The following is a 113,027-nucleotide window of genomic DNA, read 5'->3' on the forward strand; positions in this document are numbered from 1 at the left end:
CGGACGGCGTGCATGTTAACCACCGAACCCCGATTTGTCATGTCGTCCGTTGGGCTTTTTAAGTGTAGGCAAGCGCCCTGCAATGCTGCGGGAAGAATTACCGTGCATTTTGCATGCTCACTGAAAAGCCACTATTGCAGATTGCAACCTGCAAAACTCGAAAAACCCGCTCAAATGCTTGTTTTTAAAGGACTTAACAGAGGTTAAACTGTTGGCACGACGGCTGCTTTGTCTGTTCTATCGAAGAACATTCGGAGCTACACCCATGAACACCACCCTTTTGCTTGCAAATGCAATTGCTCTTGCGGTTTTGGTGAGCCTCCAGTTTGTGCCCGAGCATGCAACACAGAAGCCATTGGCCCAGCGCATGCCGCATTACTTGCAGGTACAAAAAGCACCCCAACTGGCGGTGCTGAACGATCAGGACACCTCTACCCCACAGGCCGTCAGTAACTCTGAGCAGGTGCGACCAGCACTGACCTCCGAACATCTGGTTTTTTGAAACATCTTCAGGAGTAAAACATGTCCAAGTCAGCTGCGGGATTTCTGATCCTCGCTCTATTGAGTGGCGTTGTGCATTTATCGCTGTTCGAGGGCGCTGAAATCACCCTGCCCCTGATTGGCTGCGCCATTTTTGCCACACTATTTGTGCTGGCGCTGGCTGCGGGAAGAAAGATCAAATTTGATCCGGTTTTACGCTGAGCCTGATCAGACGCAAAAGATCACTGACGGCCTCCGCCAGCTCCCCGGAATTATCAATGACATTTACCGGCTCATCACTTGACCGCCTATCCTTGAACAACACATTGCGATCCAGTCTTGCGTCAATTTGCTCAAGCGTTTCTCGACCGCGCCTTAGCAGACGTTCTCGCAACACCTCATCCCGAACTGTCAGCAAGACTGGCAGCAGCGCCGGATAGTGCTGCATTGCTTGACGCAGATTGGCCCGCGAACCATTGACCAATACATGCCGTCCAGCATTCAGCCATTGATCCATTTCCACTGGAATCCCGTAGGCGAGACCATTGGCACGCCAGGCCAATGAAAATTCGCCGGCGCGCTCACGCCGCTCAAACTCATCCGGTGTCACCCCAACAGCATCCTCCCCCACCGATTCGGCAGATCGCGTGATCACCCGACGCATCACCTCACAGTTCAATGCACGTAAGGGGGCTCGCGCAGCCTCGATCAAACTGTCCTTGCCTGACCCGGACGGCCCCATCAAGTAAATTAGCTTGCCATCCATCCTGAAAACACCCTCCAGCAGGTGTATGCCACTAGTAAATCGGCAATTTGCCACTATCCTGTACAGGTAAGGAACAAGGATGCAGAACCCGCATAGCATGCACGTTCTGATGCCCTCGGACATCAATTGATGTGCAGCAGGAAGCGGACAAGGATGCGGACAGAGGTGAAGATTTCTAACCAGTCCGCATTTCTGATAATTGGTGCTGGCATTACGCCTTTACCCAGCTCAATATTTGTCACAGAATTGACGCCAATGATCTGGCAATTTTGAGGCATGATGCGGGCCTCTTAACAATTCAGGTTGAACCATTTGGCGCGGATGCTTGTCCTACCACACATCCTGCGGCCAATCCCGAGAACCGCTCCCCTGAACTAACCGGTTAAATATATGCGCCCATTGAAACAGGCAATTTATTCCAGCCGTACGGCTGACAAGTTCGTCGTACGTCTGCCAGACGGAATGCGTGAACGCATTGCCGAGGTGGCTCGCAATCATCATCGCAGCATGAACTCCGAGATCATTGCGCGCCTTGAGCAGAGTCTTATTCAGGAAGGTGCACTGGGCGAAGAGCTGAGCATGCGCCTGGACAGCCCGGAGCTGTCGTTGCACGAGCGCGAACTGTTGCAACGTTTCCGCCAGCTGTCTCACCGTCAGCAGAACGCCTTGGTGTCCTTGATTGCCCATGACGCCGAAATGGCAGCAGACGCGTCCTGAGCCATAACGAACATCTCAAGCCAGCATAATTGCTGGCTTTTTTTTGCGCGGATTTTGAGTTTTCCCAGGCAAAAAAAAGCCCGCCAGATAGGCGGGCTGTTTCGCTGTAGCTGATCAGAGCAGGAATATTGTCGCCAGCCCGAGGAAGATGAAGAAACCACCGCTGTCGGTCATCGCAGTAATCATCACGCTAGCCCCCATCGCAGGGTCTCGCCCCATCTTCGCCAAGGTCATAGGGATCAATACCCCCATCAATGCAGCCAGCAACAGATTGAGAGTCATTGCCGCGGTCATCACCACACCCAACGACCAACTTCCGTAAAGAAGATAAGCAACAACACCAATTACACCGCCCCAGACAAGGCCATTGATCAAGCCTACGGCCAATTTCCTTGCGCATCAGGCGCGAAGTATTGCCGGTGCTTACCTGATCGAGCGCCATGGCGCGAACGATCATGGTGATCGTCTGGTTACCGGAATTACCGCCAATGCCCGCCACGATCGGCATCAGTGCAGCGAGCGCCACCAGTTTCTCGATCGAGCCCTCGAACAGACCGATCACCCGCGATGCGACAAACGCAGTGATCAAGTTGATCGCCAGCCATGCCCAACGGTTACGAAGCGACTTCCAGACCGACGCGAAGATGTCTTCCTCCTCACGCAGACCCGCCATGTTGAGGACTTCGTTCTCGCTTTCTTCACGAATCAGGTCGACCATTTCATCGATGGTCAGACGACCGATCAACTTACCGTTCTTGTCGACGACCGGAGCCGAGATCAAGTCGTAACGTTCGAACGCCTGTGCGGCGTCGTAGGCATCTTCGTCCGGGTGAAAACTCACCGGGTCGCTAGCCATCACCTCGGCTACTTGCTTGTCCGGATCATTAACCAAAAGGCGCTTGATCGGCAGCACACCTTTGAGCACACCGTCGTAATCGACCACGAACAGTTTATCGGTATGGCCCGGAAGCTCTTTAAGGCGACGCAGATAGCGCAGAACGACTTCGAGACTGACATCCTCACGGATAGTCACCATCTCGAAGTCCATCAGCGCACCAACCTGCTCCTCGTCGTAGGACAAGGCCGAACGCACGCGCTCACGCTGCTGATTATCCAGGCTCTCCATCAGCTCATGGACGACGTCTCGCGGCAGCTCGGAAGCCAGGTCAGCAAGTTCGTCTGCATCCATGTCCTTGGCGGCGGCCAGGAGCTCGTGATCGTCCATGTCGGCGATCAGCGTTTCACGAACGGAGTCGGATACTTCGAGAAGAATGTCGCCGTCGCGATCAGCCTTGACCAATTGCCAAAGCGTCAGACGGTCGTCCAGCGGCAAGGCTTCAAGGATATAGGCGACGTCGGCGGAGTGCAGATCATCGAGCTTGCGTTGCAGCTCGACGAGATTTTGCCGGTGAACCAGATTTTCGACGCGATCGTGATGCGCGCCTTCCTGGCGATGAGTCAGGTCTTCAACGACCCGTTGACGCTGCAGCAGCTCGACGACCTGAGCCAGGCGATCCTGCAGGCTTTCTTGCGTTTTCTTTACTTCGATTTCAGACATAGGCGAACTCCACTCCCAGCAGCGGGGCACGCCGGAAGAATCAATCAGTCAATTCATGATTGGTGAAACGGGGTACTGAGTAACTACTGGGTAAGTCCATGGAATTTTTCCATAAGCCCCGGCGGGGCTGACGGGCGCAATGATACACCGCATGACGGTTTAAAACGTTAAAAAATCGCGGGCGAAACAAGCGCTTGCGAAACAAACCTGAGCACTGTCCTGATCCTTGCTATGCGACGACTCATTCTGAAAAAAAAACACACCGACACTGAAAAATGTAGCGACTACCCTTGAGCATAGATCGTCATGGAGGACGTCGAATGCCCTTGAAAACATCTCACCTTGTACTCGCCAGCCTGCTTTGCGTGCCGCCTGGCGGAGCCGCCCTCACACTGCATCGTTGCGAAGCCGATGATGGCAGCATCACCTTCACCTCGATGAGTTGTGCGCACGGCGAGCGGCGCTCAGCACAGGAAGTTCACCCCTATTCCCCCGGATCAGTCGTGGCGGTGATGCCGGAACACAACCATGAGAAAATATCCGGGATGACAACAAAAACTCGAGCACTGGGGATTGTTGGTCACGCTGAAGACAGATGCGGAAACCTGATCGACGCCAGGCAACGTCGCGAAGCGATCATCAATCGCCGCGTCATTGCCGGCATGAGCCAACAAGATGTCGAGAGCGCGCTAGGTAAACCGGACAAGGTAAATATCCGAACATCGACGACGAGCTATCGATACGACCTCAAGCGAGGACGTTCGGCTCAAATTGATTTTGACGAACGAGGATGCGTGAAAGCAAAAACCAAATCCCGGACAGCAAAAAGCCCGCGTTAAACGCGGGCTTTTTGGTATATGGTGCACTCGACAGGATTCGAACCTGTGACCGCTCGGTTCGTAGCCGAGTACTCTATCCAGCTGAGCTACGAGTGCATTTGTGTTTTTAGACCAGACCACAACTGGCTGAAACCAAGTTATTCACATTGCTGCAACTAACTCTTAAATGGTGCACTCGACAGGATTCGAACCTGTGACCGCTCGGTTCGTAGCCGAGTACTCTATCCAGCTGAGCTACGAGTGCATTTGTGTTTGTTAGACCAGATCACACCTGGTTGAAGCCGAGTCACTTACATTGCTGTAACTGACTCTTAAATGGTGCACTCGACAGGATTCGAACCTGTGACCGCTCGGTTCGTAGCCGAGTACTCTATCCAGCTGAGCTACGAGTGCATTTGTTGCGCCGCATTATAGCCCGTCTAATCTCTATTCCAACCACTTTTTCTATTAATTTCAACAACTTACAGAAAAAGCCAGATTACAACGTACTAAGCAAATAATGGCGGAGAACGGGGGATTCGAACCCCCGACACCCTTTTGAGGTGTACTCCCTTAGCAGGGGAGCGCCTTCGGCCACTCGGCCAGCTCTCCGCAACACGGGGCGTATCTTAACCAACCTTTTCCCCGTTTGCAAACATAAAAATCGATAAAAATTAATGGCTTGGTTCTTCGTCCTTCTCTTTCTTTATACGCAGGTAAATTTCCTCACGGTGCACGGCAACCTCTTTCGGGGCGTTGACGCCGATACGCACTTGGTTTCCTTTAACGCCGAGCACGGTCACGGTGATTTCGCCATCACCGATAATCAGGCTTTCTGCGCACCGACGAGTCAGAATCAGCATACCTTTCTCCTCACGCAATTCAGTTCAGGGACAACAGTCTGCAAAAAAAAGGCACCCGACCTACAACCGGAGCGATCGTAGCCCTACATGCCTGAGTATTGACCAGCGCGAGCAAAAGAACAGTTCAGGGCTCGCGCCATTCAAAAAATAAAGGGCGCGGTCAGACCGCGCCCTTCAAGAAACGGAATTACTCGCCCTGACGGGCCGGAGCATCCAGTTCGAAAGCCGTGTGCAGGGCGCGCACGGCCAGTTCCAGGTACTTCTCTTCAATCACCACGGAAACCTTGATTTCCGAGGTCGAGATCATCTGGATGTTGATGCTTTCTTTCGCCAGGGATTCGAACATGCGGCTGGCCACGCCTGCGTGGGAGCGCATGCCGACGCCGACGATCGATACCTTGGCAATCTTGGTGTCGCCAACCACTTCACGGGCACCGATCTCGCGAGCGGTGTTTTCCAGCACGGTCTGTGCGGCCTGGTAGTCGTTGCGGTGCACGGTGAAGGTGAAGTCGGTGGTGTTATCGTGCGCTACGTTCTGCACGATCATGTCGACTTCGATATTCGCGGCACTGATCGGACCGAGAATCTTGAACGCCACGCCCGGGGTGTCTGGCACGCCACGGATGGTCAGCTTGGCTTCATCGCGGTTGAAAGCGATGCCGGAAATGATCGGCTGTTCCATGGTTTCCTCTTCATCAATAGTAATGAGGGTACCCGGACCCTCCTTGAAGCTGTGCAGTACGCGCAGCGGAACGTTGTACTTGCCGGCGAATTCCACCGCACGGATCTGCAACACCTTGGAACCGAGGCTGGCCATTTCCAGCATCTCTTCAAAGGTAATCTTGTCGAGACGTTGAGCGACTGGCACAACACGTGGGTCGGTGGTGTAAACACCGTCAACGTCGGTGTAGATCTGGCACTCGTCAGCCTTCAACGCGGCAGCCAGTGCCACACCGGTGGTGTCGGAACCGCCACGACCGAGAGTGGTGATGTTGCCGTGCTCGTCGACGCCCTGGAAACCGGCGACAACGACAACGCGACCGGCTTTCAGATCACCACGAATCTTCTGGTCATCAATCTGCAAGATACGCGCTTTATTGTGCGCACTGTCCGTCAGGATCCGCACCTGATTACCGGTGTACGACACCGCCGGCACGCCGCGCTTGATCAGCGCCATGGCCAACAGGGCAATCGTCACCTGCTCACCAGTGGAAACGATCACATCCAGTTCACGCGGAACCGGTTGAGTGTCGCCACTGATTTGTTTGGCCAGATCGATCAGACGGTTGGTTTCGCCGCTCATTGCAGACAGCACAACCACCAGGTCATCGCCGGCATCGCGGAATTTCTTAACCTTGTCGGCGACCTGCTCGATTCTCTCGACAGTACCGACCGAGGTGCCTCCAAATTTCTGTACGATCAAAGCCATTTCAAAGCCGCCTCTGCCCATGAAGGGCGCCCAATAATCACTCGAACAGCCGCCGGGCCCGCCACTAGACTGCGGGCCGGGCGGACTGCCTTATAAACCCTGCTCGACGAATGGAACGGTCAGCGCCAGTGCGCCATCCAGTGCGCCGGCGTCGATACCGCCGCCCTGCGCCATGTCCGGACGACCACCGCCCTTCCCGCCCACTGCCGCAGCAGCCTGCTTCATCAAATCACCGGCTTTGAGTTGGCCAGTCAGGTCCTTGGTTACGCCTGCAACCAGTACGACCTTTTCCTCATGGACACTGCCGAGCAGGATCACTGCGCGGCCGAGTTTGTTTTTCAGCTGATCAACCAGCGCCAGCAGCGCCTTGCCGTCCTGACCATCCAGACGTGCGGCCAGAACCTTCACACCCTTGACGTCCACTGCCGAGTTCGACAGATCGTCGCCCGCGGCGCTGGCAGCCTTGGCCTGCAACTGCTCCAGCTGCTTCTCCAGTTGGCGGTTGCGCTCCAGCACGGCCGACAGCTTGTCGATCAGGTTGTCGCGGCTGCCCTTGACCAGGCTGGCCGCTTCCTTGAGTTGTTCTTCTGCCGCGTTCAAGTAGGCCAGTGCCGCAGCACCAGTGACTGCCTCGATACGACGCACACCCGAAGCCACACCGCCTTCGCTGATGATTTTCAGCAGGCCGATGTCGCCGGTACGGTTGGCGTGGATACCGCCACACAGCTCGACGGAGAAATCGCCGCCCATGCTCAGCACGCGCACGTTGTCGCCATACTTCTCGCCGAACAGCGCCATGGCGCCTTTGTTCTTCGCGGTTTCGATGTCGGTTTCTTCGGTTTCAACCGCGGAGTTCTTACGGATCTCCGCGTTGACGATATCTTCCAGCGCTTTGATCTGTTCCGGCTTGATCGCTTCAAAGTGACTGAAGTCGAAACGCAGACGCTGGCTATCCACCAACGAACCTTTCTGCTGAACGTGCTCGCCCAAGACCTGACGCAATGCAGCGTGCAGCAAGTGCGTGGCCGAGTGGTTCAGCGAAGTGGCGTGACGCACTTCGGCGTCGACGTGAGTTTCCACTGGCGCGCCAATGGTCAGGCTGCCCGAATCCAGCACGCCGTGGTGCAGGAATGCGCCGCCGGTCTTGGTGGTGTCACGTACGTCGAAACGCGCGTTACCTGCCTGCAGGAAACCGCAGTCGCCGATCTGGCCGCCGGATTCAGCGTAGAACGGCGTCTGATTCAGAACGATCACCGCCTCTTCGCCTTCGTTCAAGACGTCGACCGACTGGCCATCTTTATAGATAGCGACAATTTTTGCCGAACCGCTGGTGTCTTTGTAGCCGGTAAACTCGGTGGCGACATCAACCTTGACCAGAGTGTTGTAATCCAGACCGAACGAGCTGGCCGAACGCGCACGAACACGCTGGGCTTCCATCTCACGCTCGAAACCGGCTTCGTCGACCGTCAGGCTGCGCTCACGGGCGATGTCGGCGGTCAGGTCCATCGGGAAACCGTAGGTGTCGTAGAGTTTGAACACCACGTCGCCCGGCACCACGGTGCCTTTGAGTTCCAGCAGATCCTGCTCGAGGATCTTCAGGCCGTGCTCCAGCGTTTTGGAGAACTGCTCCTCCTCAGCCTTGAGCACACGTTCGATGTTGCTCTGCTGCTTCTTCAGTTCCGGGAACGCTTCGCCCATCTCGGCGACCAGCGCCGCGACGATCTTGTAGAAGAAGCTGCCGGTGGCGCCCAGTTTGTTACCGTGACGGCAGGCGCGACGGATGATCCGGCGCAGCACATAACCGCGACCTTCGTTGGACGGCAGCACGCCGTCAGCAATCAGGAAGCCGCACGAACGGATATGGTCGGAAACAACCTTGAGCGACGACTGATCGCCATTTTCGCAACCGATGGCTTCAGCCGAGGCCTTCAGCAGGTTCTTGAACAGGTCAATGTCGTAGTTGGAATTGACGTGCTGCATCACCGCACTGATCCGCTCCAGGCCCATGCCGGTGTCGACCGACGGCGCTGGCAACGGATGCAACACGCCATCGGCGGTGCGGTTGAACTGCATGAACACGTTGTTCCAGATCTCGATGTAACGGTCGCCGTCTTCTTCCGGCGAGCCCGGTGGGCCGCCCCAGATGTGGTCGCCGTGATCGTAGAAAATCTCGGTGCATGGGCCGCACGGGCCGGTATCGCCCATGGTCCAGAAGTTGTCGGAGGCGTAAGGCGCGCCTTTGTTGTCGCCGATGCGGATCATGCGCTCGACCGGCACACCGATTTCTTTGGTCCAGATGTCATACGCTTCGTCGTCGGAGGCGTAGACAGTGACCCAGAGTTTTTCCTTCGGCAGTTTCAGAACGCCGGTCAGGAAAGTCCAGGCAAAGGTAATCGCGTCGTGCTTGAAATAGTCGCCGAAGCTGAAATTACCGAGCATTTCGAAAAATGTGTGGTGACGAGCGGTATAACCGACGTTTTCCAGGTCGCTGTTCTTGCCACCGGCACGCACGCATTTCTGGCTGCTGGTCGCGCGGGTGTACGCACGTTTTTCCTGGCCCAGGAAGCAGTCCTTGAACTGGTTCATCCCCGCGTTAGTGAACAGCAGGGTTGGGTCGTTGCCCGGAATCAAAGAGCTGGAGGCTACACGGGTGTGGCCTTGCTCTTCGAAGAAGCGAAGGAAGGCTTCACGGATTTCTGCGCTTTTCATTAGGTTCTTCCACGGAGGCTGCGGCCAAAGGCCTGTTCGAAACGTCAACAGACGAAGCGACGGCAAAGGGCCGCATTATATCGGCCCTACGCGCGGGGTACAGCGTGTTTATACGATAGAAACGGTCAATTGGACGGCTAACGCTGTCACTTGCGCGAAAACTCGACGAATGTCGCGATCACTTGCTCGATTTGCGAGCGATTGACGTCCATGTGCGTGACCATGCGCAGACGCGCGGCAGCGCTCAACTTGATCCCGCGCTCGGCGGCAAAGGCCTTGATCGCTTCAGCTTTTTCACCCATTTGCACATAAACCATGTTGGTTTGCACCGGTTCGACGATGAAACCTGCTTCACGCAAGCCCTCGGCCAGTAACTGTGCGTTGGCATGGTCGTCTGCCAGACGATCAACATTGTGGTCCAGAGCATACAGCCCCGCCGCTGCCAGCAGCCCAGCCTGACGCATGCCGCCGCCGACCATTTTGCGCAAGCGACGAGCCTTGCCGATCAACTGCTCAGAGCCACACAGCACTGAGCCCACCGGCGCGCCAAGGCCTTTGGACAGGCACACCGACACCGAATCAAAGTACTGAGTGATTTCCCGGGCATCGACGCCCAGCTTGACTGCCGCGTTGTAAAGACGCGCGCCGTCGAGGTGCAGTTGCAAGCCTTTATCCTGAGTGAAGCGGCGTGCGCGGGCCAGGTACTCCAGCGGCAGCACTTTGCCCTGCATGGTGTTTTCCAGCGCCAGCAAACGAGTCCGAGCGAAATGGAAGTCGTCAGGCTTGATCGCCGCCGCGACCTGATCCAGATCCAGCGAACCGTCGGCCTGCACTTCCAGCGGCTGCGGCTGGATCGAGCCCAGCACCGCCGCGCCACCGCCCTCGTATTTGTAGGTGTGCGCCTGCTGGCCAACGATGTATTCGTCGCCGCGCTCACAGTGCGCCATCAACCCCAGCAGGTTGCTCATGGTGCCGGTCGGCACAAATAAAGCGGCGGCAAAACCCAAGCGTTGGGCCAATTGGGCCTCGAGACGATTGACCGTCGGATCTTCGCCGTAAACGTCATCACCGGTGTCCGCTGCGGTCATCGCATCGAGCATGGCGGGAGTCGGTTGGGTGACGGTGTCGCTGCGAAGATCAATAACGCTCATGAACCTGGCCTCTAATCAGCAGGGGAAATCCCTTTACGAAGTTGAATTACTGCGGTCATCGCTCGGATTAATCAACCCTTGCGCAAGGAAAAGTCGTTTCGAACCGCCAGAAAATTCGATGGCAATCATCAGAAAGGCGCAATGCACACAGCCACAATCTGTGTTAAAAACGCTGCGCCGCCCGAGAAAGGGCGGCAAAAACGTTCTCAGGGCGGGGTGCAATTCCCCACCGGCGGTAATTGCGCGCAATGCGCATAGCCCGCGAGCGCTTGGCGACGAACACAGCTTCGGTTGTGCGCGATGGCAAGGTCAGCAGACCCGGTGTGATTCCGGGGCCGACGGTCATAGTCCGGATGAAGAGAGAACGGGATTAACGCCAAAGGGCCGTCCGCGCGATGTTGTGCGTGTGCGCACCCTTGAATCCCTTTCGATTCATAACGCCCTGTTTTTCACACAAACAGGAGTCAGAACATGCAACCCACCGCTATCGACAGTAAAAGCAAACACCCTCACGGCGAGCGCGTTGCGTTCATTCAGGCCTGCTGGCACAAGGAAATCGTCGACCAGAGCCGTAAAGGCTTCGTCGCCGAAATGCTTGCCTTGGGTTATCAGGAATCGGACATCGACATCTTCGAAGTCGGCGGCGCTTTTGAAATGCCCCTGCACGCCAAGTTGCTGGCCAAGACCGGTCGTTATGCCGGCATCGTCGCCGCAGCCCTGGTCGTGGACGGCGGCATCTACCGTCACGAGTTCGTCGCTCAGTCGGTGGTCAGCGGCCTGATGCAAGTGCAGCTGGAAACTGAAGTGCCGGTGTTCTCGGTATCCCTGACGCCGCATCATTTCCATGCCGGTGACGAGCATCAGAAGTTTTTCTTTGAGCACTTTGTACACAAGGGCCAGGAAGCGGCACGGACTTGCGCCGATACGCTGCGCAAGGTTCGCGCACTGCGCCGCACCGAGCCGCATGCTGTAGCGGTGTAAACACGATGAGTGAGATCTCTGGTCTCACTCATTCCCCTGTGGGAGCGAGCTTGCTCGCGAAAGCGGATTGACAGCCAACTTAAATGTTGAATGCCCGATTGCATTCGCGAGCAAGCTCGCTCCCACAGTGGTTCTGTGTAGACCTTGCGATTGAGGTCAGGCGAGGTTTTCGTCGGTGGTCGGGACGATCAGGATGCCCGCGCGCAAGCCGTTCTTGACCTTGGGATTGGGAAAAATGATGCGTGCTCCCTCTTCCTCAATGACCCAACGGGTATTAGCCAGATCTTCGGCCAACACATAGCCCATTTCCAACTCTGAAAAGTTTTCGATGTCCTGCGGCAGGTTCAGACGGAATGCATCGCTGTGCTTGATGATTTCCCGGGCGACGCTGAACAGCTGCAAACCGTCCAGCCCCTGCTCCGCCATCTCCGGCTCGTTGCCTTCAATGATCTGCTGCAGACGGGTTTCCAGCAGCGAGACATTGACCCCGTCGTTCTGCCCGAACGGCCGCGCCTTGCCCAGTTCCAGCGTAAAAGCCTCGGCACCGAGCTTGTCGTAGGTGTACGAGCTGAAGACGATCGACGGTTTGTTCTGCAACAGCACCGCTTCCATCCCGGCAGCACGCAGACGTGCCAGCTCCAGACGCGAATGCTGGCGACCTTCCTTCCACGGATACAGCGCGAACTGTTCGATCTTCGAACCGCGAATCGCCGTGTGCAGGTCATAGTGCAGACGCTGGCGATCCGGCTGACTGAAGAAACTCGCCGCCAGACGTTCCAGCTCACAGGCACGCAGCGCTTCGCTGCCACTGCTTTGTTCATGACGGCCGTTGAACAGCCGATTGACGTCCTGCTCGACGAAACGCTCGCCCTTGCGAATCGCTTCCGGGTTGCCGAACAGGAACAGAATGCGTGCGCGCGGCTTCAGATCGCCGCGGGCGATGTCGTGCAGCAGCCGGTCAAGCAACTCGATCGGCGCTGTTTCGTTGCCGTGAATACCTGCCGACAGCAGCAGGTCCAGGCCATTGTCGCGTGCTTCGGGTGGCCGCACTTCCAGCGCACCTTCGCTCAACCAGCGCATACGCACGCCTTCGACAGTCAGTTGAGTCTTCTCCGCCGGTTCGCGGCCGGCGAGGGTCAGTTCAAGCAGTTTGCCGAGGGCGAGCATAGAGCGGTTTCCTTAGTGATCGTGGTTGCAATCCGGGCCGTGCACGTGGTCTTCGTCGTCGCCGACGTCAGCCGGTTCCATTTCCAGTTGCAGACTTACCAGATTAGTCGCCAATGGGCGCAGCAGCAGGTTGGCGTACTCGGCGTCACCTTCTTCAACGTCCACGCCGATCAGCAGTTGGCCACGGCCGTCCTGCTGGATCCACAGCTCTTTGCCTTGCCACATGACCGCGACGCGGGTGCACGAGGTTTGCAGTTGCGTGCCGTCGGTGTCTTCAAGGATCAACTGCAGGGAATCGCTCATGTTTTTACTCTCTTGGTGAGACAAGCCGCGCGCCGCGTTCAGGCGACGCGCCGGCCATCAATTGATCTGGAATGGATAAACCGCGCCCAGTTTAAGGATTTGCGTCAGTTCATCCAGTGCCGTCCGGCATTCAAGCAGCAATTGCGGATCCGCCAGATCGGTTTCGCTCAGGCGGTCGCGGTAGTGCTTTTCAACCCATGCGGTCAACGAACCGTACAACGGTGGCGTCATGATAACCCCTGGGTTGACCGCCGCCAGTTCGGTTTCGTTAAGCGCGACGCGCAGTCGCAGGCACGCCGGGCCACCACCGTTCTGCATGCTTTGCTTGAGATCGAAGACTTTCACTTCGCGGATCAGGCCGCCGGAGCTGGTCAGCTCTTGCAGGTAAGTCCAGACGCGCTCGTTGGCCTGGCACTCTTGCGGCACGATCAGCAGCATCGAACCGTCAGGACGCGAGAGCAACTGGCTGTTGAACAGGTAGGAACGCACCGCATCATCCACGGTGACTGCCGAACGCGGCACACACACGGACTGGAAGTTGCCGCCGACTTTGGCGAGCTTGCTTTGCAGTTCGGCCAGCATCTGATCGGTCTCGAGGAACGCGTCCTCGTGATAGAACAGCACTTCACCGTTACCGACGGCGATCACGTCGTTGTGGAACACGCCTTGATCGATCACGTTCGGGTTCTGCTGCGCGTAAACCACGCCTTCGTCACGCAGACCGTGCAGACGCGCAACGGCTTGCGAGGCTTCGAGGGTCTGGCGCGCCGGATATTTCTGCGGCGCCGGGTAGCGATTGTCGAAGGCACTGCGACCGAATACGAAAAACTCGACGCCCGCTTCGCCATATTCGCGGCAGAAACGTGTGTGGTTGGCCGCACCTTCGTCGCCGAACTGCGCCACTGCCGGCAACGCGGCGTGATGGGCGAAGTGCTGCTGATTGGCGAACATCGCGCCGAGCACGCGGCTGGTGGTCGGGTGCTCGATGCTGCGGTGGTATTTGCAGTTGAGGTTGGCGGCGGTGAAATGCACGCGACCGTCTGCGGTGTCGGCACTCGGGCTGACAGTCGCGGCGTTAGCCACCCACATGCTCGACGCGGAACAACTGGCGACCAGCAGCGGCATCGCCTCTTTGGCGGCGCGCTCGATCACCTGCGCGTCGGTACCGCTGAAGCCCAGACGGCGCAGAGCGGCCACGTCCGGACGCTCCTGCGGTGCGAGCACGCCTTGCTGAAAGCCCATTTCCATCAGCGCTTTCATCTTCGCCAGACCTTGCAAGGCCGCTTCCTTCGGGTTCGAAGACTGCTGGCTGTTGCTCTGGGAAGCAACGTTACCGTAGGACAGACCACCGTAGTTATGGGTCGGCCCCACTAGACCGTCAAAATTGACTTCATAGGATTTCATCAGCGAGGCTCCACGAGAATCTGTTGTTATAGGCTTCAGTAACTATTCTTTTAGACCGAGGCGCGGCCTTCGCGAGCAAGCTCGCTCCCACAGGATTTATGTTGAACACAAAATGTGTGAACACCACTGAATCTGTGGGAGCGAGCCTGCTCGCGAATGGGCATCACGCCATTTTCACGCCAGGCGTCAGGGCAGCAGGCAACACCAGGCTTGGGGTTTCCAGCGAGGCCACCGGGTACGCGCAGTAATCCGCCGCGTAATAGGCGCTGGCGCGGTGGTTGCCCGAAGCGCCGACACCACCAAACGGCGCGCTGCTCGCAGCGCCGGTCAGCTGCTTGTTCCAGTTGACGATACCGGCGCGGCTTTCCAGCCAGAACTGCTGATAACGCGCTTCAGAATCCGACAACAGACCTGCGGCCAGGCCGTAAGCAGTGTCGTTGGCTTCAGCGATCGCCGCTTCGAAATCGGTGTAGCGGATTACTTGCAGCAACGGGCCGAACAGTTCTTCGTCCGGGCGATCGGCAACTGCGGTGACATCGAGTATGCCCGGGGTCAGCAGCGCGGCCTGGGCCTGCGGCTGAGTCATTTCCAGCAGTGACACGGCGCCGTTGGCCAACAGATGTTCTTGAGCATCCATCAGCGCTTTCGCCGCGCCGAGGGAAATCACCGAGCCCATGAATGGCGCTGGTTGCTGATCGAATGCACCGACCTCAATGCTCGCACTGACTTCCACCAGACGCTTGAGCAGACTGTCGCCCCACTGCGCCTTGCGGCACCAGCAGACGGCGTGCACAGGTGCAACGCTGACCGGCAGAGATGAACGCCGACTGAATGATCGTGTAAACCGCCGCATCCAGATCAGCGACCTGATCCACCACCAGCGGGTTATTGCCACCCATTTCCAGCGCCAGAATCTTGTCCGGACGCCCGGCAAACTGCTGGTGCAGATGGTTGCCTGTGCGGCTCGAACCGGTGAAGAACAGACCGTCGATGCCCGGGTTCGCCGCCAGTGCGATGCCGGTTTCGCGAGCGCCTTGCAGCAGGTTCAACACGCCCGCCGGCAGACCGGCCTCGATCCAGCACTTGACCGTTAGCTCGGCGACTTTCGGGGTCAGTTCGCTGGGCTTGAACAATACGCTGTTGCCGGCCAGCAGCGCCGGAACGATATGGCCGTTCGGCAAGTGCCCAGGGAAATTGTAAGGACCGAACACCGCGACCACGCCGTGCGGCTTGTGGCGCAGTACGGCGGTGGCGTCGCCCAACGGGCCGCTCTTCTCGCCGGTACGTTCACGGTAGCTCTGCACCGAGATGGCAATTTTGTTGACCATGCTGGTCACTTCGGTCGCCGATTCCCACAGTGGTTTGCCGGTCTCTTCACCAATGGTGCGAGCCAGTTCGTCAGCGTGGTTTTTCAACGACGCGGCAAAAGCCTCAAGCACAGTGATGCGCTCTTCCAGCGTACGACGTGCCCAGCCTGGAAACGCCTGACGCGCAGCTTGCACAGCCGACTCAACCTGCGCAGCCGTGGCACCCTCCCCCGACCACAGCACTTGCTGGGTCACCGGGTTCAGCGATTGAAAGGCTTCGCCCTGGCCGGCCAGCCACTCACCTGCGATGTATAGCGAATTCATTATTTCGACTCCCGTGCAGCGGACAACGCCACGGCGCGCACTTGATCGCCAGCGTTGAGTTGAAGACGTTTGGCGGTCTGCGGATCGACCACCAGAGTGCCGGCAGCCAGACGCGCCGGCGCAGCAGTGATGCGGCAATCTTCGCGCTTGCGGTTATGGATGATGAACGGCGTCGCGTCTTCGCCCGGCGTGCCAACGGCGAGCACCAGCGCTTCACTGTCACGCACTGCGCGGATCTTGCCGGTTTCGCATTCGATGGCCGGACCTGCGTCGAAGATGTCGACGTAACCCTGGTAGCTGAAACCTTCGCTCTTGAGCATCGCCAAGGCGGGCTCGGTGTCCGGGTGCACCTGACCGATGACGTTACGTGCGCCTTCGGAGAGGAAGCAGGTGTACAGCGGGAATTTCGGCATCAGCTCAGCAATGAACGCCTTGTTGCCGACACCGGTCAGGTAATCGGCCTGGCTGAATTCCATCTTGAAGAAGTGACGACCGAGACTTTCCCAGAACGGCGAACGGCCGGCGTCATCGGACACACCGCGCATTTCGGCGATGATCTTGTTGCCGAACAGCTCAGGGAATTCCGCGATGAACAGCATCCGCGCCTTCGACAGCATGCGACCGTTCAGACCGTTGCGGTAATCGGCGTGCAGGAACAGCGAGCACAGCTCGGAATTGCCGGTCAGATCGTTGGCCAGAAACAGCGTCGGGATCTCGCGATAGATGTTCAGCTCTTGCGAAGCGCTGACGGTCAGACCGACACGGAAGTTGTACCACGGCTCACGCAGACCAACGGCGCCAGCAATGGCGGAAATCCCTACCACGCGGCCATCGTCGTCTTCGAGCACGAACAGGTAGTCCGCGTCGCCACGGCCAGCTTCGCCGCGAAAGGTCTTCTCGGCCCAGCCGACCCGGTGGGCCAGACGTTCTTCGTTGGCCGGCAACGTGGTCAGGCCGGTGCCGGTGCTGCGGGCCAGGTCGATCAGAGCGGATAAATCGCTACTGCGTACGGGACGAACAATCATGCTATCTCCTCAAACGGGCCGCCTTCGCCACCCGTGAAACTCGCTAAGGCGTTAAACCGCCACCAGGCGCACGCTGGCACCTTCACCGACGCCCAGGGCTTCGGCCGCTTCCAGATCCAGAGTCACCGGTTTGCCCGGTGCGTAATCCAGCTCCAGCAACACCGCGCGGTAATCCTGCAACTGCGCGTTAGCCACCAGATACTGACGCCCGGCACCTTTCACCGGCTCGCCGATCTTCACCGGCACCACGCGGCTCTGAGCGATCGAACGGATCCCCGACACACGTGCATGCAGGGTCGGGCCACCGTCGAAAATGTCGATGTAGTGATCGGTCTCGAAGCCTTCGCGCATCAGGATGTCGAAGGTGATCTGCGCACGCGGGTGCACCTGGCCCATCGCCTCTTGGGCGGAATCCGGCAGCAGCGGTACGTAGATCGGGTAATGCGGCATCAGCTCGGCGAGGAACGTACGGCTTTTCAGCCCGCAGAGGCGTTCGGCTTCGGCGTAATTGAGGTCGAAGAAGTTGCGACCGATGGCATCCCAGAATGGCGAGTCGCCGTTCTCATCGCTGTAACCGACGATCTCGGTCACCACCGAATCGGCGAAACGCTCAGGGTGGCTGGCGACGAACAGCAGACGGCCACGGGAGTTGAGCTCGGACCACGGCGAACCGACCAGCTCGCGCTGCACGTAGAAACTGGTCAGCAAGCTGTTGCCAGTCAGGTCGTGGCACTGCGAAAGCACGTGGATCTTGTTGTGGATCTTCAGCTCGCGGGAGGCGTGGACGAAGGTCTCGTTGCGGAAGCTGTAGAACGGCTCCGAGTAACCGGCCGAAGCAACAATCGCCGAGCAGCCGACCAGCTTGCCGGTGGCGGTGTCTTCGAGGACGAAGAAATAGCTCTCCTCGCCATTGAAGCTCACTTCGGCGGCAAACGAGGCTTCGCTCGCGGCGATCTTGTCGCTCAGACGTTCCACGTCATCCGGCAAGGAAGTGACACCAATCGGGCTGTCCGCAGCCAGACGCTGTACCTCGCCCAGATCAGCCATTTGCGCGGGGCGCATCACCAGCATGGTGTCACTCCTTTCTCTTATAAATTCACAGAAAAAAATAACCGGGCCTACATGGAGATCAATGTAGGAGTGAGCCTGCTCGCGATTGCGGTCTGTCAGAAACCAATGAATTGACTGACATACCGCAATCGCGAGCAGGCTCACTCCTACAGTTGATCTGGTCCGGCATAAAATTTTGATCGACGCCTGAAAAACTCCAGGCGCCGAAGGGTCTATCAGGCTTGCGTCAGTGCAGCAGCAGCGCGTTCGAAGCGGTCCAGACCAGCATCGATATCGGCGTCTTCCACCACCAGGCTCGGGGCGAAACGGATCACGTCCGGGCCGGCTTGCAGAATCATCAGGCCTTCTTTTTCAGCGGCGTTGAAGATGTCTTTGGCCTTGCCTTTCCAGGCATCGCTCAGCACGCAACCGATCAGCAGACCGAGACCACGCACCTGAGTGAACAGGCCGTATTTCTCGCCGATCTGCTCAAGGCGCGCCTTGAACTTGTCGTGCTTGGCGTTCACGCCGTTCAGCACTTCAGGGGTGTTGATCACGTCGATTACCGCTTCAGCGACCGCACACGCCAGCGGGTTGCCGCCGTAGGTGGTGCCGTGAGTGCCGACGACCAGATGTTTGGCCAGCGCTTCGGTGGTCAGCATCGCGGCGATCGGGAAACCGCCGCCCAGGCTCTTGGCGCTGGTCAGGATGTCCGGGGTCACGCCGTAATGCTGGTAAGCGAACAGCTTGCCGCTGCGGCCCATGCCGGTCTGCACTTCGTCGAACACCAGCAACGCGTTGTTCGCGTCGCACAGTTCGCGGGCACCTTGCAGGTAAGCCAGTTCGGCTGGCAGCACGCCGCCCTCGCCCTGGATCGGTTCCAGCACGACCGCGCAGGTCTTGTCGGAAACCGCAGCTTTCAGCGCGGCCAGGTCGTTGTAAGGCACGTGGGTGATGCCGGTGATTTTCGGGCCGAAACCGTCGGAGTACTTCGACTGGCCACCGACGTTGACGGTGAACAGGGTACGACCGTGGAAGCTGTTCAGCGCCGCAATGATTTCGTACTTCTCAGTGCCGAAACGGTCGAACGCAACGCGACGGGCCAGCTTGAACGCGGCCTCGTTGGCTTCAGCGCCCGAGTTGCAGAAGAACACGCGCTCGGCGAACGTGGCATCGATCAGCTTGTGCGCCAGGCGCAGGGCTGGTTCGTTGGTGAACACGTTGGACACGTGCCACAGCTTGTTCGCCTGTTCGGTCAGTGCACCGACCAGCGCCGGGTGCGCATGGCCCAATACGTTAACGGCAATCCCGCCGGCGAAGTCGATCAGCTCGCGGCCGGCCTGATCCCAGACGCGGGAACCGGCGCCACGCACCGGAATGAAAGCGGCAGGCGCGTAGTTGGGAACCATTACCTGGTCGAAATCGGCGCGTTGTACCGCAGCGTGCTCAACGGACATCGGAGTCTCCTGAAGAGGAACACTCGCCTGAAACTGGCGAGCTTGGTGAGGATTGTAAGGACAGTTTTCAGCCCGGCCTTGTCGCCAAGCGACAACTTCTTATAGCGCAAACCCCGGATTTTCCCGGGTTTACGGCAATGCGACATATAGCGTCGCAAAGGCGCAGTTTAACTGGCACCGTCGATTTGCGGCAGGCTGCAGAGAATACCAACTCAACCCTGCGACAAAGATATAAATATGTACCGCACAAGGGTGGCCGGTTGCTGATTTGCTGCGCGTTCTTTTCAACGCCAAGGAATGGCCCATGCACCTGACTCAGCCACACCCTCCGACAGCCTCGACCGCCACGAACAACGCGCTGCATCCAGACGATCATTACCTGCCACTGAAAAATGCCTTGCCCGATTGGCTCGGCGCCGCGACACCGACTCGCCGCCTGGCACTCACGAACAGCCTGCCGCGCCTGTCCCTCACTCTCCAGTCGGCACCTGCCGAGCAACATCAGCAGATGAATAGCCTCAACGCCACGCAATGGGCCGCGCAAAGCAAGGTCGATCAAAGCCTGGAACACTTGCAGGACGCCAGCACCTTTGCCGAGCCCTTGCTCCAGCAAGAACTGAAAAACTGGTTCGGCCTGGACCTGGATGTGCGCAACACCTTCGTGCGCCTGTACATCCCCGCAACCACTCCGTGGTTTCCGATCCGCACCGGCACGCGCGCCTGGACCGTGTCGTTACTGGAGGCCGCGCTGCACAACTTCGAGGAATCGGAAACCCATAACGACGCCTTCGAAGCTGACTCGACCTTCGTCACTCGTCCCACCGTCAGCGGCCAGTTCAGTCCCCTGCCGGCGATCAAGGCGAAAATGAGCATCGCCGCTTTCACCCGGTTGTGCCGAAGGCTGGACATCGGCGCGCGATACAAGGCCCATCTCGAAGACAACCTCGGCTATAGCGATCCGATGGTGGCCACCGTGCTGCGCAACAAAATCGATGACAGCCAGAAAGCCGCGATGAAAGCCGCCCTGCAGTGGGCGCGGATGAACCGCGATGTGTCGGAAAGCTATTTTCGCTTGATCGATGCCGTGCTCGACGGCATGAAGGGCCTGTACATCAGCGGGGCAGCGGTGTTGTGCCATGACATGGGGATGCTGTGCGCGCCGCTGACCGGTATCGTCGTTTTTGCCCCCGATCTGTACGCCTCGCGAGACCCGGCACGGGTGGTGGCTTATGTCCCCGATGATCCCGAGCACCCTTTCAAGGAATACGCCTCGACCTACGAACTGGTCGCCGAACTTACCCGCCAGTTGCGCTCGAAAGACTACCAGCAGTTTTTCAGCCGATTCGTGAACCACGAACATCGAGGTGTTTTCTTCAGTACCCTCAATAGCCGCTTGAGCCAGATCATGTGGCACCCGCCCGAGTCCGGCAGCTCGCTGCCCGCATGGCGCGACACCGCTGTCGAGCGCCCGGATCTGCAAACCACGCTGACCGCGTTCCATGACAATCTCTGGCAACACATCCATCACGCGAAACTGAACAAGATCTTCAATGACGCCCGGGTGATCGCCGTACCCACCGCGGTGGTCGACCAGAAAGCGCGCTGGGCCTTCTGGGACTCGGTGAGCAACATCATCTCCACCATCGTGCAGACCGCCGCGCTGATCGTTGCACCGTTCGTGCCGGTGCTAGGTGAAGCCATGATGGCGTACATGGCCTATCAAATGCTCGATGAAGCGTTCGAAGGCGTCATCGAGTGGGCGCAGGGGCGAACGACTGAAGCCTTGGAACACTTGATGGGCACCGTGGAATCGATGATCCAGTTGGGCCTGTTCGCCGTGGGCGGCAAGATTGGCGCGGCCGAGTTCCGCAAGATTTTGCCCAAGGAAGTCGTGGCGTTCATCGACCGCTTCAAACCGGTAAAACTGGCCAGTGGCAAGACCCGCTATTGGGAGCCGGATCTCGAACGCTACAAGCACCCGCAGGTTCCAACGGCAGATTCGCAGCCCGATGCGCTGGGTTTGCACACGCATCAGGGCAAGCGCCTGCTGCCCTTGGAGGATGCCCACTTTGCAGTAAAAGAAAGCCAGGTGCCGGGGCAGTACCGCATCGAACACCCGAGCCGCCCCGACGCTTACCAACCGGTGGTGCGCCACAATGGCGAAGGCGCCTGGCACACTGAACTCGAGCAACCGCTGGAATGGGATGGCGAGACGGTTCTGCGCCGTATCGGTTCTTCCGTCGAGAGCCTGTCGCCGAACGAGCGCGAAACCGTCTTGCGGATCAGCGGAACCAGCGAAGACGCGTTGCGCAAGATGCATGTCAATCAGGAAAAAGTCCCGCCTTTGCTTGCCGACAGCATCCAGCGCTTCAAGATTGATCAGCAGTTGCAACGCTTCATCGATCAGCTCGACAGCCATGTCGCCGAAGAGTTTTTGCGCGCCGACCCGGTCACACAGCTGCAGGTGCTCAGTGAATACGGGCGTTGGCCAAGCGATAAGTGCCTGCGTCTGCTCGATCGACAAGGGCAGCAGCTGTGGCAATCGTCTGCGGACGCAAGCCTGCCCGTGACCGAACTGCGCCAGGACAGACTGCTCGGTGACGACGTGCTTAAAACCCTGCTCTATAGCCTCGACGAGACGCAGATCAAAGCCTTGTTGAACGAACCCTTTGCGGGACCGACGCAGTCCGTCGAGGTACGCAGCCAGAACCTGCGCAAGCAAGTGGCCGATCTCGCCAAACGCAACAGAAGCGCGCTGTTCGAGGCGCGTTATCAGGCCCTTCAGCACCTCGATGATCCGCTGGCGGCACGACTCAAGGCCCACCCTCCCGAACTGCCGGCCAGCATCACCCGCGAACTGCTCGATACCGCGACCGGCAGCGAACTGTTGCAGATCAGCGAAGGACAATTGCCCGCGCGCCAGCAGGCACTCATGCAGATGGCCAGTCAGGAGGTGCGCGTTACCCGCGCCTATGAAGGCCTCGAGCTGGACTCGGTGAGCAATTCCGACTCCGACTCTCTGGCGCTGCACAGCCTCAAATTGTTGCCGGGCTGGAGCGGCGATGTACGCATCGAGATCCGGGACAGGCGCTACGAGGGCCCGCTACTGGACACCATCGGCCGTGAAGATGCAGCCGCACACAAGGTTCTGGTTCGCCGCGACGATGGCCAATATCAACCTTACGACGATCGTGGGCAGCAGCTGCATTCGTTCAGCGATTTTTATTCCAGCCTGTTGTACGCATTACCCGACAGCGAGCGCCAGAACCTCGACATCCGGATTGGCCAGGGCCAGGCGCTGAAGGCGACCATTCGCGAACGTACGCTTGAGCGCAACGAGTTGCGTCAGGTGATCGGCGATACGCCGACCCAACCGTCGGCCGTCGACACGCTGCGGCTGCTGGGGACCGATGGTTATCCCCCTGCTCCACCACGTCCGCCGCGCCCCAGTACCCAACCGCGCACACTCGAAGAAGACATCCGGGTGCTCTATCCGCGAATGTCGAACCGTGAGGTGGGTTATCTCGTCGAAAGCATGCTGCGCAGTCCCGCTGGCCCGCGCGCAGAGATACTTCGCTTGCAAAATGACTACCTGCAATTGCAGAACGAACTGCATGTCTGGGCCAACAATCCGCCCGCCATTCACCCCGAAACCGGTACGGCGCTCACGCCGCTGGAGAGGCGCGCCGAAATCCAGAACCGCAGGTTGCTCAGGGACGAATTACTCAAAAGCTGGCGACGGGAGAACGTCACGCACTACGATCAACAGGGCGCCGCTGGGCACGCCGTGCTGCTGAAGCACGCCATCATCGGCGACTTGCCCGTCCTCTCGAGCGATTTCACTCATATCACTTCGCTCGGCATTGATGGCAGCCCCATGACCACCTCGGTCGAGCGCTTTTTGCAGTCTTTCAGTCAGTTGCAGATTCTGGATGCGCGCAACCTCAATCTGCCAAGCCTGCCACAAGCGCTGACCTCGATGCGCTCGCTGCGCGAATTGAGATTACGCGATTGCCGAGTCAGCCTGACAACGGTCACCGAGTCGGTGTTCGCCTCTATGCCGCAACTCACTCTGCTCGATCTGCAAGGCAACGCGCTGGGCTTGCCGCCGGACCTGCACTCGATGCCTGCATTGCGTTACGTCAATCTGTCGAATACCGGTATTTACACGGTGCCCGACGACTTGCTGGATCATCCACGCCTGATCTCGGCGCAATTCGATCGCAACCGCATCACCCGGATACCGGAAAGGTTTTTCAACCTCTCCAGCTCCCTCAGCAGCGGTTACACCTTTGCTGACAACCCATTGAGTGCGGCCTCTCGCGAACGGGTGAAAGTGTTCTTCGAGCACACCGGAAAGTACTTCGGTGTCCGGCCTCCGCAGGAAGATCTGCAGCGCACGATCGCCTTGTTCCCAGCCCTTGACGCTGACAAAGCTACACAGGTGTTGTACCGACTGCCCGGACCGTTGGCCGAATTCGGTGCACAGTTGTCGCGCTGGGAAGATGAACTCGGCGCCCTGAACCTCGAACTCAATCAATGGACCAACCAGGCCGCCGTCATTGACCCTGAGACGGGCGAACGTCTGCCCCTTGAAGCACAAACCCGCGAACTGGATGCCAGGCGATCCTTTGCGCAACAGATCGAGCAGCTCTGGCGCAGCCCGCCCGGCTACTACCGCCTCGAAGCACTCAGGGCAACAGCCACGTTCACGGGGGATATGCCGACGCTCAGCGCCGGTTTCGAGCACGTTACCCGGCTGGACCTCACCGGCAACGCCAATATCACCAACGCCCTGCGCTTCGTCGAGTGCTTCCCCAACCTGGCCAAGCTGAAAATGAACGGCTTCGAACTGGAGCCGCTTGCGCTTGGCGAAGTAAAACTGCCTCGACTGACCGACCTGAAGCTGAAAAATTGTGGCGTGGTCATGACCCCGGAAAATCAGGCTGTGCTGCTGTCACTCGACAGCCTCGACTCGCTGAACTTGAGCAACAATCCGTTGGGGACGTTCCCCGACCTGAACCTGTTGCCCCAACTGTACAATCTCGACCTGTCCAACTGCGGGCTGACCGTCGTGCCGGAAGGATTGACCAGCCATCCGGGGTTTCGAACCGTGGTGCTTGCGGGGAACCGCATCACGCAACTGCCGGACGCGCTGTTCGACCTTCCCGCCGATCGCAGTTACGGCATTGACCTTGCCGACAACCCGCTATCGGCAGCCTCCCGCGACCAGATCAAGAACTACTTCCGCAGCCATCGAAACGACTTTGACGTACTGGCTGACGAGCAAGACGTTGCCCTCGCCCGGCAGTTGTTTCCCGTTCTGAACGCCCAAGAGGCCAGCGAGATGATCTACGACTTGCCTGGCGACCTGGCCGGCGGCCGAAAACAACTCGTGCGCTGGAGAGCGGAGCTGCAACAAATGCGCGAGGATCTGGCGCTCTGGGGCCTGGAAACGCCATCAGCGCACCCGGTTACAGGCCAGGTGCTTAGCGAAGGTGAGCGTCTGGTGCAACAAGCCGCGCGTTCCGCCTTCAAGGAGTTCATGGAGGGTTTCTGGCGCGAAAGGTCAATTGCCACCGGTACACGCACCGCATCTTTTACGACAGACTTGGAGTTCTTCGGCGAACTACCCCGCCTCACTGTGAGTTTCGATCATGTGACAAGCCTCAAGCTTGCAGGCAATGCAACGACCACAGGCATCGAGTCGTTTGCTGCCTTGTTCCCGAATCTTCAGGCGCTGGAACTGAAAGCCTTCGCGCTCGATGACATCCCCTCATTCGTCGGGCGCCTCAAGGATCTCAAAGCGCTCAAACTGACTGACTGCGCGCTGACACTCACGCCTGAAGGGCAGCAACTGCTCGGTGCCATGTCCAAACTGCAGTTGCTCGATCTGAGCCACAACCCGCTGACAATCGCACCTGATTTGAACGCCTTGCCAGACCTGACGAGCGTTTCACTTGCCCATACCGATATCAGCAACGTGCCCAAGGGTATCGCCGAACATCCGGCACTTGAAATTCTCCATCTCAATAACAACAACATCACCGAGCTGCCGGACGCGATTTTCAACTTGAGTGTCGATCAGGCCGACGGCGTATATCTGAACGATAATCCGCTGTCCTTGAATGCTCGCGAGCGCATCAAGCGCTACTACGCCACACATGGGCGCAACTTCCGGGTCAAACCGGCATCGGCTGACATTGCCATGGCGCAAAGACTGTTCCCGCGACTGGGTGACAACGCGGCCATCAACATGATTTATCGCCTTCCCGGGACATTGCTGGCCGGCACGACTCAACTGCTCAGTTGGGAGGCAGAAATCGCCCGAATGATGGGAGATCTCAACGCGTGGCGTGAGCGTTTGCCGGTCAACAATCCGTTGACTGAACTGCCATGGACTGCGCAGGAAAGAGCCACAGAACTCGCCGCCAGACAAGAGTTCAGCGACGAGCTTGAGCAACTCTGGCGCGGCCGGCGTAACGACAATTCAGCACTACGGCTCAACACCTTCGATGCCAAGCCGGCGTTTACCGGTGAGTTACCGGAGCTGAGCACCGATTTCACTCACATCAGGCATCTCAAACTTCAGGGCAATCCAGGGCTGAAGGTTTCCGGGGGGTTTCTCAGAAGCTTCAGCGGATTGCAGGGGCTGGAACTGCTGGACTTCTCCCTCGGCCGCATACCTCAAGCGCTGCAAAGCCTGCCGTCGCTCGAAACACTGATGTTGAGCAAGTGCCAGATCACTCTGGATCCTGGCGGACAAGCGATCCTGTCCACGCTGACCCGATTGAAATCGCTGGACTTGTTCAGCAACACATTGCAGGCCACGCCCGATGTATCGACACTGCAAAACCTGACGTTCATCGATCTGATCAACACCGGGATCGATAGTGTGCCTGTCGGGCTGGAACAGCTGCCGCATCTGGAAGTGGCGTTGCTGAGCGACAACAACATCATCGAACTGCCGGCGGAACTGACGCGTTATTCTGGCCGCGGCATGGAACTGGGCAGCAACCCGTTGTCAGAAGCTTCCAGAGAACGAGTCAAAGCCGCTTTCCAGGCCAAGGCCGACAACTTTGGTATCACCGCTCGACAGGACGACATCGAACTGGCTCAAAGTCTTTACCCATCGCTGTCCGGCTTCGACGCCAACGATCTTATCTACAGCCTTCCGGGTACGCTGGCCGATGGACGTCTTGAGCTGATGCGCCGCAGAACCGACCTGGCCGGCCTGCTCGACCGCCTGGACACCTGGGCAAATGAGCCTCCCAGCGATCCTGTAACGCAGATGCCACTTGGGAACGACGCTGCAGCCACGGAAAAACTTAATCGCCAAACCTTCAGGCTCAACCTGGAAAAGGAACTGCGCCGAACGCCCACGTTCCTGACAGATCCAGCGGTTTACTGCGAGTTGTCGTTTACCGGTGAGCTGCCGCCGCTGACTGCGCGCTTTGAACACATTGAAAAGTTGAATCTGACCACCAAAGCGTCCGCCCCGCGTCGGGTTGATCGTCTGCTGGAGCTTTTCCCGAAGCTCAAAGATGTCTACATCCGCAAATTTCCGCTGGGCGAGATTCCCGCCCCGATCTTCGCTATGGACAGGCTGCGCAGCCTGCATCTGCCCGACTGTGGAATCACCCTGACTGAACCGGCTGCAGAGGCCTTCGCAGGCTGGAAAAACCTGAGTTCCGTGGACCTGAGCAACAATCCGCTCAACATTGTTCCAGACCTGAGGCATCTCCCGCAGTTGGACAATCTGCGTCTCGGCAATTGCGCCTTGAGCAAGGTGCCTGACGGTCTGTTCGAGCTGCCTCAATTGACGAGCGCGGACTTGTCCGGGAACGCGATTACCGAGTTGCCAGGCGAGTTTCCTTTACAGCCCGGCGACGCGGTGACCGAATACAACTTCGACGACAACCCCCTTCACCCGGAAAGTCAGCAACGCCTGGACAGATACACCACGGCGTTTAACGAGCAAATGAACGAAAGATGGATGACGGGGGTCCGGAGCGAACTTGACGACTTCGTGGATTCGGATTTTTCCGATGGCGAGGAGCGACCATTACCATCGACAAGGCATAGCTGACCCGCCGTCAGCCACGCTCTGGCGGCACTGACGACAACTCGAACGGGCTGCTGCTGCGCCGCTGGTTGCGATCTTCCCGCGGCGTGGCACCGAAGAAATTGCGATAGGCGCTGGAGAAATGCGGCCCCGAGGAGAAGCCACAGGACAGGCCGATCTGGATGATGGACTTGCTGGTCTGCATCAACATCTGCCGGGCTTTGTTCAGGCGCAGCTCCAGGTAGTACTGGCTCGGCACACGGTTGAGGTATTGCTTGAAGATCCGCTCCAACTGGCGACGGGACACGCACACATGCTGGGCGATTTCGTCGGTGGTCAGCGGTTCTTCGATGTTGGCTTCCATCAGCAACACCGCTTGGGTGAGCTTCGGATGGCTGGAGCCGAGACGGTTCTGCAACGGGATGCGCTGACGCTCGCCGCCCTCGCGAATGCGTTCAACGACCAGTTCTTCCGAAACCGCTCCGGCCAACTCTGCACCGTGATCGCGAGCCAATACCGCCAGCAGTAGATCAAGCACGGACATCCCGCCGCATGCGGTCAGGCGATCACGATCCCAGTCGAACAGATGACTGGTGGCAATGACTTTAGGGAAACGCTCGGCGAAATCGTCCTGCCAGCGCCAGTGCACGGCAGCACGATAACCGTCGAGCAACCCCAGTTGCGCCAACGGATAGACACCGGCCGACAGACCGCCGATGACCGTACCCGCACGTACCAATTGCTTGAGCGCACTGCTCAGTGCCGGCGCCAATGTGGTCGGCGGTTCGTCAGCGAGCAGGAACAGTTTCTGGAAGTTTTCGAGTTTGCCGGTCCAGGCTTCACCGGGCAATTGCCAGGCGCCTTCGGCCGCCGCTGCGGTCACGGCTTCCGCCTGCAGGAACGACAGCTCGTAAACCACCTCCGGATGCACACGCTGAGCAACACGCAAGGCTTCCTCCGCCAGCGCCAGCGTCAACGCTTTAGTGCTGGGCCAAATCAGGAAACCAATTCGATGGGCAGTCATGGGCGGGCGATCCGAAACGAAGAACAGTGATGAAGGCATGGGCCAATGCTAGCCCGTAAATGAACACAAATCATGAGGCTGACAGAGATCCATTGTGGGAGCGAGCTTGCTCGCGAAGGCGGTGTATCAGTCAACATCGTTGCTATCTGAACTACCGCTTTCGCGAGCAAGCTCGCTCCCACAGGGGATTTTGGTCAGTCTCTAGGTCGCGAAGCATGACCTAATCTGGTGCATAACGGCAGCGATTACTTGAGGCTGCCCGAGAGGAATTGCTGCAAACGTTCCGATTGCGGATTCACCAGCACTTCGCGCGGGTTGCCGCTCTCTTCAACCACACCTTTGTGCAGGAACACCAACTGGTTCGACACTTCACGGGCAAAGCCCATTTCGTGCGTGACCACGACCATGGTGCGACCTTCCTGAGCCAGCGCTTGCATCACCTTCAGCACGTCGCCCACCAGTTCCGGGTCGAGGGCTGAAGTCGGTTCGTCGAACAGCATCACTTCAGGTTCCATCGCCAGAGCACGAGCAATCGCCACACGCTGCTGCTCGCCACCGGACATGTGCCCCGGGAACGCGTCTTTACGATGGGCCACGCCAACCTTGTTCAGGTAGTGCTCGGCTTTCTCGCGGGCTTCGGCCTTGGAGACACCGAGTACATGCACCGGCGCTTCCATGATGTTTTCCAGCGCAGTCATGTGCGACCACAGGTTGAAATGCTGAAACACCATCGACAGGCGCGAGCGCATGCGTTGCAGCTGTTTCGGATCAGCGGCTTTCAGCGCGCCGTCCTTGTTCGCCACCAGTTTCAGCTCTTCGTTGTTGAGCAGAATCTTGCCCGCGTGCGGCTGCTCGAGCAGGTTGATGCAGCGCAGGAAAGTACTTTTGCCGGAGCCACTGGAGCCGATGATGCTGATCACATCGCCGGCTGCCGCTTTCAGGGACACGCCCTTGAGCACTTCGTGACTGCCATAGCGTTTATGCAGGTCTTGGACTTCAAGTTTGTACATGCGGTCGGTTCTCACAAAAACAGTCAGTCAGTCGTTGAGCAAGCGCCCGTGACGCAGCGCTTCGCGCCCCGCCACCTTGGCCAGCCAGAAACCGGGTTGGGCATAACGCAGCCGTTCAATGGCAAACAGCACCCCGGAGGTACCAGCACACACCGTGCTGACCCGATCGGACAGAGGATCAATCACTTCAAAAATCTCGTCGCCCGCCTCGACCCACTCGCCGGGCTTGCGCAGAAAACTTACGACGCCCGGATGCGGCGCGAACAGCAACTCGGTGCCTTCGAACGGCATGCCTTCACAGGCTTCGTGTGCAGGGTTCGGCCACTCGCCGGTAATCAAGCCCTGCTCGGCGAGGAAGGCGAGAATGCCTTCAGCATAGGCGCAGGCTTCAGCGCGACCGGTGTCGGCCTGACCGCCCAGCTCAATCGTGGTCGCCAGACACGCCAGCGGAATCTGCGCATCAGGGAACTGCCGCGACAGACGCAGCCATGGCAGCGAACAAGCTTCATCGAACGAGCTGCCGCCGGAATCTTCCGCGAGCAATCCGACCTTCACATTCAGATGTGCGGCCAGTGAGCGCCACTGCGGCCAGTGCTGCGGCAACGCGTACATGTGCAGCGCGGCTTCGGCATCGCAGTGCAGATCAAGCACCACATCAGCGGTGCAGGCATGGCTTAGCAAAACTCGCTGCATGCCTTGCAACTGGCTGCTCGCCTCCGGCAATGCCGCCAGATGATCGGCCATCGCCTGACGGATCAGACGCACATTGGCGTGCGGATCATCACCAAGGCTGTCAGCCAAAGTGGCCGCAACCGGCGCGCTCAGCTCGACGAAATCGCGATTGAAGTTCTTGCCACTGCCGGCCTCGAAGCGGCCCTGGTGATTGCCTTGCAGCAATTGCCCGAGACCCAACGGGTTGGCGACCGGCACCAGTTCGATGACACCGTTGAGCAAGCCTTTGGCTTCGAGTTCGCCGAGGCGCTTTTTCAGCTCCCAAGCGGTGCGCATGCCCGGCAATTCATCAGCGTGCAGGCTGGCCTGAATGTATGCCTTGCGCTCGCCGCGTCCGAAACGGAACACCGAAATCTTGCGCTCGCTGCCCAAGTGGCTCCACGGCAATACGTGGTCGATGCGTTCCATATCAGTGCTTCCGCGGGGCCAGGTAGCTCAACCAGCGACGCTCGGCCAGTTTGAACAGCTTGACCAGAATGAACGTCAGGCACAGGTAGAACACGCCGGCGGTGATGTACGCCTCGAACGGCAGATAGAACTGCGCGTTGACCGTGCGCGCCGCGCCAGTGATGTCGATCAGGGTGACGATGGAGGCCAGACTGGTGGTCTGCAGCATCATGATCACTTCGTTGCTGTACTGCGGCAGTGCCCGGCGCAGGGCCGATGGCAGCAGAATGCGTTTGTACAGTTTGAAGCGCGACATGCCCATGGCTTTGGCCGCTTCGATCTCACCGTTCGGCGTGGCCTTGAGGCTGCCGGCGATGATCTCGGCGGTGTAGGCGCTGGTGTTGACCGCGAAGGCCAGGCACGCACAGAACGTTGCGCTGGACAGCCACGGCCACAAGAAGCTTTCGCGTACTGCTTCGAACTGCGCCAGACCGTAGTAGATCAGGAACAGCTGCACCAGCATCGGCGTGCCACGGATCACGTAGGTGTAAAGCCACGCGGCGCCGTTGACGACCGGGTTCTTCGAGACGCGCATCAGTCCCAGCGGCAGGGCCGCGAGCAGACCGAAAAACAGCGACAGCGCGAGCAGTTTGAGGGTGGTCAGCAGGCCGCCGAGGTACAGCGGCATGGCCTCCCAAATGACGTTGTAGTCGAAGATCATAGATCAGCCGCCCTTACGCCTACCGAGTAGCGCTTCTCAAGTTGACGCAGGATCAGCAACGAAACGCTGGTGATCACCAGGTACATCGCCGCCACTGCGAGGAAGAAGGTGAAAGGCTCGCGAGTGGCATCTGCCGCCTGCTTGGCCTTGAACATCATGTCTTGCAGACCGACCACGGAAATCAGCGCGGTCGCCTTGGTGAGTACCAGCCAGTTGTTGGTGAAGCCCGGAATCGCCAGGCGAATCATCTGCGGCACCATCACCCGGAAGAACACCTGAAAACTGCTCATGCCGTAGGCCATGCCCGCTTCGGCCTGACCTTTCGGAATGGCCATGAACGCGCCGCGGAAGGTTTCCGACAGGTACGCACCGAAGATGAAACCGAGGGTGCCGATACCGGCGGCCAGCGGGTTCAGGTCGATGTAATCGTCATAGCCGAGCATCGGTGCGACGCGGTTGAGCAAGTCCTGACCGCCGTAAAAGATCAGCAGGATCAGCACCAGATCAGGAATCCCGCGGATGACCGTGGAATACAGATCGCCCAGCCACGCCAGCCAGCGCACCGGCGACAGGCGTAACGCGACACCGATCAGCCCGAGAACGATGGCCAGAGCCATGGACGACAAGGCGAGCTGAAGCGTCAGCCATGCGCCATCGAGGATGACAGCCCCGTAGCCTTTCAACATGATTCAGGTCCTCGAAAGTTGGGATGAAAAAATGGCGCAAACCGCAGAGATCCTGTTGCTTGCGCCATTTCGGACTTGTCGCAGAGACGTGTTACTTGCCGTAGATATCGAAGGCGAAGTACTTGTCCTGGATTGCTTTGTATTTGCCGTTTTCGCGGATGGCCGCGATGGCCGCGTTGATCTTGTCTTTCAGGGCATCGCCCTTACGGACTGCGATGCCTACGCCGTCGCCGAAGTATTTGACGTCGGTGAACGCTGGACCGGCGAACGCAAAGCCTTTGCCGGCGTCGGTGTTGAGGAAGCCGTCTTGCAGCAGGGTGGCGTCAGCCACGGTGCCGTCGAGGCGACCGGCGGCCACGTCGAGGTAGATTTCGTTCTGCGAACCGTACGGCTTGATCTCGGCACCCAGCGGGGCGAGGACTTCGCGGGCGAAACGCTCGTGGATCGAACCACGCTGTACGCCGATGTTCTTGCCCTTCAGCTCAGCCAGACCTTCGCTGACCTGAGTACCGGCCTTCATGACCAGACGTGCCGGAGTGTTGTAGTACTTGTTGGTGAAGTCGACCGACTTCTTGCGGTCTTCAGTGATCGACATGGACGACAGGATCGCGTCGATCTTGCGCACTTTCAGTGCCGGGATCAGACCGTCGAACTCTTGCTCGACCCACACACACTTGACCTGCATCTGCTCGCACAGAGCGTTGCCGATGTCGTAGTCGAAACCGACGATGCTGCCGTCCGGTGCTTTCGAAGCGAACGGAGGGTAAGCCGCTTCGATACCGATCTTCAGAGGTTTTTCGTCAGCGAAGGCGTTCATCGACAGCACGGACAGTGCCAGGGCGCCAAGCAGCACAAGTTTCTTCATCTTGGGACTCCATCGGTAAAGGGCAAAAACGGCAGAGTGAGCGACAGCCCAATATGCGAATGGGTGAATCGGGAAATCGGTTGCTGCATCGGTGGGAAATTTCCCATTGAAACCGTCGGAGATTTCAACGTCAGCCACGATGAGCGAGTGATCGGCATTCTAACGACAGGCCCGAAGCCGATATTTCTTCAATGCGACAACTAATTACAGATGCACAGAGAAAGCGACTTGAGCACATTGACAGCCTTGCAATTTCATGCAAGAGCGAAAGACAGTGAACCGATCTATGCTGCAAATTGCGGGCCTATTATTCGCAAACCCTTCTAATCCGGCAAGCGCAGCGTTGTGTCTTATTTTTCACCGGGGGTTTCGAGGCTCTAAAACGGGGCGATACGTTTCTCTTTGCCCCGTCGCGGGGCGGGCGGTTACACATTCGGTTACGAGGAAGGTGTTGGGTAACAGTGGGAAATGTCTTACGGGGGAGATCGATAATTATTGGTTGAGTCGCTGATCGTTCCCACGCTCTGCGTGGGAATGCCTCCCTTGACGCTCTGCGTCGGCTTCTGGGACGCAGAGCGTCCCTTGCTGCATTCCCACGCAGAGCGTGGGAACGATCAATGAAGCCGGTTCAGCCACCACAAAACCTCCAGACACAAAAAAGCCCCGCACGGCATACACCGGACGGGGCTTTCTTCTTTTCAGACCTGCTACTTAAGCAACATTCATCGTCTTGTGCGTATCAATCAAATGCTGCACCACACCCGGATCCGCCAACGTGGAGATATCCCCCAACCCGTCATATTCCGCCGTCGCAATCTTGCGCAGAATGCGGCGCATGATCTTGCCCGAACGCGTCTTCGGTAGCCCCGGTGCCCACTGAATCACGTCCGGCGAAGCAATCGGCCCGATCTCCTTGCGCACCCAGTTCTTCAACTCCAGACGCAACTGCTCGGTCGGCTCCTCGCCATTCTTCAACGTGACATAGACATAAATGCCTTGCCCCTTGATGTCATGCGGCACACCCACAACAGCCGCCTCGGCAACTTTCGGATGCGCAACCATCGCGCTCTCGATCTCCGCCGTGCCCATGCGGTGGCCGGAGACGTTGAGCACGTCATCGACACGTCCGGTGATCCAGTAGTAGCCATCGGCATCACGACGCGCGCCGTCACCGGTGAAGTACATGCCACGGAAGGTCTTGAAGTAGGTATCGACGAAACGATCGTGATCGCCATACAGCGTACGTGCCTGACCTGGCCACGAATCGAGAATCACCAGATTGCCTTCGGCCTCGCCCTCGATGATGTTACCGAGGTTGTCGACCAGCGCCGGCACCACACCAAAGAACGGACGTGCTGCCGAACCCGGCTTCAGCGCGTGGGCACCCGGCAACGGGCTCATCATGTTGCCGCCCGTTTCGGTCTGCCACCAGGTATCGACGATCGGGCAACGCGACTTGCCGACATTCTTGTAGTACCAATCCCAGGCTTCCGGGTTGATCGGCTCGCCGACCGAACCGAGCAGGCGCAGGCTGCTGCCATCCGCACCTTCAACGGCGGCCTGACCCGAAGCCATCATCGCGCGAATCGCGGTTGGTGCGGTGTAGAGGATATTGACCTTGTGCTTGTCGACGATCTTCGCCACCCGGGTGATGTCCGGGTAGTTCGGCACGCCTTCGAACAGCAGTGTGGTCGCGCCATTGGCCAGCGGGCCGTAGACGATGTAGCTGTGGCCGGTGACCCAGCCGACGTCGGCGGTGCACCAGTAGACTTCGCCCGGACGGTAGTCGAACACGCGCTCGTGGGTCATCGCCGCATACAGCAGATAACCGCCAGTGGTGTGCTGCACGCCCTTCGGTTTGCCGGTCGAACCGGAGGTATAAAGGATGAACAGCGCTTCTTCGGCACCCATCTCTTTCGGCGCGCAGACGGTGCCCGCCACTTTCATCAGGTCTTCGTACCAGATGTCGCGATGCTGGTTCCACTTGATGTCGCCACCGGTGCGCTTGCACACGATGACTTTCTGGATGCTGCTGGTTTCCGGGTTGGTCAGCGCATCGTCGACGTTGGCCTTGAGGGAAATCTTCTTGCCGGCGCGGATACCTTCGTCAGCGGTGATCACCACTTTCGATTTGCAGTCGATGATGCGACCGGCCAGGGCTTCCGGCGAGAATCCACCGAACACCACCGAGTGAATCGCGCCGATCCGGGTGCAGGCCAGCATGGCGACCACGGCTTCGGGAATCATCGGCATATAAATGGTCACCACGTCGCCGCGGTGCACGTCCTGACCACGCAGGGCGTTGGCGAGCTTGCAGACTTGCTCGTGCAGTTCGCGGTAGGTGATGTTGCGGCTCTCGGAAGGATCGTCGCCTTCCCAGATGATCGCGACTTGATCGCCGCGCTCGGCCAGATGACGGTCGAGGCAGTTGTAGGAAACGTTCAGGGTGCCGTCGGCAAACCACTTGATGTCGACATGGTGATCGTCGAACGACGTCTGTTTCACCGTGGTGAAAGGCTTGATCCAGTCGAGACGCTTGGCTTGCTCACGCCAGAAGCCGTCAGGGTTGACGACCGACTGCTGGTACATGGCTTTGTAGGTCGCCTCGTCAGTCAGCGTGTTAGCCAGAACCTCGGGACGAACGGGATACAGAGAAGCCGCACTCATCTTTCCTACCTCGGTGTAATAGTTGTTTTTGTATGACCCTGTTGTAACGGGGCGGGGGCCATAGAACCATTCGACGATGGTAGTAACAAGCCCCTACAAAACATCCAGATACCCCAAACGCAGGCCCCACGCCATTTATTCAGACACCCCACAACCCTGTGGGAGCTTGCCTGCAAGCGATTCAGACAACTCGGTCCCACAGACAGAACACCCGGTTATCAATCCCCATCTCAAGGGATTGTTACCAAATCTGCCAAAGGTGTTTATCAAAACCCGGTCTGTTTACCCCCGCCCCATCTCCCTAAAATTCACCTCGCCGACAAGGCAAACGCGATTAACAACGTTACAGCCCCCACGAAGGCCGTTAATCCAGCTCTCAAGTAATAACTGCAAACGATGAAGTTCCACACGCAACCCTAAAAAGGTTGCGTGACCCCACTCGACCTCAAAAAGGTAAATCTGAAATGAAAGCTTTATTGGTTCTGGCCCTCAGCAGTCTGTGCGCAACCGCCATGGCAGATGAGGTCCCGACTGATGTCGCACAGCAACAACCGGTTGTTGAGGAATACACTTACTCGACTCACCTGGACATCGCCAAAGTTGTTTCCATGAGCGAAGTTCCGAATGTCTGCGAAGTGGTTCCAGCCAAAATGGAATACGACGACTCCAAAGGTCAGCGTCACATCCTGCGCTACAGCATCATGGGCAACGGCTGCACCAATTGATGATTCGAGACTGCACCGAATTGGATCTCTCAGCGCTTCATTGAGGGTCGATTCCAGCCCGACTTCGGTCGGGCTCAGTTGTGTTTGAAGTCGTCAAAAATGCTTGCAAAACACTAGATGTAGTGAAAAACCGGTTTTTTTGTTCGTTTTTTGAGCAAATTCACAATGGCGAGATTTTTACGAAAAAAAATCTATCCCCGGCAAAGCCCTGTAAACCCTCACTCTCGTCGAAAAACCACCCTCCTCGACCGCTCCATGCGCGGATTCGCCTCAGCACAGCCGTGTTTTTTTCCCTATAATGCCGCCCCATACGGGTCAGCAATATTCCCTTACAGGGAGCAAAAGCCATTCTGAAGCCCCGCAGCAGCGTTCAACGCTGATTGCGCCCATCAGAGGCTCTCGGAACCCGTCAAAATTTCTGTTTATTTGCCTGCGTGCATCGCTGCAAAAAACGACATCCAACGCGGTCTGTACGACCGTGTGAAAAACCAACCAATCAGGTTTCACACGGGCACAGGCCCTCACGCAGGAGACGACACGTCATGCTGAGCTGGGACGAATTCGACAAAGAAGACAGTGAAGTAGCAACCGTGAAAGGCGCCAACGCCGGCCACGCTAGCGAAGCCAACATGGACCGCCTGGACAACGCCGGCGGCGCCGCCGCGCTGGAAGCCCGCGCCGTGACCGCCGACGACTCGGCCGCTGTCGCCCGCGCCAAGGCTGCACTGAACTCCCTCGACGTTGCCGAAGGCCTCGCCGAACTCGAAGGCGCCTCCGCCCGTGTCGCCGTTGACGAAAAGCGCATGATCAACTGCCGCGCCGACCTCAACCAACTCGTGCCATTCAAGTACGACTGGGCCTGGCAGAAGTACCTGGACGGTTGCGCAAACCACTGGATGCCGCAAGAAGTCAACATGACCGCCGACATCGCCCTCTGGAAAAACCCGGAAGGCCTGACCGACGACGAGCGCCGCATCGTCATGCGCAACCTCGGCTTCTTCTCCACCGCCGACTCCCTGGTTGCCAACAACCTGGTACTGGCCGTGTACCGCCTGATCACCAACCCGGAATGCCGCCAGTACATCCTGCGCCAGGCTTTCGAAGAGGCGATCCACACCCACGCCTACCAGTACTGCATCGAATCGCTGGCCATGGATGAAGGCGAGATCTTCAACATGTACCACGAGATTCCATCGGTCGCTAAAAAAGCCGCCTGGGGCCTGAAATACACCCGTTCGATCTCCGATCCGAAGTTCGAAACCGGCACCGTCGAAACCGACAAAGAGTTGCTGCGCAACCTGATCGCCTACTACTGCGTTCTGGAAGGCATCTTCTTCTACTGCGGCTTCACCCAGATCCTCTCCATGGGCCGCCGCAACAAAATGACAGGCGTCGCCGAGCAGTTCCAATACATCCTGCGCGACGAATCCATGCACCTGAACTTCGGCATCGACGTGATCAACCAGATCAAAATCGAAAACCCACACCTGTGGGATGCTGAGATGAAGGAAGAAGCGACCCAGATGATTCTGCAGGGTACGCAGCTGGAGATCGAATACGCCCGCGACACCATGCCTCGCGGCGTACTGGGCATGAACGCGGCAATGATGGAGGACTACCTGAAGTTCATCGCTAACCGTCGTTTGTCGCAGATCGGTTTGAAAGAAGAGTATCCAGGGACGACTAACCCGTTCCCTTGGATGAGCGAGATTATGGACTTGAAGAAAGAGAAGAATTTCTTTGAGACTCGCGTGATCGAATACCAAACTGGTGGTGCGTTGAGCTGGGACTAATGGTCTCGCTTGGCGTGATTTGACGATTGCTTCCTGATTCGCCAAGTCGAGAAAGCAAAAAGCCCCGATCTGATCGGGGCTTTTTTATGGGCGATCGGTAAACCTTTTTACGCCTACGCCACAGCGCTCAATCTCCTACAGCACTTACAGTCACTTCCCATTGAACCCTGCTACGAGCACTACTAAGCTCTATCGCAGGTGCCTAAGAAACGCCCAACGTAGAAAGCTTGGTCAGTGACACAGACGTGTAATTCGTCGGTGGTAACTGCTCTGCTCGTTGGGATTTCTTAAGTCCGCTCTACGTTGGGGTCAGGCCCTCCCAAAATCCAAAACGTAGAGGTCATAAATATGTCTGATCCATGCTCGGTAATAGTCTTCTCTCGCCACAACCTTTCTCTACATGCCCTTCTACTCGAAAACCAGCCATGGTTCTCCGCCCGGGATGTTGGCCGTTTGATGGGCTTCCACATGAATGATCGGGTGGTCAACAAGCTAGATAGCGATCAACGCCGCGTCATGTGGATTGAGTACTTTCGAGAGCCAGAACAGCATCTGATGCTCAGTGAATCTGGGGTGTATGCGCTGTTGGTTTATCACTACGTTCCGGGGAATCGGTTGTTGCGTGAGTGGCTGACCAACGAGGTAGTGCCAACCTTGCGCGATGCGGAGAATTCGGGAGACTCAAATCGGCCAATGTTGAGTTTGTTGGATTGGCCGGAGATGTCATTGAGTCTGCTGCATTGGCAGGATGAAGGCTGGATTCGGCTTCGGGATATGCCTTACGTGTTAAATGATCAGCCGCAGCGGAGAGTCAGTACGATTCGACATTGGTGGCGACGAGTTACTCAGGCGCTCCAATCATCGAAACGCTCAATGGGTTAGGTGACGTGTTTATGGGAGCACTTGCGAGCCCCATACCTACTTTTCATAGGGAGTTCATGACAACCATTCTATATCGACCGAGGGTTCGCCCCCTCGGCGATCATATGGGTTCGGAAAAGAACAACCGTAATTGGAATACTCAACCTTCAATTGCTTCCAACCGAAGCTTCAATCTCTGATTCACCAATGCGCCATGCACCCCTGAGTGAATTTCCCGATGACAACTTGGACATACAGCCGCCACATACCGTGGGTGGTCTAAACCGCCATCGGAGAGCCTATTCACATGATGCGGTTCTAAATAGGGTGTGCCATCCTTCTTCAAGAACGGAGCTGGCATTTCACAGCTCTCACATATTCCCTGAGCACGCATCAATACGTAGTACGAGACCTTCTGGCTACGCTGATAAATCTTACGCGGGGCGGATTGCCCGACTCCATCACTGGCAAGCTGACAAGCAGCGAGCGCCACCAGCCGCGCAGCAGCCAGCGACTCGGGAAGGTCAGCCTTGTTCTCGTCCTCTTCACCAACCTCAATCGTTCCGCCAGAAATACCAACTGGGACTAGTCGAAACACAATAGCCGCACGATCCTGGCCAGTTAAATCCGGCTGAGTCCGCGTGAACATATCAGCACAAGAAAACTCCCCCACATAAGCGCAGCCTTTACTTTTGCCGAGTGACTTAAACAAATGCAGTGCTCGGCCATCCACAGCATGCTCAGCAATAGCGCGGTTGCCACGAGTCAAAGTCATCGCCCCTCGTCGACCTTCACCGGTGTAAAAATAGACGCCATCTTCACAACGATCGGCATAACCATATTGCTCACCGCTATCGCCAGTGAACAAAAAAATCACAGGATAGATAGCTGACGCTGCTATGCCGCTTTGTCGACTACCACCGAACGGCCCATTGATTTCAGTTTTTCGGTCATAAACAACCCCCGGCGTGAACTGCAACACAAGCTCACCTTCTTCACGAGGTAGCTCCACAATAGTGAAGCCTCGCTTTTTAAGGTAACTGTTGGTCGGATGCCCACCCGAAAAATCGCTTACCGCAATGCCAGTCGCCAAAGAGACAATTTTCTTCGCTGGATAAAGGACTCCGCCCGCGTCAATGGCATAACGATGCGATTGGTTTTTTCCCCAGCCTTGCCACTCAGGCCTACTCCGAAATTTGTGATCAAACTCCAGCATCGCGCTGCCTATTCGTTCCTTCGAGACCGCTTTGATCACCACGAGTGCCGCCCTTTGTAGTCTATGGCTGTAGGAAAATTCCTATAGTCGCCAAACTCCAAAAGGGTTTCAATACATGACAGAGCAAAGAGCCACTATTTCTAGGCGTTGCCTTTAATATCGGCGTGCTCCCCCTAACTCGTTTACTCGTCTTAACGCGCCATCTTCTCCTCAAGGATCCGAGCCCCACCATGAAATTCGATCTCGCCTACTGCCTCAGCCTCGACGACAAGTTGTCGATCTATGACGTTCGCGATCTCAATTTCGATGAGACGGTGGCGTTTGACTCGGCGAAGGAACACTTCCAGTGCCCCAACGATGCCTGTCGTTCGGCGTTCGAGGCTTCCAACGAGTTGGGTACGTTCAACGCCAAGAACGTGAATTACGTGCGCACGCCGCACTTCAAGAATCTGCCCACGACGCTGCATGTGGCGGGTTGTCCGTATGTGAGTTTGAAGGCTTCAGCGTCTGGCGTTGAGACGGCGGATGGCGAGGCGGATGACGGTCGTGAGGAACACTTCCCATCAGAGTTGTTGCTGACGCGGCGTGAGTATGTGCGCAAGCCTGTCGCGCCAGCGGGGGTGGCGGATGTGTTGCGCGATGATCCGGTGCGGGTGGCGGCGGACAGTGGTAAAGAGTCGGCGGGTCGTGAGTCGGCGCCGGACAAGACCAGTGTGTTTGCGCATCCGGTGGAGTGTTTTGTTTCCAACTTCGCGGACAAGGAGTTGCTCAAGCGGATGCCGTTGAAGGTCGGCGAGCATACGGCGCCGTACAGTTCGTTCTTCAAGAAGATCGAGTATCTGACGGACAACAAAGGGCTGATTTACTGGGGGCGGATCAAGAAAATCGAGGACTTCCACAGTGCCAGTTTTCGTATCGATTTCGAGGACAAGGTCTGGTTCAAGAAGCCCGAGGACAGTAAGAAGAAGCCGTACTCGGTCAGCGTTTATCTGAACAAGAAGCTGATCGACAACTACCGCAAGCGCAAGGCGTTTCTGGAGGAGATCAAGCACGCGGTGGATAGCGACAAGGCGTTGTTCTGTTTCTTCTATGGGGTGACGCCGGAGTTGAAGCAGGTGCCCGGCAAGAAGAACCCCGAAAAGCCTTTCGAGGTCTTCAATGCCAATATCGAGAACCTGGATCACTTCATTATTCGCGAAGCGCCGGGGCTGGAGTGATGGTTAGTCTTGGGGCAGTTGCAGTTTGACGGCGCCGGGGTGTTGTTTGATCAACGAGTACGGCAGGATCGACCAGTCGGGTGAATCGCAGGCTCGCTCGACGCGGGCGAAATACGCGCCGATGTACAAACCTTTTTCGGTGAAGTGCCAGTTGGAATAGCTCCAGTTGTCTTCATTGGTGAAGTCGCAACTGTCTTCATCTCCGCCTGCCGGTTTCTTCATTTCATCCGGGTACAGCGCGGTGAGTTGCTTTATTAGCCACGGCTTGAAGATTTCGCGTTGGTACTTTGAGCGCGCTGCGTCTTCAGCCTCGGTCAATGGCTGGTCACCACCTCGGTAACGATCAGCGTGAAGGATTGGCTGACCCTCGCCCACCCAGAGCACGTCTTCGAGCGACAACGGATGGCCGGTTTTCACATCGATGTTGAGCGGTGAATCGCCGAAGTCTGGGTGCGCACCGCCGCAGTCGTAGCTGGTGGAGATGTTCAGGCTGATGACGCTGGGCGAGATAAATGTCGGGGTGACATCCTGGAGGAATTCGGCGTAACCGCGACCTCGCAACTGGCAACCGTAGTAACTGATGGCCTCGTCCCACAAGCGCCCGAGCAATTGCTGGTTAACCCGTTGCAGATCTTCTTTTGGCATCCCGGATTCGATGCTGAACATGGACATCTTGGTATCAGGCTCTTCCCACCATTGCAGGGAGTAGCCCATGAAGTCCTGCTTTTTACCAGGTTTGAGTTTCAATCCCTGAAGCCGCAGATATTCGTAGGGCTCGCTCTTGGGCAACTTGGCGATGTAGGGCAATGCATTCGCCGGAACTTCGGGAAGTGGCGTATCGGTAACGAGCACGGGCAGTTTTTTGCCTTTAGCGTTTTGCCATTCGCCCTTCCAGCCGGCCTCAATAGGTTTCAGTTTGAGGGTCGGTAATGGCTTGTCCGGGTCCATACGATTGCTGCCCTCTGTGAGCAGCAAGACGTCATTTTTATAGGTGCCATTAAGTTCTAGATCGCGGTGAAATTTCTCATAGAAGTAGCGACCGGTGACTTGCTCCGGATCACTGGTGTCGACTTCGAACACGATCGGCATTTTGCCCAACGTACCGGTGAATACCAGCCGGTTATCTTCGGCATGCGCGCTGGACAACGTAGAGAACAGCACAGCGGCGCAGGTTGCCAGGCGCATCAGTCCCTTGAGCATTGATCGTTCCTTGAAAGAGGCGGAGGCCGCACCGGCACTTGAGGGCCGGCGCAGATAAATTCGGGGGGATTATGGAGAGAACAAATCAGGGATGCGAGGCCCGCAGTGACTTTCAGGCTATTGCAGTTCACTCTGAAACGCCTCGATCTTCCGCTCTGCCTGTTTGCGTCGCTCCAGTGCAGCCTGAATGCCAGACTCATCGACAGCGCAATATTGGCGCAACCAGTGGGCGATCATTTCTTCATCTGGCCTGAAGTAATCCTTGCGCCCTTTGCTGTTTCTGAGTCGACTGTTCATCTGCGCATCGAACCCGATGGCCGCGCGTTCGCCCTGCGGCAAACAACCCCACTCGGCGGCACAGTCCTGAAAAAACCAGGCGATCTGCTCAATGTGCTGTTGTGCACCCCGATGGCTGCGACGATAGAAACGATGTTCTGCGCAGGCTTCGTCAAAACGATCCGACAGGATTCCCGCGTCAGCCCATTGCATGAAATCATGGTTGATCGCGTCGCGTAGCAAGCCTTCGCGCCAGCGTTCGACAAATCCTGCGACAAACCCTTCAGCATCGGCCTTTTTGGCATCGGCGAGGATCATGCAATAGCGGGTTTGCACATGGATGACGAGCAACACGTGTTTGCGTTGGACGGTGATTGCGTGCACGAGCCACTGCTCGTTGGAGCTGCCCGGTTGATCATCTTCGATAACTGCGGTCGGGGGTTTAGCGTCCACCGGAGTGATCACTTTGCCTTTGTGAACACGGCTGAAAAACTTACTGGCGGCTTCGGTGCAATTGAAGATCAACATCCGGGTTCTCTGGTAGTTGCTGGAGTATGGCGCTCAATTACCGATTTTGATTTCTTCCGCTGTAACCTGGCAATGATTCATTTAAGCGAAATGCACAGCAGCACAATAATCAGCAACCCGATATAGACCCAGGCATGAACCCGATCCGGGATCCGTCCAATCCATGGCGCGGCCAATCGAATCCCGATGAGCGACCCCACCGTCAGCACCGCAAACGCGAGCAGATCCACATACCCGACAAACCACGCGCCCAGGTCAGCCTGACTGAACCCTGCTAACGCCATGTACGTCAGCGTCCCGGCCAATGCCACCGGCACACTCAACGGATTGGCCATGGACGTCGCTTGCGACATGCTCAATCCACAACGGCGCAACAGCGGCACGGTCATGACGCTGCCTCCTACACCCAGAAACGTCGCGATGGCGCCGATGCCTACACCACCTGCGGAAGTTTCCGTAGCGCCAAGTCGGCGTGGGATGACATCTGGGTTCTGAGTGAGAAAGCCACGTCGCAGCAGGCAGTCGACAATGGTCACGCCGAGGTAGCCGATGAATGCGTAGCGAATCACTTCGCCGCTGACCCAAATCGCGGCTATTGCACCCACGACCGCACCCATTCCGATAAACCCTCCCAACGGCCACAGGTAATGGCGGATGAGATTGCCGGCGCGACGGTGTTTGTCGGTGGCGATCAGGGCGTTGACGATCATCACGCAGGTCGAGGTGGCGACGGCGATGTGCATTGCCGACTGGCTGATCGGGTCGTCGGCGCCGTGGCTGGCGGTGAGCAGGCGATACAGCAGCGGCACCACGACGAAGCCGCCGCCGAAGCCGAACAGGACGGCGGTGATGCCGGTCAGGCAGCCGAAGAGGGTCAGCAGTAAATAGAACATGACGAGGTTTCCGTGAAAGGAGAGCGATCGACGATAGAGCGGCATCGCTTGGCCTGCTTCAGCAAGTCAGCCAATAATGTTTGCGTTTACGCCAACCACTGGGAAACGCCTGATGCGCAATGTTTCGATCAATCTGCTGGATGACACGCCGCGCGCGGTGGTGGCGATCGGTACGGATTATTCCCACGGTCACTTGCTGCCTTTTCACACGCATCGTCGGGCGCAATTGTTGTACGGCGCGACCGGGGTGATGCAGGTCAGTACCCATGACGGCAATTGGGTCGTGCCGCCGCAGCGCGCGGTATGGATTCCACCGGGGGTGGCGCATGAGGTGTTGATGCTTGGGGTCAGCACTCGTAGCTTGTACATCGAACCGGGTGCAGTGGATTTGGGGGAACGTTGCCAGGTGATCAGTGTGTCGCCGTTGATGCGGCATTTGCTGATGGAGGCGGTGGAAGTACCGCTGACCTATGACCTCGGCGGGCGAGATGGCGTATTGATCGATCTGTTGCTGCATGAATTGACGCGCAGTGCGCCGCTGCCGTTGCACATTCCGCTGCCGACTGACGGAAAGCTCCTGTCTCTGTGTCAGAACTTTCTGCATCAGCCGTACGCCCACCAATCGCCACAGCAATGGGCCGACCAATTACACATAAGCTTGCGTACCTTCAACAGACTGTTTCGCCAACAAACCGGGCTGAGCTTCAGACAATGGCGGCAGCAGGCTTGCGTGGTTCTGGCGCTGGCACGCTTGGCCTCGGGTGAAGCGGTGACGCGCATCGCACTGGACTTCGGTTATGAGAGCCCGGCGGCGTTCTCGACGATGTTCCGGCGGATCCTCGGGCAGGCACCGTCCGTCTGGTTGGAGGCGGCGAATTAGGGCAAATCAAAAAATGCGTTTGATCCCGGCCGAAAACAACTGTACAAAAACACAGTACATTTTCAATCAGCACTCTTGAGCCCGGAGCACACCATGGCCTCTCTTGCGATGAACCACATCCTCGAACGCATTGCCCTTTTCCAGTTCACCCCGACGCACTGCGTCCAGGCCCGAGCGATGCTGGGCTGGAGCGTGGAACAGCTCTCGCGGGAGGCTGAGATTTCGGTTGAAGACATTCAACGCTTTGAAGCGCAGCAGGATGTAGCGGATGCGGCGCGCCTGGCGCTGGCTTACCGGTTCGAGGCGCAGGGGCTGGTGTTCTTTCCGGGGTTTGCACCGGGGCGTAGTGCGAGTGTTCAGGGCGTGTCGTCGGAAGCGATGGGGCGTGGGGATTTTGCGATGGCTGAATAAGACAATCGCCCCCGAAGGGGCGAACTGGGCGAGCTATCAGGCGCTCTGCACCACCGCCTCACTCTCCCCTTCAACCGCCAACCACCATGCCTCCCCGCGTTGCGGTTGAGCGATATTGAACGCCTCCCCCATCTGCGGCGTGGTAATCGAAACACTGCGCTCCCACGCCAGTGCCAGAATCCGGTCGAACGGTTCATGCCAGGCGTGCATCGCCAGGTCGAAGGTGCCGTTGTGGATCGGGAAGAGCCAGCGACCCTTGAGGTCGATGTGCGCTTGCAAGGTTTCTTCGGGCTGCATGTGCACGTGTGGCCATTCGACGTTGTAGGCGCCGGTTTCCATCAGGGTCAGGTCGAACGGGCCGAACTGTTCGCCGATGCGTTTGAAGCCGTCGAAGTAGCCGCTGTCGCCGCTGAAGAAGATCCGCGTGTCGCCGTCGATCATTACCCAGGATGCCCACAGGGAGCTGTTGCCATCGAACAGGCCACGGCCGGAAAAATGCTGCGACGGTGTAGCAACGAAGCGGATGCCGGCAATCTCGGCGCCCTGCCACCAATCGTACTGACGGACTTTGCTGGCATCGATGCCCCATTTGATCAGGGTGTCGCCGACGCCCAGTGGCGTGAGGAACAGGTTGGTCTTGGCGGCCAGTCTGAGCACGGCCTGGTAATCGAGGTGGTCGTAGTGGTTGTGCGACAGAATCACCGCTTCGATCGGCGGCAACTGGTCGATGCTGATCGGCGGCTGGTGGAAGCGTTTCGGCCCGGCCCACTGCACTGGTGATGCGCGCTCGGCGAAGACCGGGTCGGTAATGAAGAATTTGTCGCGCAGCTTCAGCAACAGGGTCGAGTGACCGAGTCGATAGACACTGTGGTTGGGCGCCGCCAATAGCTCTTCCCGAGTCAACGCCTGCACCGGGATCGGCGCAGCGGGCCGGGTGTTGCGCGGTTTGTGGAAAATCATGTTCCACATGATCCGCAGCATTTTGCGCAGGCCTTCGCGTTGCACCGGCGCATGATTACGAAACAGGCCTTGAGCCTGTCGAGAGGCTTCAGGCGTGGATGTGTTATCCGGGATCAAAACTGGATTGGCCATGACTGAATGACTCCAGAAAAACCGCGCAATTCGCGGTTTCTCCACGGTTGGGACGATAAATGGCCAAAGCTGCACGCATAGGCCGAACTGTCTGTTTTTTAGGTTGCGAGGATTAACGCAACATTACACTGGGCGGTGTAGTTTCTAGGTTGCATCAAAGCGGATGACAAGTAAACTGCCAAGTGTAATTTCACCCTTTCACTGCCGAAGCGTACTTATGACAGCTCCACAACGCCTCACCGACCGTAAACGCGAAGCCATTATTCAAGCGGCGATTACCGAATTCCGTGCCAACGGTTTCGAGATCACCAGCATGGACAAAATCGCGGCCACCGCCGGTGTGTCGAAGCGCACGGTGTACAACCATTTCCCCAGCAAAGAAGAGTTGTTCGCCGAAATTCTTAACCAGTTGTGGGCACGAATCAGCGCAGAGCAATCCGTCGTCTATAACCGCGATCAGCCCTTGCGTGAGCAATTACGGCCGATGCTCCAGGCCAAAATGCAGTTGATGGCTGACGAGAATTTCCTGACCCTGGCCCGTGTGGCAATTGCCGCCACCATTCACTCGCCGGAGCGCGCGCAGAACATGGTCGAGCGCATGGGCAAGCGCGAGGAAGGTCTGACCGTGTGGATTCGCGCCGCGCAGGCTGACGGCCGACTGAAACCGGTCGATCCGGAGTTCGCCGCACAGCAAGTGCAAGGCTTGCTCAAGACCTTTGCTTTCTGGCCGCAGATGTCGATGGGCCGCGCCGCCCTCGATGTCGATATGCAGAACAGCGTCGCCGAATCGGCGCTGCAGATGTTTCTGGCCCACTATCAGCTCTAAATCGCCCCTCTCCTGCGCGAACCATCGACTAAATGGCTCGGAAGGACACTGATTATTCCCGTTGGAATAAATGACAATGTCCGACAATCGACCGACGAACGGTTAGCCTGAGAAAATACTGCAAAGTATTTCAGGATGAATTTCGCGCAGGGCATCATGGAAAACCAACGCGGCAAAGGCTTGTCATTCGCCAGACGTATTTATCTGCCCAGAGCCATTGGCTTGGGCGTGGGATTCTTCAGCGTCGCTGCGGCGTTGTATCCGCTGAACATGCCCGACTGGCTGTGGGCGCTGTTGTTGTTTAACGGTTTCGCCTGGCCGCACTTGGCTTACCAGATATCCACGCGCTCGGCGTTCCCGTATCAGGCTGAACGCCGCAATTTGTTATACGACTCGATGTTCGGCGGTTTCTGGGCGGCGTGCTTTCAGTTCAACCCGCTGACCACCGTGACCATCCTGTCGATGATGACCATGAACAACGTTGCCGCCGGCGGCCAACGTCTGTTCGTGTTCGGCGCCCTCGCGCAACTCGCCGGTGTACTGCTGGGCTGGGCGATTTTCGGTGGCAAATTCAGCCTGACGATGACCCAAACGCAAGTCTGGGCGTGCCTGCCGATGCTCACCCTGTATCCGCTCGCGCTGGGCATGGTCTGTTATCACCTGGCGATCAAACTCTCCCAACACAAACGCGCACTGAGTGCCCTGAGCCGCACCGACAGCCTCACCGGCCTGCTCAATCACGGGGCCTGGAAAGACCTGCTGCACCTGAAATTTCAGCAGTGCCGCCAACACAACACCCAAGCCACTCTGGCGTTGATCGACATCGACCATTTCAAGGAGATCAACGACAGCTTTGGGCACATCGTCGGCGATGAGGTACTGCGGCAATTGAGTCAGGAGCTCAAACGCCTGCTGGACCAGTACGAATTGGCCGGGCGCTACGGCGGTGACGAGTTCTGCGTGATCCTGCCGACACTGCCCCTGCACAAGGCCGAGGCCCTGATGGAGCAATTGCGCGAGGCATTGCAGCAGTACCGTCATCCGCAGGTGCGAGAGTTGCGAGTGGGCCTGAGTATCGGTTTGGCGCGCTATCAATACTTGTACAAGGATGCACTGGACTGGCTGGACGATGCCGACAAAGCGCTCTACATCGCTAAACACACGGGCCGCAATACCATCAGTGTGGCCTTGACCAGGACCGCGACAGACAACGTCGACGCCTAAAAAGTTATACAAAATTACAAATAATTACTTCCTTGTACAAGTTTATGAAGTTTTGTATAAGTAGCCATCTGCCAGCTAAGGAATACTGGTATTGAGCAGTCATTGCCGAATGCCGTCCGCGCATTCGGTCTGCCGGCGCGGAAATAGGGACTGAATCCTCGATCTTCCCCACTTCCTGAGTACTGCGAACATGTTCTTTAATCGCCACAAAGCCGTCGTCGACGATCTTCAGCGCACCCTCACCGAACAAACGGGCCTGCTCGATGCGATCAATCGCTCGATGGCGGTCATCGAGTTCGACCTCGATGGCGTGGTGCTGCGCGCCAACGACAACTTTCTCAAGACCATGGGTTACACCGCCGAACAAGCGATCGGCCAGCCCCATCGGCGTTTTTGCACGCCAGAATTCGGGCGCAGTGCTCAATACACTGATCTGTGGTCACGTCTGAAAAACGGCCAGTTTCAGTCCGGTACATTTGAACGGGTCGACGGCAAGGGCCAGCCGATCTGGCTGGAAGCCAGCTACAACCCGATCAAGGATGCTTCGGGACGGGTGGTGAAAGTGGTCAAGTACGCCATGGACGTGACCGCCAAGGTGCAGCAGGAAAGCGAAGCCAACGCCAAGTTGCAGGCGATCGACCGGGCCATGGCGGTCATCGAATTCAACCTCGACGGCAGTATTCTCACGGCCAATCAGAATTTTCTGACGCGCATGGGTTACACCCTCGCCGAGCTGAAAGGTAAACATCACCGTTTGTTCTGCACGCCGGCGCTGGTCAACAGCAGCGCTTATGAGGATTTCTGGCGGCGCTTGAATCAGGGCGAACTTTTCCAGGGGCAGTTCGAACGCGTGGATAAACGCGGGCAAACGGTGTGGCTGGAAGCCAACTACAACCCGGTCTACGACGCTGCCGGGCGCTTGTGCAAAGTGGTGAAGTTCGCCTCCGATGTGACCGCGCGCGTCGAACAACACGAACAGGACGCACGCAGTGCCAGCGCGGCGTATCACATCTCGGTAGCGACGCGAAAAGTCGCCGAGCAAGGTACGCAGGTGATCCAGCAAGCCGCCAGCGAAATGCGCGAAATCGCCGAAGACATCGCCCAGTCTTCAACGCTGATTGCGCAACTGGGGGAACGCTCCGAGCAGATCACCGCCATCGTCAACACCATCCGCTCGATTGCCGACCAGACCAATCTGCTGGCGCTCAACGCTGCAATTGAAGCCGCCCGCGCCGGTGAACAGGGCCGCGGGTTTGCCGTGGTTGCCGACGAGGTGCGCCTGCTGGCGGGGCGTACCAGCGGCTCGACCGCAGAGATATCCACCATGATCGGTTTGATCCAGAGCGAAACCCGTCAGGCCATCAAGAGCATGGAAGGCACCCGGGGTCGCGCGGCTGAAGGCGTCGAATTGGCGAATCAGGCGGGGACGGTGATTCTGCAGATTCGTGATGGTGCCAGTGAGGCGGTGGATGCGGTGAGCATGTTTGCCAATGAGCGGGTGCCGGGGTAATCGATGCAGGGTCAGTAGACCGAGGCGCGACCTTCGCGAGCAGGCTCGCTCCCACAGGGACTAATTCGAAACACCCCGGATACCTGTGGGAGCGAGCTTGCTCGCGAAGGGGCCGGCCGCCACAACGCAGGGCTATAGTGACTACACGTCCCATGCCCTGCCGAGTGCACCATGACCACTGAAAAACCCGCATTGCCTGAAACAGCTCCCGTCGACCACCTGCGCTTCCACCGCCCCCACGCCCACCTCAACACCACCTTCGGCAACGACAGGTTTGCGCTGCGCGCCGAGGCGTTCGCGCGGTTCTTCGGCACGCCGCTGTTTCTCGGTGCGCAAACCGTGATCGTCGCGGTGTGGATCGGCCTCAACGTGTCGGGCGTGACGCAATTCGACGTTTACCCGTTCATCCTGCTCAACCTCGCGTTCAGCCTCCAGGCCGCCTATGCCGCGCCGCTGATTCTGCTGGCACAAACCCGTCAGGCCGCGCGCGACAAGGCACAAGCCGATGCCGATGCGCTACACCGTGAAGCGTTGGCACAGGCCAATACCGAGCGTCAGGCCCAAGCGGCGAAGAACACCGCGCAACTGCTTGAGTTGCTGGAGCAGAACACCCGCCTCACCGAGATGACCAAAAACCTCACCGAACGCATCGCCAGTCTGACCAGCGAACTGCACGATCATATGCGCCAGAACCCGCAGCGCTGATCACGGCAAACGCAGTACCCGCCCGAGTTCATCGAACAACGTCACCACCGAGCGCAAGGCTCGGCAATCCGGGCGCGTCAGCAACCACAACGCGGTGTCGTAACCGTGCAGCGGCTCGCTCAACGCCTGCACACTCTCGGTGATGAGGAAGTCCGGTAATGCCGCCACACCGAGGCCTGCGCGAACCAGCTCCGTGACTGACAACATGCTGTTGCAGCGATAGCCCGGGGTGACACCGGGTAGATGCTGACGACGCCAGGCGACAGTCGGATGATCGGGCAAAAAGTCATCCGGGGCGATCCAGGTCAACGCCGTCAGATCCGAAGCATCGACATTTTGCAGATAACGCGAACTGGCGCAGACGCGGTAGGAAATCGTCGCCAGTTGCCGTCCGACCAGATGCTCGGGCGGTGTCCGCGTCAGGCGCAGAGCAATGTCGGCATCACGGCGACTGAGGTTGGCGAAGTCGTTGGAGGTGCTCAGTTCGATGGTCAACGCCGGATAATTGGGCATGAACTGCGCCAGCGCCGGCAGCAGCAAACCCTGCAAAACCGAATCGGTGCAGGTCAGACGCACCGTGCCGCTGACCACTTCGCCGCCCTGCTCCACGCCGATACGTGCGGCTTCCAATGCCTGTTCGGCGCGTTCAGCTTGCTCGGCCAGCGTCTGCGCGAGGTTCGTCGGCAGGTAACCGGCACGGCTTTTTTCGAACAATTGCTGGCCGAGTGCGGCTTCGAGACGGCGCACGGCGCGGAATACCGTCGACACATCGACCTTCAACAGCTGCGAGGCGCGGGCCAGGGAGCCGCCACGCACCAAGGCCAGAATCAGGGCGAGGTCGGGGTAGTCGAGCTGATAGTGCGTGGCTGCATTGATCACTTGGGCAAACGCCAATGTTGAGTGCGTGAACGCCAATCTATAGTGAGTGCCATCAATCAACAAGCGCAGGGAACCCCCATGGAAAACAGCGCCATCCGTATCGCCCTGATTGGCGATTACGACCCGCAAGTCACCGCCCACCAAGCCATTCCCGTCGCCCTCGGTCTGGTCGCTGAGCACCTCAATCGCAACGTGCAATTCGAATGGCTGGCCACCGAGCAGATCCACGCCGATACGCCGCTCGAGCGGTTCGACGGCTTCTGGTGCGTACCGGCCAGCCCCTACAAAAGTGAAGACGGCGCACTGCGAGCGATCCGTTTTGCCCGCGAACAGCAGCGCCCTTTCCTCGGCACCTGCGGCGGTTTTCAGCATGCGGTGCTGGAGTTTTCCCGCAACGTGTTGGGCTGGGTGGATGCGGAACATGGTGAAACATCACCCGACTCAGAACGCGCGGTACTCACGCCGTTGACCTGTTCGCTGGTCGAAGCGGTGGACAGTATTCACTTGGTGCCCGGCTCGTTGATCGCCAAGGCGTACGAAACGTCGCAGGTTCATGAAGGTTATCGCTGCCGCTTCGGTGTGAATCCGCTGTTCGAACAGGAATTGTTGAATGATCGGCTACAAGCCGTGGGTCATGATTCGGCGGGGGATTTACGCGCGATTGAACTCAACGATCACCGATTTTTTGTCGCAACGTTGTTTCAACCGGAGCGTGCCGCGCTAAAAGGGTTGATGCCGCCGCTGGTGCGCGCGTTTGTTGAAGCTTGCATGGAGCCGCGTTGATGGCTTCCTGCTTTGCGGTGATTTTTACCTCGACCCGCACCGAGGGTGACAACGGCTATGCCGAGGCGGCTGAACGCATGGAATTGTTAGTGCGTGAACAGCCGGGATTTCTCGGGGTGGAGTCGGTTCGCGGCGTGGATGGCGTCGGGATTACGGTGTCGTATTGGCAGAGCGAAGCGGCGATTCTGGCGTGGCGGCAGAACCCGGAGCATCGGCTGATTCAGGAGCGCGGGCGTTTGCAGTGGTATTCGGCGTTTCATACGCGGGTGTGCCGGGTTGAGCGTGAGTATCGGTTCGGGCAATAAAATGGCGGCGCATTGTCGACCGCTTTCGCGAGCAGGCTCGCTCCCACAGGGGATTTGTGATCGACGCAGATCCAATGTGGGAGCGAGCCTGCTCGCGAAGAGGCCCTCACCTTCACAGCAAAACTTCAGCCCCGCACCAGACTCCGCACCGCCTCAATCTCCGGCACCTCAACCCTGCTCATATACACCCGCAACGGCTCGGTAATGTTGATCCGCTCGTCGATGTTCTGATCCAGCAATAGCTGAATCAACTCGCGCTTAAGGGTCATGGTCTGCGCCGTCGCCGGCGCCCAGACGAATTCATTCACAGGAATAATGCCGTCATCCGCCACGTCCATGCCGAACGAATCTTCGCTGAAACGCACGATGTACTGGCCGGTCTTGCGGTTGAGGCCGACAAAACCCTTGAGATCGTCGGCAGCCTGGCAGATGAGTTGGGAGGTGATGCGCATGGTAAACCTCACGAAAAATGATCGATGGTTTACACGCAGGGCAACGGAGCGGCGCGCCCTCTGCCGGGACGTCTGCCGAGGGCAAGCGTACTGCAAACCGCGCCACAAAAGTGCAGGAAAAATCGCTTTTAATACGTTTATGTCGGTCCTGCGATAGCACGCGATCGATTCAGTTGTTAAAAGGTACGTCTTTGAAAATGCCCTGCGAAAGGAACTCGAACATGCCCGCCACTTTCACCAAAAGCGCTCTGGTCCTGAGCCTGCTGCTCGGTCTTGGTCAGGCACACGCTGCCAGCCAAACCGACCCGAAAGCGATCGCTGCCGCCAACGGCATCCCGCACCCGGCCGTGATTGCTCACCGTGGCGCGTCCTTCGATGCACCGGAATCCACCGCCGCGTCCTACAAACTGGCCCGCGACCTCGGCGCCGATTACCTGGAAATGGACCTGCAGCGCAGCAAGGACGGCGTGCTGTTCGCCCTGCACGACAACAATCTGCAACGTACAACCGACGTCGCGACCAAGTTCCCGGATCGCAAGGACAGCCCGGCCAACGCCTTCACCATGGCCGAACTGAAAAGCCTCGACGCCGGCAGCTGGTACAACAAGGCCTACCCCGACCGCGCGCGCCCGACTTATGCCGGGCTGAAAATTCTCACCCTCGATGAAATCATCGACATTGCCCAGGCCAATCCGCAACACAAGCCGGGCCTGTACATCGAGACCAAAGAGCCGCAGCTGTTTCCCGGGATCGAGAAAGACCTCAAGGAAAAACTCCAGGATCGCGGCTGGCTGAGCCCGGCCGGTTCGAAGCTGGCGAAAAGCGCGCTGGGTGTGGGTCAGGGTAAAGGCAAGGTGATCCTGCAGACGTTCGAGAAGAACAGCCTTGCCCTGCTGGAAAAAGAAATGCCGCAAGTGCCGAAGATCCTCCTGCTGTGGGTCGGCGAAGGCAGCATCGAGCCGAAATCGAAAGTGACCTTTGCCGAGTCCGGCGAGAAAGACAAAAACGTTTTCTACGGCAAACAAGAGCCGAAGTCCGAAGCCGAATTCAAGCAATGGGTGGACTACGCCAAGTCGCAAGGTGCCATCGGTACCGGCCCGTCGGCGAAGCTGACCAAGGGCGGCGACCAGAGTTATTCGGATCTGGTGCTACCGTGGATGAACCAATACACCCACGATCAGGGCATGCTGGTGCACGTCTACACCGTTGATGAGCCGGTGGACTTCGAGAAAGTCATGGCGGCCGGTGTCGACGGCATCTTCACCAACCGCGCTAGCGAATTGTTGAAGTTCTACAAACGCCCGGCGGCTGGCACGGTTGATCAGGTGTTGAAGAACAACGGTTTCTGATCTGAAATCCAGGCGCCTTCATCACGGGCAAGCCACGCTCTCACAGGTTCTGTGCAGGTGCATGGCTTGCCCGTTTTGTTTGGGTGCAGGGTTTTAAGGGTGAGTTAAGTTGCGCTGGTTAACCTGAGGCCACTTAAACGAGTCACCCAAGGAATGAACCGATGAAAACTTTGACTGCCCTGTTTACCGCCGCTGCCCTGACCCTCACTGCTGGCGTGGCCCTGGCTGATGTCCGCGTCGACCAGATCCCGCAACTGGTCAAGGAAGGCAAGATCAAGTCGCTGGAATCGATGAATGCCGATGCGCTGAAACTGTATCCGGGTGCAACTATTACTGACACTGACCTGGATAACCACTTCAACGGTTATGAGTATGAAGTTGAATTGAAAACTGCTGATGGCAAAGAGTTCGATGTGGACTTTGATGCGACCACTGGCAAGGTGTTGAGCAACAAGCAAGACACTTGATACCGCGTATAAAGCAAGCCGCACGATTGAGAGATCGTGCGGCTTTTTTGTGTCTGGTGTTTGGCCTGGTTGATGTGTTGTCAGTGAGATTTTCTCCCCCTCACCCCAGCCCTCCCGAAACGTCGGACCGCCCCCAAGGGGGCGAGGGGGAAAGGGAGCCGATCGGGGGGTTATTCAAGACCTGAGTTCGACTCGATGTTTCAGGTCGGCGTAACGCAAATAATCACCCCGGTCAGTCCCCTCTCCCTCTGGGAGAGGGCTAGGGTAAGGGGAAAGGGAGCCGATCGGGGGCTATTCAAGGCCTGAGTGCGCCTCGAAATCTCAGGTCGGCGTAGCTCGCATAATCACCACGGTCAGTCCCCTCTCCCTCCGGGAGAGGGCTAGGGTGAGGGGAAAAGGCATCACACCGAGGTGCTGACCAACGACCCCGAAGTGCTCGAGTCGGAGTCCTGCAACGCCTGCAACAATGAAGCTGTGGCGGTGGACAGGGAGGCCGAGGTGGCGGTGATCTGCGCTTGTGCGGCAGCTACTTCGGCGGTTTTGGCATCCGAACTTTCCTGCTTCGCCTGGGCCGCTTGCAGCGCTTGCTGTTCCTCCTGCAATTGCTTCTGCAACTCGGCAATCTGCTTGCGCAGTTCCTTCACCGAATCCGATTCTTCACTGCTGCTGGAGCTGCTGTCACCCGCCGGAGCGGCCCCACCACCGGCGGCGACTTTACCGCTATCGGCTGTCGCGCCCGTGCTGGCGGTTGCTGAGGTAGACGTGTCGTCACCAACGTCGCTAATCGACGTTTTGCTGGTGGGTGTGCTGAGAGTCTGATTGATCGAAACAGACGTGATGCTGACCATGGAAATACTCCAATGCCGGTTATAGATAACCGGTCATCGACCACGGCCGCCTCAATTTGAGATCGACTGTGTACCGACTCGGTATCCGAACCGGTACACGGTCGTTTGCGTCAGGCACTCAGACGCGCGGTGACTTCGCTCAGCTCCCCCGACAGACTGTGCAGGTTCTGACTCGCGCTTTCGGTGCGCTGCACGTTGTCGAGGTTGGTGCTGGCGATCGAGGTGATCTCGGTGAGGTTGCGCGAGATGTCCTCGGCCACCGAGGTCTGCTCTTCGGCGGCGGTAGCAATCTGACGGTTCATGTCGCGGATCGCCTCCACCGCGTGGGTGATGCGCTCCAGCATCGCGCCGGCCTGGGTCACCTGCTCGACGCTTTCATCACTGCGCGTCTGGCCGCTGTCGATGGCTTGCGCCGCGTCCACCGCGCCGGTCTGCACGCTCTGGATGATCTGGTTGATCTCGATGATTGACTCGGCGGTGCGTTGTGCGAGGTTGCGTACTTCATCGGCGACCACGGCAAAACCACGCCCGGCCTCACCGGCGCGCGCCGCTTCAATGGCCGCGTTCAATGCCAGCAGGTTGGTCTGTTCGGCGATGCCGCGAATCACTTCCAGCACTTTGCCGATGCGGCCGCTGTCGGCTTCCAGACGACGGATCACCGTGGCGGTATTGGCGATTTCGCCGCGCATCTGGGTGATCGAGTGGATGGTGCTCTGCATGACCTTTTCACCCTGCTGGGCGGACTGGTCGGCATCGTCGGCCGCACGCGCAGCATCAGCGGCGTGACGCGCCACTTCCTGGGCGGTGGCGGACATTTCGTTCATCGCCGTGGCCACTTGATCGGTGCGATTGAATTGTTCGTTGGTGCCGCCGGCCATGGTCGTGGCGATCGCATTCAACTCGCCACTGGCGCTATCCAGATCGCTGGCGCTGCGTTGCAAACGGGTGAAGGTTTCGGCGAGGAAATCGCGCAAGGTGTTGGCGGCGGCGGCGAGGTTGCCCAGCTCATCCTGGCGGTCGCTGACCACGCGCTCGGCGAGTTTGCCGCGACTCAACTGGGTCACGTAATCGATCAGTTTGCGAATCGGTTCGACCAGGTTGCGGTTGACCAGCCACAGGCTCAACAAGCCGATCAGCAGACCCGACGCGAGCATCACCAGCAGCCCCAGCCACACGGTGCGATCAGCCTCGGCACTGATCAGCGCCGACTGCGCGGTGCCTTGCTTGCGCAACTCGGCGACCAGCTCGCTCATCTGATCGCTGGCGGCGCGGTCGACGCCTTTGACCGCCGCATCACCAGCCGTCGGATCACCACCGGCAGCCACGTAGGCATCGCGGCCCTTCTGGTAGGCAGCGCCGAGCAGACGATGTTCTTCACGCAGACGTTCGATGCGGTTTTTCAGGCTCGGCTCGATGCCTTTCTGGCTGGCCAGTTCACCGAGAATGTTCTGCACATCGCGCTGACGATCCTCGAACTGGCCCCAATATTTAGCCAGATCCGCCGGTTGCTTACCGCGCAGCAGAACGTTTTTCCATTCCTGCACCTGCACCTTGAATTGCAGGTTGGCCTCGTCGATCAATTGCGAAGTGTGCAAGGGACCGGCGATCAACTGGCTGTAACTCTGCACGCCGTTGGACAGAAAGTGAAAACAGGCCAGGGCGATCAACAGCATCGCCAGCAGGCTGCCGCTCAGCAGGCCGAGAATTTGCGCTCTCAGGGATTTTTGCAGCATCGAAAGATACTCAGGACAAGGATGAGGCACGCCCGATAAGGCGTGAAATTTTGCCGGACATCCCTGTCGGCACGCCTTGGCTCATGGCCAAGCGCGCGCAACGTAACCCAAGCGTGATCGGCGCACCAGAGCGTTTCTTGAAGAAATTCCGACCACCGGTAAGCTGCTGATTTGACGTCATTTTGCTGTCACACAAACGTCATCTGACATTGCGATGATGCGGCTCAGTGAACCTGCCATTTGCGCGACCGACGCACCCTCCTCGCAGCGAGCCTTCATGAACCACAGCCTCGATATCAGCCATCGCGATCCCGATCTGTTTGGCCTGCTCTACGGCTTTCGTTTCCTGCCCGGCGAACGTGGCCGCGAAGTCGACTCGGCGACAGCGTTGCGCTGTTTGCAGGACGATAACGACACGGGCGAATTCCTTTGGCTGCACCTCAATCTGGCGCACGCGGCGTGCGAGCGCTGGATGAAAAGTCATCTGCAATTGCCCGAGGAGTTTTTCGAAGCGTTGCACGAAGGTTCGCGGTCGACGCGCATCGAGCATGTCGACTCGGCGTTGCTGGCGGTGGTCAACGATGTGGTGTTCAACCTCAGCAGCATGGTCTCCTCGGACGTGTCGACGCTGTGGGTCTGTGTGCGCAGCAAACTGATCGTCAGTGCGCGTCTGCAACCGCTGCACTCGGTGGATAAATTGCGCTCGTCGGTGAAGGCCGGCGAGCGTTTTCGTTCGCCCTCGGAATTGCTCGTGCATCTGCTGCGCGATCAGGGCGAAGTACTCACGCAGATCGTGCGCAAGACCAGCATGAGCGTCGATCAGGTCGAGGACGAATTGCTCTCCTCGCGGCTGTCGACCAACCGTGCCGAACTCGGTGCCAATCGCCGTGTGCTGGTGCGGCTGCAACGGCTGCTGGCGCTGGAGCCGGGTTCGCTGTTGCGTCTGCTCAACCGGCCGCCGTCCTGGTTGCAAAAGGAGGACGTCAAGGAGCTGCGCAAATCCACCGAGGAGTTTGCGCTGATTATCAACGACCTCACAGCGCTGGGTGAGCGGATCAAACTGTTGCAGGAAGAGATCGCCGCCAACCTCAACGAACAGAGCAACCGCACGCTTTTCACCCTGACCGTGGTGACGGTACTGGCGCTGCCGATCAACATAATTGCCGGTTTTTTCGGAATGAATGTGGGCGGGGTGCCGTTGTCGCAAGATCCGGAAGGGTTCTGGATTCTGGTTGCACTGGTGGCGACGTTTACCGTGATTGCCGGGCGTTGGGCGTTTCGTAAAAGAGGCGATTACTGACCACAAAACGCATTGCCACCGCAGGCCCAATGTGGGAGCGAGCTTGCTCGCGAAGACGGAGTGTCAGGCTCCATCATTGTCGGATGACACACCGCTTTCGCGAGCAAGCTCGCTCCCACAGGGATCTTCTTCAGTCTTCGGATCAGCGGTGGAGCTAAAACCCCAAACACTGACATGGCGCAGTCTCTCTGTAACATTCTGCAACGATCATGGGCGACATTCCTTCCCTCGCTCAGGATTGTCCGCTCATGGCTACTCCCTCCCTGACCGCCAGCCCCGCCTCCGCCGCCAGCGGCAGGCCTGCCCTCGACAAGAAAACCGGCCCGTTCACCTACGTGATCTTTTTCGCGGTGCTGGCGATGGGGATGCTGTTCACCGCCTACAGCCTGATGCACGACATGCACGAACTCGGCACGGTAGTCACCACGTGGACGCCGTTCCTGCTGCTCGGCGTGGCGCTGCTGATTGCCTTGGGTTTCGAGTTCGTCAACGGTTTCCACGACACCGCCAACGCCGTCGCGACGGTGATTTACACCCACTCGCTGCCGCCGAATGTGGCAGTGGTCTGGTCGGGGTTCTTCAACTTTCTCGGCGTGTTGCTTTCGAGCGGCGCGGTGGCGTTCGGCATCATCGCGTTGCTGCCGGTGGAGTTGATTCTGCAGGTCGGTTCGTCTGCCGGTTTCTCGATGATTTTCGCCCTGCTGATCGCGGCGATCCTGTGGAACCTCGGCACCTGGTGGCTCGGTTTGCCGGCATCGTCTTCGCACACGCTGATCGGTTCGATCATCGGCGTCGGCGTGGCCAATGCCTTGATGCACGGCCGCGACGGCACAAGCGGTGTCGATTGGGCGCAGGCGACCAAGATCGGTTACGCCTTGCTCCTGTCGCCACTGGTGGGGTTCGGCTGCGCGGCGCTGTTGCTGCTGGCGCTGCGTGCATTCGTGAAGAATCGCGCGCTGTACAAGGCCCCTAAAGGCAACACCCCGCCGCCGTGGTGGATTCGCGGTTTGCTGATTCTGACCTGCACCGGCGTGTCCTTCGCCCACGGCTCCAATGACGGCCAGAAAGGCATGGGCCTGATCATGCTGATTCTGGTCGGCACATTGCCGATGGCCTACGCCTTGAACCGCACCATGCCCGAAGAACAATCGCTGCAGTTTGCCGCCGTGGCGCAAGTCACCCAGCAAGCGCTGGTGAAAAGTGCCCCGCTGCCGACGCCGGCCGATCCGCGTGCGGTGCTCTCCGATTACGTGCGCAGCAAGGACGCCACGCCGCAACTGATCCCCGCCCTCGCCGCCCTCACTGGGCACATCGGTGAAGAAGTCAAAGGCTACGGCTCGCTGGCGAAAGTCCCGGCCGAAGCCATGGGCAACGTGCGTAACGACATGTACCTGGCCAGCGAAAGCATTCGCCTGATGGACAAGAACAAGGTCGGCAATTTCGATGCTGACACCAGCAGCAAACTGCAACTGTTCAAACAGAAGATCGACAACGCCACACGGTTTATTCCGCTGTGGGTGAAGATCGCCGTGGCCATCGCGCTCGGGTTGGGCACCATGGTCGGCTGGAAGCGGATTGTGGTGACGGTCGGCGAGAAGATCGGCAAGACCCACCTGACGTATGCGCAGGGTGCGTCGGCGGAAACCGTGGCCATGCTCACCATCGGTGCGGCGGACATGTTTGGTTTGCCGGTGTCGACGACCCATGTGTTGTCTTCGGGGGTGGCCGGGACCATGGTTGCCAACGGTGGCGGGTTGCAGATGAAGACCATCCGCAATCTGTTGATGGCGTGGGTGCTGACACTCCCCGCCGCCATTCTGCTGTCGGGCAGCCTCTACTGGCTGTTCACCCAGATCTTCTAATTCGCACAATTCTCCTTGTGGGAGCGAGCTTGCTCGCGAAAGCGGTGGATCAGTCAACTCTGAATTGACTGACACGCCGTCTTCGCGAGCAAGCTCGCTCCCACATTGGTTTTGTATTCAGGTTCAGAGCGCGGAGCGAATCAGATCGCCCAGCCAATCCATAAACACTCGCACCCGCAACGGCAAATGCCGTTGCCGCGCATACAACAATGAAATCCCCATCGCCGGCGCGGTGAATTGCGGCAGCACGGTGACCAGTTCGCCGTTTTCCAGATGCGGTTGCATGCCGGTGCGCGGCACCTGCGTCAGACCAAAACCGCCCAGGCACGCCGACTCGTAAGCGTCAGTGCTGTTGACCGTAATGCTGCCAGCCATCGGCAAGCGTTTAACCTGCCCGCCCTCCTCGTACACAAAACCTTCCGAACGCGAACCGAGCACGCCGACGTAATGCACCAGTCGATGCTGCGCCAGATCCTCAAGGGTTTGCGGCACACCGTAGCGCTCAAGGTAGGCGGGGCTGGCGCAGTTGACCATGGGGAAGTCACCGAGATGTCGCGCGACCACCGATTGATCCGGCTGCGCGCCAATCCTCACCACGCAATCGAAGCCTTCGCTAAGCAAGTCCACGCGGCGATCGGTGCTGCTGATTTCCAGCTCCAGGTTCGGATGACGCTCCATGAATCGCGGCAGGCGCGGCATGATCAGACGCCGCGCGAGAATGTTCGGCATGTCGACCCGAATGCGCCCGGTCAGCGACGCCTCGTCCTGGCGGAACAAGCCCTCGATCTCGTCCATGTGCGAGAGCAGATCCTTGCTGCGCTCGTACAACACCAAGCCGTCCTGCGTCGCCTGCACCTTGCGTGTGGTGCGTTGCAGCAGACGCGTGCCAAGCAGGGTTTCCAGCGCTTGCACATGTTCGGACACGGTCGAGCGCGGCAAGCCAAGGCTCTCGCCCGCGAGGGTAAAACTCGACAGTTCGCTGACCCGGACGAAGGTGCGCAGCAGTTCCAGTTTGTTCATAAGGCACCCATGGATTGTTCGGCTGAGCCGATCAGTGATTCCGTTTTCAACCTGTTTATCACCCCTTGGCGGACAAATAAACTGAGTCCATCACCACTCACCGCAATCGAGGAAGCCTCCATGAATCGCAAAATCGCATTGATCACCGGCGCCAGTCGCGGCTTGGGCAAAAACGCCGCCCTGCACCTCGCCGCTCAGGGCATCGACATCGTCGGCACCTACAACAGCCGCGCGGATGAAGCCCAGGCGCTGGTAACCGAACTGCAGGCACTCGGCGCGAAAGCCGTGATGCTGCAACTGGACGTCGGCCGCAGCGAAAGCTTTGCCGATTTCGGTACACGTGTTGAGCAGGCGTTGCAGCAGACGTTTGACCGTCAGCGTTTTGATTTCCTGATCAACAATGCCGGGATCGGCGTGCATGCGCTGTTTGCCGAGACGACCCCGGAGCAGTTTGATTTGCTGATGAACATTCAGTTGAAAGGGCCGTTTTTTCTGACTCAGCAATTGCTGCCGTTGATTAACGACGGCGGGCGCATCATCAATATTTCCAGCGGCCTGACCCGTTTCAGTCTGCCGGGTTACGGCGCCTATGCGGCGATGAAAGGCGCGATGGAAGTGCTGACCCGTTATCAGGCCAAAGAGCTGGGGGCCCGGCAGATCGGCGTGAACATTCTCGCCCCGGGCGCCATCGAAACTGACTTCGGCGGTGGCGCCGTAAGAGACAACTCGGCGCTGAATGCAATGGTCGCCAGCAACACCGCGCTGGGCCGTGCCGGGCAGCCGGATGACATTGGCGGGGCATTGGCGTTGTTGCTGTCGCCGGGTGCGCAGTGGATCAATGGTCAGCGGGTCGAGGCATCTGGCGGCATGTTCCTCTAACCAACGCTGAAATACTTTCCCTGGTAGGAGCTGCCGAAGGCTGCGATCTTTTGATGTTGCCCTTAAAAATCAACAGCAAAAGATCGCAGCCTTCGGCAGCTCCTACACGGGGGTGGTGTTAGCCTTGGCAAGCGTTACGGGTCATGAAGCGCTCACGTACCACGTCATAGCCCCAGTGATAAACGTAGGTGTACGGCAGGAAAAACAGCAACACGCCGATGTCGAGCAAAAACGCCTGCCACAGGCTGACCGACAGCCACCAGGCAATCAGCGGCACGCCCATCACGATCAAGCCGCCTTCGAACAGCAGCGCGTGCACCACACGTATCCAAGCGTTGTGCGCGACGTTCATGCGTTCCAGCATCCGGTCGAAGAAACGGTTGAACACCACGTTCCAGCCCAGCGCCAGCAACGCGATCAACACGGTCACCGCGCCCATTTCAAGCATCGGTTTTTGCATGATCCACGCCAGCAACGGGGTGCAGATCAGGATGGCCAGCAGTTCGAAACCAACGGCCTGGAAAATACGTTCAGTGATCGATTTGTGGGCAGTCATGGCCTGACTCCTTGAGTGAAGAGGGTTGCCATGATCTATCTTGATACCGATACTTCATAACCAATAACCATCGACCAAGGCGATAGTTGATGATCTCGCAGGAAGTGCTGTTGGCGTTTGTCCAGGCGGCGACCCAAGGCTCGTTTTCGGCAGCGGCGCGCAAACTGGGGCGCAGTCAGTCGACCATCAGCGCGGCGGTGGCCAGCCTTGAGATCGATCTGGATCTGGTGCTGTTCGATCGCAGCAGCCGCAAACCAACCCTGACGCCGGCCGGGCATGTGATGCTGCAACGCGCCGAGGCGATTCTGGCGGCCAGCAGTCGTCTGGAAATGACTGCGCGGCAATTGTCCCAAGGCGTCGAGCCGAAGCTGACCGTGGCGATTTCCGACACTTATCAGTCGTACCGTTTTGAAGCGGCGCTGGTCGGGTTTGAGCAGCGTTATCCGGATCTGGAGCTGGAATGCCTGATCGCCGAATGCGATGACCTGATCGAACTGGTGCAGCGCGGTCGTGCGCATCTGGCCTTCGCCGAGATGCAAGAGAACTACCCACCGGACCTGGCAACGTCGACGGTGGCCGAGCGCACGGAAATCGCCTTGTTCGTCAATCGCGATCACGCGCTGGCCAAGCTTGATCACGTTGATCAACACGTCCTGGAACAGCACCGTGAATTGCGCCTGGCGACCATCGTCAATCCTTACGACAGTCGCGGCAAAGGTCGGGTGTGGTCGGCGCCGAGTTATCTGATGTTGCTGGAAATGGCCGAGAAAGGTTTTGGCTGGGCGCCGTTGCCGCGTTGGCTGGCGCAGCGTTTTGGCAATGATTTGTTGGTGGAGTTGAAAGTGCGTGGGTGGCCTAAGCCGGTGTTTGTTGATGCGTTGTGGTCGCGGCTGTATCCGCCGGGGCCGGCGGGGAGCTGGTTGTTGAGCAAGATGCTGGAATAGCGGCGCGCCTAATCGCTAGCCGGCATGAAGCCAAAAGCCCCTCACCCCAGCCCTCTCCCGGAGGGAGAGGGGGCCGACCGAGGTGTCTTGCGTCATACATCGACCTGAGAGATCGAGTCGATTATGGATTCATTGGATATGAGCTCAAAAGCCCCTCACCCCAGCCCTCTCCCGGGGGGAGAGGGGGCCGACCGCATTGTGTTGCGTCATACATCGACCTGAGAGATCGAGTCGATTATGGACTGATTGCTGCGTTATATGGTCGTGAAATTTGGGTCGATTATGGATTCACCCCTGAGCGTTCAGGTCGGCGTACTTCTACAGCATCCCCCAATCAGTCCCCTCTCCCCCTGGGAGAGGGCTAGGGTGAGGGCCATTCCAGCGCCGAAAGCCGCCCTTCGATAAAACGCCGCTCCGGCTCTTGCCGGGTCAGCTCCAAGGCCCGCAAATACGCAGCCCGCGCTTCTTCCACCCTACCCAACTGCCGACAAAACTCCGCCCGCGCCGAATGCGCCAAGTGGTAATCCTGCAACTCGCCGCGACCCAAAATCCCTTCAATCAGATTCAAACCGTTCAGCGCCCCATCCCGCTTGGCCACCGCCACCGCCCGGTTCAACTCGATCACCGGTGAAGGCACCGCACGCAACAGCACGTCATACAAACCAACGATCTGCTCCCAATCCGTCTCCCCCGCCGACGGCGCCTCAGCATGAACCGCCGCAATCGCCGCCTGCAAACAATATGGCCCAAAGCGCCGCGTGGTCAGCGCATGCTCGACCAGCGCACATCCCTCAGCAATCAACCCGGCATCCCACAGTGAACGGTCCTGATCATCCAATAGCACCAGTTCACCACTCGGCGAAGTGCGCGCCGACCGTCGCGACTCGTGCAACAGCATCATCGCCAGCAGACCCATCACCTCCGGCTCCGGCAGCAATTCCATCAACAGTCGCCCAAGCCGTATCGCCTCGCGGGTCAGATCCTCACGGATCAACTCGGCCCCGCACGACGCCGAATACCCTTCGTTGAACACCAGATAAATCACCCGCAACACGCTATCGAGGCGCTCGGGCAGTTCGCTCAGGCTCGGTACTTGATAGGGAATTTTCGCGTCACGAATCTTCGCTTTGGCGCGCACGATGCGCTGGGCAATCGCTGCCGGCGCGGAGAGAAAGGCGCGGGCGATTTCCTCGGTGGTCAGGTCGCAGACTTCGCGCAAGGTCAGCGGCACTTGCGCATCCGCCGCCAGCGCCGGGTGGCAGCAGGTGAAGATCAGCCGCAGGCGATCGTCTTCCACGTCTTCGCCACTCCAGTCGGCCTGTTCCAGTTCTTCCAGTTGCGCCAGCAACAGCGGCTGCGAAGCCTTGAACCGCGCACGCCTGCGCAACACATCGATGGCCTTGAAGCGCCCGGTGGACACCAGCCAGGTGCGCGGGTTGTCCGGCACGCCGTCGCGCTGCCAGCGTTCGACCGCGACGAAGAACGCCTCGTGCAAGGCTTCTTCGGCGAGGTCGAAATCACCCAGCAAGCGAATCAGCGTCGCCAGGATCCGCCGCGACTCTTCGCGGTAGACCTGCTCGACCCGCGCCTTGACCTCAGACATTCAATTGCCGCACCGGTCGTACTTCCACGCTGCCCACCCGCGCCGCCGGAATATTGCCGGCAACCTGAATCGCTTCGTTGAGGTCCTTGGCGTCGATCAGGTAGAAACCGGCCAATTGCTCTTTGGTTTCGGCGAACGGGCCGTCGGTGATCGACAGTTTGCCGTTGCGCATACGCACCGTGGTGGCGGTCTGCACCGACTCCAGCGCCTCGGCGGCAACCATCCGCCCACTGCCCTGAATCGACTCGGCATAGGCCCAGCACTCGGCGTCTTCCGGGCTGTCGAGCGACGAGTGCAACAAGTGTTCATCGCTGTAGACCAGGCATAAATACTTCATGGCGTTCTCCTGAATCGGACGGTTCAACTATGGCTGAAGATCAGGGAGTCACATCGAACAGGGTCGCGCCGCTCATCGGATCGAACGGCGCCGACCAGTGTTCGTGGACGATTTTCCACGCCCCGTCAACCTGCCGATAGCAAGCGGTTACGCGCATCCAGCAGCTCTGGGTTTCGCCCTTGTCATTGGTGCCGCCGCAGTTGGCCACCCAGTGGGCGAAGGCGATGTTGTCAGCACTTTCGATGGCGATTTCGTGGAACTCGAAAACGTGCGGGCCGGGGCACATTTCCATGCACTCGACCCAGTGCGCGCGGTAGGCGGCTTTACCCTTGAATTGCAGGGCCTTGATCGCGTCGAAAGAGACGATGTCGTCGGCGTACAACGCCATGACTTTCTCCACGTCCTTTTTCATGACGGCCTCGCGGTAGGTGTTGATCAGAGTCTGGATCTCGGTTTGTGCGCTCATGGTGTTCTCCGTGTTTTTGTTGTGAAGACACCCTTAGTCGTTCGGCACTTGAGCTGATCGACAGGCGAAACAAAAAATTTCCGCAGAAGACAAAATCGCTAGAATCCGAGGCTCATCTTTGTAGGAAAAAGGAAATTCCCGTGTCAGCCCAACTCGTGCCGTACGACAGCCTTAACGCCTTGCAGCGTGAGCAAGTCGAGGCGATTGAAATCCATGCCGAGCAGATCAAGTTCTCCGGCGATATCCATGGGGCTTTGCACACCCTGCTGTCGAAACCCGGGCCGGGTGTGAAGGGTTTTGCGCTGCTGGCGGATGAAGTACCCGTGGCGTTTCTGTTGCTCAAGCGCCCGCCAGTGTTGCCGGCCTGGGCCGATGAACACAGCGCCACCCTGCATGCGTTGCAGGTTGATCACCGCGCTCAGGGCAAGGGTTACGGCAAGGCCTGTCTGCAAGCGTTGCCCGAAGTTGCGCGTCAGGCGTGGCCGGAGATCAAGGGACTGGAATTGTCGGTGGACGCGGATAACGACGCAGCCATCGCGCTGTATGCCAAACACGGCTATGTCGACAGCGGCGAAGCGTACAAGGGCCGGATCGGTTACGAACGGCGCATGGGGCTGTTTTTCTAAGTCATCGAGGTAAGCACGATGATCGACTCAATCGAAGCACTGGAAGCGATTTACGGACTGCCCCACGAGCGGGCGGTGCGCAAGCAGATCGGTTTTCTCAACGACGATTATCAGGCAATGGTGCGCCTGTCGCCGCTGGTGATTGTCAGCTCGGTGGGCACCGATGGCCTGGATAATTCGCCGCGCGGTGACAAAGCCGGGTTTGTGCGGATCATTGACGAACGCACGCTGGCGTTGCCCGATCGCCCAGGTAACAACCGCATCGATACCCTGCGCAATGTGCTGCACGATTCGCGGGTGTCGTTGTTGTTCATTATTCCGGGGATTGGCGAGACGTTGCGGGTCAATGGCACGGCGGTGATTAGTGCTGAGCCGCAGTTGCTGGAAAGCTTTGCGGTGAACGGCAAACCGGCGAAGACCGTGTTGCTGGTGACGGTGGAAGCGGCGTTCTTTCATTGCTCGAAAGCCTTCGTCCGCTCGGATGCGTGGAACCCGGAAACCCATCTGCCGCGCTCGGCCCTGCCCTCTGCTGGCGCCTTCCACAAACGTCTGAATGACGGCAAGTTCGACGCTGATACCTACGACCGCGAAGCGCCGAAACGCGTAACCGACACCCTCTACTGACACTCCCGTAAATGATCGTTCCCACGCTCTGCGTGGGAATGCAGCTGGGGACGCTCTGCGTCCCAAAGTCGTGACGCAGAGCGTCACAGGAGGCATTCCCACGCGGAGCGTGGGAATGATCAGTATCGGGCTGGTTTTAGAGGGTAAGGATCATCTCGTGCCACGCCATGCCGCCGTGGTCGGACTCAGACGGTTTGATGTAGGCAAAGCCAAACCCGGCATACAACGGGATATGCTTTTCCTTGCACATCAAATGAATGGTCGCCTTATCCATCCCGCGCATACGTTCAATGAACTCGCCCATCAAACGTTTGGCCAAACCCTGCCCCTGATAATCCGGGTGCACCACCACCGACATGATCACCACGTTTGGCCCTTTCGGGTCGTGGCCGATCAGCTCCTTAAACGCCTCGTCCGACATCTGCACATCAAACGCCGCGCCGGAGTTGACGAAGCCTGCGACCTCACCGTCCACCTCGGCAACGACAAAACCTTCCGGCCAGGTGGCAATGCGCGTGGCGATCTTCTCGCGGGTGGCCGCTTCGTCACCTTCGTAGGCAACGGTTTCGATGGCGTAGCAGCGGTCCAGGTCGGCGGCGGTGACGTTGCGGATAACGGTGTTCATGGCGGCTCGGAAATCGGCAGAAGAAAGTGCCGAAAGCATAAAGGAATAAGGCCTGCATATCGATGCGCAAGGGCGGCGTAAAGCCTGCGTATAAGTGCTTTTCTTCGGGTTCGCGGCGGGCTATTTCTCAGGTGTGTCTCTGATCACCCTTGGGGGAAACCGTTTATGAGCAGCGTTGAAATCGGCCTGTTGATGGTGTTGGGCATCAGTACGTTCGGCTTTATCACTCTGGGCATCGACCTGTTGCGGGCGCGACGGTTGGGCAAGAGTAAACGCGGTTGAAAACCATGAGGCGGATCAGTGATCCGCCTCATGTCTGTTGGTTCAGCCCTTGGTATCGACCGGCACGCAGATTTCCAGTTTGCCGGTGTGCAGCCGCGGATTGAAATCGGCGCTATAGCGCTCCAGTTCCGGGGCATTGAGCTCTACGTAGTGCGAGGTCGGCAGCCAGGTCTTGTAGATGTATTGCAGGGTTCGCGGCAGCTGTTCGAGCGGCCCCTTGTGCTCGAACACCGCGTATTGCCGAGGCAGCACTTCGACCCACTGGTAGACCTTCTGGTCGAGGTCATCGAGCTTGCTGATTTCCACCCCGGCGATGTAATCGAAGCCGCCCTTGCCGTCGAAATTGCTGCAGACACCGTAGGTCACTTCGTTCTTTTGCCCCTGGATCTTTCCCAGGTGCGGCAAGAATTTTTCCCACAGCGCCGGAATGTCCTTGGCTGTGTCTTGGGTAAATCGACCGCGAAAACCTGCAATCAGCAAGAAGTGTCCATGTTCGAAGCGAGGTTCAGCCACTTCGACGCGTTTTTGCTCATCCATGACTCGACTCCTGGAACAAAAAAGGGGGTTCGGCTGGGAGTATAGAAAGCCAAAGCCGATTCGCACGTTTACAGCGCGTGCAACTGCTCGACGGCGCCCGAACCGACAAATTCGTTGTAGCCAGATACGATCACGTACACCGCGAAATAGCAGAAGATCGCTGCAGATGCCAGGTACGAATAGCGCAATAGCTTATCGCCCAGCAGCTTGCCACCATGGCTCGCAGCGAAGCACAAACCCGCCGACCACAGCAGTCCGGCGCAGAGGAACCCACCGAGGAACAGCGCCGAACTCAAAGGACCGCCACCACCGGAACGCGCAATCAAGGTGCCGCCTACCGCCGCGAACCAGAGAATCGCGCTCGGCGACGACATCGCGAGAAATATCCCCCGGAAGAACTCCTTGCGATGGGAGTTCTGCCCCACTTCCGCCGTGGCCGCCAACTGCGCCTCGTGGTGAATCGCCGAGTAAATCATCTTTGCCGCAAAGTAGATCAGCAGCGCCGAACCACCAATCCACAACACCCAGCGCACGGTTTCGTATTGCAGCAAAACCGTCATGCCGGCCAACGCCAGCACCGCATAAATCAGGTCGCCAACACAGGTGCCGAGGCCCAACGCAAAGCCCTGAAAGTAACCGCGCTGCATCGCCAGGGTGATCATGGCGATGTTGGCCACGCCGATATCCAGGCACAGCGAAAGGCTCAGCAAGAAGCCGCTGGTGAATTCCATCTACCGATTTCCTTGGGACAAAATTGTTTACAAACGGGCTGGACAGTATGCCATCACTGACCTTATCTTCCGCCACAGGTCACCGCAGTGACCAGCGTCGCTCGGACGGTTCCGGGCGCTTACGTTATCCGAGGCAACAATGGCTGAACAAGGTTCGCCGCGCCGCTTTGCGCGCATAGATCGACTCCCCCCTTACGTTTTCAACATCACCGCCGAGCTAAAAATGGCTGCCAGGCGTCGTGGTGAAGACATCATCGACTTGAGCATGGGCAACCCCGACGGCGCCACGCCGCCGCATATTGTCGAAAAACTCGTGCAAGTCGCTCAACGCGAAGACACCCACGGTTACTCCACGTCAAAGGGCATTCCGCGCCTGCGCCGGGCGATTTCCAACTGGTACAAGCAACGCTACGAGGTCGACATCGACCCGGAAAGCGAAGCCATTGTCACCATCGGTTCCAAGGAAGGCCTGGCGCATTTGATGTTGGCAACCCTGGATCAGGGCGACACCGTATTGGTGCCAAACCCGAGCTACCCGATTCACATCTACGGTGCGGTGATTGCCGGTGCCCAGGTGCGTTCGGTGCCGCTGGTGCCAGGCGTGGACTTCTTCGATGAACTGGAACGGGCCATTCGCGGTTCGATCCCGAAGCCGAAAATGATGATCCTCGGCTTCCCGTCGAATCCGACCGCACAGTGCGTGGAGCTGGACTTCTTCGAACGGGTGATCGCCCTCGCCAAGCAGTACGACGTGCTGGTAATTCACGATCTGGCGTACGCCGACATCGTCTACGACGGCTGGAAAGCCCCGTCGATCATGCAAGTGCCGGGCGCCAAGGACATTGCTGTGGAGTTTTTCACCCTGTCCAAGAGCTACAACATGGCCGGCTGGCGCATCGGTTTCATGGTCGGTAATCCGGAACTGGTCAACGCTCTGGCGCGGATCAAGAGCTACCACGACTACGGCACCTTCACCCCGCTGCAAGTCGCGGCGATTGCCGCGCTGGAAGGCGATCAGCAGTGTGTGCGCGACATCGCCGAGCAGTATCGCCAGCGCCGCAACGTGCTGGTCAAAGGCCTGCATGAACTGGGCTGGATGGTTGAGAATCCGAAGGCGTCGATGTATGTCTGGGCGAAGATTCCTGAGCAGTACGCGCATCTGGGTTCGCTGGAGTTTGCCAAGAAACTGCTGGCCGAGGCCAAGGTCTGCGTCTCGCCGGGGGTGGGTTTTGGTGAGTATGGCGACGATCACGTGCGCTTTGCGCTGATCGAAAACCAGGACCGCATTCGTCAGGCGGTGCGCGGGATTCGCGGCATGTTCCGGGCGGATGGGTTAGTTACCAAATAACTGACCCGCCTCTGATCGTTCCCACGCTCCGCGTGGGAATGCCTCAATGGACGCTCTGCGTCCGCTTTGGGACGCAGAGCGTCCCGGGCTGCATTCCCACGCAGAGCGTGGGAACGATCACCCACAAAAAAACCGCATCGCTGCGGTTTTTTTGTGCCTGCGTGAAGTCGCTTAAACGAACAGCGACAGCAGCAGGATAAAGCCCAATGCAACGATGGACAGGATGGTTTCCATTGCCGTCCAGGTCTTGAACGTCTCGGCCACGGTCATGTTGAAGTACTGCTTCACCAGCCAGAAACCGGCGTCGTTCACGTGGGACAGGATCAGCGAACCGGCGCCGGTGGCCAGCACCAGCAGCTCACGGTTAACGCCCGGAATCATCCCCACCACCGGCACGACAATGCCCGCGCCCGTGATGGTCGCCACAGTTGCCGAACCGGTCGCGATACGAATCACCGCTGCCACCAGCCACGCCAGCAGGATCGGCGAGATCTGTGCGCTGACCGCCATGTGGCCGATCACGTCGCCCACGCCGCTGGTCACCAGCATCTGCTTGAAACCACCGCCAGCACCGATGATCAGGATGATCGCGGCGGTTGGCGCCAGGCTCGCGTCGAGCCACTTGAGCATCTGTTGGGAACCGATGCCCTGCTTGTGCCCGAAGGTGTACAGCGACAGCAGCAACGCCAGCAGCAGCGCCGAGATCGGGTGACCGATCATGTCCATCCAGGTGCGGAAGAAGTGGCCGTCCGGCAGCGCCACGTCAGCGAAGGTTTTCAGCAGCATCAGGAACACCGGCAACAGCACGGTAATCAGGGTGATGGTGAAGCTCGGCAGCTTGGCCGAGTCGTCGTTTTCGCGGGCCAGTTGATCGACCAGTTCCTGATTCGGGTGACCCGGAATGTGCTTGGCGATAAACGTACCGAAGATCGGACCGGCAATGATCGCGGTCGGCAGCGCAACGATCAGACCGTAGAGAATGGTCTTGCCGATGTCAGCGCCAAACACGCCGATGGCCAGCAGCGGGCCCGGGTGCGGTGGCACCAGACCGTGCACGGCGGACAGACCGGCGAGCAGCGGGATACCGATCTTGATGATCGACACGCCGGTGCGGCGCGCAACGATGAACACCAACGGAATCAGCAGCACGAAGCCGATTTCGAAGAACAGCGGGATGCCGACAAGGAATGCGGCGAACATCATCGCCCACTGGACTTTGTCTTTGCCGAACGCCCGGATCAGGGTCTGGGCGATCTGATCCGCCCCGCCCGACTCGGCCATCATTTTGCCGAGCATGGTGCCCAGCGCAAGGATGATGCCGACGAAACCGAGCACGCCACCGAAGCCGTCCTGGAACGCTTTGATGATGGTGCCGATCGGCATGCCCGACGTCAGGCCGAGGAACGCGGCCGCGATGGTCAGGGAAATGAACGGGTGAATCTTGAATTTGGTGATCAGGATAATCAGGCCGATTACCGTGACCACTGCATCGAGCAGCAGGTAGGCGTCGTGGGACATGCCAAACATTGGGGGTGTCTCCTGGATTGTTGTTGTTATTAAAGCGGGTTAAACAGAACTCGGAAGGACAGCGCTATCTCTTTCAACACACTCATACCGCCTGTTTCAGACCGTGGGCCTGCCACCAGACGTGAGCCTGGGACGCCAGTTCTTCAACACTGTGGATCGAAGCATTCAACGCCAACGTCAACGGCTCACCCTTCGGCGATTCGAGGGTGGCGAACTGACTTTCGATCAACGTCGCGGGCATGAAGTGGCCCGGACGGTGGGACACACGTTCAGCGGCAACTTCAGGGGTCAATTCAAGAAACACGAAACCCAGGCCCGGCAAGGCGCTGCGCAACACTTCGCGATAACTGTGTTTAAGGGCCGAGCAGGTCAGCACCGGGCGTTTGCCCAGCGCGTCAACGCGACGCAGTTCATCGCACAGGCTGTCGAGCCAGCCGGCACGGTCGTCGTCGTTCAGGGGGATCCCCGCGCTCATCTTTTCGATGTTCGCGGCCGGATGGAAAGTATCGCCTTCAATGGCAGTGGCGCCGCTCAATTGGCACAGGGCCTCGCTGACGCACGTCTTGCCGCAACCGGCAACGCCCATGATGACCAGGGCGGTGATGGGATGACTCATATAACACCTCAGCGCGCAGACAGCGCTACCTTTGCTAGCTATGACTCTAGTGCACAGGCAGAAGTTGCCGACGCCTTCTTGTCGTTTTTTTGGGTTGCAGCAGGTTTGTTCCCAACGCCAAAAAGCGAAGATCAGGCAGGACTTCGCTTACGCATTTACAGCTGCATCAGGACAGCGCTACCTTAGTGCCTTGATTTTTGTTTGGCAAGCCGCCCGATGACCTCCCCTAAAAACGATAAAAACACTCGCACCACCGGCCGTCCCACCCTGAATGAAGTTGCTCGCTTGGCCGGTGTCAGCCCGATTACTGCCTCCCGGGCCTTGCGCGGTGTCAGCACCGTGGCCACTGACCTTGTGGAAAAAGTCCAGAAAGCCGCGCTCGAACTCAACTACGTGGTCAACCCTGCCGCCCGCGCATTGGCCTCGGCGCAGAGCCATTCGGTGGTGGTTCTGGTGCCTTCGTTATCCAACTTGCTGTTCATCGATACGCTGGAAGCCATTCATCGGGTGCTCACGCCCAAAGGCTTCGAAGTGCTGATCGGCAACTTCCACTATTCACGCGATGAAGAAGAAAACCTGCTGCGCAACTACATGGCCTATCAGCCGCGTGGATTTTTGCTGACCGGGTTTGATCGCACGGAAAGTTCGCGACGGATGATCGAGGCGAGCAACATTCCCTGCGTGTACATGATGGAACTGGACAGCGCTGCCGGAGTGAATTGCGTAGGGTTCTCGCAACTGAGTGCCGGTGAAACGGCGGCCGAACATTTGCTTTCGCGTGGGCGCAAGCGTCTGGCTTACATCGGTGCGCAACTTGATCAGCGCACCTTGTTGCGCGGTGAAGGCTTTCGCAAAGCGTTGCAAAAGGCCGGACGTTACGACCCGGATCTGGAAGTACTGACGCCTCGTTCTTCATCGGTGGGCTTGGGCGGGGAGTTGTTTTTGCAATTGCTCGCGGCGCATCCGGACGTTGATGCGATCTTCTTCGGTAACGATGACCTGGCGCAGGGTGCGTTGCTGGAGGCGCTGCGCAACGGCATCAAGATTCCTGAGCAGGTAGCGATTCTCGGTTTCAACGACTTGCCGATGTCAGAGCACATGGTGCCGCGCCTGAGCAGCATCAACACCCCGCGTGAAGCGATCGGCCGGCGCGCGGCGGAGCAGATGCTGACGTTGATGGCCGGTAACAGCGTGGCGCGTCCGGTGGAAGACATGGGCTTTGAACTGAAGATTCGCGAAAGCACCTGACTTCCCACAGATTCAAGGTTGAAACACAATCCCTGTGGGAGCGAGCCTGCTCGCGAAAGCGCTGTGTCAGATAAGCATGTGCCGACTGACACGACGCTTTCGCGAGCAGGCTCGCTCCCACATTGGATCTCCACAGTCGCTAGTGGCTGAGCAGATCAACCAGAGCCAGTGCGCCCTTTTGTAAGGGCTGGCTCTTGAGCCATACCGCATGCACCGGCATCACCAGACCATTTTCGATGTTGCGGAAATTCAGCCGTTTCAGTCGCCCGGACTCAATCCACGACTGCACCACCGACAGCGGGAAATTACCCCAACCCAATCCTGCCTCGACCATTTCCATGGCCGTCTCGAGATTGTCCGTGCGCCAATACGACTCCGCCACCAACGGCCGTGTTTCGCTGATTGGCAAGTCACGACTGGCGACGATGATTTGCCGTACATGCACCAGATCCTCGAGAAACAGATCCTGCCCCTGCAACAACGGACTGTCCGCCGCCAGGGTGGCGATCATCCGTTCGCTGCCGACAAACTGAAAACGCTCCAGTACATTCATGCTCAATCCGGCGAACGCCAGGCACAGGCTGACGCGGCCGCTGTGCAGCATCGCCAGTACGTCGTCCTGCGGCGCGGTCAGCACTTCGATATCGAGCAGCGGATGCCGCTCGGCGATCAGCTTGATCGCCGCCAGCAAACGGCGCCGGTCGATGTCCGCGACCACGCCGATCGACAGCTTGCTCTCCAGCCCCAGCGACAGTTCCACCGCGTGTACTTGCAGTTGCTTGAGCTGCTCGGCGATCAGCCGCGCGTGTGGCACCAGCGACAGCGCCATTGCCGTGGGTTGTGGTTCGCGATGGCTGCGGTCGAACAGCAGATAACCGAGTTCCGCCTCAAGGTTGCCGATGCCCATACTTACGGCCGACGGGACTTTGCCCAGCGCACGCGCCGCCGCCGAAAACGAGCCGCGTTCGATTACGGCAAGAAACAGCTCGATGCTGTCACTGTTGAAATTCACTTTGCACACCTATCAACAAAACTGAAAGCTACTGACTTTTTCTGTCAGCTCTATTGAAGCTATCTTTTGCCGCCTTCGCCAGTCCCGCTGGCCAACAAACGGCAAGAAAGAGGCAACTCCCCATGCAAGGCGTCAAACGCAAACTGGTCTATGTGTCGCTCTATGAAGTGATCGGCATGACCTTCTCCGCCCTCGGTCTGGCGTTGTTGTCCGGCACTTCACCGGGCAGTACCGGGCCACTGGCGGTGATCATCACCACCATCGCCGTGACCTGGAACTTCATTTACACCTCGTTGTTCGAGCACTGGGAAAGCCGCCAGCAATCGCGCACGCGCACAGTGAAACGCCGTATCGCTCACGCGGTGGGCTTTCAACTGACGCTGATCGTGTTTCTGATTCCGTTGATCGCGTGGTGGATGAACATCAGTCTGGTGCAGGCGTTTCTATTGGATCTGGCGCTGATCATTTTCATCCCCTGCTACACGTTTGCCTTCAACTGGCTGTTTGACCGGATTTTCGGGCTGCCAGCCTCGGCGCTACCGGATTCGGCGGCTGCGGCATAAATCGTTAATTCGTAAGCAGATATTGCGAGAATTCAGCGGTTTATCTGTTTAATCCGCCGATATTCACAATCCGTGAACTCCGATAGCAGGCTAAGCTTTTCCATCAATAAAAAATGGACCAGCCCATGACTGCACACGCCCCCGCCACCGCGCAAAGCGACGGCATCGACCCGATCCGCGCCGCTCAGGTGTCCGCCCGCATCGATCGCCTTCCGGCGGTCGCGACGATCTGGCGGCTGGTGGCGCTGCTGTCGATCGGTGGATTTTTCGAACTCTACGACCTGTTCCAGACCGCTTACATCAGCCCCGGGCTGATCCGCGACGGGATCTTTGCCACTGGCAATCAGGGCGTGTTCGGTTTCTCTGATCAAGCGGCGTTTGCCTCGGCAACGTTTCTCGGCTTGTTCCTCGGCGCCAGTCTGCTCAGCCCATTGGCGGATCGTTTCGGCCGCCGTGCGATCTTCACCTTCGCCCTGGTCTGGTACACGGCGGCGACGGTGTTGATGGGGATTCAGAGTTCGGCGCTGGGTATCATCTGCATGCGCTTTCTGGTTGGCATTGGCCTGGGCATCGAGCTGGTCACCATTGATGCTTACCTCTCGGAACTGGTGCCGAAACGCATGCGCAGTTCAGCCTTTGCCTTCGCGTTTTTCGTGCAGTTCCTGTCGGTGCCGGCGGTGGCATTGATGTCGTGGTGGCTGGTGCCGCAAGCGCCGTTCGGTGTCTCCGGCTGGCGCTGGGTGGTGCTGGCCAGCGCGGTGTTTGCGCTGTTTATCTGGTGGCTGCGCAAACGGCTGCCGGAATCGCCGCGCTGGCTCGCGCAGCATGGCCGCTTTGAGGAAGCCAACCGGATTCTCGACCACATTGAAACCCGTTGCCAGAAGGACTACGGCAAACCGCTGGACGCCCCCGAAGCCGTGCCCGTCGACGTCGAAGGCAAGGGCCGTTTTGCCGATATCTGGCAGCCGCCGTATCGTCGCCGCGCGTTGATGCTGATCGTCTTCCACATCTTCCAGGCAATCGGTTTCTTCGGTTTCGGCAACTGGCTGCCGGCGCTGCTGTCCGGCCAAGGCGTCAGCGTCACTCACAGTTTGATGTACGCCTTCATCATCACCCTCGCCTACCCGCTCGGGCCGCTGCTGTTCGTGAAGTTCGCCAACCGCTTCGAGAACAAATGGCAGATCGTCGGTTCGGCCCTCGGCGCGATGACCTTCGGCACCTTGTTCGCCCTGCAGACCAGCGCATTCGGGCTGATCTTCTGCGGGGTGATGATCACTTTCTGCAACGCCTGGCTGAGTTTCAGCTATCACTCGTACCAGAGCGAATTGTTCCCGACCAACATCCGCGCGCGCGCCGTGGGTTTCTGTTATTCGTTCAGTCGCTTGTCGACAGTGTTCAGCAGCTTGTTGATCGGCTTGTTTCTCGACAATTTCGGTACGCCGGGGGTATTGGCGTTTATCGTCAGCAGCATGCTGATCGTGATGCTGACCATCGGCTGGTTCGGCCCGCGCACGCGCAATCTGGCGCTGGAAAACATCGCTCATCGCTGATGGACAACGGTCATCCTCTGCCGCTTATCGGCAAGGGATGACCGCCACGAATACCTGAATGATGATCAAGCTGTTGAAATAAAAGGATTTATTCAAAAGGCACGGTAATTGCTCCGATACGCGAGTCAGCAATTACCTACAGGTCTACACGTCATGTTGATCAGTGCCAAACAACAGCAAATCATTCACCTGCCCAAAGCGTTGAATGACGATGCGACGTCCATCGCCGCAGCCGGTCTGCAAGGTGGTCTGCACGGCGCAATGCTGCAAACCCTGCAAAACCAGCCCCAGGCGCAAACCGCCGAAGCCACTGCCAAGGTGCAGGACTCGGCCACACAGATCGCCACCCAGCAAGTCAGCGAAGCCACACGCATCAGCGATAACGTCGACGAAGCGTTCGCCAAGACCCGCGTGAACCTGCAATCGACCGACGCCACCACAGCCTCGGCGGCATCCGCCACTGACGAGTTCAAGGACTACATGAGCAAGACGCCGGAACAGCGTCTGCGCGACAGTATCCTGCAGTCCATGGGGCTGACCGAAGACGACATCAAAGCCATGCCGCCGGAGAAACAACTGGCCATCGGCAAAGAGATCGCCGAGCGCTTGCAGGACAAAATGAAGTTGGCGCAGGCGGAAAAAGACAACGATGTGAAGGACAGCGACAAGCAGGCGGGCAAGTTTCTCGCTGCGCTCTAAGTTTCATAACATTGAAAGAAGGCCCCACGAGGGCCTTTTTTTCCGTTTGGGGCTTTGCGCCTTTCATCGGTTAACCGGTAATCAGCCCCTTTACCTGTAATTTCTGACAGTAGACAGCGGATTCTGCTTGCCGAAGTATGACCTCGAGCGCGTCCTAGCGTCGACGTGCTCCCACCTACTATCGACAAGGAAGAAAGTCATGACCAATAAAATGAAAAATGCAGCTATCAACGCCAGCGGACACTTTGCCCTATACGTGAATGAGAACGGCAATGGCGAAGTGCTGGTTGCTACCAGCCGGCTCGTAATGGATTTAAGTTCTGACCATTCATACATAGCCGGGTGGGCGAGTGAAGTCCTCACCGCTCAGGGGATTGATATCTATATCGCTAAAAAAATCGAGGCAAACAAGACTTACGCCTTCGAAAAAGGAGCCGTCGGTGGCAACTACAACCCGAAAAACTTTCAGGGTGCTTCCTGGGATTCAATTTCTGAGGGCGGTTCGGTCACAATCGATGAAGTAGATTTGGTTAATGGCACCGTAAAGGGCAGTTTCAAGTTCACCGCCAGATCGCTGGACAACAGCCAATTCGCAGACGTCCGTGGAAACTTCAATTTGCGAAAATAGGTCGTCTGTCTTGTTGATGCCTACAGATAACAGCCCCTCATTTCGAAGGGCTGTTATTTGGCATCTTCAATTCAACTGCAACGTCTCATTGAACTGACTGATAGCATCCACCACATGCCGCGATCCCTGCTGAATCTCCAGAATTACCTCCCCCGCTTCATTCGCCAGCTCCACACCTAGCCCGGTGCGGCTCAGGCTCGACTGCATACTCGACACCGCACTCAGCGACAGGTCATGGTTCTTGCGCACTACCTCGACAATTTCCAAGGTAGCCTGACTGGTTCGCGCCGCCAGGCTGCGCACTTCATCCGCAACGACGGCAAACCCGCGTCCATGTTCACCGGCTCGCGCCGCTTCGATGGCGGCATTGAGCGCCAGCAAGTTGGTCTGGTCGGCAATGCCGCGAATGGTCTGGACGATGGTGCCGATGATGTCCGATTGCTTGCTCACCGCATCGATACTCGCCGCCGCTTCGTTGAGGTCGCGGGAGATGTCCTGAATGATCTGCACGGTTTGCTGCACGACCTGTGAGCCTTTTTGCGCGCAGGCGTCGTTTTGTACCGAGGTGCTGTGGGCCGATTCGGCAGCGTTCTGCAACGTGGTCATCTGATGGGTGATGTCGCTGGCGAACTTGACCACTTTGTACAAGCGGCCTTTGGCATCGAATAACGGGTTGTACGAGGCTTCGAGATAAACCATCTGCCCCGACTTGTTCTTGCGCTCGAAACGGTGCGAGTGATATTCGCCGCGGTTGAGCGAGGCCCAGAATGCCTTGTACTGCGAGGACTCGGCTTCGGCGCGATGGCAGAACAGGCTGTGATGATGGCCGACGATTTCGTTGAGCGAGTACTGCATGGTCTTGAGGAAGTTGTCGTTGGCGGCGATGACATTGCCTTCCGGAGTGAACTCGATCACCGCCATGGAGCGGCTGATCGCTGCCAGCATGCTTTCTTCTTCATGTTCTTTATTAACCCGAGCGGTGATGTCGGCGGCCACTTTGATCACGCTCTGGACCTGTTTGTCCGGGCCATATACCGGCATGTAACTGGCTTCGAGCCAGACTTCCCTGCCGGCCTTGTTCAAGCGCAGGAAAGTGCCGCTGATCGGCTCACCGCGCGCCAGGTCACGCCACAATTTGGCGTACTCCTCGCTGCGATAGAAAGCCTCTTCACAAAACACCCGATGATGTTTGCCACGCACTTCATCGGCGCTGTAGCCCATGGTCTTGCAGAAGTTTTCATTGGCATCGAGAACGATGCCGTCAGGGCTGAACTCGATCATGGCCATCGAACGGCTGATCGCGGCCAACTTGGCATTGGCCTCGGTCAGGGCGCAGCTGAAGCGCTCGATTTCCTGCAGGTCAGCCTTGTGATGTAGGTTGAACATGGTTGTATCACCTTCCGCGCGGACTTTTGATTTGATGAAAGTTCAGTTCTTTCACGATCCACCACTACGTTCCACAGAACAGGCACACGCATTCCTCCACGGGAGGAAGTTGTCAGGTGATAAATGATGATCAATCGGAGCGTCCATGCAGCGACGCTCTAATCAAGACATCCTTCTCTTGATAGCCCGCACGCGGGCCAGCCCTAACGCGTTGAAGAACTTCCATGTAAGCGACGCTCCTTGTTGGTTCAGTGTCGGTGCCTTGGGTTGCGCACTCTGGCAGCATGAATTCACGGACTAACCCTGCATTTCAGCCAAGTTTTGACATGACGGTCGACATAGTTAGTTACAGATAGCATAGCCAGCACGAAGCCTTGCGCAAGGCCACTAGTCGGCCAGTATCTGGCACTTTTTGCACAAGAATCGGTTCAGCACGAGGAGAAATGCTGCCGGAGCGGACGCTTTCGCGAGCAAGCTCGCTCCCACATTGGAATGCGTTTCTCCTGTGGGAGCGAGCCTGCTCGCGAAGGCAAAAGTTGCAGCACTACAAAAACAACAGCGGAATCAGCACCAAGGTGCTCAAGGCACGGCCCAGCCAGTGACTATTGAGAACAATGGCATACCAACCGCCATAGACGCCAATCAGCAACAGCCAGGTCGGCCACTCGGTACGGGCGGTGAAACGTTGGCGCAGGGTTTCGACCTGCTGACGATGGGCGGCGTCGAAGTAATGGGGCATGGCGTTGCTCGGAACGGGGATCGTCCCCTTCTGTGCAACGACGCAGTGCAATCTTGCAGATTATTTTCGGATGCAGGCAGGAGCCCGAGAACCGGGCTCCCGAAAGGCGTGATCAGTGACCGAAGATGTCGACTTTCTTGGCTTTCTTCTCCGCGCGTTTTTCAATCGCGGTCTTGGCCGGTTTCTTCTTCGCCGCTTTCTTTGAATCCATACCTTTGGACATGATGCGTACTCCACTCACAGGGGATGTGAGGTCAGGTATACACCTATCCAGAGCCGTGCGTTCTTTTATAATCGGCGCTTTTCACGCCGACAGTCCGATCCCATGCCCGACACCCAATACAGCCTGCTCGACGAGTCGTTATGGCCGTTGATGAACAAGTTTTACCGCAGCCACCAGTCCTCGATGAAAGCGGTTCGCGAGGCACAGTTATGGGTGGCGCGGCGCGGAGAGATTGTGGGCGCGTTGTGCTTGCGGCCAGTGTCCGGCGGGCATTGGTTGACCGGGTTGTTCGTTGATCCGGGGTGTCGTGAACAGGGCGTTGCCGCAAAGCTGATTGCAGCGGCGGTGCAGGATGTGAGCGAGCCGGTGTGGCTGTTCTGCCATCCGGATTTGCGCGGTTTTTATGAGCGACGCGGGTTCACGTTCGACCCGGCCCTGCCCCAGGCGATGGCGGAGCGCTTGAGCCGGTATGCGCGGAGCAAGCCGATGATTGCGATGGAGCTGGCCCCCTCACGATCCTGATGTGCAATGCAAAACCTGTTGGAGCGAGCTTGCTCGCGAAGGCGGAGTGTCAGTCAATGAAGACGTCACTGATCTACCGCATTCGCGAGCAAGCTCGCTCCCACAAGGGATGTGGTGTTTGCAGGATCAATCGTCAGCTGTGGGATCAAGATCAGGGAACATCACTTCGGTAAAACCGAACTTGCTGAAATCGGTGATCCGCGACGGGTACAACCGGCCGATCAGGTGATCGCATTCGTGCTGCACAACGCGGGCGTGGAAACCTGACGCGATACGCACAATCGGCTCGCCCTTCGGATCAAACCCTTCATAGCGAATCTGCTGATAACGATCCACCGCACCACGCAAACCCGGCACCGACAGACACCCTTCGAAGCCCTCCTCCATCAACGGACTCAACGGCGTGATCAGCGGATTGATCAGGATCGTCTGCGGCACCGCTTCAGCGTCCGGGTAACGTTCGCTGTGTTCAAAACCAAAGATCACCAGTTGCAGATCGACACCGATCTGCGGCGCCGCCAGGCCAACGCCACCGACGCTTTCCATGGTCTGGAACATGTCGTCGATCAGTTGCCACAGCTCGGGGCTGTCGAACATCTCGACCGGCACGGGCGGGGCAATGCGCAGCAGGCGCTCGTCGCCCATTTTCAGAATTTCACGGATCATGATCAGACTTCGTCAGTGTCCGGCTTGAGCGAATGATCGCGGCCCAGGCCCGAGACGTGTTGTTTGGGATGTTCATCGAGTTCGCCGGGGACTTTCTCACCCGCATCCTTGCCCTCGCTGGACATGTGCTCGATCACCGCATTCATCTCGGCGCCGAGCAACAGCACCGCAGCGGAAATGTAGAAGTACAGCAACAGCACGATGATCGCCCCGATGCTGCCATACATCGCGTTGTAGTTGGCGAAGGTCTTCACGTAGAAGGCGAAACCCAACGAGGCGATGATCCACACCACCACGGCCAATACCGAACCGGGGGTGATGAAGCGGAATTCCTGTTTGACGTCAGGCATGACGTAGTAGATCAGTGCCACCGCGACCATCATCAGAATCACGATCACCGGCCAACGCGCGATGGTCCACACGGTGACGATGAAGTCTTCCAGCCCCACCTGCGCGGCGATCCAGCCCATCACCTGCGGCCCGAGCACCATCAGCGCAGCGGCCACCAGGAGCATGCCGGCAATGCCGACGGTGTAGACAATCGACAGTGGAAAACGCTTCCAGATCGGTCGGCCTTCGACCACGTCATACGCGGCGTTCATCGCGCTCATCATCAAGCGCACGCCAGCGGAGGCGGTGTACAGGGCGATAACAATACCGACGGAAAGCAGGCCACCCTTGGACTGCTGCAACTGGTCGATCACCGGGTTGACCTGCTCCAGCGCCTGCGGTGGCAGGACCAGTTCCGATTGCAGGCGCAGCCAGGAGAAAAAGTCCGGCAGGTGCAGGAAACCGATCAGGGCGATCAGGAACAGAATGAACGGGAACAGCGAGAACAGCATCTGGTAGGCCAGTGCCGAGGCATAGGTCGACATCTCGTCGTCGACGAATTCAGTGACCGTGCGCACCATCACCCGGTGCAGGGGCAGACCTTTCATGTCTGGAAATATCATTCGCGTCTCCTTTCGCCGCAATACAGGTTGAAGTCGTGGCGACTCAGGGGCCGTTTTTTACATCACGGTAGCCTGTTTGGCGAACCTCGTCGGGTTGCTGCAGGCTTTTGACACAAAAACGGCCATCCTTGGATGGCCGTTCATGTATTTCGTTCAAGGCTGAATTACGCCTTGTCGACACCTTTCTTGATGGCGTCCTTGGCTTTACCGACCGCTTGCTGGGCCTCGCCTTTTTTCTCTTGCAGTTTGCCTTCGGCTTGCAGCTTGGTGTTGTCGGTGGCTTTACCGACGCCTTGCTTGACGTTGCCGACCGCTTCATTAGCCATGCCTTTTACTTTATCGCCTGTGCTACTCATGGTGTTTCTCCTTGGTGCATTAAGAGGGAAAAGTCAGTACGTAATGATTGACTGGCCGGATTTGCGCCAAGTTTCATTTATTTTCAGCGGCTCATTTCGTCGCGGCGTGCAGGTTGGGCTTTATGTTTGCGTGCGTAGCCCCGAGAATGCGCAACATATGGGCGTCAAGCGCCAGGAACCGATCCCGCAGGAATGTTATGAAACTCGATAAAACGCAGGCCATTGCCCGTCGCAACAAGGAACTGGGCGGCGCCGTGCTCGGCACCAACAACTGCCACTTCGCCGAACTGAACCGTAACCGCAACATCTGGTGGTTCGACCTGCCGGTGTCGCGTCTGGCCATCGGTCAGTACGAGTGGATTCACCTGCTGATGCACACACCGGCCACTGACGAATTGCTGCACCTGAAAGTGCCGACAGTGTTTCTGCGTGAAAAGCTGGAGGGGCTGGTGATTCGCAACGAAGGCAAGCGCAAGGCGGCGTTGAGCCTGGAACTGAGTGCGGACAAGGATTCGTATCTGCAGGACATGCGTCCGGCGGGGACTAACGTGAATTTCGCGCCGTTTCGTCAGTAGGATTTGTGCAGCCCCCTTCCCCTCACCCTAGCCCTCTCCCAAGGGAGAGGGAACTGACCGAGGTGTCTGGATGAGCTGCACCGACCTGAGATATCGAGTCGAACTCAGGTTCTGAACAGCCCCCGTTCGGCTCCCTCTCCCTCGGGAGAGGGCTGGGGTGAGGGGTAGGCTCAACGCGAAATCCAAGCCCTGCCCCGCACCCAACAAAAAGCCCCGCATCTGCGGGGCTTGGTGTTTTAGGCGGCGGACCTGGCCTTGATCTTCTTCAGCTCTTCATCACGCAACTCGCGGCGCAGGATCTTGCCGACGTTGGTGGTCGGCAACGCATCGCGGAACTCCACCGAACGCGGCACCTTGTAACCCGTGACGTTGGCGCGCATGTGCTCCATCACGGTTTCCTTGGTCAGCGTGACACCCGGTTTGGCGACGATGAAAATCTTGATCGCCTCGCCCGACTTCTCGTCCGGCACGCCGATGGCCGCGCACTGCAACACACCCGGCAGGGTCGCCAGCACGTCTTCCAGTTCGTTCGGGTAGACGTTGAAACCGGAGACCAGAATCATGTCTTTCTTGCGATCAACGATGCGCATGTAGCCGTCCGGCTGGATCAGCGCGATGTCACCGGTCTTCAGCCAGCCTTCGCTGTCGAGCATTTCATCGGTGGCTTCCTGACGCTGCCAGTAACCCTTCATCACTTGCGGGCCCTTGACGCACAGTTCGCCGATTTCACCCAGCGGCTGCTCGACACCGGCATCATCGATGACTTTGCACAGGGTCGATGGCACCGGAATACCGATGGTGCCGATCTGGATGTTCTGGATCGGGTTGACCGTGGCCACCGGGCTGGTTTCGGTCATGCCGTAACCTTCGCAGATGGCGCAACCGGTGACCGCTTTCCAGCGCTCGGCAGCGGCCAGTTGCAAGGCCATGCCGCCGGACAACGTAACTTTCAGCGCCGAGAAATCCAGCTTGCGGAAACCTTCGTTGTTGCACAGCGCGACGAACAGCGTATTAAGGCCGACGAAACCGCTGAACTTCCACTTCGACAGTTCCTTGACCATCGCCGGCAGGTCGCGCGGGTTGCTGATGAGGATGTTGTGGTTGCCGATCAGCATCATCGCCATGCAATGAAAGGTGAACGCATAGATGTGGTACAGCGGTAGCGGCGTGATCAGGATCTCGCAACCTTCGTTGAGGTTGGAACCCATCAGCGCCTTGCACTGCAGCATGTTGGCGACGAGGTTGCGATGGGTCAGCATCGCGCCTTTGGCCACGCCGGTGGTGCCGCCGGTGTATTGCAGCACCGCAACGTCGCCGCTGTCGGGATTGGCTTCGGCCACCGGTTGGCCTTGGCCCTTGCTCAGCACGTCATTGAACTTGACGGCTTTGGGCAAGTGATAGGCCGGGACCATTTTCTTCACGTACTTGATGACACTGTTGATCAGCAGACGCTTGATCGGCGGCAACAGATCGGCGACTTCAGTGACGATGACGTGTTTGACGCCGGTTTTCGGCACCACGGTTTCGGCCAGGTGCGCCATGTTCGCCAGGCAAACAAGGGCTTTGGCACCGGAGTCGTTGAATTGGTGTTCCATTTCCCGCGCGGTGTACAGCGGGTTGGTGTTGACCACGATCAGCCCGGCGCGAATCGCACCGAAGACGGCCACCGGGTACTGCAGAACGTTGGGCAGTTGCACGGCGATTCGATCGCCGGGCTGCAAATCGGTATGCTGTTGCAGATACGCGGCAAACGCACCGGACAATTCGTACAATTCACCGTAAGTGATTGTCTTGCCCAGGTTGCTGAAAGCCGGTTTGTTGGCGAAGCGTTGGCAGGATTGCTTCAACACTGCCTGAATGTTCGGATACTCGTCCGGATTGATGTCGGCAGCAATTCCAGCCGGGTATTTATCCTTCCAAAAGTCTTCGATCATGGAAGCCCACTCCTCAGCAACGCGAATTCTTCACCGCATTTGATGCGATTATTATTGGTGTGTGTTTGGTATTGGTGAATCTGGCTTTTATACAGGCCGAGAAGTCACAAAGCGCGCCGAGAGTAGCAGCTTTGCCAAGGGTCGACTAGAGCCAAAAGCGGCCCCTACAGTCATATTCATGACTCAAGACTGCCTAGCAGTCATTTTAGAGCAAAAATCCTAGAACACCTTTGAAGCCCCGGTTTTCGGGGACATCGGACAAAAAATTCGCGAGCAAGCTCGCTCCCACAAGGATCACATCTTTCCCTGTGGGAGCGAGCCTGCTCCGGGCGGCGTTCCGACGAATGCGCGAAGCGCAGCGGTTAAGGGCTACGCGATATCGCGCAACTCACGCCGCAGAATTTTCCCGACAGGCGTCATCGGCAATGACTCACGCAACACAATGTGTTTCGGCACTTTGTACGCGGTGAAATTCTCTTTGCAGTAGGCCTTGAGCTCTTCGAGGCTGACCCCGGTTTCCCGCGCCACCACAAACAGCTTCACCGCCTCGCCCGAACGCTCGTCCGGTACGCCGATCACCGCGCAGTTGGCCACTTTCGGATGGGCCATGACCACATCTTCGATTTCATTCGGATAAACGTTGAAACCGGAGACGATGATCATGTCCTTCTTGCGATCGACGATGCGCACGAAACCGTCCGGATCGATCACCGCGATGTCACCGGACTTGAACCAGCCCTCGGCATCCAGCACTTCAGCAGTGGCTTCAGGCTTGTGCCAATAACCTTTCATGATCTGCGGGCCCTTGATGCACAACTCGCCGCGCTCGCCCATCGGCTGTTCGACACCGTCATCGTTGATGACTTTGAGCAACGTGCCCGGCACCGGCAAGCCGACCGTGCCCAGCCGCGACTGGTCGCCGTACGGGTTGGTGCAGGCCACTGGTGAGGTTTCGGTCAGGCCGTAACCCTCGGTGATGCGGCAACCGGTCATCTGTTCCCAGCGCTCGGCGGTGGCTTTGACCAGCGCGGTACCGCCGGAGTTGGTGAGTTTCAGGCTGGAGAAATCGAGGGTCTTGAAATCCGGGTGATCCATCAGCGCCACGAACAAGGTGTTCAGGCCCAACAGCGCGGAGAAGCGCCAGTTCTTCAGCTCCTTGATGAAGCCGGCAATATCGCGCGGGTTGGTGATCAGCACGTTGTGGTTGCCGGAAACCATCATGCACATGCAGTTCGCGGTGAAGGCATAGATGTGATACAGCGGCAGCGGTGCGATCATCACTTCCTGGCCTTCGCGCAGCAGCGGCTGACCGTCCGGGCCGAGTTGCGCGAGACAGGCGCGCACTTGCTGCATGTTCGCCACCAGATTGCCGTGGGTGAGCATCGCGCCTTTCGCCAGCCCGGTGGTGCCACCGGTGTATTGCAGCACGGCGATGTCGTCGAGGCTGACCTTCAGCGGCTTGATCCCCAGGCCACGGCCCATGCGCAGTGCGCTTTTGAAGGAGATCGCCTGCGGCAACGAATACGCCGGGACCATTTTCTTCACTTTGCTGACCACGGTGTTGACCAGCCAGCCCTTGGCGCTGGGCATCAGGTCGCCCATCTTCGCTTCGATCAGGTACTGAATGTCGGTATCGGCCAGCACTTCCTGGACCTTCTGGCCGAACATGTTCAGGTACACCAGCGCCCGCGCGCCGGAATCCTTGAACTGGTGGCGCATCTCCCGTGCGGTATACAGCGGATTGGTGTTGACCACGATCAGCCCGGCACGCAGTGCACCGAACACGGCAATCGGGTAATGCAGGATGTTGGGCATCTGCACGGAGATGCGATCCCCCGGAGCCAGATCGGTATGCGCCTGCAGGTAACCGGCGAAGGCGGCGCTCTGCCGCTCAAGTTCAGCGTAAGTCAGGGTGATCCCCATATTGCTGAACGCCGGGCGATCAGCGAACTTCTTGCAGGAACGCTCGAACACCTCGATCACCGACTTGAACTCGCCCATGTCGATGTCCAGCGGTACGCCGGCCGGGCGTTTGTCGTTCCAGAAATCAGGTTGCATTGTTCTTGTCCTCTTTACCTGAGCCGATCCGGGCCGCTTTCTGTCATTTCTGAAAAAGCGGAGCTTCACGGACACTAGCAGTTATGGCCATTGAGGCAAATATGGCCAAAGCCGTCATTGATCGTGTGAATCTTCCTGCCGTGGCGTGAGCTGATCAGACGCGCTATACAATGATCCGACTCTGAGCAAAGGAATCGCCATGATCCACGACACCCTATGGCTGGACGCGAGTGACCGCAGCCGCCTGTTCGTCAATCAATGGCTGCCGGCGGCGCCGTTGAAAGCGGTAATCCTGCTGGCCCATGGCATGGCCGAACACAGCGGCCGCTACGCGCGACTGGCCGACACGTTTTGCGACAAAGGATATGGCGTGTACGCGCCGGATTTGCGCGGACATGGCAAAACCGCCAATCACGGTACCCTCGGCCACTTCGCCGATAACGACGGCTGGTGCAAAGTGCTCGGCGATCTGGCCAGCCTCAATCAGCACATCGGCCAGCAGCACCCCGGCGTGCCGATCATCCTGCTGGGACACAGCATGGGCAGCTATATCGCCCAAGGTTATATGCTGCATCACAGCGCCAGCCTGCATGGAGCGATTCTCAGTGGTTCCAACTTTCAGCCCGTTGCGCTGTACCGCGCTGCGCGGCAGATCGCTCGCCTGGAAAAACTGCGTCAGGGTGGCAAGGGTCGCAGCGCGTTGATCGAGTGGCTGTCGTTCGGCTCGTTCAATAACAAGTTCAAACCGGCGCGCACACCGTTCGACTGGCTGAGCCGCGACCCGGCCGAGGTCGACCTGTACGCCAACGACCCACTGTGTGGCTTTCGCTGCACCAATCAACTGTGGATAGACCTCCTCGGCGGCTTGCAGCAGATCAGCAAAGCGTCCAATCTCGCCCAGATCGACCCGGGCCTGCCGCTGCTGGTAATCGGCGGCGAATGTGATCCGGTGAGTGAAGGCAAGCGTCTGACAGATCTGGCCAATGCCTTGCGCACCGCCGGCAGCCAGCACCTGCAACTGAAGATCTACCCGCAGGCACGACACGAATTGTTCAACGAAACCAACCGCGACGAAGTGATCGCTGATGTGCTGGCCTGGATCGATCAGGCCTTGAGCCATCCGCGCCCTCATCGCAGCGAATAATTTTTTGTGGATTCACTGAATCCGTCACAGGAATCGAGACCGATGACCCAGGTTACCAACATCCCTTACGAAGCCCTCGAAGTCGGCCAGACCGCCAGCTACAGCAAGACCGTCGAAGAGCGCGACATCCAGCTGTTCGCCGCGATGTCGGGCGACCACAACCCGGTGCACTTGGACGCCGAGTTCGCTGCCGCCAGCATGTTCAAGGAGCGTATCGCTCACGGCATGTTCAGCGGTGCGTTGATCAGTGCTGCCGTTGCCTGTGAATTGCCTGGGCCGGGCACTATTTATATCGGTCAGCAGATGAGCTTTCAGAAACCGGTGAAGATCGGTGACACGCTGACCGTGCGCCTGGAAATTCTCGAGAAGCTGCCGAAGTTTCGCGTGCGCATTGCCACTCGTGTGTTCAACCAGCGTGATGAGCTGGTGGTGGATGGCGAGGCTGAGATTCTGGCGCCGCGTAAGCAGCAGACCGTAACACTGCCAACACTGCCGGCGATCAGCATTGGCTGATTGATTGGTGGGGTGTCAGGAAAAGCTTTTCCCCCTCACCCCAGCCCTCTCCCCCAAGGGGGCGAGGGGGAAAGGGAGCCGATCTCCGTGGTTTTCAGATCTTGAGTTCGACTGGATATTTCAGGTCGGCGTACCTCGAAAGAACACCACGATCCCTCTCCCTCCGGGAGAGGGCTAGGGTGAGGGGCTCTTGCTTTGGCTTTCCCCCAGACATAAAAAAACGCCAGACTAGCTGGCGTTTTTTTTACAACCGGCAAACGCTTACGAACGAGCGCGAGCCTGGTTACGCAGGGCTTTCACCTGGGCGTGGTTGCGTTGTACGCCGTGGTATTGGCGTTCAACCAGATCACGAATACCCACCAGATTATGCTTGCTGATTTTCTCGAGGGCTTCTTTGTAAGCCTTCAGCGCATGGTCTTCACCGCGCTCTGCTTCGTTCAGTACAGCCTCTTCGTCTTTGCCGGTGAACATGGCTTTGACGTCGACCCAGCGACGGTGCAGGTCACCGCTGACGCTGGTGGAAGTTTCCGGATCGCCGCCCAGCTTGCGAACTTCGGCTTGCAGTTCTGCTGCAGCGGTGGCGCAATCAGCGGAGCGAGTTACAAACAGGGTTTTCAGTTCTGGGTGCTTGATGTCTTCAGCGCAAGTCTTGAACCCTTCCTGACCGTCCTTGCTGGTTTCAATCAGGTCATTGAGTACAGAGATGGCTTCTTTATTCATGTCGGTCATTTTTCAATTCCTTGCGATTGGTTGAAGATGCAAGGGATATTGCAGTGTGCATGCCAGCTTTTTTATTTTTAAAAAACACTTATAAATCAGCCAGTTAAAGATAAGTGAACTATCTGTATCACGGTTATTTGCATGATCTGTCATTTGGCCTGCATGCAGAATGCCTGTATTTTCCAAGCTGATTTGAAGCCAGACGATCTCACTGATGAATCCCGAAAAACTCGAACTGCTGATCACCCGCGAAATGCCCTTCGGTAAATACAAAGGCCGGATCATTGCCGACCTGCCAGGCCCGTACCTGAACTGGTTCGCCCGCGAAGGTTTCCCGCACGGCGAACTCGGTGGCCTGCTCGCGCTGATGCAGGAGATCGACCATAACGGCCTCTCGGACCTGCTCGAACCGCTGCGCGCCAAACACGGCAAACCTGCCCCGCGCCACTGAAGCGCCCTCCTCTCTAGAGTCAGCCGACCATGCCCGATAACACCCGCCGCGCCCGTGACGAAGCCTTTTGGCGAACGTTCGCCGATCGCTACGACGTTCAACCCGGTCCCGTGAACCTGGAAAACGGTTATTTCGGGCGCATGTCGCGCACGGTGATCGAGGAATACCAGCGCAACATCGAGCTGATCAACACCAGCAACTCGGTGTACGTGCGCCAGCGTTTCGAGCAGCACGACAACCTCGATATCCGCGCACAACTGGCCGAGTTGATTGGCGTGCGTGCGCAGAGTGTGGCGTTCACCCGCAATGCCACCGAAGGTCTGCAGTCGCTGATTCGCAACTACAACCGCTTGCAACCGGGCGATCAGGTGCTGATCAGCGATCTGGAATACGACACGGTCAAAGGCGCCATGCGCTGGCTCGCCAGGCAGCGCGGCGCCGAGGTGATCGAGATTGCTCACGCGCACCCGGCGAGCTACGACAGCCTGGTGGAGACTTACCGCGAAGCCTTCGTCGGTCATCCGCAAATCAAGCTGATGGCCCTGACTCACGTCACTCACCGCACCGGTCTGGTCATGCCGGTGCAAGCCATCGCCGCGCTGGCCAAAGAGCATGGCGTCGATGTCATCCTCGACGGCGCCCATGCACTCGGTCAGATCGAGTTCGATCTTGATGCCCTCGGCATCGCTTTCGCCGGATACAACCTGCACAAATGGATCGGCGCACCGCTCACCCTCGGCTTCCTCTATATCGCGCCACACCGCCTGGCCGACATTGATCCGGACATGGGTGAAATGCATTACCCGGGCAATGACATCCGTGCGCGCACTTCGTACAGCACGCCCAACATTCCGGCGCTGATGACCTTGCCGCTGGTGTTCGAAGAGCACCGTTCCCTCGGCGGCGCACCAGCCAAGGGCGCTCGCCTCAATTATCTGCGCAACCTCTGGGTCAGCGCGGTGCGGCACTTGCCGGGCATCGAAGTGATGACGCCAGACGACCCTCGGCTGTATTGCGGCATCACATCCATGCGCTTCACTCGGCACGACGATCAACAGGCGATGGCCGAACATCTGCTCAACGACTACAACCTGTTCACCGTGGTGCGCCATGGCGCAGCCAGCGGGCCGAGCATCCGCATTACACCGGGGCTGACCACCACCGCTGCCGACATGCAGTTACTGGTGCGGGCGCTGAACGAGCTGCGCTAAAACACCGTGATCAGGTATTTGTCATAGCCCGCCACGCCGATCTGCGATGACAGTGCAAAGGTGTCGACGCCGATCGTCAGGTTGCCGAAGTAGCCGTCCTCCGGGCCATCGTCTGTGATCGGCCGCAACGCCAGCCGAACGGCATCGTTATCAGTGGCTGTGCAATTGCAGGCACAGGGCAGATGCAGGCGCCCCGCCCAGGCCTCTTGGTACAGCTGCGGCTGTTGATCGTCATTGGCGATGGCGACGCTCAGAGCGATGCATGAAAAGGCAGTTTGCCGATCCGGATAAAGGCTGGTGAAACGAACGATGCCTTTACTGTCGGTCGACTGACTGCCGCACAGTGTGTCGGTGCCAATGTGCTGCTCGATGCGGACCACGGCGCCACTGACCGGCTCGCCGGTCATGGCATCGACCAGGGCCAGCCGCAATAGAAGAGGCAAGCCTTCGATGCCCGCGCTGATGTTGCGCACCTTGCCCTGGCTGTTGTGCCAATCGAAACTGCCAACCACGGGCAACTGCCGCGGGTGCAGAGCGTTGACTGATAAAGCTAAAGATTGATGGTCGTCCATGAGGCGTTCTCTCTTCCGTAAGATGAACGCAGATTAGCGCCACGCAAACGCGGCTGTGCGGTAACTATGTATCGCGTGATGTCCTGACACTTTCTTCAAGGCAAAAAAAACGGTGCACCGACCAAGCGCACCGTAAAGCCGTAGAACACACAACGAAGTGTCTGGTAACAATCAGTCCAGCAGCGCCAGTGCCTCAGCGGTGCATTCCTGAATACGGGCCCAGTCGCCGTTCTTGATCCACTCCGGATCAAGCATCCAGCTACCGCCCACGCACATGACGTTTTTCAGCGCCATGTAGCTCTTGATGTTGGCCGGGCCGACGCCGCCAGTCGGGCAGAATTTCACTTCGCCGAACGGACCGCCGAGGGCTTTGATTGCCGCCACGCCACCGCTGACTTCAGCCGGGAACAGCTTGAAGCGGCGATAACCCAGACCGTAGCCTTCCATGATGCCGGAGGCGTTGCTGATGCCCGGCAACAGCGGAATCGGGCTGTCGACACTGGCTTCGAGCAGGTCACGGGTGATGCCTGGGGTGACGATGAACTGCGAGCCAGCGGCTTCGGCAGCCGCGAGCATGTTGCGATCGAGCACGGTGCCGGCACCGGTCATCAATTCCGGACGCTGGTCGCGCAGGATCTGGATGGCCTTGAGGCCAAACTGCGAACGCAGGGTCACTTCCAGCGCGGTGAGGCCACCGGCAGCCAGAGCGTCAGCCAGTGGCAGCACGTCCTGTTCGCGAGCGATGGTGATCACCGGCAGGATCCGCGCCTTGGCGCAGAGGCTGTCGATCAGGGCAACTTTGTCCGCCATGGAAACGGTCGGGGATGGGGTTGTCATAGCGGCTGTTCCTTGGCTCATGGGCACCAGTAAATCTCTAACGTAGGTTGCAGAAACGCGCGCACCGGCATGGCGGCGACGTCGGATGCCAGTGCGGCATTCAGGGTGGTCAGTTTCGACTGACCGGAAATCGACAGAATCTTATGTTTGGCCGAGGCCAGCAGCGCACGACTCATGGTCAGGCGTTGACGCGGCACGCTTGGCGCCAGCATCGGCCAGCAACGGCGCGTGCCATCAGCCTGCAGCGCTTCGGCGAGGTTCGGGCTGTCGGGGAACAGCGACGCCGTGTGGCCGTCATCACCCATGCCCAGCACCAGCACGTCAATCGGCGGCAATTCGGCAAGCAAGCGATCAGCCTGTTCAGCAGCCTGCTCGACGTTGGCCGCCGCGCTATACAGGCTGAGGAACTGCGCCTTGGCCGCCGGGCCTTTGAGCAGGTATTGCTTGAGCAAACCGGCATTACTGTCGGCATGTTCAACCGGTACCCAGCGCTCGTCAGCGAGGGTCACGACGACCTTCGACCAGTCCAGTTCCTGCTTGGCCAGGTGCTGGAAAAACGCCACCGGGCTACGACCGCCGGACACCACCAGCACCGCGTTGCCGCGTGCAGCAATGGCCTCGCTCAATTGCTTGGCCACGTTCAGCGCCAGACCTTCGGCCAACAACACCGGGCTTTTGAATTCGTGGGCATTCACGCCCGCAGGCAGTTGCACATCAGATATCGCCATACCACGACCTCCCGTCCCGCGTGATCAATGCAATGGAGCTCATCGGCCCCCACGACCCGGCCGCATACGGCTTGGGCGCGTCACCGGATTTTTTCCACCCGGCGATCAGTTGGTCACACCACTTCCACGCGGCTTCGATTTCATCTTTACGGACAAACAGGTTCTGATTGCCGTTCATCACTTCCAGCAACAACCGCTCGTAGGCATCGGGGATCCGCGCGCTACGCCAGGTGTCGGAGAAATTCAGTTGCAGCGGGCCGCTGCGCAGTTGCATGCCTTTGTCCAGGCCCTGCTCTTTGGTCATCACGCGCAAGGAAATGCCTTCGTCCGGTTGCAGGCGAATGATCAGTTTGTTGCTGATCTGCAGGCGCTGCTCAGGGGCGAAGATGTAGTGCGACGGTTCCTTGAAGTGGATGACGATCTGCGACAGTTTTTGCGGCATGCGTTTGCCGGTGCGCAGGTAGAACGGCACGCCGGCCCAGCGCCAGTTGCGGATATCGGCACGCAAAGCGACGAAGGTTTCGGTGTCGCTCTGGGTATTGGAATTCGGTTCTTCGAGGTAACCCGGTACGGATTTGCCTTCGCTGTGGCCGGCAATGTACTGGCCACGTACGACCTGCGTGGTCAGGCCTTCCGGACTGATCGGCGCCAGGGCCTTGAGCACTTTTACCTTTTCGTCGCGGATGCTGTCGGCGGACAGGTCGGCCGGCGGGTCCATGGCGATCAGGCAAAGCAGCTGTAACAGGTGATTCTGGATCATGTCGCGCAGTTGGCCGGCCTTGTCGAAGTAGCCCCAGCGGCCTTCGATACCAACCTTCTCGGCCACGGTGATTTCCACGTGGGAGATGTAATTCTGGTTCCACTGGGTTTCGAACAGGCTGTTGGCGAAACGCAGGGCGATCAGGTTCTGAACGGTTTCTTTGCCCAGGTAGTGGTCGATGCGGTAGGTACGGTTCTCCGGGAAGAACTGCGCCACGGCGTCGTTAACCTTGCGCGAGGATTCGAGGTCGGAGCCGATCGGCTTTTCCAGTACCACGCGGGTATTTTCTGCCAGACCGACTTTCGCCAGGTTTTCGCAGATCGCGCCGTACACCGCCGCAGGGGTGGCGAAGTAGGCAATCATGCGTTGCGTGCTGCCAGCCAGTTCGGCCAGCGCCACGTAATCTTCGGATTTGAGGAAGTCGACGTGCAGGTAGGTCAGGCGTGCGAGAAAACGCTCGGCGACGGCCTCGTCCAGCTCTTTGCCCACATAACGACGCAGTTCGGCGGCGATGAACGCCATGTGCTGTTGCTGGGAACCTTCTTCACGGGCCAACGCGATGATGCGCGTGTCCTCGTGCAACAGATCGGCGCCATCGAGGTGATAAAGGGCAGGAAACAGCTTGCGCAGGGCCAGATCGCCAAGCGCGCCGAACAAGGCAAAGGTGCACGGTTCAACCGTAATCGAAGGCATGATGTTTGTTCTTTTATCAAGTTAAGCTACAAATACCTTTTTTCAAGGCATCACTCAAGGGAAAATGTAGTAATAACCACAACATTTTCGCAAAATACAGATTCCGAGTGGTGGTCGCTCGGACGCATCAGTAGGATAGGCCACCGTTACGGGCCATATCAAAGGCCCAATTTGCATAGCCCGGCGCACCTTTGCGCAGGTGAATTAGGAATTCCATATGGACCGCGTGCGAAATTTACTGGAACAGATCCAGAGTCGCCTTGAAGACCTGAACAAGGCCGAACGCAAAGTCGCCGAGGTGATCCTGCTCAACCCGCAGCAGGCCACCCGCTTCAGCATCGCCGCCCTCGCCCAGGCAGCCTCGGTGAGCGAACCGACGGTCAACCGTTTCTGCCGTTCGTTCGGTGTCAGCGGCTATCCCGAACTCAAACTGCAACTGGCGCAGAGTCTGGCCAGTGGCGCGGCGTATGTCAGCCGCGCGGTCGAGGCCGACGACAATCCCGAGGCGTACACGCAGAAGATTTTCGGCAGCGCCATTGCCTCGCTGGACAGTGCCTGTCAGGCACTGGATCCGAACCTGATCAGCCGCGCCGTCGACCTGTTGATTCAGGCGCGACAGATCCACTTCTTCGGCCTCGGCGCCTCGGCACCGGTGGCACTGGATGCGCAGCACAAGTTCTTCCGCTTCAACCTGGCGGTGACCGCGCATGCCGATGTGTTGATGCAGCGGATGATTGCCTCGGTGGCGCACACCGGTGAGTTGTTCGTGATCATTTCCTACACCGGGCGCACCCGTGAACTGGTCGAAGTGGCGCGTATTGCTCGGGAAAACGGTGCTTCGGTGTTGGGTTTGACGGCGGAGAATTCGCCGCTGGCCAAGGCGAGTACCTTGAGCCTGAACATTCCGTTGCCGGAAGACACTGACATCTATATGCCGATGACATCGCGGATCATTCAGTTGACCGTGCTGGATGTGTTGGCGACGGGGATGACCTTGCGTCGCGGAGTGGATTTCCAGCCGCATTTGCGCAAGATCAAAGAGAGCTTGAATGCGAGCCGGTATCCGGTTGGGGATGAATTCAACTAAAGATCAAAAGCACCCTCACCCCAGCCCTCTCCCGGAGGGAGAGGGAGCCGACCGACGTGTCTTCCGTCATGCATCGACCTGAGAGACCGAGTCGATAATGGATTCACAGCCGATCTTTCATTTCGGTGAAACTCTCCAATATCCCGCAATCAGTCCCCTCTCCCTCTGGGAGAGGGCTAGGGTGAGGGTAGCGGTGTACTTGACACACTCAAGCCGCCGCCCACGCCTGCAAACTCAAATGCGCCTTCTCCCCCGGCGCTAAATGCAGGCTGTCAGTCCCACCCGCCGCCGCTTCCACGCAGACAAACTCCGAAATCTCATCCCACGTCACGCCCAACAACGGCCGCGCGCCCGGATGCCACACCACCGTATCCGCACTGTCACCGGTATCAATGCACAACTCGCGCTGCCAGGCGTGATCTTTCAGCTGCAATTCACCGTCATGCTGGAACACCCGCTGACAGCCGCCATCGACCCGCAACTCGCCTTCCTGCTGACAAATCTGCCGGTTCAACTGGTCATAGCCCTGCGCCCCTTCAAGCCCAGACAGCGCTATCTCACCGACATCACCAATACGCCAGTAAGCGTGCAAAGCCTGGCTCAACTGGCATGGCATGTCGTCCTGATGCTCGGTACTCAGGCGTAATTCCATGCGTTCGCCCAGATGCGCGTGCAGGTCGACCTGCCAGTCGCACAGCTGCAATTGCCAATGCAGGCGCACGCCGTCTTCGGCGCTGCTGCTGTCGAGCAGCTTCCAGTCGAGCAAGCGCGCCCAACCATGCGATGGCCAGGCGTTTTCGCTGGGATGACGGCCATACCACGGCCAGCACACCGGCACGCCACCGCGAATGGCACCCACATGCGGCCACTTCGCCGCGCACCACAACCACGGCTTTTGCCCACGCGGCTGAAAGTGCAGCAACTGCGCGCCCTGACGACTGAACACCGCCTGACACAGCGGATGATCGATCACCAACACGTCGCGCATCTGATAGCGCTCCCAGGCGAACACCGGTTGTTCACGCAGGGATTTGAAGAAGCGTTGTAGCGGATGCTCATGCATTTGCCACGGTTCCGAATTCATCTGTTACGGGCTGCGCCAGCCCCCCAAAAAAAGCGGACAGCCTGGGCTGTCCGCAAATATGCGCACATAGAGAGGAGCTTATCGCAGACGCGTTAGAACGTAGACTGAATTTTCAGGCCAGCGACCAAAGCGTTGTCCACTTCATCCACACCACCCGGGTGAGTGATGTATTGCAGGTTAGGACGTACGGTCAGCCAGTTGGTGACGTGGAAGCCGTAGTTGATCTCGTAGTTGTATTCGGTTTCACGAATCGGCGAGAACACCGGATTGTCGTAGTCCGAAACCCCGTTGGAAGCGTTCAGCAGTTCGGCGTTTTTCTTCACGTCATCGTTAACGTGGATACGCGCCGCGCCAATACCGACGTCATCCTTCGGACGCGCGTCGAACGGGCCTTTGTAGACAAACATCACCGACTGGTAGTTGTCGATGAAGTTGGTGTCCTTGTCGTGGAACGTGGCGTTGGCGGCAATATTCAGACCGCGAGAAGCATCACCGTTGTGGCTGGTGAGTTGCTGTTGCGCCACAAACCAGTAGCCGCTTTTGCTGCTGTGGGTTTTGTAGGCATCACCAGTGGTGGCTGCGTCGAAACCGTTGACGTCTTCACGAACGTCGTCGGCATCGGCCGTGCTCTTGTAGTAACCCACACGGTATTCGCCTGGCAGGCTGTTGACCTTCGGCGACCAGACCAGCTCGACCGGAAGAACGGTACCTTTGGTGCCGCTGCCACTGAGCTTGAAGCCGTTGCCGTGTTCCAGCTGCGACGGGTTCTGGTTGTACGCACCGATCTGCGCGTAGAGCTCGTCGTTAATGTTGTACTTCACACGAATCGCGGCCTGGCTGACGGGCCAGTTGTACCAGATGTTGGTCGCCCAGTTACCCACTTGCGAACCGCAGAACGCGAGGTTCTGGAAGTCGCACGGGAAGGTGTTGAAGTCTTCGCCTTCACCGAAGTAACCGGCCTTGACGTCGAGTTTGTTGTCGAAGAACTGGTGCTGAATCCACAACTGGGTCAGACGCACCATGTGGCCACGGCCGTAAACTTCTTGCGACGAACTCAAGGTGCCGGCACGCGGATCGCCAACGCGGTCGTTGGAGATGTTGTAGCCGTTACGGTTGGTCAGCTGGATCTTCGCCTGAGTGTTATCCCAGCCCCACAGCTTTTGCAGATCGAGTGCCACGCCCAGACCGAACTGGTCAGCGTAACGCGCGGTCTTGTCGTCGTTGTAGCCACCGTGCAGGTTGCCACCGACTTCCCCAACGTAGTCAGCCTTGATGTCGATACCCTGCTCGATCAGCTTGGTACGCTCGCCACCCCAGTCGCCGGTCATCCATTTCGAATCGGAACTGAAGGCATCCGCCGCCATGGCGTTACCGGCCAGCACCAAAGCCGCCGCAGCCGACACTTGGCAGATCAACCGGGCATTGACGTGTTTCTTTTTCATCCCTACATCCTCGTCTTTATTGTTATTAACTGTTTTTATCTAACGCGGTTTACATAAAGTGCGATGGATTACAGGCAATCCACCGCGTGCTCCTTGTAGGAGTGAGCCTGCTCGCGATAGCGGTTTTACATTCAACATCTCTGTCGACTGATACACCGTCATCGCGAGCAGGCTCACTCCTACACTGTTCCTCAGCGCCCCTTGAACTGGGCGACGTTCGCAGACCGCGCATCGGTCTGTGGTTGACCGGCAGTGCCGAGGCGCTCACCGGTGTTGGCATCAAACAACAGCACTTTCGAAGGATCGAATTGCAGTGTCAGGTTCTCGCCCACCTGCGGCGCCACATCCGGCGCCAGACGGCAGCAGACTTTGGTTTCATTCAAATTGACGAACACCAGGGTGTCCGGACCGGTCGGCTCGGTCACCTGTACTTCGGCGCGAATGCTCGGCAAGCCATTGCCCTCGCCGTTCGCCAAAACGATCTGTTCAGGACGCAGACCGAGGATCACTTCGCGATCTTCGAGCCCGGCGTCCTGCATGCTCATCGGTAACTCGCAACGCGCCTGCCCGCTGTCGAGCAGCGCCAGCAGACGACCGTCCTTGCGCTGCAGGCGCAGCGGAATGAAGTTCATCGGCGGCGAACCGATGAAGCTCGCCACGAACAGGTTGGCCGGGTCGTTATAGATCTCTTTTGGCGTGCCGAACTGCTGAATGATGCCGTCCTTCATCACCGCCACCTTGTCGCCCAGGGTCATTGCTTCGATCTGGTCGTGGGTCACGTAGACCGTGGTGGTTTTCAGGCGCTGGTGCATCAGTTTCATTTCGGTGCGCATCTCGACGCGCAGCTTGGCGTCGAGGTTGGACAGCGGTTCATCGAACAGGTAGATCTTCGGCCGACGCGCCAAGGCACGGCCCATCGCTACACGCTGTTGCTGGCCACCGGAGAGTTGACCCGGCTTACGGTTCAGCAGGTGTTCGATCTGCAACAGCTTGGCGACGCGCGCGACTTCTTCGTCGATCGCCGACTGCGGCATCTTGCGGATCTTCAGACCGAATTCGATGTTCTCGCGCACGCTCATGGTCGGGTACAGCGCGTAGGACTGGAACACCATGGCGATGTCGCGATCCTTCGGGCTCATGCCGCTGACGTCCTGATCGCCGATCATGATCGCGCCGCCGGTGATGGTTTCCAGACCGGCGATGCAGTTCATCAGGGTCGACTTACCGCAGCCCGACGGGCCGACGAGGATCAGGAACTCACCGTCCTTGATCGACAGTTCGATGTTCTTCAGGGTGTCCGGCAGGCCGGCACCGTAGGTCTTGTTGACGTTGCGAAGTTCGAGCGTTGCCATGATTACCCCTTGACTGCGCCGGCTGTCAGCCCGCGCACGAAATACTTGCCTGCGACCACATAGACCAGCAGGGTCGGCAGGCCGGCGATCATCGCCGCTGCCATATCAACGTTGTATTCCTTGGCGCCGGTGCTGGTGTTGACCAGGTTGTTCAGCGCCACCGTGATCGGTTGCGAATCACCGCTGGAGAACACCACACCGAACAGGAAGTCGTTCCAGATCTGGGTGAACTGCCAGATCAGGCAGACCATGATGATCGGCGTCGACATCGGCAGAATGATGCGGCGGAAAATCGTGAAGAAACCTGCGCCGTCGAGGCGTGCGGCTTTCACCAGCGCATCCGGAATGCTCACGTAATAGTTACGGAAGAACAGCGTGGTGAACGCCAGACCGTAAACCACGTGGATAAACACCAGACCGGTGGTGGTGCTCGCCAGGCCCATCTTGCCGAGGGTGAACGAGGCCGGCAGCAGCACGGTCTGGAACGGCAGGAAGCAGCCGAACAACAGCAGACCGAAGAACAACTGCGAACCACGGAAGCGCCAGAACGACAGCACATAACCGTTCAATGCACCGATGGCGGTGGAGATGATTACGGCCGGAACGGTGATCTTGATCGAATTCCAGAAGTAACCGTCAACCGTGGCCCAGGCCTTGACCCAGCCAATGCCGCTGACCACGGTCGGCCAGCTCAGCAGGTTGCCGGTGCTGATGTCTTCCGGGGTCTTGAAGCTGGTCAGCAACATGACCACCAGCGGCACCAGATAAAGCAGTACGGCGAGGATCAGCACCGCGTAGATCGCGATGCGACTCAGGCTGATAGCAGGTTTGGCGGCGAGACTAGTCATTGCGCTTGGTCCTCAGCTCGGAATACAGGTAAGGCACGATGATCGCGAGGATCGCACCGAGCATCAGAATCGCACTGGCCGAGCCCATGCCCATCTGGCCGCGACTGAAGGTGAAGGAATACATGAACATCGCCGGCAGGTCGGAGGAATAACCCGGGCCACCAGCGGTCATCGCCGCGACCAGGTCGAAGCTCTTGATCGCGATGTGCGCCAGAATCATCACTGCACTGAAGAACACCGGACGCAGGCTTGGCAGCACCACTTTCCAGTAGATCGTCGGCATGCTCGCGCCATCGATCTGTGCAGCGCGGATAATCGATTGATCAACGCCACGCAGGCCGGCGAGGAACATCGCCATGATGAAGCCCGAGGCTTGCCAGACAGCGGCGATCACCAGGCAGTAAACCACGCGATCCGGGTCGATCAGCCAGTCGAGACGGAAGCCTTCCCAGCCCCAGTCACGCAACAATTTGTCCAGGCCCATGCCCGGGTTGAGCAGCCATTTCCAAGCGGTACCGGTAACGATCATCGAGAGCGCCATCGGGTAAAGGTAAATGGTGCGGATAAAGCCTTCGCGACGGATGCGCTGGTCGAGGAACACCGCCAGCAACACGCCAATCACCAAGGTGATGCCGATGAACATGCCGCCGAAAACTGCGAGGTTCTTGCTCGCGACCCACCAGCGATCGTTGTCGAACAACCGCGCGTATTGCGCCAGACCGGCCCATTTGTAGTTGGGCAGGAACGTCGAGGTGGTGAACGACAGCACGAACGTCCACAGGATGTAGCCATAGAAGCCCACCAGTACGATGAACATGCTCGGCGCCAGCACCAGTTTGGGTAGCCAGCGTTGCAATGCATCGAACGGCGAGGCCTTGCTGAACACAGCAACAGAACTCATGGGGAAATCCAGTACAGGGAATAAAAACTACAGTGAGATCCCTTGTGGGAGCGAGCCTGCTCGCGAAAACGGTGTGTCAGTCGACGGATGGAGCAACTGACACGACGCCTTCGCGAGCAGGCTCGCTCCCACAGGAGAAGCCTGCGCTACCGACGCTTATTTGGACGACTTGATCGCTGCGCCCAGTTTCTTGGCGGTGTCGGCCGGGTCGGCTTTCGGGTCGTTGATGTAGTTGGTCACCACATCAAAGAACGCGCCTTGCACCGCCAGCGTGGTCGCCATGTTGTGCGCCATGCTTGGCTGCAGGCCGCCGGACTTGGCGTCCGCCAGGAAGTCTTTGGCAGCAGTCTGTGCGCAGGAGTCGAAACCGAGCTTGTCCATGTTGTTCAACATGTCGTTGCGTACCGGGATCGAGCCTTTGTTGATGCTGAAGACTTTCTGGAAGTTTTCACCCAGCACGACTTTGGCGATGTCCTGCTGACCGGCCGCGGTACCTGCGTCCTTCTGCTTGAACACGGCCAGCGAGTCGATGTTGTAGGTGAACGCCTTGTCGGTGCCCGGGAAGGCTACGCACTCGTAATCCTTGCCGGCGACTTTCTTGGCGGCGGTCCATTCGGACTTGGCCCAGTCACCCATGATCTGCATGCCGGCCTTGCCGTTGATGACCTTGGCCGCTTCCAGGTTCCAGTCCTGACCTTTGCCGTCAGCGTCCATGTAGGTCGCGACTTTCTTCAGCTCGGTCAGTGCCTTGACCATTTCCGGGCCGGTCAGCGCGGCATTGTCCAGGTCAACCAGGGCTTTCTTGTAGCCATCGACACCCATGACCGAGAGCACCACGGCTTCGAACACGGTGCTGTCCTGCCAAGGCTGACCGCCGTGGGCCAGCGGGATGAAGCCCGCAGCCTTCAGCTTGTCGCCAGCGGCATAGAATTCTTCGAGGGTGGTCGGGTTCTTGGTGATCCCGGCTTTCTTGAACACTTCCGGGTTGATCCACAGCCAGTTCACACGGTGAATGTTCACCGGCACGGCCACGTAATCACCGTCGTACTTCACGGTATCGGAGACTTTCTTGTCGAGCAGGCTGTCCCACTTTTCCGACTTGGCGACGTCTTTCAACACGTCAGTGTCGAGCAGACCGGTCGACGCCCATTCCTGGATGTCCGGGCCTTTGATCTGGGCAACGCCAGGCGGGTTGCCGGCGACTGCGCGGCTTTTCAGCACGGTCATGGCCGTTGCACCGCCACCACCGGCGACAGCGCCGTCTTTCCAGGTGAAACCGTCTTTTTCGACTTGGGCCTTGAGCACATCAACGGCAGCTTTTTCGCCACCGGACGTCCACCAATGCACGACTTCGACCGAACCTTTGGATTCGGCAGCAGAAACACTGAGAGGCAGAATTGCGAGCGGGAACAGGGAGGCGACAGAAATGACAGTAGCGAGGCGAGAAATCGCATTCATCTGAGATGTACCTTTCTTGTTGTTATGCATGCAAGTCTGGTGCTTGCGCTGCACAGGAGTTTAAACAGGACGTTTCCCTTCGCAGGTAACGAAGGGACGCGCGAATGTCACTACATGGTTACATGATTGGTCACATGACAACGCTCTGGGACAACTGCGCCAGAGCCGTTGCCATACTCGGTGACAAGGGTAGACGAGGGATCAGCACGGCTTGCCAGGCGTGATACAGATCGGGTTTGCCCGGCCAGATATCGGCACTTGGCAGGTTTTGCGGGTTGAGTTCGTGATGCCAGCTACCGTTGCAACGGTCGATGAAATTCACTTCGCAGAATTCCCAGAACAGCCGGTACCAGGTTTCGTATTGCGCATCGCCGGTGCGTTTGAGCAAGGCGCTGGCAGCGGCACTGGCCTCGGCGTGCGTCCAATGCAGGCGATGGCGAACGACGGCTTTGTTGTCCCAGTCGAGGGTGTAGACGATGCCCGGCAGACCATCGACATCCCAACCGTTGCGGCAATTGTTCTCGAACAGTTTTTGCGCATCGGTGGCGAGCCAACCGGGCGTGAGCATGCCGGCTTGCACCCGCGCAGCTTCGAGGTGCAGCAGCAGCCGCGCCCATTCGAAACCGTGGCCCGGCGTGGTGCCGTAAGGGCGGAAGCCGTCAGCGGGATTGTCGTGGTTGTATTCGCGTAGTGGCTGCCAGTCGCGGTCGAAGTGCTCGATGACCATGTAACCGTTGGCGGCGGCGTGCCCGTGAATGACGCGTTCGACGATGCGTTGCGCGCGAATCAACCAGCGCGGATCTTCAGTGACATCGGCCAGCGCAAGGAACGCTTCGGTCGCGTGCATGTTGCTGTTGGCGCCGCGATAGGCTTCTTCTTCGCTCCAGTCGCGATTGAAGAATTCGCGCATGGCGCCCTCTTCTTCGCTCCAGAAATACGTGTCGATGATGTCGACGGCGTCATCCAGCAACGCCTGGGCGCCAGGACGTTGTGCGACCACCGCAGAGCTGGCCGCAAGCGCAACGAAGGCATGCAGATAGGCGTTCTTGCCGGTGTTGTCATCGCGGTGTTCGGCGACCGCAAACCAGCCACCGTGCAGGGCATCACGCAACGGCCCGCGCAAGGCAGCAATGCCGTGATCGATTAGTTCGGCAAAACCCGGCAAGCCCTGAATGTGGGCCATGGCGAAGCTGTGGGTCATGCGCGCGGTGTTCATGGTTTCGGCTTGTGCGTTCGCTGGCAGACGGCCGCGTTCGTCGAGGTTGCCGAAGCCTTCAGGCAGTTTCGATGCCTTGGCGAAATCCAGCAGGCGCAGGCCTTCGGCGGCGAGCCATTGCTGGTGGGCAGGGGCGTTCAGCCAACTGCTGAAGCCGGGTTGGAAGAGATCCATGGGTGGCCTTTTTTGTTGTTATGACTGCGGGGGAGTCTAAACAACGGGCTGGGGAGGTCTTGTAACGAAGGGGGCGGGGTTTGTCACCGGTCCGTGACAAAGAGCAGCCCTCACCCCAGCCCTCTCCCAGAGGTAGAGGGGGCCGACCGAGGTGTAATAAGCTTTCCGCCGACCTGAAATACCGAGTCGATTATGGATTCGGCGTTGTACAGTCAGGGCGGCGTATCTCTTCAGCATCCCCCGATCAGTCCCCCTCTCCCTCTGGGCGGTCCGACGTTTCGGGAGGGCTAGGGTGAGGGAAAGCTTTTGACTCAATCCGCCGAACGCGGCAATTGCAGGGTCACCCGCAACCCACCCTCACGCAGATTCTGCAGCGTCACTTCCCCACCATGGCTGTGGGCAATATTGCGCGCGATGCCCAACCCCAAGCCATAACCCTGCTGCTGCCCCGCCAGACGGAAGTGCGGTTCGAACACTTGCTCCAGCCGCTGCTCTGGAACACCCGGCCCTTCATCGTCGACGTGCAGAACAAACGCGCGCTCATCGTCGTCGATGTGCAAATGCGCGTTTTGCCCGTACTTCAACGCATTGTCGATCAGGTTACCGATGCAGCGCTTCAACGCCAGCGGTTTGCCCGGATAAGCCGCCAGCGCCTTGCCCTGCTGCGTCACGCGGCCATTGCCGTGCGGCGCCAGATACGGCTCCACCAGACAGTCGAGCACGTGGTTCAAGTCCACCGGCTCGATGTTCTCGTGGATGTCGGTGTCCTTCACACATTGCAGCGCGCCTTTGACCAGCAGTTCCAACTCATCCAGATCACGGCCGAACTTGGCCTGCAGCTGTTCGTCTTCAAGCAATTCGACGCGCAAGCGCAATCGGGTAATCGGCGTGCGCAGGTCATGGGAGATCGCGCTGAACAACTGGCTGCGCTCGGTCAGGTAACGGCTGATGCGCTCGCGCATGGTGTTGAACGCGCGCCCCACTTCCACCACTTCACTGCCGCCGCCCTCGGCCACGGGCTCGACGTCGGCACCCAGCGACAAATCCCGCGCCGCCCGCGCCAGACGCTTGAGCGGCCGGCTCTGCCAATGCACCAGCAGGCCGATAAACAGCAGCAGGAATCCGCTGGTGAGGACGATGAACCACACCTGCTGCGACGGCAGGCCTTGCTCTTCAAGACTGGTGTACGGCTCCGGCAACAGCGAGGCGATGTACAGCCATTCGCCCGGGGCCATTTGAATCTGCGTGACCAGCACGGGTGGGTTCACCGGTTCCAGAGTCAACGCGTAATGCGCCCAAGAGCGCGGCAGCTCATCAAGCTTCAGCCCGGCGTTGAAAATCCGCAGATCTTCGGGGCTGACAAAGGTCACCGAAATATCCGTGTCATTACCGAGCGTCTGACGCAGCACTTCGTCGACCGCTTTCATCACCGCCGCTTTACGCGGCGTCACCGGCAGCACGTCCATGCCCAACGGCTTATCGTTGAGCGTCACCACGAATCGCGTGCCGCCCATGCTGCGCAATTGGTCGAGCACCAATGGCCGATAAGCCACCGGCAACGAGCGGAAGTAACTGACGCTGGCGGTCATCGAATGGGCGAGGCTGCGGGCGCTGGTGACCAGGCCTTCGAGCTGCGTAGCGCGCAGTTGCGAGACCCAGATCACGCTCGACAAGGTCTGCGCGAACAGCACCGCGAGCAACGTCAGCAGCAACATCCGCCCGAGCAGCGAGCGCGGCATCGGCACTTTGGCGGCGAATTTGCGCAGCGACTCAGTGACCATTGCCGGCAACCACGTTGGCTGCCAGTTGGTAGCCACTGCCGCGCACGGTACGAATCAGCCGTGGCGGTTTTTCCGTGTCGCGCAGGCGTTGGCGCAAACGGCTGACGGCCATGTCGACGATGCGATCGAGCGGCATCAAATCGCGACCACGGGTGGCGTTGCCGATGGTGTCGCGGTCGAGGATTTCCTGCGGGTGATCGAGGAACAGTTTCAGCAGGGCGAAGTCGGCACCGGAGAGAATTACTTCTTCGCCATCGGTGTGAAACAGGCGATGGCTGACCATGTCCAGCCGCCACTCGTCAAAGGCCAGCACGTCGCTGCCACTGCGCTCCTGTCCAAATTGCGCACGCCGCAGCAATGCCTTGATGCGCGCTTGCAGTTCGCGGGGGCTGAAGGGTTTGCCGAGGTAGTCGTCGGCGCCAAGTTCCAGACCGATCACGCGGTCGGCTTCGTCGGAACTGGCGGTGAGCATGATGATCGGCACCTGCGCCTGACGCGGATGCTGACGCACCCAACGGCACAGGCTGAAGCCGTCTTCGTCGGGCAGCATGACATCGAGGATCACCAGATCGCTCGGCGCCTCGTTGAGGGCCTGACGGAAACTGGCACCGTCGGCGGTGGCCCGTACCTGAAACCCGGCGCGGGTCAGGTAGGTTTCCAGCAACTCGCGTATTTCCTGGTCGTCATCGACCAACAATATCGACTTGTTGACTGAGCTCACTTCGAAGGCATCCTTGTTGTTGGAATTGGGGCGGATTATGCCTGATGAACCGATCGTTCCCACGCTGATCGTTCCCACGCTCTGCGTGGGAATGCCTCTGGGGACGCTCCGCGTCCAGTGACGCGGAGCGTCACGGGCTGCATTCCCACGCGGAGCATGGGAACGATCTCACGCTTCAGCCTGCCTGTTCCAGAGCCACACCCGCGCCCATCAGTCCGGAATACGGCGCTGTCACCAGCCACACCGGGATGCCTTTGAAGTAATCGCTCATGCAGCCTTTGTCAGCAAAGCTGCGGGCAAAACCGCTTTCGAGGAAGAAATCGGCAAACCGGGGAATGACACCACCAACGATGTAAACCCCACCTCGGCCCCCGGTAGTCAGCACGTTATTACCCGCCACACGGCCGAGCCAGCAGCAGAACTGCTCCAGCACTTCCAGGGCAATCGGATCACCCGCAAGACCGGCCGCCGTGATCGCTTCCGGGGTATCAAGCGTTGGCTCGTGCCCATCCACCGCACAGATCGCCCGGTAAACCCGTGGCAATCCACCGCCGCTCAACGCAGTTTCGGCGCTGACATGGCCGATTTCGTTGTGGATGTGCTGCCACAGCTGCGTTTCACGCGGGCTGCTCAACGGCAAATCAACATGCCCGCCCTCGCCCGGCAACGCCGCGAAACGTCCCTCACCAAGATCGAGCAAGGTGCCGACGCCAAGGCCTGTGCCCGGGCCGATCACCACCGCCGGGCGCAACGGCTCCGGCGTGCCCTCGCAGACCACGCGGAATTCGCCGGGCTGCAAACGGGTCATGCCCAGCGCCATCGCCGAGAAGTCGTTGACCAGCAACAACTGCTCGACCTGCAAGGTTTTGCAGAACGCTGTGCGACTCAAGCGCCAGTGATTGTTGGTGAATTTGAATTCATCACCACTGACCGGACCTGCCACGGACAAGCACACCGAACCGATCGAACCCGGCGCCAGACCGAGCCCGCTCAGATAGAGGCTGATTGCCTCCTCCGGGCTGGCATGGTCGGCCGTGGCCAGCACCTGAACCGATTCCAGTTGCTGGTTTTTCCACAACGCAAACCGCGCGTTGGTGCCTCCGATGTCACCGACCAAAGCCAGTTTCAATTAAGCGTCTCCAGGGCAGAAGTGAAGGCGCTGGCGCCCTGCTCCGCCGAGCTGAAGGCCATGCGCATGAAGCCAAACAGTTCGCGCCCGCTGCCGATGTTGTTGCCCAATAGGCCTTTGGCGGGTTCGCGCGCTGCAAATTCGGCGGCGTCGACCTTCAGTTCCAAGGTGCCTTTGACGCCATCGACGCGGATGATATCGCCCTCTTGCACGCGCGCCAAAGCGCCACCGACATAAGCTTCCGGGCTGACGTGAATCGCTGCGGGGATTTTCCCCGAGGCGCCGGACATCCGCCCGTCGGTCACCAGGGCGACTTTGAAGCCGCGATCCTGCAGCACGCCGAGGAACGGCGTCATCTTGTGCAGTTCCGGCATGCCATTGGAACGCGGGCCCTGGAAGCGCATCACGGCGACAAAATCCTTCTCCAGCAAACCGGCCTTGAATGCATCGGCCAAGTCCTGCTGATCCTGGAACACCATGGCTGGCGCTTCGACGATCTGGTTTTCCAACGCGACCGCAGAAACCTTCATCACACCGCGACCGAGGTTGCCCTCCATTACGCGCAGACCACCCTCCGCCGAGAACGCACGCGCCACTGGACGCAGAATGTTTTCGTCGAGGCTGTCCGTCGGGCCTTCGCGCCATACCAACTGGCCGTTATCGAGGAACGGCTCTTTGGTGTACTGGCTCAAGCCGTGGCCGAGCACGGTGTTGACGTCTTCGTGCAACAGCCCGGCGCCGAGCAGTTCGCGGATCAGGAACGACATGCCGCCCGCTGCCTGGAAGTGGTTGATGTCGGCTTTGCCGTTCGGGTAAACGTGACTCAGGGTCGGCACGACTTCGGAGAGGTCGGCCATGTCCTGCCAGGTCAGTTGAATACCTGCTGCCATGGCGATGGCCGGCATGTGCAGGGTGTGGTTGGTCGAGCCGCCGGTGGCGTGCAGCGCAACAATCGAGTTGACCAGCGACTTCTCGTCGACGATTTCACCGATCGGCATGAAGTTGCCGTTCTGCTTGGTCAGACGCGTGACTTGGTGCGCGGCTTCGCGGGTCAGCGCATCACGCAGCGGCGTGTTCGGGTTGACGAAAGAGGCGCCCGGCAAGTGCAGGCCCATGACTTCCATCAGCAACTGGTTGGTGTTGGCGGTGCCGTAGAAGGTGCAGGTACCCGGGCTGTGGTAGGACTTCATCTCCGATTCCAGCAGCTCTTCGCGGGTGGCTTTGCCTTCGGCGTACTTCTGACGGACGTCGGCTTTTTCCTTGTTGGAAATCCCCGAGACCATCGGCCCACCCGGGACGAAAATCGTCGGCAGGTGACCGAAACGCAGCGACCCCATCATCAGGCCCGGCACGATCTTGTCGCAGATGCCGAGCATCAGTGCGCCGTCGAACATGTTGTGCGACAGCGCCACGGCGGTCGACATGGCGATCACTTCGCGACTCGGCAGGCTCAGTTCCATGCCCGGCTCGCCTTGGGTCACACCGTCGCACATCGCCGGCGTACCGCCAGCGAACTGGCCGACCGAGCCGATTTCGCGCAGGGCATTCTTGATTTGTTCCGGGAACACTTCGTACGGCTGGTGCGCCGAGAGCATGTCGTTATACGAAGAAACAATGGCGATGTTCGCCGAGTTCATCATCCGCAGGCTGTGCTTGTCTTCGCTGCCGCAACCGGCCACGCCGTGGGCGAAGTTGGCGCATTGCAGCTTGCCGCGCATCGGCCCGTCGGTGGCGGCGCCGCGAATCAGTGCAAGGTAAGCCTGACGCGTGGCGCGGCTGCGGGCGATAAGCCGTTCGGTGACCTCAAGGACGCGGGGATGCATGTGTAGAACTCCAGGCTAACGGATGTGGCGACCTGATTGTCTATGCTGATCAAACGCCGTTGTTGTTGGAATGACAGACGGCTTTTTTGACCATTCGGACCAGTTGATTCAGGTCACTCGTTGTAGATAAAACAAAATATTGCCACTAAAAAGGCTTGTTTTCTATTTTTATGCGAATAATCTTGTAATTCCAACAACAAAACGACGGCGGCGCTGTTCCATGACTCTTCGAATCGCAATCAATGGTTTTGGCCGCATCGGCCGTAATGTCCTGCGCGCACTGTATACCCAAGGCTATCGACAGGATCTGCAGATCGTCGCCATCAATGATCTGGGCGACAGCTCGATCAATGCTCATCTGCTCAAATACGACACCGTTCACGGCACGTTCGACGCTCAGGTCGAGCATGACAACGAAAGTCTGACCGTCAACGGCGACCGCATTGCGGTCAGCGCGATTCGCAACCCGGCCGAATTGCCATGGGCGGCGGAAAAGATTGATGTGGTGTTCGAATGCACCGGTCTCTTTACCGATCGCGCCAAAGCGGCCGCGCATATTACTGCCGGCGCGCGCAAAGTGATCATCTCGGCGCCGGCCAAAGGTGCCGACGCCACGGTTGTATATGGTGTGAACCACGACATTCTGCGCCAGTCGCACCAGATCATCTCCAACGCTTCGTGCACCACCAACTGCCTGGCGCCAGTGGCGCAAGTGCTGCACCGCGAGCTGGGGATCGAAAGCGGTCTGATGACCACCATTCACGCCTACACCAACGATCAGAACCTCACTGACGTCTATCACACCGACCCGTACCGCGCGCGCTCGGCCACGCAGAACATGATCCCGAGCAAGACCGGCGCTGCTGAAGCCGTGGGCCTGGTGCTGCCAGAACTGGCGGGCAAACTGACCGGCATGGCCGTGCGCGTGCCGGTGATCAATGTGTCGCTGGTGGACCTGACCGTGCAGCTGAAAAAAGAAGCCAGCGCCGAGGAAGTCAACGCGCTGATGAAAGCTGCGAGCCAACATTCGAAGATTCTCGGCTTCAACACCCTGCCGCTGGTGTCCAGCGACTTCAACCACAATCCGCTGTCGTCGATCTTCGACGCCAACCACACCAAGTCCAGCGGCAAACTGCTGAAGGTATTGGCGTGGTATGACAACGAGTGGGGCTTCTCCAATCGCATGCTGGATAACTGCCTGGCGCTGTGTAACGCCGAATAATCTCAAGTAATCCCCCTATCCCTGTGGGAGCGAGCTTGCTCGCGAAAGCGGTGGGTCAGTCGCTAGTTGAATTGGCTGACACTACGCCTTCGCGAGCAAGCTCGCTCCCACAGGGTTTCGATTTCAATTTGAAATCAACACTTGACCATTCGACTAGATGATAAGCATTATCATTCGCTTGAAATCGATCAGGTCCTCCCGTGAGTCAATCGCGCTTCAACCACGTTTTCCTCACCCAGCGCACATCCTTGCTGCGTACGCTGGAACGGATGGTCAACAATCACAGCACCGCTGAAGACCTGTTGCAGGAGACCTACCTGCGTGTG

Annotated in this window: 100 protein-coding genes, 4 tRNA genes, 8 pseudogenes and 1 riboswitch (1 of these 113 only partly in view); of the genes and pseudogenes, 43 read left to right on the forward strand and 69 right to left on the reverse strand. The window is 58.5% G+C overall.

What is annotated here, in order from left to right; all coding sequences use genetic code 11:
• Positions 1-265 precede the first annotated feature (265 nt).
• Positions 266-502, forward strand: coding sequence for a hypothetical protein (locus AB4O01_RS12705; protein WP_460091953.1), 237 nt, complete (start codon positions 266-268; stop codon positions 500-502).
• A 20-nt stretch (positions 503-522) separates the two neighbouring features.
• Positions 523-702 (forward strand): PA3371 family protein, encoded by a 180-nt coding sequence (locus AB4O01_RS12710; protein WP_095048111.1) that lies wholly within the window; start codon positions 523-525, stop codon positions 700-702.
• Here the strand turns inward: AB4O01_RS12710 and phnN are convergent.
• On the reverse strand, positions 677-1,246 hold the full coding sequence (phnN, locus tag AB4O01_RS12715) for a phosphonate metabolism protein/1,5-bisphosphokinase (PRPP-forming) PhnN (protein WP_186625711.1): 570 nt from the start codon (positions 1,244-1,246) through the stop codon (positions 677-679). The two genes, AB4O01_RS12710 and phnN, sit on opposite strands and share 26 nt — an antisense overlap.
• 390 nt (positions 1,247-1,636) lie before the next feature.
• On the opposite strand from phnN, the gene AB4O01_RS12720 reads away from it, so the two are divergent.
• A complete protein-coding gene (locus tag AB4O01_RS12720) occupies positions 1,637-1,963 on the forward strand; it encodes an Arc family DNA-binding protein (RefSeq protein ID WP_003178899.1) in 327 nt (108 codons plus the stop codon).
• 114 nt (positions 1,964-2,077) lie between these two features.
• Here AB4O01_RS12720 and mgtE read toward each other — a convergent pair.
• Positions 2,078-3,521 (reverse strand): annotated as a pseudogene (mgtE, locus tag AB4O01_RS12725) (magnesium transporter).
• A 320-nt stretch (positions 3,522-3,841) separates the two neighbouring features.
• Between mgtE and AB4O01_RS12730 the strand changes: the two are divergent.
• A complete protein-coding gene (locus AB4O01_RS12730; RefSeq protein WP_460091954.1) occupies positions 3,842-4,360 on the forward strand; it encodes a cell envelope protein SmpA in 519 nt (172 codons plus the stop codon).
• 19 nt (positions 4,361-4,379) lie between these two features.
• On the opposite strand, the gene AB4O01_RS12735 is transcribed toward AB4O01_RS12730, so the two are convergent.
• The 8 genes from AB4O01_RS12735 to ltaE form a co-directional block, all read right to left on the reverse strand.
• Positions 4,380-4,456: transfer RNA gene (locus AB4O01_RS12735), tRNA-Arg, on the reverse strand.
• 71 nt (positions 4,457-4,527) lie between these two features.
• A tRNA-Arg gene (locus AB4O01_RS12740) sits at positions 4,528-4,604 on the reverse strand.
• A gap of 72 nt (positions 4,605-4,676) precedes the next feature.
• Positions 4,677-4,753, reverse strand: a tRNA-Arg gene (locus AB4O01_RS12745).
• A gap of 107 nt (positions 4,754-4,860) precedes the next feature.
• Positions 4,861-4,951: transfer RNA gene (locus AB4O01_RS12750), tRNA-Ser, on the reverse strand.
• Between the two features lie 62 nt (positions 4,952-5,013).
• The gene (gene csrA / locus AB4O01_RS12755; RefSeq protein ID WP_002554426.1) at positions 5,014-5,202 is read right to left on the reverse strand and encodes a carbon storage regulator CsrA; all 189 of its coding nucleotides are present in this window, start codon (positions 5,200-5,202) and stop codon (positions 5,014-5,016) included.
• Between the two features lie 187 nt (positions 5,203-5,389).
• Positions 5,390-6,631, reverse strand: coding sequence for an aspartate kinase (locus AB4O01_RS12760; protein ID WP_007919332.1), 1,242 nt, complete (start codon positions 6,629-6,631; stop codon positions 5,390-5,392).
• A 90-nt stretch (positions 6,632-6,721) separates the two neighbouring features.
• Positions 6,722-9,340: an alanine--tRNA ligase gene (gene alaS / locus AB4O01_RS12765; RefSeq protein WP_186625023.1), complete on the reverse strand. Its 2,619-nt coding sequence runs from the start codon at positions 9,338-9,340 to the stop codon at positions 6,722-6,724.
• A 146-nt stretch (positions 9,341-9,486) separates the two neighbouring features.
• Entirely contained in the window at positions 9,487-10,491 is a 1,005-nt protein-coding gene (ltaE, locus tag AB4O01_RS12770) for a low-specificity L-threonine aldolase (protein ID WP_116255029.1), read from the reverse strand.
• Positions 10,492-10,689: 198 nt separating this feature from the next.
• A riboswitch (FMN riboswitch) is annotated at positions 10,690-10,861 on the forward strand.
• Positions 10,862-10,962: 101 nt separating this feature from the next.
• On the opposite strand from ltaE, the gene AB4O01_RS12775 reads away from it, so the two are divergent.
• The gene (locus tag AB4O01_RS12775) at positions 10,963-11,472 is read left to right on the forward strand and encodes a 6,7-dimethyl-8-ribityllumazine synthase (protein ID WP_093430389.1); all 510 of its coding nucleotides are present in this window, start codon (positions 10,963-10,965) and stop codon (positions 11,470-11,472) included.
• Between the two features lie 156 nt (positions 11,473-11,628).
• Here AB4O01_RS12775 and astE read toward each other — a convergent pair whose 3' ends face one another.
• From astE to AB4O01_RS12810, 7 genes and pseudogenes are all read right to left on the reverse strand, one after another.
• Entirely contained in the window at positions 11,629-12,639 is a 1,011-nt protein-coding gene (gene astE / locus AB4O01_RS12780; RefSeq protein ID WP_460091955.1) for a succinylglutamate desuccinylase, read from the reverse strand.
• 12 nt (positions 12,640-12,651) lie between these two features.
• On the reverse strand, positions 12,652-12,942 hold the full coding sequence (locus tag AB4O01_RS12785) for a hypothetical protein (protein WP_016983958.1): 291 nt from the start codon (positions 12,940-12,942) through the stop codon (positions 12,652-12,654).
• A 57-nt stretch (positions 12,943-12,999) separates the two neighbouring features.
• Positions 13,000-14,346, reverse strand: coding sequence for an N-succinylarginine dihydrolase (gene astB / locus AB4O01_RS12790; protein WP_257355933.1), 1,347 nt, complete (start codon positions 14,344-14,346; stop codon positions 13,000-13,002).
• Positions 14,347-14,509: 163 nt separating this feature from the next.
• Positions 14,510-15,980, reverse strand: a pseudogene (gene astD, locus AB4O01_RS12795) (succinylglutamate-semialdehyde dehydrogenase).
• Complete coding sequence (gene astA, locus AB4O01_RS12800; RefSeq protein ID WP_093430400.1) at positions 15,977-17,002, reverse strand: arginine N-succinyltransferase; 1,026 nt, start codon at positions 17,000-17,002, stop codon at positions 15,977-15,979. Before astA ends, astD begins: the two are co-directional and overlap by 4 nt.
• 51 nt (positions 17,003-17,053) lie before the next feature.
• The gene (gene aruF / locus AB4O01_RS12805) at positions 17,054-18,073 is read right to left on the reverse strand and encodes an arginine/ornithine succinyltransferase subunit alpha (RefSeq protein WP_007951057.1); all 1,020 of its coding nucleotides are present in this window, start codon (positions 18,071-18,073) and stop codon (positions 17,054-17,056) included.
• A gap of 215 nt (positions 18,074-18,288) precedes the next feature.
• Positions 18,289-19,509 (reverse strand): aspartate aminotransferase family protein, encoded by a 1,221-nt coding sequence (locus AB4O01_RS12810; protein WP_008077923.1) that lies wholly within the window; start codon positions 19,507-19,509, stop codon positions 18,289-18,291.
• 304 nt (positions 19,510-19,813) lie between these two features.
• Here AB4O01_RS12810 and AB4O01_RS12815 point away from each other — a divergent pair, with 304 nt between their 5' ends.
• Complete coding sequence (locus AB4O01_RS12815; RefSeq protein ID WP_460091957.1) at positions 19,814-27,598, forward strand: dermonecrotic toxin domain-containing protein; 7,785 nt, start codon at positions 19,814-19,816, stop codon at positions 27,596-27,598.
• Positions 27,599-27,605: 7 nt separating this feature from the next.
• Here AB4O01_RS12815 and argR read toward each other — a convergent pair whose 3' ends face one another.
• Positions 27,606-28,598, reverse strand: a complete 993-nt coding sequence (gene argR / locus AB4O01_RS12820) for a transcriptional regulator ArgR (protein WP_176471324.1) — start codon at positions 28,596-28,598, stop codon at positions 27,606-27,608.
• Positions 28,599-28,689: 91 nt separating this feature from the next.
• Between argR and AB4O01_RS12825 the strand changes: the two are divergent.
• Positions 28,690-28,782: pseudogene (locus AB4O01_RS12825) on the forward strand (DUF4381 domain-containing protein); the annotation flags it as partial.
• Positions 28,783-28,843: 61 nt separating this feature from the next.
• On the opposite strand, the gene AB4O01_RS12830 reads toward AB4O01_RS12825, so the two are convergent.
• The 6 genes from AB4O01_RS12830 to acs all read right to left on the reverse strand — a co-directional run bounded on the left by AB4O01_RS12830 (position 28,844) and on the right by acs (position 35,666).
• Positions 28,844-29,608 carry an ABC transporter ATP-binding protein gene (locus tag AB4O01_RS12830; RefSeq protein ID WP_003227281.1) on the reverse strand — a complete coding sequence of 255 codons (765 nt, stop codon included), beginning with the start codon at positions 29,606-29,608 and terminating at the stop codon, positions 28,844-28,846.
• Between the two features lie 27 nt (positions 29,609-29,635).
• Complete coding sequence (locus tag AB4O01_RS12835) at positions 29,636-30,748, reverse strand: M14 family metallopeptidase (protein ID WP_460091958.1); 1,113 nt, start codon at positions 30,746-30,748, stop codon at positions 29,636-29,638.
• A 1-nt stretch (position 30,749) separates the two neighbouring features.
• Entirely contained in the window at positions 30,750-31,448 is a 699-nt protein-coding gene (locus AB4O01_RS12840) for an ABC transporter permease (RefSeq protein WP_007912703.1), read from the reverse strand.
• Positions 31,445-32,134 carry an ABC transporter permease gene (locus AB4O01_RS12845; protein WP_007912702.1) on the reverse strand — a complete coding sequence of 230 codons (690 nt, stop codon included), beginning with the start codon at positions 32,132-32,134 and terminating at the stop codon, positions 31,445-31,447. Before AB4O01_RS12845 ends, AB4O01_RS12840 begins: the two co-directional genes overlap by 4 nt.
• Before the next feature lie 91 nt (positions 32,135-32,225).
• Positions 32,226-32,999, reverse strand: coding sequence for an ABC transporter substrate-binding protein (locus tag AB4O01_RS12850; protein ID WP_038366516.1), 774 nt, complete (start codon positions 32,997-32,999; stop codon positions 32,226-32,228).
• A gap of 711 nt (positions 33,000-33,710) precedes the next feature.
• Entirely contained in the window at positions 33,711-35,666 is a 1,956-nt protein-coding gene (acs, locus tag AB4O01_RS12855) for an acetate--CoA ligase (RefSeq protein ID WP_007912698.1), read from the reverse strand.
• Between the two features lie 464 nt (positions 35,667-36,130).
• Here acs and AB4O01_RS12860 point away from each other — a divergent pair, with 464 nt between their 5' ends.
• The 3 genes from AB4O01_RS12860 (at position 36,131) to AB4O01_RS12870 (ending at position 39,066) form a co-directional block, all read left to right on the forward strand.
• Positions 36,131-36,391 carry a DUF2790 domain-containing protein gene (locus AB4O01_RS12860; protein ID WP_093430405.1) on the forward strand — a complete coding sequence of 87 codons (261 nt, stop codon included), beginning with the start codon at positions 36,131-36,133 and terminating at the stop codon, positions 36,389-36,391.
• Positions 36,392-36,933: 542 nt separating this feature from the next.
• Positions 36,934-38,184 (forward strand): ribonucleotide-diphosphate reductase subunit beta, encoded by a 1,251-nt coding sequence (locus AB4O01_RS12865; RefSeq protein WP_460091960.1) that lies wholly within the window; start codon positions 36,934-36,936, stop codon positions 38,182-38,184.
• Between the two features lie 348 nt (positions 38,185-38,532).
• The gene (locus tag AB4O01_RS12870; protein ID WP_460091961.1) at positions 38,533-39,066 is read left to right on the forward strand and encodes a BRO-N domain-containing protein; all 534 of its coding nucleotides are present in this window, start codon (positions 38,533-38,535) and stop codon (positions 39,064-39,066) included.
• 139 nt (positions 39,067-39,205) lie between these two features.
• Here the strand turns inward: AB4O01_RS12870 and AB4O01_RS12875 are convergent, their stop codons facing one another.
• Entirely contained in the window at positions 39,206-40,300 is a 1,095-nt protein-coding gene (locus tag AB4O01_RS12875) for an HNH endonuclease (RefSeq protein WP_460091962.1), read from the reverse strand.
• Between the two features lie 191 nt (positions 40,301-40,491).
• On the opposite strand from AB4O01_RS12875, the gene AB4O01_RS12880 reads away from it, so the two are divergent.
• Entirely contained in the window at positions 40,492-41,478 is a 987-nt protein-coding gene (locus AB4O01_RS12880; RefSeq protein ID WP_460091964.1) for a hypothetical protein, read from the forward strand.
• A gap of 3 nt (positions 41,479-41,481) precedes the next feature.
• Here AB4O01_RS12880 and AB4O01_RS12885 read toward each other — a convergent pair whose 3' ends face one another.
• From AB4O01_RS12885 to AB4O01_RS12895, 3 genes are all read right to left on the reverse strand, one after another.
• On the reverse strand, positions 41,482-42,678 hold the full coding sequence (locus tag AB4O01_RS12885) for a hypothetical protein (protein WP_460091965.1): 1,197 nt from the start codon (positions 42,676-42,678) through the stop codon (positions 41,482-41,484).
• Between the two features lie 117 nt (positions 42,679-42,795).
• Positions 42,796-43,482, reverse strand: coding sequence for a DUF6933 domain-containing protein (locus AB4O01_RS12890; RefSeq protein ID WP_460091966.1), 687 nt, complete (start codon positions 43,480-43,482; stop codon positions 42,796-42,798).
• A gap of 77 nt (positions 43,483-43,559) precedes the next feature.
• Positions 43,560-44,375, reverse strand: coding sequence for a sulfite exporter TauE/SafE family protein (locus tag AB4O01_RS12895; protein WP_460091967.1), 816 nt, complete (start codon positions 44,373-44,375; stop codon positions 43,560-43,562).
• Positions 44,376-44,487: 112 nt separating this feature from the next.
• Here AB4O01_RS12895 and AB4O01_RS12900 point away from each other — a divergent pair, with 112 nt between their 5' ends.
• Together AB4O01_RS12900 and AB4O01_RS12905 are read left to right on the forward strand one after the other, a co-directional pair.
• Positions 44,488-45,255 (forward strand): AraC family transcriptional regulator, encoded by a 768-nt coding sequence (locus AB4O01_RS12900; protein ID WP_460091968.1) that lies wholly within the window; start codon positions 44,488-44,490, stop codon positions 45,253-45,255.
• 93 nt (positions 45,256-45,348) lie between these two features.
• Positions 45,349-45,666, forward strand: coding sequence for a helix-turn-helix domain-containing protein (locus tag AB4O01_RS12905; RefSeq protein WP_093430417.1), 318 nt, complete (start codon positions 45,349-45,351; stop codon positions 45,664-45,666).
• 36 nt (positions 45,667-45,702) lie between these two features.
• Here the strand turns inward: AB4O01_RS12905 and AB4O01_RS12910 are convergent, their stop codons facing one another.
• Positions 45,703-46,758, reverse strand: coding sequence for an MBL fold metallo-hydrolase (locus AB4O01_RS12910; protein ID WP_116255044.1), 1,056 nt, complete (start codon positions 46,756-46,758; stop codon positions 45,703-45,705).
• Positions 46,759-46,975: 217 nt separating this feature from the next.
• Here AB4O01_RS12910 and AB4O01_RS12915 point away from each other — a divergent pair, with 217 nt between their 5' ends.
• From AB4O01_RS12915 to AB4O01_RS12935, 5 genes and pseudogenes are all read left to right on the forward strand, one after another.
• The gene (locus AB4O01_RS12915; RefSeq protein ID WP_257355950.1) at positions 46,976-47,584 is read left to right on the forward strand and encodes a TetR/AcrR family transcriptional regulator; all 609 of its coding nucleotides are present in this window, start codon (positions 46,976-46,978) and stop codon (positions 47,582-47,584) included.
• Between the two features lie 156 nt (positions 47,585-47,740).
• Positions 47,741-48,808 (forward strand): diguanylate cyclase, encoded by a 1,068-nt coding sequence (locus tag AB4O01_RS12920; RefSeq protein WP_460092260.1) that lies wholly within the window; start codon positions 47,741-47,743, stop codon positions 48,806-48,808.
• 280 nt (positions 48,809-49,088) lie between these two features.
• Positions 49,089-49,724, forward strand: a pseudogene (locus tag AB4O01_RS12925) (PAS domain-containing protein); the annotation flags it as partial.
• Positions 49,725-49,880: 156 nt separating this feature from the next.
• Positions 49,881-50,318, forward strand: a pseudogene (locus AB4O01_RS12930) (methyl-accepting chemotaxis protein); the annotation flags it as partial.
• A gap of 171 nt (positions 50,319-50,489) precedes the next feature.
• The gene (locus tag AB4O01_RS12935; RefSeq protein WP_093430421.1) at positions 50,490-51,023 is read left to right on the forward strand and encodes a DUF1003 domain-containing protein; all 534 of its coding nucleotides are present in this window, start codon (positions 50,490-50,492) and stop codon (positions 51,021-51,023) included.
• Here the strand turns inward: AB4O01_RS12935 and AB4O01_RS12940 are convergent, their stop codons facing one another.
• Positions 51,024-51,965: a LysR family transcriptional regulator gene (locus tag AB4O01_RS12940; RefSeq protein ID WP_186625076.1), complete on the reverse strand. Its 942-nt coding sequence runs from the start codon at positions 51,963-51,965 to the stop codon at positions 51,024-51,026.
• 15 nt (positions 51,966-51,980) lie between these two features.
• On the opposite strand from AB4O01_RS12940, the gene AB4O01_RS12945 reads away from it, so the two are divergent.
• Together AB4O01_RS12945 and AB4O01_RS12950 are read left to right on the forward strand one after the other, a co-directional pair.
• Positions 51,981-52,685, forward strand: coding sequence for a CTP synthase C-terminal region-related (seleno)protein (locus AB4O01_RS12945; protein WP_460091969.1), 705 nt, complete (start codon positions 51,981-51,983; stop codon positions 52,683-52,685).
• Positions 52,685-52,990 carry an antibiotic biosynthesis monooxygenase family protein gene (locus AB4O01_RS12950; protein WP_186625080.1) on the forward strand — a complete coding sequence of 102 codons (306 nt, stop codon included), beginning with the start codon at positions 52,685-52,687 and terminating at the stop codon, positions 52,988-52,990. The genes AB4O01_RS12945 and AB4O01_RS12950 overlap by 1 nt, the downstream gene beginning before the upstream one ends.
• Positions 52,991-53,115: 125 nt before the next feature.
• Here AB4O01_RS12950 and AB4O01_RS12955 read toward each other — a convergent pair whose 3' ends face one another.
• Positions 53,116-53,442, reverse strand: a complete 327-nt coding sequence (locus AB4O01_RS12955; RefSeq protein WP_460091971.1) for a DUF2025 family protein — start codon at positions 53,440-53,442, stop codon at positions 53,116-53,118.
• A 221-nt stretch (positions 53,443-53,663) separates the two neighbouring features.
• Here AB4O01_RS12955 and AB4O01_RS12960 point away from each other — a divergent pair, with 221 nt between their 5' ends.
• Both AB4O01_RS12960 and AB4O01_RS12965 read left to right on the forward strand, forming a co-directional pair.
• Complete coding sequence (locus tag AB4O01_RS12960) at positions 53,664-54,791, forward strand: glycerophosphodiester phosphodiesterase (RefSeq protein WP_460091973.1); 1,128 nt, start codon at positions 53,664-53,666, stop codon at positions 54,789-54,791.
• Positions 54,792-54,952: 161 nt separating this feature from the next.
• Complete coding sequence (locus AB4O01_RS12965; RefSeq protein WP_093430427.1) at positions 54,953-55,258, forward strand: PepSY domain-containing protein; 306 nt, start codon at positions 54,953-54,955, stop codon at positions 55,256-55,258.
• Positions 55,259-55,659: 401 nt separating this feature from the next.
• Here AB4O01_RS12965 and AB4O01_RS12970 read toward each other — a convergent pair whose 3' ends face one another.
• From AB4O01_RS12970 to AB4O01_RS12980, 3 genes and pseudogenes are all read right to left on the reverse strand, one after another.
• Positions 55,660-56,106 carry a hypothetical protein gene (locus tag AB4O01_RS12970; protein ID WP_460091975.1) on the reverse strand — a complete coding sequence of 149 codons (447 nt, stop codon included), beginning with the start codon at positions 56,104-56,106 and terminating at the stop codon, positions 55,660-55,662.
• Between the two features lie 110 nt (positions 56,107-56,216).
• On the reverse strand, positions 56,217-56,984 hold the full coding sequence (locus AB4O01_RS12975; protein ID WP_460092262.1) for a methyl-accepting chemotaxis protein: 768 nt from the start codon (positions 56,982-56,984) through the stop codon (positions 56,217-56,219).
• Positions 56,985-57,149: 165 nt separating this feature from the next.
• A pseudogene (locus AB4O01_RS12980) lies at positions 57,150-57,839 on the reverse strand (methyl-accepting chemotaxis protein); the annotation flags it as partial.
• Between the two features lie 277 nt (positions 57,840-58,116).
• On the opposite strand from AB4O01_RS12980, the gene AB4O01_RS12985 reads away from it, so the two are divergent.
• Together AB4O01_RS12985 and AB4O01_RS12990 are read left to right on the forward strand one after the other, a co-directional pair.
• A complete protein-coding gene (locus AB4O01_RS12985; RefSeq protein ID WP_093430430.1) occupies positions 58,117-59,139 on the forward strand; it encodes a transporter in 1,023 nt (340 codons plus the stop codon).
• Between the two features lie 248 nt (positions 59,140-59,387).
• On the forward strand, positions 59,388-61,001 hold the full coding sequence (locus AB4O01_RS12990) for an inorganic phosphate transporter (RefSeq protein WP_460091977.1): 1,614 nt from the start codon (positions 59,388-59,390) through the stop codon (positions 60,999-61,001).
• Between the two features lie 123 nt (positions 61,002-61,124).
• Here AB4O01_RS12990 and AB4O01_RS12995 read toward each other — a convergent pair whose 3' ends face one another.
• Complete coding sequence (locus tag AB4O01_RS12995; RefSeq protein WP_460091979.1) at positions 61,125-62,021, reverse strand: LysR family transcriptional regulator; 897 nt, start codon at positions 62,019-62,021, stop codon at positions 61,125-61,127.
• A 120-nt stretch (positions 62,022-62,141) separates the two neighbouring features.
• Here AB4O01_RS12995 and AB4O01_RS13000 point away from each other — a divergent pair, with 120 nt between their 5' ends.
• The gene (locus AB4O01_RS13000) at positions 62,142-62,900 is read left to right on the forward strand and encodes an SDR family NAD(P)-dependent oxidoreductase (protein ID WP_093430433.1); all 759 of its coding nucleotides are present in this window, start codon (positions 62,142-62,144) and stop codon (positions 62,898-62,900) included.
• Positions 62,901-63,018: 118 nt separating this feature from the next.
• Here the strand turns inward: AB4O01_RS13000 and AB4O01_RS13005 are convergent, their stop codons facing one another.
• Positions 63,019-63,456 (reverse strand): multidrug/biocide efflux PACE transporter, encoded by a 438-nt coding sequence (locus tag AB4O01_RS13005; RefSeq protein ID WP_093430434.1) that lies wholly within the window; start codon positions 63,454-63,456, stop codon positions 63,019-63,021.
• A gap of 89 nt (positions 63,457-63,545) precedes the next feature.
• On the opposite strand from AB4O01_RS13005, the gene AB4O01_RS13010 reads away from it, so the two are divergent.
• Positions 63,546-64,400 carry a LysR family transcriptional regulator gene (locus AB4O01_RS13010; RefSeq protein ID WP_093430435.1) on the forward strand — a complete coding sequence of 285 codons (855 nt, stop codon included), beginning with the start codon at positions 63,546-63,548 and terminating at the stop codon, positions 64,398-64,400.
• Between the two features lie 361 nt (positions 64,401-64,761).
• On the opposite strand, the gene AB4O01_RS13015 is transcribed toward AB4O01_RS13010, so the two are convergent.
• Genes AB4O01_RS13015 through AB4O01_RS13025 form a run of 3 tightly spaced genes read right to left on the reverse strand, consistent with a single transcriptional unit; the run spans position 64,762 to position 66,806 of the window.
• Positions 64,762-66,003, reverse strand: a complete 1,242-nt coding sequence (locus AB4O01_RS13015) for an RNA polymerase sigma factor (protein WP_320336462.1) — start codon at positions 66,001-66,003, stop codon at positions 64,762-64,764.
• Entirely contained in the window at positions 65,996-66,340 is a 345-nt protein-coding gene (locus tag AB4O01_RS13020) for a YciI family protein (RefSeq protein ID WP_099756976.1), read from the reverse strand. The genes AB4O01_RS13015 and AB4O01_RS13020 overlap by 8 nt, the downstream gene beginning before the upstream one ends.
• Before the next feature lie 40 nt (positions 66,341-66,380).
• On the reverse strand, positions 66,381-66,806 hold the full coding sequence (locus AB4O01_RS13025; RefSeq protein WP_257355959.1) for a YybH family protein: 426 nt from the start codon (positions 66,804-66,806) through the stop codon (positions 66,381-66,383).
• A 140-nt stretch (positions 66,807-66,946) separates the two neighbouring features.
• Here AB4O01_RS13025 and AB4O01_RS13030 point away from each other — a divergent pair, with 140 nt between their 5' ends.
• The gene (locus AB4O01_RS13030; protein ID WP_460091982.1) at positions 66,947-67,432 is read left to right on the forward strand and encodes a GNAT family N-acetyltransferase; all 486 of its coding nucleotides are present in this window, start codon (positions 66,947-66,949) and stop codon (positions 67,430-67,432) included.
• 18 nt (positions 67,433-67,450) lie between these two features.
• Positions 67,451-68,056: a pyridoxamine 5'-phosphate oxidase family protein gene (locus AB4O01_RS13035; RefSeq protein WP_460091983.1), complete on the forward strand. Its 606-nt coding sequence runs from the start codon at positions 67,451-67,453 to the stop codon at positions 68,054-68,056.
• 136 nt (positions 68,057-68,192) lie between these two features.
• Here the strand turns inward: AB4O01_RS13035 and AB4O01_RS13040 are convergent, their stop codons facing one another.
• The 3 genes from AB4O01_RS13040 to AB4O01_RS13050 all read right to left on the reverse strand — a co-directional run bounded on the left by AB4O01_RS13040 (position 68,193) and on the right by AB4O01_RS13050 (position 70,231).
• Positions 68,193-68,681 (reverse strand): GNAT family N-acetyltransferase, encoded by a 489-nt coding sequence (locus AB4O01_RS13040; protein WP_093430440.1) that lies wholly within the window; start codon positions 68,679-68,681, stop codon positions 68,193-68,195.
• A gap of 324 nt (positions 68,682-69,005) precedes the next feature.
• A complete protein-coding gene (locus AB4O01_RS13045; protein WP_460091985.1) occupies positions 69,006-69,500 on the reverse strand; it encodes a GyrI-like domain-containing protein in 495 nt (164 codons plus the stop codon).
• A gap of 68 nt (positions 69,501-69,568) precedes the next feature.
• The gene (locus AB4O01_RS13050; protein WP_093430442.1) at positions 69,569-70,231 is read right to left on the reverse strand and encodes a LysE family translocator; all 663 of its coding nucleotides are present in this window, start codon (positions 70,229-70,231) and stop codon (positions 69,569-69,571) included.
• A 139-nt stretch (positions 70,232-70,370) separates the two neighbouring features.
• Between AB4O01_RS13050 and alaC the strand changes: the two genes are divergently transcribed.
• Positions 70,371-71,579, forward strand: coding sequence for an alanine transaminase (gene alaC / locus AB4O01_RS13055; protein ID WP_430947631.1), 1,209 nt, complete (start codon positions 70,371-70,373; stop codon positions 71,577-71,579).
• Positions 71,580-71,750: 171 nt separating this feature from the next.
• Here the strand turns inward: alaC and AB4O01_RS13060 are convergent, their stop codons facing one another.
• The gene (locus AB4O01_RS13060; protein ID WP_099756982.1) at positions 71,751-73,106 is read right to left on the reverse strand and encodes a GntP family permease; all 1,356 of its coding nucleotides are present in this window, start codon (positions 73,104-73,106) and stop codon (positions 71,751-71,753) included.
• An 82-nt stretch (positions 73,107-73,188) separates the two neighbouring features.
• A complete protein-coding gene (locus AB4O01_RS13065; RefSeq protein ID WP_095048167.1) occupies positions 73,189-73,722 on the reverse strand; it encodes a gluconokinase in 534 nt (177 codons plus the stop codon).
• A 216-nt stretch (positions 73,723-73,938) separates the two neighbouring features.
• Between AB4O01_RS13065 and gntR the strand changes: the two genes are divergently transcribed.
• On the forward strand, positions 73,939-74,970 hold the full coding sequence (gene gntR, locus AB4O01_RS13070) for an HTH-type transcriptional regulator GntR (protein WP_093430446.1): 1,032 nt from the start codon (positions 73,939-73,941) through the stop codon (positions 74,968-74,970).
• Positions 74,971-75,109: 139 nt separating this feature from the next.
• Here the strand turns inward: gntR and AB4O01_RS13075 are convergent, their stop codons facing one another.
• Positions 75,110-75,982, reverse strand: coding sequence for a LysR family transcriptional regulator (locus AB4O01_RS13075; RefSeq protein WP_093430447.1), 873 nt, complete (start codon positions 75,980-75,982; stop codon positions 75,110-75,112).
• A 122-nt stretch (positions 75,983-76,104) separates the two neighbouring features.
• Between AB4O01_RS13075 and AB4O01_RS13080 the strand changes: the two genes are divergently transcribed.
• The 4 genes from AB4O01_RS13080 (at position 76,105) to AB4O01_RS13095 (ending at position 79,422) form a co-directional block, all read left to right on the forward strand.
• Positions 76,105-76,545 (forward strand): PACE efflux transporter, encoded by a 441-nt coding sequence (locus AB4O01_RS13080; RefSeq protein ID WP_034153370.1) that lies wholly within the window; start codon positions 76,105-76,107, stop codon positions 76,543-76,545.
• 125 nt (positions 76,546-76,670) lie between these two features.
• On the forward strand, positions 76,671-78,095 hold the full coding sequence (locus AB4O01_RS13085; RefSeq protein ID WP_460091987.1) for an MFS transporter: 1,425 nt from the start codon (positions 76,671-76,673) through the stop codon (positions 78,093-78,095).
• A gap of 153 nt (positions 78,096-78,248) precedes the next feature.
• Complete coding sequence (locus tag AB4O01_RS13090; protein WP_460091989.1) at positions 78,249-78,794, forward strand: hypothetical protein; 546 nt, start codon at positions 78,249-78,251, stop codon at positions 78,792-78,794.
• Positions 78,795-78,993: 199 nt separating this feature from the next.
• Positions 78,994-79,422: a hypothetical protein gene (locus tag AB4O01_RS13095; RefSeq protein WP_460091991.1), complete on the forward strand. Its 429-nt coding sequence runs from the start codon at positions 78,994-78,996 to the stop codon at positions 79,420-79,422.
• A 66-nt stretch (positions 79,423-79,488) separates the two neighbouring features.
• Here AB4O01_RS13095 and AB4O01_RS13100 read toward each other — a convergent pair whose 3' ends face one another.
• The 3 genes and pseudogenes from AB4O01_RS13100 to AB4O01_RS13110 form a co-directional block, all read right to left on the reverse strand.
• Positions 79,489-80,028: a methyl-accepting chemotaxis protein gene (locus AB4O01_RS13100; protein WP_225919999.1), complete on the reverse strand. Its 540-nt coding sequence runs from the start codon at positions 80,026-80,028 to the stop codon at positions 79,489-79,491.
• A 51-nt stretch (positions 80,029-80,079) separates the two neighbouring features.
• A pseudogene (locus AB4O01_RS13105) lies at positions 80,080-80,808 on the reverse strand (PAS domain-containing protein); the annotation flags it as partial.
• 547 nt (positions 80,809-81,355) lie between these two features.
• Positions 81,356-81,547, reverse strand: a pseudogene (locus AB4O01_RS13110) (fatty acid desaturase); the annotation flags it as partial.
• Positions 81,548-81,872: 325 nt separating this feature from the next.
• Between AB4O01_RS13110 and AB4O01_RS13115 the strand changes: the two are divergent.
• Positions 81,873-82,292, forward strand: coding sequence for a GNAT family N-acetyltransferase (locus AB4O01_RS13115; protein WP_460091992.1), 420 nt, complete (start codon positions 81,873-81,875; stop codon positions 82,290-82,292).
• Positions 82,293-82,418: 126 nt separating this feature from the next.
• Here AB4O01_RS13115 and def read toward each other — a convergent pair whose 3' ends face one another.
• From def to AB4O01_RS13130, 3 genes are all read right to left on the reverse strand, one after another.
• Entirely contained in the window at positions 82,419-82,958 is a 540-nt protein-coding gene (gene def, locus AB4O01_RS13120) for a peptide deformylase (RefSeq protein ID WP_093430454.1), read from the reverse strand.
• 2 nt (positions 82,959-82,960) lie between these two features.
• Positions 82,961-83,911 carry a YihY/virulence factor BrkB family protein gene (locus tag AB4O01_RS13125; protein ID WP_007917840.1) on the reverse strand — a complete coding sequence of 317 codons (951 nt, stop codon included), beginning with the start codon at positions 83,909-83,911 and terminating at the stop codon, positions 82,961-82,963.
• A 164-nt stretch (positions 83,912-84,075) separates the two neighbouring features.
• The gene (locus AB4O01_RS13130) at positions 84,076-84,267 is read right to left on the reverse strand and encodes a CsbD family protein (RefSeq protein WP_027612573.1); all 192 of its coding nucleotides are present in this window, start codon (positions 84,265-84,267) and stop codon (positions 84,076-84,078) included.
• 197 nt (positions 84,268-84,464) lie between these two features.
• Between AB4O01_RS13130 and AB4O01_RS13135 the strand changes: the two genes are divergently transcribed.
• Positions 84,465-84,842, forward strand: coding sequence for a hypothetical protein (locus tag AB4O01_RS13135; RefSeq protein ID WP_007917843.1), 378 nt, complete (start codon positions 84,465-84,467; stop codon positions 84,840-84,842).
• Positions 84,843-85,078: 236 nt separating this feature from the next.
• Here AB4O01_RS13135 and fadD1 read toward each other — a convergent pair whose 3' ends face one another.
• Entirely contained in the window at positions 85,079-86,776 is a 1,698-nt protein-coding gene (gene fadD1, locus AB4O01_RS13140; protein ID WP_093430456.1) for a long-chain-fatty-acid--CoA ligase FadD1, read from the reverse strand.
• Between the two features lie 369 nt (positions 86,777-87,145).
• Positions 87,146-88,834, reverse strand: a complete 1,689-nt coding sequence (gene fadD2, locus AB4O01_RS13145; RefSeq protein WP_460091994.1) for a long-chain-fatty-acid--CoA ligase FadD2 — start codon at positions 88,832-88,834, stop codon at positions 87,146-87,148.
• 199 nt (positions 88,835-89,033) lie between these two features.
• Here fadD2 and AB4O01_RS13150 point away from each other — a divergent pair, with 199 nt between their 5' ends.
• Positions 89,034-89,978 carry an alpha/beta hydrolase gene (locus AB4O01_RS13150; protein ID WP_460091995.1) on the forward strand — a complete coding sequence of 315 codons (945 nt, stop codon included), beginning with the start codon at positions 89,034-89,036 and terminating at the stop codon, positions 89,976-89,978.
• Between the two features lie 42 nt (positions 89,979-90,020).
• The gene (locus tag AB4O01_RS13155; RefSeq protein ID WP_003227420.1) at positions 90,021-90,491 is read left to right on the forward strand and encodes a MaoC family dehydratase; all 471 of its coding nucleotides are present in this window, start codon (positions 90,021-90,023) and stop codon (positions 90,489-90,491) included.
• A 261-nt stretch (positions 90,492-90,752) separates the two neighbouring features.
• On the opposite strand, the gene AB4O01_RS13160 is transcribed toward AB4O01_RS13155, so the two are convergent.
• Positions 90,753-91,220, reverse strand: coding sequence for a ferritin-like domain-containing protein (locus AB4O01_RS13160; protein ID WP_460091997.1), 468 nt, complete (start codon positions 91,218-91,220; stop codon positions 90,753-90,755).
• Between the two features lie 205 nt (positions 91,221-91,425).
• Between AB4O01_RS13160 and AB4O01_RS13165 the strand changes: the two genes are divergently transcribed.
• Both AB4O01_RS13165 and AB4O01_RS13170 read left to right on the forward strand, forming a co-directional pair.
• The gene (locus AB4O01_RS13165) at positions 91,426-91,662 is read left to right on the forward strand and encodes a DUF3820 family protein (RefSeq protein WP_003227425.1); all 237 of its coding nucleotides are present in this window, start codon (positions 91,426-91,428) and stop codon (positions 91,660-91,662) included.
• 29 nt (positions 91,663-91,691) lie between these two features.
• A complete protein-coding gene (locus tag AB4O01_RS13170) occupies positions 91,692-92,873 on the forward strand; it encodes an aminotransferase class V-fold PLP-dependent enzyme (protein WP_093430459.1) in 1,182 nt (393 codons plus the stop codon).
• On the opposite strand, the gene AB4O01_RS13175 is transcribed toward AB4O01_RS13170, so the two are convergent.
• From AB4O01_RS13175 to zwf, 4 genes are all read right to left on the reverse strand, one after another.
• Positions 92,870-93,445, reverse strand: coding sequence for a peptidase associated/transthyretin-like domain-containing protein (locus AB4O01_RS13175; RefSeq protein WP_099756992.1), 576 nt, complete (start codon positions 93,443-93,445; stop codon positions 92,870-92,872). The genes AB4O01_RS13170 and AB4O01_RS13175 overlap by 4 nt on opposite strands.
• 171 nt (positions 93,446-93,616) lie before the next feature.
• The gene (locus AB4O01_RS13180) at positions 93,617-94,282 is read right to left on the reverse strand and encodes a bifunctional 4-hydroxy-2-oxoglutarate aldolase/2-dehydro-3-deoxy-phosphogluconate aldolase (protein ID WP_008082815.1); all 666 of its coding nucleotides are present in this window, start codon (positions 94,280-94,282) and stop codon (positions 93,617-93,619) included.
• Between the two features lie 17 nt (positions 94,283-94,299).
• Complete coding sequence (gene pgl, locus AB4O01_RS13185; protein ID WP_034153386.1) at positions 94,300-95,010, reverse strand: 6-phosphogluconolactonase; 711 nt, start codon at positions 95,008-95,010, stop codon at positions 94,300-94,302.
• On the reverse strand, positions 94,997-96,463 hold the full coding sequence (gene zwf, locus AB4O01_RS13190; protein ID WP_077574250.1) for a glucose-6-phosphate dehydrogenase: 1,467 nt from the start codon (positions 96,461-96,463) through the stop codon (positions 94,997-94,999). The genes pgl and zwf overlap by 14 nt, the downstream gene beginning before the upstream one ends.
• Before the next feature lie 226 nt (positions 96,464-96,689).
• On the opposite strand from zwf, the gene AB4O01_RS13195 reads away from it, so the two are divergent.
• Positions 96,690-97,550: a MurR/RpiR family transcriptional regulator gene (locus AB4O01_RS13195; RefSeq protein ID WP_171057240.1), complete on the forward strand. Its 861-nt coding sequence runs from the start codon at positions 96,690-96,692 to the stop codon at positions 97,548-97,550.
• Positions 97,551-97,758: 208 nt separating this feature from the next.
• Here AB4O01_RS13195 and AB4O01_RS13200 read toward each other — a convergent pair whose 3' ends face one another.
• From AB4O01_RS13200 to edd, 11 genes are all read right to left on the reverse strand, one after another.
• A complete protein-coding gene (locus tag AB4O01_RS13200) occupies positions 97,759-98,613 on the reverse strand; it encodes a D-hexose-6-phosphate mutarotase (protein ID WP_093430701.1) in 855 nt (284 codons plus the stop codon).
• A gap of 113 nt (positions 98,614-98,726) precedes the next feature.
• Positions 98,727-100,076 carry a carbohydrate porin gene (locus AB4O01_RS13205; protein ID WP_093430461.1) on the reverse strand — a complete coding sequence of 450 codons (1,350 nt, stop codon included), beginning with the start codon at positions 100,074-100,076 and terminating at the stop codon, positions 98,727-98,729.
• A 191-nt stretch (positions 100,077-100,267) separates the two neighbouring features.
• On the reverse strand, positions 100,268-101,428 hold the full coding sequence (locus AB4O01_RS13210; protein ID WP_095048187.1) for an ABC transporter ATP-binding protein: 1,161 nt from the start codon (positions 101,426-101,428) through the stop codon (positions 100,268-100,270).
• Between the two features lie 2 nt (positions 101,429-101,430).
• On the reverse strand, positions 101,431-102,276 hold the full coding sequence (locus AB4O01_RS13215; RefSeq protein WP_007917872.1) for a carbohydrate ABC transporter permease: 846 nt from the start codon (positions 102,274-102,276) through the stop codon (positions 101,431-101,433).
• Complete coding sequence (locus AB4O01_RS13220; protein ID WP_007917874.1) at positions 102,269-103,177, reverse strand: carbohydrate ABC transporter permease; 909 nt, start codon at positions 103,175-103,177, stop codon at positions 102,269-102,271. Before AB4O01_RS13220 ends, AB4O01_RS13215 begins: the two co-directional genes overlap by 8 nt.
• Positions 103,178-103,333: 156 nt before the next feature.
• The gene (locus AB4O01_RS13225; RefSeq protein ID WP_016983700.1) at positions 103,334-104,635 is read right to left on the reverse strand and encodes an ABC transporter substrate-binding protein; all 1,302 of its coding nucleotides are present in this window, start codon (positions 104,633-104,635) and stop codon (positions 103,334-103,336) included.
• A gap of 130 nt (positions 104,636-104,765) precedes the next feature.
• On the reverse strand, positions 104,766-106,025 hold the full coding sequence (locus AB4O01_RS13230) for a D-mannose isomerase (protein ID WP_460092002.1): 1,260 nt from the start codon (positions 106,023-106,025) through the stop codon (positions 104,766-104,768).
• A gap of 311 nt (positions 106,026-106,336) precedes the next feature.
• On the reverse strand, positions 106,337-107,806 hold the full coding sequence (locus AB4O01_RS13235; RefSeq protein WP_099756994.1) for an ATP-binding protein: 1,470 nt from the start codon (positions 107,804-107,806) through the stop codon (positions 106,337-106,339).
• A complete protein-coding gene (locus AB4O01_RS13240) occupies positions 107,796-108,527 on the reverse strand; it encodes a response regulator (RefSeq protein ID WP_003227460.1) in 732 nt (243 codons plus the stop codon). Before AB4O01_RS13240 ends, AB4O01_RS13235 begins: the two co-directional genes overlap by 11 nt.
• Before the next feature lie 175 nt (positions 108,528-108,702).
• Entirely contained in the window at positions 108,703-109,656 is a 954-nt protein-coding gene (locus AB4O01_RS13245) for a glucokinase (protein ID WP_460092004.1), read from the reverse strand.
• Entirely contained in the window at positions 109,653-111,479 is a 1,827-nt protein-coding gene (gene edd, locus AB4O01_RS13250; protein WP_093430466.1) for a phosphogluconate dehydratase, read from the reverse strand. Before edd ends, AB4O01_RS13245 begins: the two co-directional genes overlap by 4 nt.
• 220 nt (positions 111,480-111,699) lie before the next feature.
• Between edd and gap the strand changes: the two genes are divergently transcribed.
• Together gap and AB4O01_RS13260 are read left to right on the forward strand one after the other, a co-directional pair.
• The gene (gene gap / locus AB4O01_RS13255) at positions 111,700-112,701 is read left to right on the forward strand and encodes a type I glyceraldehyde-3-phosphate dehydrogenase (protein ID WP_034153396.1); all 1,002 of its coding nucleotides are present in this window, start codon (positions 111,700-111,702) and stop codon (positions 112,699-112,701) included.
• Positions 112,702-112,901: 200 nt separating this feature from the next.
• On the forward strand, positions 112,902-113,027 hold the start of the coding sequence (locus AB4O01_RS13260; protein ID WP_093430467.1) for an RNA polymerase sigma factor. Its footprint extends 393 nt past the window's final position; the window shows 126 of its 519 coding nt (coding positions 1-126); the start codon lies at positions 112,902-112,904; its stop codon lies off the right edge, out of view.

The sequence above is a fragment of the Pseudomonas sp. S2_E02 genome (genome assembly GCF_054668355.1).

What these genes read in the sequence shown, in the direction of transcription:
- AB4O01_RS13060 (WP_099756982.1), bottom strand. Translation starts at nt 73,106, where the DNA reads ATGTTTGGCATGTCCCACGACGCCTACCTGCTGCTCGATGCAGTGGTC.
- AB4O01_RS13200 (WP_093430701.1), bottom strand. Translation starts at nt 98,613, where the DNA reads ATGCATGAGCATCCGCTACAACGCTTCTTCAAATCCCTGCGTGAACAA.
- def (WP_093430454.1), bottom strand. Translation starts at nt 82,958, where the DNA reads ATGATCCGTGAAATTCTGAAAATGGGCGACGAGCGCCTGCTGCGCATT.
- AB4O01_RS12990 (WP_460091977.1), top strand. Translation starts at nt 59,388, where the DNA reads ATGGCTACTCCCTCCCTGACCGCCAGCCCCGCCTCCGCCGCCAGCGGC.
- AB4O01_RS12710 (WP_095048111.1), top strand. Translation starts at nt 523, where the DNA reads ATGTCCAAGTCAGCTGCGGGATTTCTGATCCTCGCTCTATTGAGTGGC.
- AB4O01_RS12945 (WP_460091969.1), top strand. Translation starts at nt 51,981, where the DNA reads ATGGAAAACAGCGCCATCCGTATCGCCCTGATTGGCGATTACGACCCG.
- AB4O01_RS13180 (WP_008082815.1), bottom strand. Translation starts at nt 94,282, where the DNA reads ATGACAACCCCATCCCCGACCGTTTCCATGGCGGACAAAGTTGCCCTG.
- pgl (WP_034153386.1), bottom strand. Translation starts at nt 95,010, where the DNA reads ATGGCGATATCTGATGTGCAACTGCCTGCGGGCGTGAATGCCCACGAA.
- AB4O01_RS12915 (WP_257355950.1), top strand. Translation starts at nt 46,976, where the DNA reads ATGACAGCTCCACAACGCCTCACCGACCGTAAACGCGAAGCCATTATT.
- AB4O01_RS12730 (WP_460091954.1), top strand. Translation starts at nt 3,842, where the DNA reads ATGCCCTTGAAAACATCTCACCTTGTACTCGCCAGCCTGCTTTGCGTG.
- AB4O01_RS12840 (WP_007912703.1), bottom strand. Translation starts at nt 31,448, where the DNA reads ATGATCTTCGACTACAACGTCATTTGGGAGGCCATGCCGCTGTACCTC.
- astE (WP_460091955.1), bottom strand. Translation starts at nt 12,639, where the DNA reads ATGCTCGCCCTCGGCAAACTGCTTGAACTGACCCTCGCCGGCCGCGAA.
- AB4O01_RS13165 (WP_003227425.1), top strand. Translation starts at nt 91,426, where the DNA reads ATGAATCCCGAAAAACTCGAACTGCTGATCACCCGCGAAATGCCCTTC.
- AB4O01_RS12865 (WP_460091960.1), top strand. Translation starts at nt 36,934, where the DNA reads ATGCTGAGCTGGGACGAATTCGACAAAGAAGACAGTGAAGTAGCAACC.
- AB4O01_RS12995 (WP_460091979.1), bottom strand. Translation starts at nt 62,021, where the DNA reads ATGAACAAACTGGAACTGCTGCGCACCTTCGTCCGGGTCAGCGAACTG.
- AB4O01_RS12890 (WP_460091966.1), bottom strand. Translation starts at nt 43,482, where the DNA reads ATGTTGATCTTCAATTGCACCGAAGCCGCCAGTAAGTTTTTCAGCCGT.
- AB4O01_RS12860 (WP_093430405.1), top strand. Translation starts at nt 36,131, where the DNA reads ATGAAAGCTTTATTGGTTCTGGCCCTCAGCAGTCTGTGCGCAACCGCC.
- AB4O01_RS12905 (WP_093430417.1), top strand. Translation starts at nt 45,349, where the DNA reads ATGGCCTCTCTTGCGATGAACCACATCCTCGAACGCATTGCCCTTTTC.
- AB4O01_RS12830 (WP_003227281.1), bottom strand. Translation starts at nt 29,608, where the DNA reads ATGTACAAACTTGAAGTCCAAGACCTGCATAAACGCTATGGCAGTCAC.
- AB4O01_RS12900 (WP_460091968.1), top strand. Translation starts at nt 44,488, where the DNA reads ATGCGCAATGTTTCGATCAATCTGCTGGATGACACGCCGCGCGCGGTG.
- AB4O01_RS13090 (WP_460091989.1), top strand. Translation starts at nt 78,249, where the DNA reads ATGTTGATCAGTGCCAAACAACAGCAAATCATTCACCTGCCCAAAGCG.
- AB4O01_RS13020 (WP_099756976.1), bottom strand. Translation starts at nt 66,340, where the DNA reads ATGAAGTATTTATGCCTGGTCTACAGCGATGAACACTTGTTGCACTCG.
- AB4O01_RS13040 (WP_093430440.1), bottom strand. Translation starts at nt 68,681, where the DNA reads ATGAACACCGTTATCCGCAACGTCACCGCCGCCGACCTGGACCGCTGC.
- AB4O01_RS13065 (WP_095048167.1), bottom strand. Translation starts at nt 73,722, where the DNA reads ATGAGTCATCCCATCACCGCCCTGGTCATCATGGGCGTTGCCGGTTGC.
- AB4O01_RS12985 (WP_093430430.1), top strand. Translation starts at nt 58,117, where the DNA reads ATGAACCACAGCCTCGATATCAGCCATCGCGATCCCGATCTGTTTGGC.
- AB4O01_RS12910 (WP_116255044.1), bottom strand. Translation starts at nt 46,758, where the DNA reads ATGGCCAATCCAGTTTTGATCCCGGATAACACATCCACGCCTGAAGCC.
- AB4O01_RS12975 (WP_460092262.1), bottom strand. Translation starts at nt 56,984, where the DNA reads ATGGCCGGCGGCACCAACGAACAATTCAATCGCACCGATCAAGTGGCC.
- AB4O01_RS13215 (WP_007917872.1), bottom strand. Translation starts at nt 102,276, where the DNA reads ATGACTAGTCTCGCCGCCAAACCTGCTATCAGCCTGAGTCGCATCGCG.
- fadD2 (WP_460091994.1), bottom strand. Translation starts at nt 88,834, where the DNA reads ATGCAACCTGATTTCTGGAACGACAAACGCCCGGCCGGCGTACCGCTG.
- AB4O01_RS12970 (WP_460091975.1), bottom strand. Translation starts at nt 56,106, where the DNA reads ATGGTCAGCATCACGTCTGTTTCGATCAATCAGACTCTCAGCACACCC.
- AB4O01_RS13125 (WP_007917840.1), bottom strand. Translation starts at nt 83,911, where the DNA reads ATGATATTTCCAGACATGAAAGGTCTGCCCCTGCACCGGGTGATGGTG.
- AB4O01_RS13005 (WP_093430434.1), bottom strand. Translation starts at nt 63,456, where the DNA reads ATGACTGCCCACAAATCGATCACTGAACGTATTTTCCAGGCCGTTGGT.
- AB4O01_RS12705 (WP_460091953.1), top strand. Translation starts at nt 266, where the DNA reads ATGAACACCACCCTTTTGCTTGCAAATGCAATTGCTCTTGCGGTTTTG.
- AB4O01_RS12850 (WP_038366516.1), bottom strand. Translation starts at nt 32,999, where the DNA reads ATGAAGAAACTTGTGCTGCTTGGCGCCCTGGCACTGTCCGTGCTGTCG.
- ltaE (WP_116255029.1), bottom strand. Translation starts at nt 10,491, where the DNA reads ATGAGCGTTATTGATCTTCGCAGCGACACCGTCACCCAACCGACTCCC.
- astA (WP_093430400.1), bottom strand. Translation starts at nt 17,002, where the DNA reads ATGATTGTTCGTCCCGTACGCAGTAGCGATTTATCCGCTCTGATCGAC.
- AB4O01_RS13135 (WP_007917843.1), top strand. Translation starts at nt 84,465, where the DNA reads ATGAAACTCGATAAAACGCAGGCCATTGCCCGTCGCAACAAGGAACTG.
- AB4O01_RS12835 (WP_460091958.1), bottom strand. Translation starts at nt 30,748, where the DNA reads ATGGAACGCATCGACCACGTATTGCCGTGGAGCCACTTGGGCAGCGAG.
- fadD1 (WP_093430456.1), bottom strand. Translation starts at nt 86,776, where the DNA reads ATGATCGAAGACTTTTGGAAGGATAAATACCCGGCTGGAATTGCTGCC.
- AB4O01_RS13045 (WP_460091985.1), bottom strand. Translation starts at nt 69,500, where the DNA reads ATGGATGAGCAAAAACGCGTCGAAGTGGCTGAACCTCGCTTCGAACAT.
- AB4O01_RS12885 (WP_460091965.1), bottom strand. Translation starts at nt 42,678, where the DNA reads ATGCTCAAGGGACTGATGCGCCTGGCAACCTGCGCCGCTGTGCTGTTC.
- argR (WP_176471324.1), bottom strand. Translation starts at nt 28,598, where the DNA reads ATGACTGCCCATCGAATTGGTTTCCTGATTTGGCCCAGCACTAAAGCG.
- AB4O01_RS12880 (WP_460091964.1), top strand. Translation starts at nt 40,492, where the DNA reads ATGAAATTCGATCTCGCCTACTGCCTCAGCCTCGACGACAAGTTGTCG.
- AB4O01_RS13205 (WP_093430461.1), bottom strand. Translation starts at nt 100,076, where the DNA reads ATGAAAAAGAAACACGTCAATGCCCGGTTGATCTGCCAAGTGTCGGCT.
- AB4O01_RS12810 (WP_008077923.1), bottom strand. Translation starts at nt 19,509, where the DNA reads ATGTCCGTTGAGCACGCTGCGGTACAACGCGCCGATTTCGACCAGGTA.
- AB4O01_RS12955 (WP_460091971.1), bottom strand. Translation starts at nt 53,442, where the DNA reads ATGCGCATCACCTCCCAACTCATCTGCCAGGCTGCCGACGATCTCAAG.
- alaS (WP_186625023.1), bottom strand. Translation starts at nt 9,340, where the DNA reads ATGAAAAGCGCAGAAATCCGTGAAGCCTTCCTTCGCTTCTTCGAAGAG.
- AB4O01_RS12845 (WP_007912702.1), bottom strand. Translation starts at nt 32,134, where the DNA reads ATGTTGAAAGGCTACGGGGCTGTCATCCTCGATGGCGCATGGCTGACG.
- edd (WP_093430466.1), bottom strand. Translation starts at nt 111,479, where the DNA reads ATGCATCCCCGCGTCCTTGAGGTCACCGAACGGCTTATCGCCCGCAGC.
- AB4O01_RS13210 (WP_095048187.1), bottom strand. Translation starts at nt 101,428, where the DNA reads ATGGCAACGCTCGAACTTCGCAACGTCAACAAGACCTACGGTGCCGGC.
- phnN (WP_186625711.1), bottom strand. Translation starts at nt 1,246, where the DNA reads ATGGATGGCAAGCTAATTTACTTGATGGGGCCGTCCGGGTCAGGCAAG.
- zwf (WP_077574250.1), bottom strand. Translation starts at nt 96,463, where the DNA reads ATGCCTTCGATTACGGTTGAACCGTGCACCTTTGCCTTGTTCGGCGCG.
- gap (WP_034153396.1), top strand. Translation starts at nt 111,700, where the DNA reads ATGACTCTTCGAATCGCAATCAATGGTTTTGGCCGCATCGGCCGTAAT.
- AB4O01_RS12920 (WP_460092260.1), top strand. Translation starts at nt 47,741, where the DNA reads ATGGAAAACCAACGCGGCAAAGGCTTGTCATTCGCCAGACGTATTTAT.
- AB4O01_RS13085 (WP_460091987.1), top strand. Translation starts at nt 76,671, where the DNA reads ATGACTGCACACGCCCCCGCCACCGCGCAAAGCGACGGCATCGACCCG.
- AB4O01_RS13130 (WP_027612573.1), bottom strand. Translation starts at nt 84,267, where the DNA reads ATGAGTAGCACAGGCGATAAAGTAAAAGGCATGGCTAATGAAGCGGTC.
- gntR (WP_093430446.1), top strand. Translation starts at nt 73,939, where the DNA reads ATGACCTCCCCTAAAAACGATAAAAACACTCGCACCACCGGCCGTCCC.
- AB4O01_RS13170 (WP_093430459.1), top strand. Translation starts at nt 91,692, where the DNA reads ATGCCCGATAACACCCGCCGCGCCCGTGACGAAGCCTTTTGGCGAACG.
- AB4O01_RS13175 (WP_099756992.1), bottom strand. Translation starts at nt 93,445, where the DNA reads ATGGACGACCATCAATCTTTAGCTTTATCAGTCAACGCTCTGCACCCG.
- alaC (WP_430947631.1), top strand. Translation starts at nt 70,371, where the DNA reads ATGGCTGAACAAGGTTCGCCGCGCCGCTTTGCGCGCATAGATCGACTC.
- AB4O01_RS12870 (WP_460091961.1), top strand. Translation starts at nt 38,533, where the DNA reads ATGTCTGATCCATGCTCGGTAATAGTCTTCTCTCGCCACAACCTTTCT.
- AB4O01_RS13010 (WP_093430435.1), top strand. Translation starts at nt 63,546, where the DNA reads ATGATCTCGCAGGAAGTGCTGTTGGCGTTTGTCCAGGCGGCGACCCAA.
- AB4O01_RS13160 (WP_460091997.1), bottom strand. Translation starts at nt 91,220, where the DNA reads ATGACCGACATGAATAAAGAAGCCATCTCTGTACTCAATGACCTGATT.
- AB4O01_RS12960 (WP_460091973.1), top strand. Translation starts at nt 53,664, where the DNA reads ATGCCCGCCACTTTCACCAAAAGCGCTCTGGTCCTGAGCCTGCTGCTC.
- AB4O01_RS12720 (WP_003178899.1), top strand. Translation starts at nt 1,637, where the DNA reads ATGCGCCCATTGAAACAGGCAATTTATTCCAGCCGTACGGCTGACAAG.
- AB4O01_RS13015 (WP_320336462.1), bottom strand. Translation starts at nt 66,003, where the DNA reads ATGTCTGAGGTCAAGGCGCGGGTCGAGCAGGTCTACCGCGAAGAGTCG.
- AB4O01_RS12785 (WP_016983958.1), bottom strand. Translation starts at nt 12,942, where the DNA reads ATGAGCGATTCCCTGCAGTTGATCCTTGAAGACACCGACGGCACGCAA.
- AB4O01_RS13155 (WP_003227420.1), top strand. Translation starts at nt 90,021, where the DNA reads ATGACCCAGGTTACCAACATCCCTTACGAAGCCCTCGAAGTCGGCCAG.
- AB4O01_RS12775 (WP_093430389.1), top strand. Translation starts at nt 10,963, where the DNA reads ATGCAACCCACCGCTATCGACAGTAAAAGCAAACACCCTCACGGCGAG.
- acs (WP_007912698.1), bottom strand. Translation starts at nt 35,666, where the DNA reads ATGAGTGCGGCTTCTCTGTATCCCGTTCGTCCCGAGGTTCTGGCTAAC.
- AB4O01_RS13225 (WP_016983700.1), bottom strand. Translation starts at nt 104,635, where the DNA reads ATGAATGCGATTTCTCGCCTCGCTACTGTCATTTCTGTCGCCTCCCTG.
- AB4O01_RS13235 (WP_099756994.1), bottom strand. Translation starts at nt 107,806, where the DNA reads ATGGTCACTGAGTCGCTGCGCAAATTCGCCGCCAAAGTGCCGATGCCG.
- AB4O01_RS13115 (WP_460091992.1), top strand. Translation starts at nt 81,873, where the DNA reads ATGCCCGACACCCAATACAGCCTGCTCGACGAGTCGTTATGGCCGTTG.
- AB4O01_RS12760 (WP_007919332.1), bottom strand. Translation starts at nt 6,631, where the DNA reads ATGGCTTTGATCGTACAGAAATTTGGAGGCACCTCGGTCGGTACTGTC.
- AB4O01_RS13000 (WP_093430433.1), top strand. Translation starts at nt 62,142, where the DNA reads ATGAATCGCAAAATCGCATTGATCACCGGCGCCAGTCGCGGCTTGGGC.
- AB4O01_RS12950 (WP_186625080.1), top strand. Translation starts at nt 52,685, where the DNA reads ATGGCTTCCTGCTTTGCGGTGATTTTTACCTCGACCCGCACCGAGGGT.
- AB4O01_RS13220 (WP_007917874.1), bottom strand. Translation starts at nt 103,177, where the DNA reads ATGAGTTCTGTTGCTGTGTTCAGCAAGGCCTCGCCGTTCGATGCATTG.
- AB4O01_RS13080 (WP_034153370.1), top strand. Translation starts at nt 76,105, where the DNA reads ATGCAAGGCGTCAAACGCAAACTGGTCTATGTGTCGCTCTATGAAGTG.
- AB4O01_RS13050 (WP_093430442.1), bottom strand. Translation starts at nt 70,231, where the DNA reads ATGGAATTCACCAGCGGCTTCTTGCTGAGCCTTTCGCTGTGCCTGGAT.
- AB4O01_RS13150 (WP_460091995.1), top strand. Translation starts at nt 89,034, where the DNA reads ATGATCCACGACACCCTATGGCTGGACGCGAGTGACCGCAGCCGCCTG.
- AB4O01_RS12815 (WP_460091957.1), top strand. Translation starts at nt 19,814, where the DNA reads ATGCACCTGACTCAGCCACACCCTCCGACAGCCTCGACCGCCACGAAC.
- AB4O01_RS13035 (WP_460091983.1), top strand. Translation starts at nt 67,451, where the DNA reads ATGATCGACTCAATCGAAGCACTGGAAGCGATTTACGGACTGCCCCAC.
- AB4O01_RS13095 (WP_460091991.1), top strand. Translation starts at nt 78,994, where the DNA reads ATGACCAATAAAATGAAAAATGCAGCTATCAACGCCAGCGGACACTTT.
- AB4O01_RS13100 (WP_225919999.1), bottom strand. Translation starts at nt 80,028, where the DNA reads ATGACCACGTTGCAGAACGCTGCCGAATCGGCCCACAGCACCTCGGTA.
- aruF (WP_007951057.1), bottom strand. Translation starts at nt 18,073, where the DNA reads ATGCTGGTGATGCGCCCCGCGCAAATGGCTGATCTGGGCGAGGTACAG.
- AB4O01_RS13025 (WP_257355959.1), bottom strand. Translation starts at nt 66,806, where the DNA reads ATGAGCGCACAAACCGAGATCCAGACTCTGATCAACACCTACCGCGAG.
- csrA (WP_002554426.1), bottom strand. Translation starts at nt 5,202, where the DNA reads ATGCTGATTCTGACTCGTCGGTGCGCAGAAAGCCTGATTATCGGTGAT.
- AB4O01_RS13230 (WP_460092002.1), bottom strand. Translation starts at nt 106,025, where the DNA reads ATGGATCTCTTCCAACCCGGCTTCAGCAGTTGGCTGAACGCCCCTGCC.
- AB4O01_RS12935 (WP_093430421.1), top strand. Translation starts at nt 50,490, where the DNA reads ATGACCACTGAAAAACCCGCATTGCCTGAAACAGCTCCCGTCGACCAC.
- astB (WP_257355933.1), bottom strand. Translation starts at nt 14,346, where the DNA reads ATGAAATCCTATGAAGTCAATTTTGACGGTCTAGTGGGGCCGACCCAT.
- AB4O01_RS12895 (WP_460091967.1), bottom strand. Translation starts at nt 44,375, where the DNA reads ATGTTCTATTTACTGCTGACCCTCTTCGGCTGCCTGACCGGCATCACC.
- AB4O01_RS12965 (WP_093430427.1), top strand. Translation starts at nt 54,953, where the DNA reads ATGAAAACTTTGACTGCCCTGTTTACCGCCGCTGCCCTGACCCTCACT.